We start from the raw sequence: 115,343 nt of genomic DNA, 5'->3' as shown, positions 1-115,343 counted from the left end.
GACGAGATCCTCAGCTGGATCACCGAGGCCAAGGCCCGCGCCCTGGTGCGGACCCGGATCGTGCCGCTCGACCGGGTCGGCCAGTGGCGGTCCACCCCGGCCGAGATCGTCCACGAGACCGGCCGCTTCTTCCGGGTCATCGGCATCTCCGTACGGGCCGAGCACCGGGAGGTCGCCGGCTGGACCCAGCCCGTGGTCGAACCCGTCGGCGTCGGCATCAACGCCTTCCTCGTCAAACGGATCGGCGGTGTGCTGCACGCCCTGGTCAACGCACGCATCCAGCCCGGCTATCTGGACGTGGTCGAACTCGCGCCCACCGTGCAGGCCACACCCGGCAACTACACGGTGCTGCCCGACGCGGCCCGGCCCCGGTTCCTCGGCGAAGTGCTGGCGGCGGCCCCGGACCGCATCCGCTTCGACAGCCTGCTCTCCGAGGAGGGCGGCCGTTTCCACCAGGCGCGCAACCGCTATCTGGTCATCGAGACCGACGAGGACTACGAGCCCGAGGACGCGGCGGACTTCCGCTGGCTCACCCTGCACCAGCTCGTCGGCCTGCTGCGGCACAGCCACTATGTGAACGTGGAGGCCCGCAGCCTGATCGCCTGCGCGCACAGCCTGGTCGGCGCGGTGCGGACCGGCTGAGCCCGCCGCGGTCCCACGGCGCGGCTGAAGGTGCCTCCCCCGCGGGATCGTGGGGGAGGCACCTTCACGTGTCCGCCCGCCCCCGTCAGCCGCGGAGCATCTCGGCCACCAGGAAGGCCAGTTCGAGGGACTGCTCCGGATTGAGCCGGGGGTCGCACACCGTCTCGTAGCGGTCCGCGAGATCCTCGTCCGAGATCTCCTGCGCCCCGCCCAGGCATTCCGTGACGTCGTCCCCGGTCAGCTCCACGTGCAGGCCCCCCGGATGGGTGCCCAGAGCGCGGTGCACCTCCAGGAAGCCGCGGACCTCGTCGGCCACCCGGTCGAAGTGCCGGGTCTTGTAACCGCTCGGGGACTCATGGGTGTTGCCGTGCATGGGATCGCACTGCCACACCACCTCGTGGCCCGCGGCGGTGACCCGCTCCACGATCGGCGGGAGCGCCTCCCGGATCCGGGTGTTCCCCATCCGCGTGATGAACGTCAGCCGGCCCGGGACGCGCTGCGGATCCAGCCGCCGCGCGTAGTCCACGGCCTGCTCGGGCGAGGTGCCGGGGCCGATCTTCAGACCGATGGGGTTCGCCAGCAGCTCCGCCAGCGCGAGGTGCGCCCCGTCCGGCTGCCGGGTGCGCTCACCGATCCACAGGAAGTGGCCGGAGACCCCGTAGAGCCGGCCGTCGTGCGGGCGCAGCAGCGCGCGCTCGTAGTCGAGCAGCAGCGCCTCGTGCCCGGCGTACACCTCGGGGCTGTAGAGCGCGGTGGCGTCATGGCCGACCCCGCGGTCGATCTCGGTGGCCAGCCGCTCGAAGCGGGCGCCCGCCGGAGTGCGCCGGACGAAGTCCTTGTTCCACTCGTGCACATGGGGCAGTCCCGCGTCCCCCGCGGGGCCGGTGACCGCGCGCAGCAGGTTCATGGTCGTGCTCGCGTTGGCGTGGGCCCGCAGCATGCGCTCGGGGTCCGGGGTCCGGTCACCCGGCGTCGGCAGGAACGAGTTGACGATGTCGCCGCGGTACACCGGCAGGCCGAGCGAGTCCACCGTCCCGGACCGGGGTTTGGCGTACTGCCCGGCGATCCGGCCGATCTTCACCACCGGCAGCCCGGTGCCGAAGGCCAGCACGACCGCCATCTGGAGCAGCGTACGGACGGTGGCCCGGATGTGCTGCTCGGTGTTGCCCGCGAAGGTCTCGGCGCAGTCGCCGCCCTGCAACAGGAAGGCCCGGCCGCGGGCCACCTCGGCCAGGCGCGCGCCCAGGTCGTCGACCTCGGCGGGCAGCACCAGGGCGGGCAGTGCGCCGAGCGTCCCGCGGACCGCCTCGACGGCGCCCGGGTCGGGCCACCGGGGCTGCTGTTCGGCCGGCTTGGCCAGGGCCGCGTCGAGCCGGGCGCGCAGCCCGGACGGCAGCTGCCGCGAGCCGGACGGGTGCGTGGACGTGGCGGAGGCGCGTGGGGCGTCGGACATGGTCCACCTGCTTCGGTGTCGGTCTCGGCCGGGGTGAGCGGGGGTCGGAGGGAGAGGGGAGGGACACGGGTCTCACGCGGACTTCTTGCTGACGTCGGCCCACAGACCGACCGGCAGGTCCTTGCGGCGTTTGACGTGGAGCTTGCGGTACACCCGGGTGAGGTGCTGCTCCACGGTGCTCGCCGTGATGTACAGCCGGTCGGCGATCTCCCGGTTGGTGTAGCCCATCACCGCGAGCGAGGCGACGCGGCGTTCGGAGTCGGTGAGCGACGCGATGTCCTCGCTGCTGTCCGGGGCGGAGCCCGGCCGCGACGCGCCGCTGTCGTTGACGGCGAGCAGTTCCTGCGCGACCGGCTTGGCCTCGCAGCGGTTGGCGACGTACAGCGCGTGCCGGAACAGCAGCCGGGCGCGCCGCTTGTCACCGGTCGCGTAGCAGGCCCGGCTCAGCTCCGACAGCACCCGCGCCTGCTCGTACCGGTCACCCGCCGCCTCGAAGAGGTCCAGCGCCTCGGCGAGCAACTGCGGCCGACGGCGCGGCGGTACGGTCGCGGCGAGCAGCCGCAGGGTGAGGGCGCGCACCCGGCCGCGTTCGTTGCCGAGCCGGCCGAGCTGTTCGTGCAGCAGCTGCCTGGCCTGGTCGTGGTTGTCCAGGCGCAGCCACGCCTCGGCGGCACTGGTGCGCCACGGCACCAGGTCGGCGTTGTCCAGGCCCCAGCGGCGGACGAGGTCGCCGCAGGCCAGGAAGTCGGCGAGCGCGGCGTGGGAGTGGTTGGTCGCCAGCCGGTAGTGCCCGCGCGCATGCAGGTAGTGCAGTCCGTACCAGCTCTGGAACACCGCCTCGGGCAGGGCGCGGGTCAGATACTTCGCCGCGTCCTCGTAGTCGCCCATCCGGGTCGCGGCCAGCGCCAGCGTGCCCAGCGGCAGTGCCACCGCCACCCCCCACGACTGGTGGGAGAGATAGGTCAGCGCGGCCTGGCCGAAACGCACCGCGGACGGCAGGTCGCCCTGGCGCAGCGCGACATGGGCGCGTATCCCGGCGAACAGGGCGCGCTGGGTGGGCGCCTCGCGGCCCTGCGCGTCCTCCAGGAGCTTGTCGCACCACTCCGCGGCGATGTCGTGCCCCTCCGCCTGGACCAGGGTGAGCAGCGCCGTGAGGGCCGCCTCCTCGCCCCAGCGGGTGGCACCGCCCAGCCGCAGCTCGCGCAGCACCTGCTCGGCGCGGTCGACCAGCTGGGTGCTTTTGCCGTGCACGAGGCCGTCCGCCAGCAGCGCGGTGACCTGGAGCTGCGGTTCGATGCGCGGGGTGACCAGGGGGCCGCGCCGGTCGGCCGGCGCGGTCGGCTGCCGGCGCCGGCACAGCGGCGGGTGGGCGAGGGCCAGCCACCGTTCGGCGTCGCGCAGCGCCAGCGACTCCTCGCTGTGCTCGTCGCCGCTGCTCAGCAGGCGCAGCCGCTCCAGTACCTCGGTGGCCTCCTCGGTGCGCCCCAGCCACAGCAGTTTGCGGACGAGCGCGAGGTTCTGGCCACGGTCCAGGTGCTCGCCGCGGCCGGCGGTGAGCGGGGTGAGGTGCCGGCCGGCGGCCGACGGGCTGTACTGCCACTCCGCGTGCGCCAGACGGGCCCGGATGGTCGCCCGGTCGCGTTCGTCGGTGGTGCAGCGGTGGGCGAGCCGCAGGCAGTCCGCGGCGAACTCGTACCGGTGGTCGAGCAGGGCGTGCTCGGCGGCTTCCAGCAGCACGCCGGTCGCCCAGACCGACTGGCCGCGGCCGGCCGCCACCAGATGGCGGGCCACGGTGGTGGCGGTCGCGCCCTGCTCCTGTCGCAACTGGGCGGCCCTGCGGTGCAGTTCCGTGCCGTCCTGGGCGCCCATGAAGTCGAGCACGGCGGACCGGGCCAGCGGGTGGCGGAACTCCACACCGTTCAGCAGGCCGTTGTCGGACAGCGACCGGAGCGTGCGTTCCACCGTGCCGGTCTCGGTGCCGAGCAGCTGGCCCAGCTCGGCGGGTGCGGCGCCGCCGTCCAGCACGGCGAGGGCCTGCACGACGCGGAGCAGCATCGGGTCCCCGCGGTGCAGGCAGCTGACGAACGTGGCGCCGAAACCCTGTGGCCGGGGCTCGCCGGAGAGCAGGTGGTCCTCGGTGAGGACCCGGGTGAGCAGCGGATGGCCGCCGCCCGCGTCGTGGACCGCGGGTGCCAGGGTCCGCGCCTTCTCGGTGTCCATCCGCTCCTCCAGGAACTGGCGGACGCCGTTCTGGGAGAGCGGGGGGATGCGGATCCGGTGCGCGTGCGGCTGACGCAGCAGTTCGGAGTGGACCGGCGGGCCGGACGGTAGCATTCCGGTGTCGTCCGTGACCACCAGGAGCACCCGGCCGTTGCGCAGCCTGCGCACCAGCCGCAGCAGGCAGTCGAGCGATGCCTGGTCGGCGTGGCGCACGGTGTCGACGCCGAGCACCACCGGCGCGGCCGCGGACAGTTCGAGGATCACCTGGGACAGGGCGTGCAGGACGCGTGCCAGTTCGGGTGTCACGGGTCCGCTCGGGGAACCGGACGGCAGGGCGGCGGCGTCCCGCAGCAAGGAGCGCACCCGTGCGGCGAGTTCCGGCCGCAGCGGGGCGCTGTCGAGGAGCTGGCTCACCACGCCCAGTGGCACCGGACTCTCGGCCGGATGGCAGGAAGCGTGCAGGTACAGGGCGCCGGACCGGCTGGCCCGGTCACCGAAGGCGTGCAGGACTTCGGTCTTTCCGCTGGCGATGCTTCCGTCGAGCAGGGCCACATGACCGTGCCCCTGGGCTGTTTCGGACAGGAGCTTGTCCAATAGCTCCAACTGTTTGTCCCGTTCGACCGGTTTCACTTCGTTACCCCCATTTATTGCGATCATGCGCGCGTCCTGATTCACGAAGCGAAAGACATCATGCGGGGGTCACGCCTACTGTCCGGGAATCGTCCGCCCATTGGTGAACCGAAGTCCGTGGTTCCGATTACCGGCCCGGAGCCAGCCGGAAGAACTCCCGGTAGAGATCGAGTTGCTGAGTCAGCATGTGCACGCCGTGATGGACGGGATGGCCGAGCGCGGCCGCCGACTTCAGCAGCGCGGTCTCCCTCGGCTTCATGATGATGTCGGCGACCACCGCTCCGGGCTCCAGCGTTCCCGGCGCGAACGGCAGCGGATCACCCGGGGACAGACCCAGCGGAGTGGCGTTGACCGCGAGATCCGCACCCTCCGGATCGGGCACGGCACGGCCGGCCAGCCGCCCCGGCCACACCCGGGACAGCCGGCCGAGCAGCGCCTCGCGCCGCCCGGAGTCGGGCTCGCAGACCGTCAGCCGGGCCACGCCCGCCCCGAGCAGCGCCGCGGCGATGGCACTGCCCGCGCCACCCCCGCCGACCAGCATGACCCGCCGTCCCTCCGGTGCGTGACCGGCGGCCCGCAGCCCCGCCACGAAGCCGGCGCCGTCGAAGTTCTCCGCGTACCAGCGGCCGTCCGGCTCACGGCGCAGCGCGTTCGTGCTGCCGCTGAGCCGGACGGCCGGGCTCAGCCCGTCGGCGAAGGCACGGGCCGCCGCCTTGTGCGGGACGGTGATCAGCAGCCCGTCCACGTTGCCCGCCCGTTGCAGGCCCCGGACGACGTGCGGCAGGTCGTCCGGGCCGGCGTGCACCGGCACCAGCACGGCGTCGGTGCCGGGCCGGTTCAGCAGGGGATTGAGCAGGGCCGGCGCCTGCACCTGCCGCACCGGGTCCCCGATGACGGCCAGCAGCCGGGTGGTTCCGCTGATGCTCCAGGGCACACCGCCGGTCATCGCGTCGGCGCTCCCGCCGCCGCACGGCGCGGCATCGCGTCCAGGACCGCCGCCACCGTCTCCGCGGGAACGCCGGAGACGAGTTCGGCGCCCGCGGGCCCGTCGAGCACGAAGGCCAGACCACGGGTCGCCTTCTTGTCCAGCCGGGCCAGGGCCACCAGTTCGCCCGTGCTCACCCCGGCCGGCACCTCGGTGGGCAGCCCGTAGTGACGCACGACGTCCAGGTGCTCGGCCACCCGCTCCGGGCCGATCCGGCCGAGCGCCCCGGCCAGCCGTCCGGCGAACACCGTGCCCACGGCCACCGCCTCACCGTGCCGCAGCGCGAAGTCCGTGGCCCGCTCCAGGGCGTGGCCCAGCGTGTGGCCGTAGTTCAGCAGATGGCGCAGCCCCGAGTCGCGTTCGTCGAGGCTCACGATCTGCGCCTTGCGGGCCACGCTCGCCGCGATCTGCTCCGCCGTGCCGAGGCCGCGCAGGTCACCGGCGCCGATGAAGTGACAGCGGGCTATCTCCCCGTACCCGTTGATCCGCTCCCGCTCCGGCAGCGTGGTGAGGTAGTCCGTGTCGCACAGCACGGCCCGGGGCTGCCAGTACGCGCCGACCAGGTTCTTGCCCTGCGGCAGGTTCACCGCCGTCTTGCCGCCCACGCTCGCGTCCACCTGGGCCAGCAGCGAGGTCGGCAGATGCACCACCGGCACCCCGCGGTGGTAGAGCGCGGCCGCCAGCCCCACCGCGTCGGTCGTGGTACCTCCCCCGCAGGAGACCACCACGTCCGACCGCGTCAGGCCGAACTGGGCGAAACACACGCAGAGTTCCTCCACCCAGGACAGCGTCTTGTGCCGCTCGCCGTCCCGGGCCGCGATGTGCAGGGCCTCGACCCCCGGATCGGGTGTCCACGCGGCGGGCCGGGCCGACACCACCACCGCCTTCCGGGCGCCGATCCGGGCGACCACCTCGGGCAAGGTGTGCCGGACCCCGGCACCGATGCGCACCGGGTAGCCGCGGTCGCCGAGGTCGACGTCGATCGTGTGCCAGGACGAGCCGTCCGCGGCGGCGGCCCCCTGCGGAATTCCGGTCATGTCGCACTCCCACTGTCGGTCATGTCGCACTCCCCGTCGGGCTCGGCTCCCGGCCGCGTCGCCGGTCCGCCGACACTGCGGCGGAGCGTAGTGCCGAGCCGCGCGCCGACTCCCCGTGCGCGCTGCTCCACCGCGGTCCGCAACCGCAAATAAGGGTGGGTATAGGGGGGAGGGCAGGGGGGCCAGGGGTACGGCAGAGACGCAGACTCGGGAGCGGCACAGAGTCGGACCCGAGGAGAGACCATGCAGTCCCGGCGAGGATTCCTGCTGATGTCGGCAGCTACCAGTACGGCGGTCACCCTGGGCACGATGGGCCTGACAGCCTGTTCGACCGGCGGCGAGGACACGGTGGGGGACACCCCGCAGGACGGCGGGACACTCACCTACGCGGCGTCCACCGAACCGGACAGCTGGGACCCGCACCAGGCGTCCACCGGGGTCACCGCCCGGCTGCTGCGCCCCGTCCTCGACTCCCTGGTCACGCTGAAACCGGACGGCACGGTCGCCCCGTGGCTGGCCGCCTCGTGGCAGGTCTCCGCCGACGGCCTGAGCTACACGTTCAAGCTGCGCAAGGACGTCACCTTCAGCGACGGCACCCCCTTCGACGCGACCGCGGTCAAGGCCAACTTCGACCACGTGGTCGCGCCCAAGACCGTCTCCAAGGCCGCGGCCCCGCTGCTCGGCCCCTACGAACGCACCGAGGTGCCCGACCGGTTCACCGCGGTCGTCCACCTCAAGGAGCCCTACGCCTCCTTCCTGCGGTCCGTCGCCTCCACCTTCCTCGGCTTCCACTCGCCGAAGGCGCTCAAGGAACGCGCCGCCGACCTCGGCGCGGGCGGCCCGGCCATCGTCGGCACCGGCCCCTTCCGCTTCGTCTCCCGCATCGCGGGCCAGCAGGCGGTGTTCGAGCGGCGCCCCGACTACCGCTGGGGACCCGCAGGGGCAGCGCACACCGGCGCCGCGCGGATCGACCGGATCGTGGTGAACATCCTCACCGAGAACGCCTCCCGGGTCGGCGCCGTCACCTCCGGCCAGGCCGACGTGGCGGAGGAGATCCCCGCCGCGCGCCTGGCGTCCGTACGCGCCCAGAGCGGTCTGAGCCTGCTGCGCACCGCCGTGCCCGGCACGTCGTACACCTTCTACCTCAACACCCAGCGCGCGCCCTTCGACGACCTCGGTGTCCGCCGGGCCGTGCAGTGCGCCGTCGACCTGCCCGCCATCGTCAAGGGCGTCTTCCAGGGCGAGTACCAGCCGGCCCGGTCGCCGCTGAACCCCTCGACCTTCGCCTACGACAAGAACCTCGGCGACCTCTGGGGGTACGACCGGGCCAAGGCCGGGCAACTGCTCGACGCGGCCGGCTGGACCGCACGGGACTCGGCCGGCTACCGCACCAAGGACGGCAGGCGGCTGACGGCCCAGGTCCCCTACGTGCAGAGCTTCGTCTCCAGCGACAACCAGGCCATCGCCATCGGGATCCAGGACGCGCTCAAGAAGGTCGGCATCGCGCTCGACCTGATCCCGGTCGACTCGGCCACCAGCATGGACCGCACCGCCAAGGGCGACTACGACATGTTCGCCTTCGGCTGGGAGAGCCCCGACCCGGCCCTGCTGCGCAACCTCTACCACTCGAAGAAACAGTTCGGGAAGGGCGGCATGAACGGCGCCCGGGTGCACGACGCCCAGCTCGACACCCTGCTCGACCGCGCCCAGCGCACCGACGACCGCGACCGGCTCGTCGAGCTGTACCAGAAAGTCCAGCGCAGAGTGATCGACCAGGCGTACTCGATCCCCACGTACGTCGCCTCCCGCGACTCGGCGGTACGCAGCCGGGTGCACGGACTGACCTATGACGCGTTCAGCGAACACGACCTCTACGACGCCTGGGTGAGTGGACGTTGACGGGCGGCGTACTGCGCTTCGTGCTCCAGCGGCTGGCGGCCGGCGCCCTCGTCGTCTGGGGCGCGGCCACCCTCACCTTCTTCGCCGTGCACCTCGTGCCCGGTGACACGGTGGCCGCGCTGATCGGCCCCGGCACACCCGTCACACCCGAGCTGCGCCACCAGGTCCTCGTCGGCAGCGGACTCGACGACCCGCTGCCCGTCCAGTACGTGCACAGCATGGGCGCGCTGCTCAGCGGCGACCTGGGACGGTCGTACCAGCTCAACCAGCCCGTCGGCCAGGTGCTCTCGGGACAGGTGCTGCCGACCGTGCAACTGGCGCTGTGCGCCCTGGTGTGCGCACTGCTGCTGGCGGTGCTCGCCGCCGTCGTGACGGCGGGCCGCAGCGGACTCGTCCGGTCACTCGCCTCGGCCGTGGAACTGGTCACGGTGTCCGTGCCCGCCTTCTGGCTCGGCATCGTGCTGCTGACCGTCTTCTCCTTCCACCTCCACCTCTTCCCCGCGGCCGGGGACGGCTCGGCCTCCGCGCTCGTCCTGCCCACCCTGGCCCTGGCCCTGCCGCTGGCCGGAGTCCTCACCCAGGTCATGCGGCAGGAACTGGAACAGACGGACGGCCGGCCCTTCGTGCTGACCGCCCGGGCCCGCGGACTCGGGGAGACACGGCTGCTGCTGCGGCACACCCTGCGGCACGCGCTGCTTCCCCTGACCACCATGTCCGGGTTCCTGCTCGGCGGACTGTTCGGCGGCGCGGTCCTGGTGGAGAACATCTTCGCCAGGCCCGGCCTGGGCCGGATCCTCGTCCGGGCCGTGGAGGCCCGCGACATCCCCGTGGTGACGGCCCTGGTCCTGCTGTCGGCCGTCGTCTTCGTCGTCATCAACATCGTCGTCGACCTGCTGCACCCGGTCATCGATGCGCGGCTGAGAAAGGTGACCCCATGAGCGTCGACGGCGGACCGGAGGACGAACGGAAGACCATCGGGAGGGGAGGGGCCGTGCGGGTCGGTGTCGAGGCCGCGTCGCCGACCGGGCCCCGCGCGGGCGCCCGGTGGGCGGTCCGCGGCCGGGTCCCGCTGCTGTGCGCGGGCGCCCTGCTGCTCCTGCTGGCCCTGGTCCTCGCCGTTCCCGGCCTGTTCACCGACCACGACCCGAACGCGACCGACGTCGTCCGGACGTTCCAGGCACCCGGCGCCGGCCACCTGCTCGGCACCGACCAGCTGGGCCGCGACGTGTTCGCCCGCCTGGTGTACGGCACCCGGATCTCCGTCGCGGTGTCCGCGGCGGCCACCGCCATCGGCGTCGGCGGCGGCGCCCTGCTCGGCCTGCTGGCAGCGGTCGGCACGAACCGGGCGGACGCCCTGCTCATGCGCGTCGTCGATGTCCTGATGGCCTTTCCGGAGACGCTTCTCGCCCTGCTGGTCGTCGCCGTGCTCGGCGGCGGCACGCTGAACGTCGCCGTGGCCATCGGACTCGCCGGCATCCCCGGCTACGCCCGGCTCGTACGCGGCCAGGCCCGGCTGGTGCTCGGCTCGGAGTACGTCGACTCCGCCACGGTGCTCGGGGTGCCGCCGTGGCGCTACCTCCTGCGGCACGTGCTGCCGAACATCGGCGGTTCGGTCGTCGTCCTCGCCTCCATCGGCTCCGGCGCGGCCATCGCCAGCGGAGCCGGGCTCAGCCTGCTGGGCCTCGGCCCCAGACCACCGCAGGCCGACTGGGGGTCCATGGTCGCCGACGGCAAGGACTTCCTCCAGACCGCCTGGTGGATCTCGGTCGCGCCCGGCGTCCTCATCTCCCTCGTCGTCGTGGCCGCCACCGCCATCGGCCGCCACCTCCAGGCCTCGGCGGTGCGATGAACCTCATCGACGTGCAGAACCTGAGCGTCGCCTTCGGGCGCGCGGACCGGCCCGTCGTGCGCGGCGTCACCCTCTCGGTCGCGCCCGGCGAGTGCGTCGCCCTGGTCGGCGAGTCCGGTTCGGGCAAGAGCGTCACCGCGCGGGCCCTGATCGGCCTCGCCGGACGCCGCGCCCGGGTGAGCGCCGACCGGCTGGACATCGACGGCGCCGACGCGACCCGGTTCACCGAACGCCGCTGGCGTTCCGTGCGCGGCCGGCGGATCGGCATGGTCCTCCAGGACGCGATGGTCTCCCTCGACCCGCTGCGCACCGTCGGCGCCGAGATCGCCGAGGGCGTCGCCCTGCACCGGGCCGCGGCCGGCCGGGACGTCACCGAACGCGTGGTGGAACTGCTCACCGACGCCGGGGTCCCCGAGCCCGAGAGCCGGCGCACCCAGTACCCGCACCAACTCTCCGGCGGGCTGCGCCAGCGCGCCCTGATCGCCGCGGCGCTGGCCGCCGACCCCCGGCTGCTGATCGCCGACGAACCCACCACCGCCCTGGACGCCGTGGTGCAGGCACAGATCCTGCGGCTGCTGGAACGCATCAAGGGCGAGGGGCGAGGACTGCTCCTGATCAGCCATGATCTCGCGGTGGTCGCCCAACTCGCCGACCGCGTCCTGGTCATGCGCGACGGAGACGTGGTCGAGCAGGGACCCACCGCGCAGTTGCTCACCGAGCCCCGGCACCCCTACACACGCACCCTCATCGACTCGATCCCCACCGGACGGCGCCGCACCGCACACCCGCCCGGCGAGGTCCTGCTCACCGCCGAGCACGTGGTGAAGACCTACCCCGGGCACGGGAAGGCCCCCGCCCGGCGCGCGCTGGACGATGTCTCGCTGACCCTGCGCGCGGGCGAGAGCCTGGGCGTGGTCGGCGAGTCCGGCTCGGGCAAGAGCACCCTGGCCCGGGTACTGCTCGGCCTGCTCCCGGCGGACACCGGAGAAGTGCGCCTGGACGGCGGGCCCTGGAGCACCCTGGGCGAACGGGCCCGCAGACCCCTGCGGCACCAGGTGCAACTCGTCCACCAGGACCCGTACGCGTCGTTCGATCCGCGCTTCACGGTGGGCCGGATCATCGCGGAGGCACTGCCCGCGGCAACCCGCCCGGGCCGCACGGAGCGCATCACCGAACTGCTGGAACAGGTCGGACTGGACGCCGGGCTGCTGCGGCGCCGGCCGCACCAGCTCTCCGGCGGCCAGCGGCAGCGGATCGCCATCGCCCGGGCGCTCGCGCCACGCCCCCGGCTCCTGGTGTGCGACGAGCCCGTCTCCGCGCTCGATGTCACCGTGCAGGCCCAAGTGCTCGACCTGCTCGGCAGGTTGCAGAGGGACACCGGGGTGGCCCTGCTGGTCATCACCCATGACCTCGCCGTGGTGCAGGAGATCAGCGACCGCGTGCTCGTGATGAGGGACGGCGTGATCGTCGAGGAGGGCCCGACGCGCGACGTCTTCCGCCACCCCCGGCACGCGTACACCGGCTCCCTCGTCGACGCGATACCGGAGCTGGCCCGCGCCACCGGCGGGACCACCCCGCACGGGAGTCCGTCTCCGGCTCCCGTCCCTGCCCGGAAAATCCCACAACGACGGAGTGTGCATGACTGACACCACCTGGAAGGCGGAGGCGGACGCCGACGGCTGGAGCGAGCGGGCCCGCACCGTCGCGGCCTCACTCGCCGCCTCGGCCGCGGAGCGTTCGGCGAGCGCGCGGCCGCCGCACCGTGAGGTGACCCTGCTCAAGGACTCCGGTCTGATCACTCTGCTCGGGCCCGCCGAGCACGGCGGCGGGGCGCAGGAATGGCCGGTGGCCGACCGGGTGGTGCGGATCGTCTCGGCGGCCGACCCCGCGCTCGGCGAACTCCTCGGCCGGCACTACGTCTGGGTCAGGCTCGCCTCCTTCATCGCCACCCGGGAGAAGACCGAACACATCGACGAGGTCTCGGCCCGGGCCCGGTGGCTGTTCGGGGGATCCCTCGACGTCCGCGGCGCCGCCCTCACCGTCCGCGACCGGGGCGACGACATCGTCTTCAACGGGCGCATCACCCCGTCCACGGCCGCCCGGGTCAGCGACATCACCCTGCTCGAAGGCCGCTTCCCCGACGGATCCCTGGTCAGTTCGCTCGCCATGTCCACCCATGTCGGGCTCACCTTCGAGGACGACGAGGCGGGCACCGTCACCGTGCGCGACGCCGACATCCCCTGGAGCGGGGCGCTGGGATACATCGACAAGGTCTTCCAGCCCCGCGCCTACAACGACCTCCTCGTCCCCACCCTCCACCTGGTCCTCGCCCAGGTGACGCTGGGCACGGCCGCCGGCCGTCTCGCCGCCGGCGAGCATCCGCACAGCGGCCGTACGGACCTGGGGGCCGCGCTGCGCGCGGTCGAGGACGAGGCCGACGCGGTGTCCGAGGAGGCCGGCGAGCTGCACCGCCGCGCCGCCGCCCTCACCGGCTCCGAGACCGCCGCCCACGCGGACCGCACGGCCCGCCTGCTGGCCCGGGCCCGGGCCGCGGCATCCGCCGTGACCGGGCAGAACGCCGGCTCCGTGCCCCAGCAGGACGGTGTCCGATGAACGCCCCGCTGCCCCGGATCCCGCTGTCCGTGCTCGACATCGCGCCGGTGGAACGAGGCCGCGGCGCCGCACACGCCCTCAGTACGGTGGGCGAACTGGCACGCCGCGCGGAGGAGTTGGGTTTCCTGCGGGTCTGGGTGGGTGAGCACCACGACACCCCGGGGGTCGCCAGCGTCGCACCCGCCGTGCTCCTCGCCGCGCTCGGCTCGGCGACGCGCACGATCAGGATCGGCTCCGGCGGGGTGATGCTGCCGAACCACGCGCCGCTCGTCGTGGCCGAGTCCTTCGGCACGCTGGGCACGCTGTTCCCGGGCCGGGTGGACCTGGGCGTCGGACGGGCACCGGCCACCGGCCAGGCCGTCGCGTCGGCCCTGCGCCGGCTGCCCGCGGACGCCTTCGCCGACGACCTCGGCGATCTCGTCCACTTCGTGACGGACAGCTTCCCGCCGGAACACCCGTACGCCGGTCTGACCGCCATGCCCGTACCGGCCGCGCCGCCCCAGGTCTGGGTCCTCGGATCCAGCGTCGGCAGCGCGGCCCTCGCCGGGCAGCGGGGGCTGCCGTACGCCTTCGCACACCACTTCTTCGGTGCGCGCGGTGCCGCGGAGGCCCTGGCCGCCTACCGCTCCGCCTTCCGTCCCTCGGCGCTGCTCGACGCGCCGTACGCCATGCTCACCGTGCACACCGTGTGCGGCGAGGACGACGGCCACGCGACCGGACTCGCCCTGCCCGCGGTGGTCTCGGCCCTGGAGGTCGGCGGCCTGGCCCGGCACGATCCGCTGCCCACGCCCGACGAGGCGGCCGGCTACGACTGGCCCGACGGCAAGCGCGACTACGCCGGGACGCTGCTCGCCGGGCAGGCCGTCGGCGGCCCGGAGACCGTCCGGCGGCGGCTGGCCGAACTCCTCGACGCCGCCCGGCCGGACGAACTGATGGTGACCAACAACATCACCGACACCAAGGAGAAACTCCGCTCCCTGGAACGGGTGCGGGAACTGTTCGGGCCGACCGGGGGCCGATGACCCGGGGACGACGGCGCGGCGCCCGCCCCGGGGACCGGGGAGGGGTGCCGCGCCCTGCCGTCCGTCTCACAGCGCCGCCCGCGCCTTGAGCGGTTCCCACCAGGAACGGTGCTCCTGGTACCAGCGCACCGTCTCGGCCAGACCGGTCGCGAAGTCCCGGCGCGGGACATAGCCCAGCTCGTCGCGGATCTTGGTCCAGTCGACCGAGTAGCGCCGGTCGTGGCCCTTGCGGTCGGCGACGTGTTCGACGCTCTCGTCCCAGTCGGCCGCGCACGCGTCGAGGAGCCGCCGGGTGAGTTCCAGGTTCGACATCTCGGTGCCACCGCCGATGTTGTAGACCTCGCCGGGCCGGCCCTTCGTGCGGACCAGTTCGACGGCCCGCACATGGTCGTCGATGTGCAGCCAGTCCCGGATGTTGCCGCCGTCGCCGTACAGCGGGACCTTCCCGCCGTCCAGCAGTTGGGTGATGAACAGCGGGATGACCTTCTCGGGGAAGTGGTGGTGCCCGTAGTTGTTGCTGCACCGGGTGACCCGCACGTCGAGGCCGTGGGTGCGGTGGTACGAGAGGGCGATCAGGTCGCCGGCCGCCTTGGAGGAGGAATAGGGGGAGTTGGGTTGCAGCGGATGCGACTCGGGCCAGGAGCCGGTGTCGATGGATCCGTACACCTCGTCGGTCGAGACATGGACGAACCTGTCGACCGACGCGCGGTGCGCCGCGTCGACCAGGGTGTGGGTGCCGACGACATTGGTCCGGACGAACTCCGCACCGCCGTCGATGGACCGGTCCACGTGCGACTCGGCCGCGAAGTGCACCACCTGGTCGTGCGCGGCCATCAGCCCGGCCACCAGCCGCGGGTCGCAGATGTCGCCCTGGACGAACGACAGCCGGGGCGAGTCGCGGACCTCGTCGAGGTTGGCGAGGTTCCCGGCGTAGGTCAGCTTGTCCAGGACGGTCACCTGGACGTCCCCCGGCCCGTGCGGACCGAGCATCGTACGGACGTAGTGCGAGCCGATGAAACCGGCGCCGCCGGTCACGAGAATCCGGGTCGTCATCGTGATATCTGCACCTTGCTGTGGTCGCCGAGCACCAGCCGGTGGGCGGCCGGATTGCGCGGAGCGGGAGTGACCTCGACGTCCCGGCCGATGAGCGACGCCTCCACACGGCGCACCCCGGTCACCGAGGAGCCCTTCAGGACGATCGAGTACTCGATCTCGCTGTCCTCGATCCGGCAGCCGTCCGACAGGGCCGTGAACGGTCCGACGTAGGCGTCCTTCACCACGGTGTCCGCCCCGATGATCGCCGGGCCCACGATGCGGCTGCCCGACACCTGCGCGCCCGCCTCGATGCGCACCCTGCCGATGATGACGCTCGCGTCGTCGACCACGCCCGCCACCAGTGGCTCCACGTGTTCCAGGACCGTGTGGTTGACCTCCAGCAGATCGCTGACCTTGCCGGTGTCCTTCCAGTACCCGGAGATCGTCGTCGAGCGCACGTCGTAGCGCTGGTCGATGAGCCACTGGAGGGCATCGGTGATCTCCAGTTCGCCCCGGTCGGACGGCTCGATGGCGCGTACCGCGGTGTGGATCACGGGGGTGAGGAGATAGACACCGACGAGGGCCATTTCGCTCTTGGGCACCTCGGGCTTCTCTTCGAGGCCCACCACCCGTCCGTCGACGTCGAGTTCGGCGATGCCGAACGCGCGGGGATCGGCCACCTTCGTCAACAGGATCCCGGCGTCCGGCCGCTCCTCCTGGAACGCGTCGACCAGCTCGGAGATCCCGCCCACGATGAAATTGTCACCGAGATACATGACGAAGTCGTCGTCGCCCAGGAAGTCCCGGGCGATGAGCACGGCATGGGCGAGCCCGAGCGGTGCCTCCTGCGGAATGTAGGTGACCTTGATCCCGAATTGCGATCCGTCTTTGACGGCCTCCTGTATTTCCCTGGCGGTGTCGCCCACGATGATCCCGACATCGACGATCCCGGCTTCCGCGATCGCTTCGAGGCCGTAGAAGAGAATGGGTTTGTTGGCGACCGGTACGAGCTGCTTCGCCGATGTGTGCGTGATCGGGCGCAGGCGGGTGCCCGCTCCGCCGGAGAGTATGAGCGCCTTCACGAGTGCCATCTCCACGTAGTTGTCTTCGCCACGGCTGGTCCGCTCCTGGTGCCACTGCCTTCCGTCGTCGCAGCCTTAGGAACCTGAGGAGATTGCATCACCGGCCGGACGGCCGCGGCGGTTCCGCACGGCGAGCTAGGGGGTTATCGAACGGAGTTAGGGGTCCCCGGTGCAATTCCGCTGGTGCTAGCGTCCTACTGGAATGGTGTGCGTCCGTGACTGAGTGGCGTGCCGCCAATTCCCGTGCAGGGGCCGAAATGTGTGAACCAGGACCGGAGGCGACGTGACGAGCGAGGAGTCCGCACAGTGGATCCGCCGGTTCCACCCGGTGTCGGAGGCGAAGGTCCGCCTCGCCTGCTTTCCGTACGCCGGGGGTGCCGCCGGTTTCTACCACCCGCTGTCCGGCCTGCTCTCCCCGGAGATCGAAGTGCTGGCCGTGCAGTACCCCGGACGGCAGGAGCGGTGGCAGGAGCCGGCGGTCGAGGACATCGGTGTGCTCGCGGACCGTGCCGCGGCCGCGCTCGGCCCCTACACCGGAGGGCCGCTCGCCCTGTTCGGCCACAGCATGGGCGCGGTGGTCGCCTTCGAGGTCGCCCGGCGGCTGGCCGCCGATCCGGCGGCGGCACCCCTGCTGTGGCTGTTCGCCTCCGGACGGCGGGCTCCGTCCCTCTCCGTGGACGAACGCGTCCACCTCCTCGACGACGACGGCCTGGTGGCGGAGATCGAGTCGCTGGGCGGCACCAGTCCCGGACTGCTCGCCGACGAGGAACTGCGCCGCATGGTGCTGCCCGCCGTGCGCGCCGACTACCGGGCGATCGAGACCTACCGCTGCCCGGCCGACGCCACACCGCTCACCGTGCCGGTCACCGTCCTGGTCGGCGACAGCGACCCCCGGGTCACCGTGGAGCAGGCCAGGGCCTGGTCCGCGCACACCGAAGCCGCGACCGACGCGCACGTCTTCCCCGGCGGCGACCACTTCTATCTGAGTCCGCACCGCGCGGAGGTCGCCGAGCACGTCCGGCGCCGCCTGCGCTGAGGGCTCACCGGCGCGGGACTCCTCGGCAGGACTCCTCGGGGCGGTCAGGCGCCGTCCTGGAGCGCGGCCACGGCCGCCTTGGCCGCCTTGATGGCACCCTTGTTGATCTCGTCCGTGGCCGGCGCCTTCTTCGTCTCGAAGTCGCTGCCGTTGTAAGTGACCATCACCAGGGCGTTGTTGACGCGGGCGATGACGACGCCCTCGCGGGTCTGCTGCTTGGCCTCGGTGGTCAGGTTCACCACCGAGTAGGCCGAGTCGCCGACCCCGGGTACGTCCCCTCCGCCGCTCTTCTCCGAGATCCGCTGCTCGTATTCCTTCTGCGCCGCGCTGTCGGTGTCGGAGATCTCGTAGGAGACGTCGAGCCAGCGGTAGTCGTAGCCCTTGAGCGCGTTCCAGGAGCAGGTGCGGCGCAGCTTCGAGTCCGTCGACGGGATCTCCTTGCCGGCCGTCTTGGCGCCCGGCACCAGTGAGGTGACGGTCGCCTTGGGCACGCTGCCGCAGGGTGCGGGCGCGGTGGCGTACGTCGTCGATGTGTCCGTCGACGCGTCGGTGGACGAGGACGCGGCGGCCGACGGCTGGGCGGCGGTCCCCTGGTCCGGCTGGTGTTCCGTGGCCGGTGTCGCGGCGAACGGGCCGGACGTCAGCGCCCAGCCGGCCACGGCGAGCACGGCGACCGGTGACAGACGCGCGGTGAGGGTCAGCGGCAGAGGAAGATGACGCACGGCGTACTTCTCGTGGGGGAGGGGGTGCGGAGGGTGTCCGCACTGCGGGACGCCAGTGTCACACGACTGGCTGTGGGACGAAAGTGCCAACTCGCTTCTTACCTGCGCGATGACGAGGGAAGGTGCGGACGAATCGCCCGGATCCGGGTCGATAAGCCGTGCGGGTGTCCTGGCCCCGGGGCGCCTCCGCGGTGACGGGCGTCACCCTCGCGGTGTCGCGCTCAGGCGGCGGTGCCGAGAGCGTGTGCCCCCTCGGCCACGCGGACGACCCGAGCGGAGCCTGCGCCCCCGACGGCCGCTGGAACCCACGGCTCCGGAGAGGTGCGCCGCCGTGGCCGCGGCCGGGCGAAATCTCCTGCCTATCACCGGCTCACCTTGCGTGACCAGGTGTTTCGAGGAGGCGTTCAGGTTGCTGTCAGGTTGTCCGCGCGACGGTGAAAGTCATGCACCAGAGGGTCCAAAACAATGGCAAACGCCTCTGTGGCACCAGGAGTTCACCGTGTCATCGTGCGGTCCATGACCACAGAGCACCTCCTCGACGACCGCCCCTTCGTTCCCGTCCGTGCCCTGGCGAACAAGGTGCCGGAAGTGACCGTCTACTTCTGGATCATCAAGGTGCTCACCACCGGGATGGGCGAGACCGCGTCGGACCTGCTGGCCCGGGTGCTCGGCCCGGTGCCCGCGGTCGCGCTCGGCGGTCTCGCCCTGGCCCTCTCCCTGGCCGTGCAGTTCGCCGTCCGCCGGTACATCGCCTGGGTGTACTGGACCGCCGTCGTCATGGTCAGTGTGTTCGGCACGATGGCCGCCGATGTCCTGCACGTCGGTCTCGGCGTGCCCTACGCGGTGTCCACGCCGGTCTTCCTCGTCCTGCTGGCCGCCGTCTTCGCCCTCTGGTACGCCGTCGAGCGGACGTTGTCCATCCACGGCATCCGTACCCGCCGCCGCGAGATCTTCTACTGGGCGGCGGTCCTCGCCACGTTCGCCCTCGGCACCGCCGCAGGCGACCTCACCGCCACCGTCGGCTTCGGCTACGCCGGCTCGGTCCTGCTCTTCGCCGCCGCGATCTGCGTGCCCGCGCTCGCGCACCGCGTCGCCGGCATGAACGCCGTGACCGCCTTCTGGACCGCCTACGTCATCACTCGCCCCCTCGGTGCCTCCCTCGCCGACTGGACGGCGCTCGGCCACGCCCGGGGCGGGCTGGGACTGGGGCTGGGGCCGGTCACCCTGGCCTGGACCGTCGCCATCGCCTGCTTCGTCGGCTACCTGGCCGTCTCCCGCAGGGACGTGCGGCGGTAACGCGTACCGCGGGCGCGGTCCGGAACCGTGCTCCGGCCGCACCCGTCCGATCAGTGGATGACGATGGCGAACCAGGAGCCGGCCACCTGCCCGTTCTCATGGGGCGCCCACACCTTGGCGGAGCGGTCGCCCGCGTCGCAGCCACCGGCCCAGGTGCAGCCGACGATCCGGCTCCGCTGCGGCGAGGAGACGCTGGGCAGGACCTTGGCCGGGTGAAACTTCGGGTCCGGGAAACAGACGTCCGCATGAAGGAATCGGACAGGGGAAGGCACTGCACCAGGACCGGCAAGGGCACGCGGTGAACCCCCCGTTCGCCGCCCGTACCTCCGAACCGTGAGATGACCCGTACCTCCGAACGGTGAGAAGAGAGGCCAGATGTTCACCACCCGCCCCACCCTCCAGGGCACCTTCGGCATGGTGTCCGCCACGCACTGGCTGGCCTCGCAGTCCGCCATGGCCGTGCTGGAGGGCGGCGGCAACGCCTATGACGCCGCCGTCGCGGGCGCGTTCGTGCTGCACGTCGTCGAGCCGCATCTCAACGGCCCGGCCGGCGAGGTGCCGATCCTCCTGGCGCCGGCGGGCGGCGAGGTGCGGGTGCTGTGCGGGCAGGGGGTGGCGCCCGCGGGCGCGACGGTCGCGCACTACCGGGGACTCGGCCTGGACCTGGTGCCCGGCACCGGACCGCTCGCCGCCGCCGTGCCCGGCGCCTTCGACGCCTGGCTGCTCCTCCTGCGCGACCACGGCACCAGGTCCCTCGACGACGTCCTGAAGTACGCCATCGGGTACGCGGAACACGGCCACCCGCCGGTGGAGAACCTCACCGGGACCGTCGAGAGCGTGCGCGGGCTGTTCGAGACCGAGTGGACCTCGTCGGCCGAGGTGTACCTGCCCGGCGGCGCGGCGCCCCGGCCCGGCCGCCCGTTCAGCAACCCGGCCCTCGCCGCCACCTGGCGGCGGCTGCTCGCCGAGACCGAGGGCGCGGGGGACCGGGAGGCGCGGATCGAGGCCGCCCGCGAGGTGTGGCGGACCGGCTTCATCGCCGAGGCGCTGGTACGGCAGGCCCGGCGGCCCACCCTGGACACCAGCGGCGAACGGCACACCGGCACGCTCACCGCCGCCGACCTCGCCGGCTGGTCCGCGAGCTACGAGGCCCCCGTGACGTACGACTGGCGCGGCTGGACCGTGTGCAAGGCGGGCCCCTGGAGTCAAGGCCCCGCCTTCCTGCAACAACTGGCCCTGCTGCCGCCCGAACTGCCCCCGTACGGCTCCGCCGACTACCACCACCTGCTGATCGAGGGCTGCAAGCTCGCCATGGCCGACCGCGAGGCGTGGTACGGCGACGCCGCCGACGTGCCGGTCACCGAGTTGCTGTCCGACGCGTACAACGCCGGGCGGCGGACACTGGTCGGCGACCGTGCCTCGTACGAACTGCGGCCCGGCAGCCCCGGCGGGCGCCCACCCCGGCTGTGCGACCACGCGCGCGTGGCCGGCGGCGAGGTGTCCGGGTTCGATCCGATGGGCGTCGGCGAGCCGACCATGGCGCGGCTCCCCGGCGGGCCCGGCACGGGTGCCGACGGTGCCACCCGCGGCGACACCTGCCACCTCGACGTCGTCGACCGCTGGGGCAACATGGTCGCGGCCACGCCGAGCGGCGGCTGGCTCCAGTCCAACCCGGTCGTGCCCGAACTCGGCTTCCCGCTCGGCACCCGGCTCCAGATGACCTGGCTGGAGGAGGGCCTGCCGGGCACCCTCACCCCCGGCCGCCGCCCGCGCACCACCCTCACCCCGTCCGTCGCGCTGCGCGACGGAGCCCCGGTACTGGCGTTTGGCACCCCCGGCGGGGACCAGCAGGACCAGTGGCAACTGCACTTCTTCCTTGCCGTCGCACTGCGCGGCCCGGTGCGCGGCGCCCTCGACCTACAGGGCGCGATCGACGCCCCGAACTGGCACAACGACAGCTTCCCCAGTTCCTTCTACCCGCGCGGCCGGAACCCGGGCAGCGTCACCGTGGAGTCCCGCACCGACCCGGCGGTGGTCGCGGAACTCCGGCGGCGGGGCCATGACGTCACTGTCGGCCCCGACTGGTCCGAGGGCCGGCTGTGCGCGGTGGCCCGGGACCCCGCCACCGGCGTCCTGTCGGCGGCGGCCAACCCGCGCGGGATGCAGGGCTACGCGGTGGGCCGCTGACCGGCGGCACCGGCTGTTCGTCTCGATTCCACCCGGGATGCACCGGGCCGGTGTGGATTGTCAGCGCCGCATGCTCTCATGGAGACATGATCGAAGACACCAAAACCTGGGGGTGCCCCCTGGACGAAGACCTCGGACAGCGCTCAGCGGCCGGCGGGGACGGCCTCGCCGAAGCCCTGCTGACGGAATTCCTCCCCAGCCACTCGGCAGCGGTGGAGGACGCGATCCGCGAGGCCGCGGCGACCGAGATCCTGCCCCGCTTCCGCAGGCTCGCCGACCACGAGGTCGCGCAGAAGAGCGGGCCGCACGACCTGGTGACGGACGCCGACCGCCTCGCGGAGCGGTACCTCACCCGAGTCCTCGCCGCCCTGCTGCCCGGTTCCGTCGTCGTGGGCGAGGAGGCGGTCCACGCCGACCCCGCGACCTACGAGGCGATACGCGGCGACGCGCCGGTGTGGATCGTCGACCCGGTCGACGGCACCCGTCAGTTCGTCCACGGCGACCCCGGCTTCTGCACACTCGTCGCGCTCGCCCACCGGGGCGTCCTGCTCGCCTCGTGGACCTACGCACCGGCCCTCGACCGGCTCGCCACCGCCGTACGGGGCGGGGGCGCCTTCCTCGACGGGGAACGGCTCGTCGCGGGCGCGCCCGCGCCCGGCCGGGACCTGCGCGTCGCCACCTCCCACCCGGACTACACGACCGACGAGGAGAAACACGCGCTGCTCGGACTCCGGGCGGACGGCGTCGCGCCGCGCGCCTGCGGCTCGGCGGGGCTGGAGTATCTGGCCGTGGCCCAGGGCGAGTTGGAGGCCACCGCGTTCTCCTGGGAAGCCGCTTGGGATCATGCGGCGGGCCTGCTGCTGGTCGAGGAGGCGGGCGGCACCCACCGCACGCTCACCGGCGAGCCGTTCCGCATCACCGGCGGCAACGCCCTGCCGTTCACCGCGGCACGGGACGCCGCCACGGCCCGCCGGGTACGGGAACTGCTGCGCGGCAGCGGCGACTGACCCGGGCCGCGGCGGCGGACCGGGGCACGGACACCGCCGGGACGCCGGGGCGGGGCCCGGACAACCGGGCGGTCCTGACCGTTCCCGGGGCCGCCCGGTGCCCGGTACTTCCCCCGCGCCGTCGGGATTGTCAGTGCCCCGGCATATGCTGACTCCGAGTGGCCATCGGCTGACGAAGGGGTCCGAAGGTGCCGTCGATGCTCGATACGGTCGTAGTGGGAGCGGGGCCGAACGGATTGACGGCCGCCGTGGAACTGGCCCGCCGCGGCTTCTCCGTGGCCGTGTTCGAGGCCCGTGACACGGTGGGCGGCGGGGCCCGCACCGAAGAACTCACTCTGCCCGGCTTCCGCCACGACCCCTGCTCGTCGGCGCATCCCCTGGGGATCAATTCACCGGCCTTCCGCGCCCTCCCCCTGGAGCGGTACGGCCTGGAGTGGCTGCATCCCGACCTGCCCATGGCACACCCGTTCCTGGACGGCACGGCCGCCGTGCTGGCCCGGTCGGTCGCCGAGACGGCCGCCTCGTTCGGGCCGCGCGACGCGGGGGTGTACCGCAGACTGGTCGCGCCGTTCCTGCCCAAGTGGGACACGCTGGCCCGTGACTTCATGTCCCTGCCCCTCACCGCGCTTCCGCGTGACCCGGTCACCCTCGCCCGCTTCGGTCTGGTCGGCCTGCCGCCCTCCACCTGGCTGACGAGCCGGTTCCGCGACGAACGGGCCCGGACCCTGTTCGCCGGGCTCGTCGCCCATGTCATGGCACCGCTGGGCGGCTTCGCGACCAGCGCCGTCGGCCTGATCTTCGCGCTCGCCGCACACGCCCGTGGCTGGCCCGTGGCCCGTGGCGGATCCCAGTCGATCTCCGACGCCCTCGTCGGCTACCTCAGGGACCTCGGTGGCACCGTGCACACCGACTACGAGGTCAAGCGCCTGGACGACCTGCCGCCCGCCCGCGCGTACGTCTTCGACACCTCGCCGACCGCCCTGGCCCGAATCGCCGGCTTCGGCAGCCACTACGCGGGCTACCGGTACGGCCCCGGCGTCTTCAAGATCGACTACGCCCTGGAGGGCCCGGTGCCGTGGACCGCGCCCGAAGCCCGCTCGGCCGGGACCGTGCAGGTCGGTGCGACCAGCGCGGAGATCGGCACCGCCCTGCGCGCCGTGTCCCGCGAGGGCCGGGCCCCCGACAAGCCGTTCCTGATCACCGTGCAGCCCAGCGTCGCCGACCCGACCCGGGCACCGGCCGGCCGCCAGGTCTTCTGGGCGTACGGACATGTGCCCAGCGGCTGGACCGGTGATCTCACCGACGCCGTCGAGCGCCAGCTGGAGCGGTTCGCCCCCGGCTTCCGTGACCGCGTCCTGGCCCGTGCCACCGCGGGCCCGCCCGAACTGGCCACCCGCAACGCCAACTACGTCGGCGGTGACATCGCCTGCGGCGCGGTCTCCGGTCTCCAGATCCTGCTGCGCCCGAAACCGTCCCTGTTCCCGTACCACACCCCGCACCCCGCGGTCTTCATCTGCTCGTCGGCCACCCCGCCGGGCCCGGGCGTGCACGGCATGTCGGGGCACAACGCGGCGAAGGCCGTCTGGCGGAGGCTGAGACAGGCATGACCACCATCACGCTGGTCCAGGGGGACATCACCCGGCAGACCGCCGACGCGATCGTCAACGCGGCGAACTCCTCGCTGCTGGGCGGATCGGGCGTCGACGGCGCGATCCACCGGCGCGGCGGCCCCGCCATCCTCGACGAGTGCCGCATGCTGCGCGCCTCGCGGTACGGCAAGGGCCTGCCCACCGGCCAGGCGGTCGCCACGACGGCCGGCGACCTGGACGCCCGCTGGGTCATCCACACGGTGGGCCCGGTGTACGGGGGCTCGGGCGGCGACCCCGCGCTGCTCGCCTCCTGCTACCGGGAGTCACTCCGAGTGGCCGACGCCCTCGGCGCGCGGACGGTCGCCTTCCCCGCCATCTCCACCGGTGTCTACCGGTGGCCGATGGAGGACGCCGCTCGCATCGCGGTGGAGACCGTGCGTGCCGCGGAGACGGAGGTCGAGGAGGTCAGGTTCGTCCTCTTCGACGAGCGGGCCTACGGGGCGTTCGCCGCGCAACTCCCCTGACGGAAGCGGAGCTTGCGGAGAGGGCCGGATCCGGCGGGCATCGGCTCCCCGCGCGCTCCGAAGCCCCTGACCTCCGGGGCCTCGGACCCCACCTCAGGACCAGGGCCCGGGTACGTTTTCCGCTGAGGTTCCTGGGCGCCGTAGCCGTAGCCGCCGCGGCCGTAGCCGTAGACGGGGCGGCCGTAGCCGGGTCGACCCGCTCGTCGCGGTCGTAGGTCGTAGTAGGCGCCGTGGACGATCCCGACGGCCGGGTCGCACGGCCGGACCACGTGCGCGGCGCCCTCGGCCGCGGCTCGCCCCTGGTGTAAGCGTCACGTCAGCGTCCGCCCGAAGCCCGTCAGCGTTGCGTCATGAGCCGGCGGCGGAGCGGACGGGCGGGCATAGCGTCGGCGCCGAGCCCCGCTCCGCCTCCCCGCGTCCGGGGCCGGCAAGCCACTCGACTCCAGGATGACGACATCCACCACCGCGACGTGGGCCACGACCTCCGTGTCACCCCCGCGTCGCCCCCCGATCCACCTCCGGGCGAGCGACGGCCCGGCCCTCGCCCGGAGGTGCATCAAATGCCCGTTATATGCGATATGTGAGGACTCTGTGACGGCCGAGAACAACGCCGGGCTGGTCGCCCCGACCGGCCTGCCGGCCGGCCCGGCGCCGGCCCCGATCACGCCGGAGAGCTTGCGATGACCGCGCCCACAGCAGTGAGAGAGAAACCCGAGGACCCCGCGGACGCGGTGGGACCACCCGACCCGGGCCCCCGGCGGATCGGTGCCGGGCTGCTCGACCCGAAGCAGTTGTGGCGCGCCCTGCCCGCCGCGCTGCGCAAACTCAACCCGGTGACCCTGGCCCGCAACCCGGTCATGTTCGTCACCGAGATCGGCGCAGCCCTGACCACCGGTATCGCCCTCGCCGACCCGTCCCTGTTCGGCTGGCTGATCACCGTGTGGCTGTGGCTCACCGTCGTCTGCGCGAACCTCGCGGAAGCCGTCGCCGAGAGCCGCGGACGGGCCCAGGCCGACAGCCTGCGGGGCATGCGCCGCCAGACCGTCGCCCGGCGGCTCACCGGCTGGCGGCCGGGTGCGGCGGCGGACGCCTGTGCTGAAGAGGCGGTCGGCGCGGGGGAGTTGCACCGCGGTGACCTCGTCGTGGTCGAGGCGGAGCAGACGGTGCCCGGCGACGGCGACGTCGTCGAGGGTGTCGCCAGCATCGACGAGTCGGCGATCACCGGAGAGTCGGCGCCGGTGATCCGCGAGTCGGGCGGCGACCGCTCGGCCGTCACCGGAGGCACCCGCGTCCTGTCGGACCGGATCGTCGTACGCATCGCGCAGGAACCCGGCGATTCCTTCCTGGACCGGATGATCTCCCTGGTGGAGGGCGCGGGCCGGCAGAAGACGCCGAACGAACTCGCCCTGAACCTGCTCCTGGTGATGATGACGTTCGTCTTCCTGGTGGCGGTCCTCACGCTCCAGCCGATGGCGATCTTCTCCAAGGACTTCATGGCGGCCGCGCACGACACCCAGGCGCTCACCGCCGACGGCGTCACCGGGATCGTGCTCGTCTCCCTGCTCGTCTGCCTGATCCCGACGACCATCGGCGGACTGCTCTCCGCGATCGGCATCGCGGGCATGGACCGGCTGGTGCAGCGCAACGTGCTCGCCACCTCCGGGCGCGCGGTCGAGGCGGCCGGCGACGTCAACACGCTGCTGCTCGACAAGACGGGCACGATCACCCACGGCAACCGGCGGGCGAGCGAGCTGCTGCCGCTCGACGCGGTGACGGGCCGGCGGCTCGCGGACGCCGCGCTGCTGTCGAGCCTCGAGGACGAGACTCCCGAAGGGCGCTCCATCGTCGGATACGTGGGCGAGGAGTTCAGCGCGGCCGAAGAGGTGCCCGAGGACGCCGAGTGGGTGCCGTTCTCCGCCACCACCCGGATGTCCGGGGTTGATCTGCCCGGCCGGCCGGGGACCGCGGGAGGCCGCCGGCTACGCAAGGGCGCGGCCGCCGCGGTGGCGAACTGGGTCCGCGACAACGGCGGCACCGTCCCCGTGGCCCTGGACGCCGCCGTCGAGCGGATATCGGCCTCCGGCGGCACCCCGCTCGCGGTCGCCGAGTGCCCCGACGGGGGCCCGGCCCGGCTGCTCGGCCTCGTCCACCTCAAGGACGTCGTCAAACCGGGACTGCGGGAGCGCTTCGCCGAACTGCGCCGGATGGGCATCCGCACGGTCATGGTCACCGGCGACAATCCGGTCACCGCCCAGGCCATCGCGGACGAGGCGGGCGTCGACGACTTCCTCGCCGAGGCCACCCCGGAGGACAAACTCGCCCTGATCAAGAAGGAACAGGCGGGCGGCCACCTGGTCGCCATGACCGGCGACGGCACCAACGACGCCCCGGCGCTCGCCCAGGCGGACGTCGGCGTGGCCATGAACACGGGTACGTCGGCAGCCAAGGAGGCCGGCAACATGGTCGACCTCGACTCCGACCCCACGAAGATCATCGACGTCGTCGAGATCGGCAAGCAACTCCTTATCACCCGTGGCGCGTTGACCGCCTTCTCCGTCGCCAACGACATCGCCAAGTACTTCGCGATCCTCCCGGCCGTGTTCGGCGGGGTCTACCCGGCGCTCGACGCGATCAACATCATGCGGCTGCACTCGCCGACCTCGGCGATCCTGTCCGCGGTCATCTTCAACGCCGTGATCATCGTCGTGCTGATCCCCCTGGCCCTGCGGGGTGTGCGCTACCGGCCCAGCAGCGCCGACGCCCTGCTCACCCGCAACCTGTGGATCTACGGCCTCGGCGGACTGGTCCTGCCCTTCCTCGCGATCAAGTTCATCGATGTCGCCGTCGTCCAGTTCATCCCCGGGATATGAGGACCCGCCCATGAACCTTCTGTCCAGAATGCCCTCCTGGGTGGGTCACCACGTGGCCGCGATCCGGGTGGTCGTCGTGCTCACGGTGGTCCTCGGCCTGCCCTACCCGCTGGGAATGACCGCGCTGGCCCAGGTCCCCGGCCTGCGCGAGCACGCCCACGGCTCCCGGCTGGCCGCCGGCGGCAGCGCACTGATCGGGCAGTCCTTCCTCGACAAGAAGGGCGCCCCGATCCCGTACTACTTCCAGCCCCGCCCCTCCGACGCCGGCACCGGCTACGACGCCTCGGCCTCGGCGGCCGGGAACCTCGGCCCGGAGTCGACCGTCGACGTCCTGCCGGTCCTGGGGCACCCCGACTCCGGGAAACAGAGCCTGCTCACCCAGGTCTGCGCCCGCAGCAAGGCGGTGGGCGAACTGGAGCACGTCGACGGCTCCCGCCCGTACTGCACGGCCGACGGAGTCGGCGCGGTCCTCGGCGTGTTCCGCGACGGCGGTACGACCGGGAAGGCCACCCGCGTGGTCAGCCTCGACCAGGCGTGCCCCGAAAAGCCCTTCCGCAGCACGTACGGGGGGATCACGGTCGAGTGCGCCACGCCCGGGGCCGACTACAGCAAGGCGGTCGTCACCCCCGTCCGCGGTGACGCGCCCGCGCACCCGAAGGTCCCGGCCGACGCGGTCACCGCGAGCGCCAGCGGCCTCGACCCGCAGATCAGCCCCGCCTACGCCGCACTCCAGACACCCCGCGTCGCCCGCGAACGCGGCATGACCGAGGCAGCCGTACGCAAGCTCGTCGACCGCTGCACCAGCGGGCGCGGCCTCGGCGTCCTCGGCGCACCCGCCGTCAACGTGGTCGAGCTGAACGCGGCCCTCGACCACCTCCGTCCCGTCTCGGCCGAGGGGGCCTGACCACCATGTACGGCTGGCTCCAGGCCACCCTGATCCTCGCGGTCGTCGTCGCACTCCACGTACCGCTCGGCGACCACATGGCGAGAGCCCTCGACGGCGGCCCGCACCACCGTGCCGAGCGCGCCCTGTTCAAGGTCTGCGGTATCGACCCGGACGGCGAACAGGACTGGCGGCACTACCTGTTCGCGCTCCTCGCCTTCAGCCTGGTGAGCATCGCCGCGCTGTTCACGCTGTTCACCCTCCAGGGCAGGCTGCCCTGGTCCACCGGCCACGAGGGCATGCCGTGGCGGCTCGCGCTGCACACGGCGGTCAGCTTCACCACCAACACCAGCTGGCAGAACTACGCCGGCGAGTCCACCACCGGCCATCTCGCGGTGATGGCGGGCCTCGGCGTCCAGGCGTTCGCCTCGGCGGCCGTCGGCATCTGCGCCGCGCTCGCCCTCGTCCGGGGCCTCGTGCGCCGCGACACCGACCGGCTCGGCACCTTCTGGGTCGACCTCATCCGCACGATCTTCCGGATCATCCTGCCCCTGTCGGTCGTCTGCGGCATCGTCCTGATCGCCCTGGGCGTCCCGCAGAACCTCGACGGCCCGCACACCGTCACGACGATCGCGGGCGGGCAGCAGACCCTGCTCGGCGGCCCGGTCGGCTCCTGGGAACCCCTCAAGCTGATGTCCGGCGACGGCGGCGGCATCTTCAACGCCAACAGCGCGCACCCCTTCGAGAACCCGACCGCGCTCACCAACGCGATCGAGATCGTGCTGATGCTGCTGATCCCCACCGCGTTCATCCGCACCTACGGCCGTCTCATCGGCTCGCTGCGGCAGAGCTGGACCCTGCTGGCGGTGGTCGGCATCCTCTTCGGCCTGCTGCTCGCGGCCGGCACCCTCGCGCAGAGCGCGCACAACGGCACGGTGACGGCGGCGGTCGGCGGCCCGTACGAGGGCACCGAGACCCGGGTCGGCGTCCCCGGCTCGACCCTGTTCGGCATCGCGGCGACCGGCTCGGCCGACGGCGCGGCGAACGCGTCGTACGACAGCTTCTCCAGCCTGGGCGGCGGGGTGCTGCTGTCGGCGATGATGCTCGGCGAGATCGCCCCCGGCGGCGCCGGCAGCGGACTGTACGGCTTGATCATGGCGGTGCTGATCGCGGTCTTCATCGGCGGTCTGATGGTCGGCCGCACCCCCGAGTACCTGCGCAAGCGCATCGGGTTCCCGGAGATGCGCTACGTCGTCCTGTACGCGCTGGTCGCCCCGACCGCCATCCTGGGCTGCACCGCCCTCGCGGTCGGGCTCGGCGACGGCCGGACCTCCATGGGCAACCCGGGACCGCACGGCCTGACGGAACTCGTCTACGCCTACACCTCCAACGTCAACAGCAACGGCAGCGCCATGGCCGGCTTCAACGGCGCCACCGACTTCCACGACCTGCTGATGACGGCGGCGATGCTGATCGGCCGCTACGTGCCGATGGTGTTCCTGCTCGCCCTCGCCGGACGGCTGGCCCGCCGGCAGCCGGGCGTGGTCACGGCGGGCACGCTCCAGGCCCGCGGCGTCAACTTCGTCGCGCTGGCCACCGGAGCCGCCCTCATCCTGGCGCTGCTCAACTTCCTGCCGGCCCTCTCCCTCGGCCCGCTGGCGGAGGGGCTGCTCTGAGCACGGCGGCCGTGTTACCGGGGCCCGGTGTCCCGTACTCCCTGCCACCAGGCCCCTGTTCGCCGATCGTTCACCCTCGTGTCGGCCGCCGGTCCGCACGGAACCTCGTCGCGTTCCGGACCGGCGCCCCGCCATGCCCGTGCGTCACTGAACGGCATGTGGGGGAGGCACGCTCGTTCGGCAGTTCGCACGACGACGGGTCAGACAGAGCGGTCTCGGGCCCGACGGACCCGGACGCGGCCGTGGCACTGGCCGATGCGGTCCCGCAGGCGCTGGCGGCGAGTGTGCGGGCCCGTGATCCGGGCACGGGACTCGATCTCGCCGACCGGCTGAACGCGGGGGAGGTCTGGCTCACCTGCCACCTCGTCCAGACCGCCGAACTCCCGCACAGCGGCCGGGGCACCTCCGGCCACGGCACCGACCTGAGCACGCTGGCCCTGCACGAGTACCAGCGCCCCAAGACGGTCACGGCACGGCTGGTCCCCGGAGCTGAGAACGGGACGGGACTCCGCGCCGCGCCGCCGCGTCCCGCTGTTACGCCGAGCGCGCGGGCACCTCCTGAGGTTCCGCGTCTGGTGCGGTGAGGGCACGGCCGCGGTCGGCCACAAGCGTCCAGAGGGCGAGCAGAAGCGCGCCGGCTGCCGCGAGGAGTGCCACCAGGAGGGCGCCTGACACGCCGTGAGCCTGCGCGAGAGCGCCCGACACGGCCTGCCCGCCCGCCGTCCCGAGGGGACCGCCGGCGCACAGGACGGTCATGGCAACCGCGGCCCGCTCCGCGGGAGCGAGCCGCTCGGTCGACGCGTACAGGCTGATCATGTACGGCGCGACGGTGAAGCCGGCCGGTGCGATGGCGGCCGGGAGGGACACGAGGCGGGCCCCGGCGAAGAGGACCAGCATGCCGGCGCAGAGGAGCGCGGCACCCGAGACGTAGCGGGCACGCGGGGTAAACCGCCGCGGGAGCCAGCCGCAGACGACACCGGCCAGGGCGCTGCCGATCCCGAACTCGGCGTACACGAGCCCTGAGGCACCGGGCCTGCCGATCGTGTCGGCGTACACGGTGACGGCGGTCTGGACCGCGCCGAAGACCGCCCCCATCGCCACCATCGCCAGGAACATGACGGCCAGCCGGCCGACTGGCAGTCGTGGCTTCCCCGCTTTTTCCGAACGGGGGCGCGCCGTGTCGCGGTGGGCGAAGCGAAGAGCGAAGGGGAGGGTGGTGGCCGCGATGAGGGACATGGTCACCATGGCGGGTGCGAGGGGACTGACCGATGCGAGCAGGCCGACGAGCGCGGGTCCGGCGACGAAGCCCAGCTCGTCCGCGGACGCCTCATAGGCCAGGGCGGCGGACAGCAGACGGTCTTCGCCGTGCGCGCACACCAGCCGGGACCAGTGCACGCGTACGAGCGGGCCGACCTGAGGCTGGGTCAGGCCCACCAGGACCGCCGCCGCGACCATGCCCTCCCGGGGGCCTCGGCCCGCGGCCAGCAGGGCGGCCCAGGCGGCGAGGTTGGCGACGGCGGCGGTGACGCCGACGGACCGGTGACCGTAGCGGTCGGCCAGGGCGCCGACGAGCGGGGCGCCGACGGCGACGGCCACGCTCTGCGCCGCACTGGCGAGTCCGGCGAAGACGTAGCTGTCGGTCGACGCCTGGAGCAGGATGAGCGTGGAGAGGGCCGAGGCCGCGTAGGGCAGGCGGGCGAGGAACCCCAGCGGGAAGAATCCGGCGCCTGCGATACGCAGCAGGGAACGGTAGGACACTGATGTCTCCATCGAGCACGTCGAGGAGACGCGCCACCCAGCCACCAACGCGTCGACGAGCCCGATTCAGGTCGCCAACGTAGCGCAGTCGGCGAAAGTCCGCTCCTGGCGTGGCGAATCGGCGGCCAGGGACCGCGAACCAGCCGTCGAAGACCAGCAGTCGGGAACGACGTGGTCGGCAACCGGTCCGCGCTACAGCGCGATCGACTTGTGCTCGACGTACTGCGTCAGGCCCACGCTTCCGAACTCGCGGCCGATGCCGCTGGACTTGTAGCCGCCGAAGGGGGCGTCGAAGCCGTTCGGGGCGCCGTTGACCAGGAACGTGCCGGTACGGATACGGCGGGCGACGGCGAGGCCGCGCTCGGGGTCGGTGGTCCAGACGCCGCCGCTGAGCCCGTAGGGGGAGTCGTTGGCGATCCGGACGGCGTCGTCCTCGTCCTCGAACGGGATGATCACGAGGACCGGGCCGAAGATCTCCTCCTGGGCGATGCGCAGGGAGTTGTCGACGTCGGCGAAGACGGTCGGCCGGACGTAGTTGCCCTGCTCCAGGCCGTCCAGGGCGTCCGGGCCGCCGACGACCAGCCGGGCGCCGTCGTCCAGGCCGGACCGGATGTAGGACAGCACCCGCTCCTTCTGGACGGCCGTGACCAGCGGGCCGACGAAGTTCGACGGGTCGGCGGGGTCCCCGACGGTGGTCTTCCCGGCCGCCGCCGCGACCGCGGAGACGAATTCCTCGTAGCGGCTGCGCGGTACCAGCAGCCGGGTGTGGGCCACGCAGGACTCCCCGTTGTTGCCGAACGCCAGCTGCGGGGCGGCCTGGGCCACGGCGTCGAGGTCGGCGTCCTCCAGGACGATCGAGGCGGACTTGCCGCCCAGTTCGAGGCTGACCCGCTTGAGCTGCTCACCGGCGAGCGAGGCGATGCGGCGCCCGGCCCGGGTGGAGCCGGTGAAGGCGATCTTGTCGACGTCGGGGTGGGCGACCAGGTACTCACTGGTCTCCCGGCCGGCGGGCAGGATGCTGACGACCCCGTCGGGGAAGCCGGCCTCGGTGAACAGCTCGCCCAGCAGGAGCGCGTTCAGCGGCGTTTCGGGCGCCGCCTTCAACACCACCGTGCACCCGGCCAGCAGCGCGGGGATCAACTTGACCAGCGCCGACTGGTGCGGTGCGTTCCACGGGATCACGGCGGCGACCACGCCGACCGGCTCGCGCCGCAGCAGCGCCCTGGCCCCGGACGGGCTGCTGATCTCCTCCTCCCACCCGAAGCTGTCGGCGGCGCGCAGATAGGCCGCGGTCTGCTCGGCGAGCGCGGGCTGCAGGCTCTGGGTGAACCAGGCCGGTGAGCCGTTCTCCGCGGTGATCAGGGCGGCGATCTCGGCGGCCCGGGCGGCGTGCAGCTCGTTGAAGCGGGCCACCAGCGCGCGGCGCCGCTCGGGCGGCAGGTTCGGCCAGGTGCCTTCGTCGAAGGCCCGGCGGGCGGCGGCGACCGCGGCGTCGACGTCGGCGGGGCCGCCTGCGCGGCGCGGCCGACCAGGGAGTGGTCGTGCGGCGAGCGGACCTCGATCCGCTCGTCGAGGGTGGGGGCGACCCAGTGGCCGCCGATGTACAGGTTGGCGTAATCGATCACGGTGTCCATCCATCGGAGAATGTAAGTGATTACCTACATCGCGACGGTAAACCTGTCGGGGCGCCTTTGCAAGTGGGTTCCTACTTACTTAAAGTGGAGGCATGGCACGCAACGCGGACGAGACCCGGCGCAAGATCCTGGAAGCCGCCACCGAGGAGTTCGCCGAATACGGCATCGCCGGCGCCCGGGTCGACCGCATCACCAAGAACGCGGGTGTCAACAACGCCCTGCTCTACCGGTACTTCGGCAGCAAGGTCGACCTGTTCGACATCGTGTACAGCCGACTCGTCACCGAGATCGTCGACGCCGTGCCGATCGACGCGTCCGACCTGCCCGGCTACGTAGGACGCCTGTACGACTACTACGAGGCGCGCCCTCAAGTGGTCCGCCTCTCCGCCTGGCGGCAACTGGAGCGTCCCGAGCACGCGCTCCCCCAGGTCGTGCACGAAGCGCAGAAGGACAAGGTCGAGCAGGTGGCCCAGGCACAGCGGGACGGCACCGTCTCCGCAGCGCTGCCCGCCCAGGAGCTGTGCGACCTGATGATCCTGCTCTCGCTGAGCAACACCCCGCTCATCCCGGTGGTGGGCTCCGACATCGACCGCGAACGCCGCCGTGCCACCGTCGTCGCCACCGCCGAGGCCGTCCTGGGCACCTGACCGGGGGCGGCGAGCGCTCTGCTCGTGTCGGTGTTCGCGTCCGGAGCCGTGTTCGTGCTCGCGTCTGTTCTCGTGTCCGCCTTCGTGCCCGTCTTCGTGCCCGTCTTCGTGTTCGTCCTCGTGTCCGTCGATCCCCGGCCGCCCCTCCGCTGTGCGACGCTGTCGGCAGGCGCTCGTCCCGGGCGCCGTCGTGGTCATCGGGGTGGCCGCGGTCGCCGCCATGCTGCGTGTCGGCCCCGCGCACCACATGGTGGTGGTGCGGGAAGTCGTACCGGTGGGACCGACCGCCCCGCCGGCGGGGCTCGTCCGGCCGACGGGCCGGGCCGCCGCAGCACCCCGCCGCCCGGGCGCCGCAGCGCCGCCCAAGCACCTGACAAGGAGTCGACATGACCACACCGCGGGACCTCTTGATCGTCGCCCTGGACACTCCCGCCGACCGCTCCGTCGGGCAGGGCGACCTCTCGCTGGCCCTCGCGGGAGCCGAACTGATCGACCTCCTGCGGGCCGAGGCCGTCGCCCTGGACGGCGACCGGATCCTGCCGGGACCGCCGCTGGGCATGGGCGACCGGCTGCTGGACGAGTCCGTGGCGGCGCTCGTCCGCGAGCAGCCGTACGAGTCCGTGGAGGACTGGCTGTGGCGCCGGGGCCGTGCCCTGGCCGCCGCCTACGTGGACGTCCTGGAGACCACGGGCGACGACGGCCGGCGACGCGGGCGCCGGATCGGCCTGCGCACCGACCGGACCCGGCTCGGCGACCCGGCGGAACGCGGTCGCGCGGCCGGGCGCTGGACCTCCGGCGAGCCGGTTCTGGCCGAGCTGGGGGCCGCCCTGGGACTGCGGGACGAACCGGCCGGGGGCACGGCGGGACTCCCCGAGGCGGTCGTCACCGTCCTGGCCGCCGTGAACGGCGCGGTGGTGGAACTGGAAGCGGTCCGGCAGCGGCGCAGCATCGAGGACGCCGCCTTCGACAACATCTGGCGCGCGCCCTGACCGGTGCCGGGGACGGCGGGAGCAGGGACGGCCCCGGCGGCCGGCGGATGCCGTAGGAGGCACCCGAGGTGACCTGAGGTGATCCGAGTCGATCCGAGGCGATCCAAGGCGATCCAAGGCGATCCGGCGCGGACCTGGACAGGGCACGTTGATGTCGCATTCTCGCCAGCTTCGACCCGGCCGGTGGCCGATGCTGGACGCATGCAGAAAGGCATGCACTTCGACCGGGAGCGCTGCGTACGGGCCGTGCGGTCCAAGGACGCGCGGTTCGACGGCTGGTTCTTCACGGCCGTCCTGACCACCCGCATCTACTGCCGGCCCAGCTGCCCGGTCGTACCGCCCAAGGCCGAGAACATGACGTTCTACCCCAGCGCCGCCGCCTGCCAGCAGGCCGGTTTCCGGGCCTGCAAACGCTGCCGGCCCGACACCAGCCCCGGCTCCCCCGAGTGGAACCAGCGCGCCGACCTGGTGGCCCGCGCCATGCGGCTGATCGCCGACGGCGTGGTGGACCGCGAGGGCGTGCCCGGACTCGCCGCCCGCCTCGGCTACAGCACCCGGCAGGTCGAACGCCAGCTCCTCACCGAGCTGGGCGCGGGCCCCCTCGCGCTCGCCCGCGCGCAGCGCGCCCAGACCGCCCGGCTCCTCGTCGAGACGACCGGGCTGCCCATGGCGGAGATCGCCTTCGCGGCCGGATTCTCCTCCATCCGCACCTTCAACGACACCGTCCGCGAGGTGTTCGCGCTCGCCCCGAGCGAGCTGCGCGCCCGCACCCCGCGCAGGCAGACGGCGAGCACTCCGGGGGCACTGTCCCTGCGCCTGCCGTTCCGCGCCCCGCTCAACCCCGACAACCTCTTCGGCCACCTCGCGGCGACCGCCGTACCGGGCGTGGAGGAGTGGCGGGACGGCGCCTACCGGCGCACGCTGCGGCTGCCGTACGGGCACGGCATCGTGGCGCTCACCCCGAAGCCCGACCACGTCGCCTGCCGCCTCGTCCTCAGCGACCTGCGGGACCTGCCCGTCGCCATCAGCCGCTGCCGCCGGCTGCTCGACCTGGACGCCGACCCGGTCGCGGTCGACGACCAACTGCGCACCGACCCGCTCCTCGCGCCGCTGGTCGACAAGGCACCGGGCAGGCGCGTGCCGCGCACCGTCGACGAGGCCGAGTTCGCGATCCGCGCGGTCCTCGGCCAGCAGGTGTCCACGGCCGCCGCCCGCACCCACGCCGCCCGCCTGGTCACCGCGTACGGCGAGCCCGTCGACGACCCCGACGGCGGCCTCACCCATCTCTTCCCCGCGCCCGAGTCGCTGGCCGAGGTCGACCCGGACTCACTGGCGATGCCCCGCACCCGGCGGGCCACCTTCACCACGCTCGTCGGCCGGCTCACCGACGGCACACTCCACCTGGGCGTGGAGAGCGACTGGTCCGAGGCCCGGGCACGGCTCCTCGCCCTGCCCGGCTTCGGGCCCTGGACGGTCGACGTCATCGCCATGCGCGCCCTCGGCGACCCCGACGCCTTCCTCGCCACGGACCTCGGGATCCGGCGTGCCGCCCAGGAACTCGGCCTGCCCGCCACCCCGTCCGCGCTCATCGCGCGCGCCGCGGCCTGGCGGCCCTGGCGGGCGTATGCGGTCCAGTACCTGTGGGCGACCGACAGTCACCCGATCAACTTCCTGCCGGTGTAAGGATCTACCGTGAAACAGCACACCGTGATCGACAGCCCCTACGGCCCCCTCACCCTCGTCGCCGACGACGGCGTCCTGTGCGGGCTCTACATGACCGGACAGCGCCACCGCCCCCTTGAGGAGAGCTTCGGGGACCGCGACGACACGCTCCTCGGCGCGGCCAAGGAACAGCTCGCGGCCTATTTCGAGGGCGAGTTGAAGGCGTTCACCGTGGAACTCCGGCTGCACGGAACCTCGTTCCAGCGCAGCGTCTGGGAACAGCTCAGGGCGATCCCGTACGGGGAGACCCGCAGCTACGGCGACCTCGCCGACGCCCTGGGCAACCCCCGTGCCTCCCGCGCGGTCGGCCTCGCCAACGGCCGCAATCCCGTGGGCATCGTCGTCCCCTGCCACCGCGTCGTCGGCTCCGACGGCAGCCTCACCGGATACGGCGGCGGCCTGGAGCGCAAACAGCGCCTGCTGGACTTCGAGCGGGGCACGGCGCTGTTCTGAGCGGGCATGGCCCGGCCCGACCGGCGTGCCGCTCCACGGTTTCCGGCAACTGCACGCACCGGACGCGGCGGGGCGGCGGAACGCGTCGTCAGAACGCCGAGTCCGCGAGCCGGGACAGCAGCGCGGGCAGCGAGGTGCCGATCGGCTCGCGGACCACCTCGTGCGCCCGGTCGTCGTACGGAGTCGGCTCCGCGTTGACGACGATCAGGCGGGCGCCGTGGTCGGCGGCGACCCCGGCCAGGCCCGCCGCCGGCTGGACCTGGAGGCTGCTGCCGACCGCGATGAACACCGTGCACGCCTTGGTGATCGCCAGGGCCTCGCCGAGGACCACCGGATCAAGTCGCTGCCCGAACATCACGGTCGCCGACTTCAGGATCCCGCCGCACTCCAGACACGGCGGATCCGGCTCACCCGCCTCGACCCGGGCGAGCGCGTCCTCCATCGGCCCGCGCGCAGCGCACTTCGTACAGACGACACCGCGTGCCGTGCCGTGCAGTTCGAGCACCTTGCGGGCCGGCAGTCCGGCGAGCTGGTGCAGGCCGTCCACGTTCTGTGTGATCACCCGTACCGGCGTCCCGGAGCGCTCCAGATCGGCCACGGCGTGGTGCGCGGCATTGGGCCGCGCCCGCAGCGTGCGGTTCCCGCGGCGCAGCTGCCAGGACCGCCGCCGGATCTCCGGGTCGTGCATGTAGTGCTCGTAGGTGACGAGCTTCTCGGCCTCCGGATCCCGCCGCCACAGGCCGTTCGGCCCACGGTAGTCAGGGATCCCGGAATCCGTGGAGATGCCCGCGCCACTGAGGATGGCCACGAGAGGCTTGTTCATGGGCCGAGGGTAGGGCGGGTGTTCCCGGCGGGGCGAACGGATATCCGGGCCGTCGCGGGCCCGCGGGCCCGCGGGCCCGCGCGGGGCGCGCCCGCGTGATCGCCTCCCGGCGCACAACGCGCGCACGGCTCCCACGAGGGCTAGAAAGGAATGAGGAGCCGGCGTGCCGGAGGGAGTGACCAGCGATGCAGATCGTGGTGGACCTCACCCGTTGCCAGGGCTACGCGCAGTGCGCGTTCCTCGCCCCGGAGATGTTCGAACTGCACGGCGAGGAGGCGTTGCTGTACCACCCGGCTGTGCCCGAAGGGCAGCGCGAACGCGTCCGGCAGGCCGCGGCGGCCTGTCCCGTCCAGGCCATCCTGCTGGGCGAGGAGGTGAGCACCGGTGCCCGGTGACCTCCGAGAGGGCCGGATCGTCATCGTCGGCGCGTCACTGGCCGGCCTGCGGGCCGCCGAGACACTGCGCGACGAGGGCTTCACCGGCTCCCTGACCATCGTCGGGGACGAGCCCCATCCGCCCTACGACCGTCCCCCGCTCTCCAAACAGGTGCTGTTCGGCAAGGTACCGGCGCACTCCACCGGGCTGCCGATGCGCCGTGATCCGCAGGCGGAGTGGCGGCTCGGCGTGCGCGCCACCGGACTCGACATGATCGGCAAACGGATCCTGCTGGCCGACGGGGAGGAGCTGCCCTACGACCGGGTGCTGATCGCCACCGGCACGCGGGCACGGCCGTGGCCGAACCCCCGGGAGGCGGCCCTGGACGGTGTGGTCACCCTGCGCACCAGCGACGACGCGGAACTCCTCGCCGAGCGGCTGGAAGCCGGACCGCGCCGGGTGCTGGTGATCGGCGGCGGCTTCACCGGCTCGGAACTCGCCTCGGCCTGCCGGGAGCGGCACCTGGCGGTCACGCTCGCCGAACGCGGCCCCGCTCCGCTGGTCGGCGCGCTCGGCGGGACACTGGCGAAACTCGCCGCCGCCATGCAGCGCAACCACGGCGTGGACCTGCGCTGCCGCGTCACCGTGAACGCGCTGACCAGTGACGGCGACGGCCACTTCACCGGCGCCGAACTCTCCGACGGCAGCCGCGTCGACGCGGACGTGTGCGTCGTCGCCATGGGGGCGGTCCGCAACGTCGAGTGGCTGGCGGACTCCGGGCTGGCCGCCGGGTCGCGCGGGATCGCCTGCGACGCCGGGTGCCGCGCCTTCAACATGTACGGGATCGTCACCGACGACGTCTTCGTGGCCGGTGACGTCTCCCGCTTCCCGCACCCGCTGTTCGACTACCAGTTGCTGTCCCTGGAACACTGGCGCAACGCGGTCGAGCAGGCCGAGGTCGCGGCCCACAACATGGTCAGTCCGGAACCCCTGCGCCGCCCGCACCTCGCGGTCCCGGTGTTCTGGTCCAGCCAGTTCGGGCTCAACATCAAATCGGTGGGCGTGCCCACCTACTCCGACCAAGTGGTCATCGCGCAGGGTTCGTTGGAGGCACGCCGGCTGGCGTTGGTCTACGGCTTCCGGGGGCGGGTGACCGCCGCGGTCACCGTCGACATGGCCAAGTCGCTGGAGTTCTACCAGAACCTGATCGAGACCGCCGCGCCCTTCCCGCCCGCGCCCGGCGCGTCGGACCGTCCGCCGGCGGCCGAAGTCCCGGTGCCCTCCGACGTGCCGGATCCCGGCACCCTCTACCACGGCCCCACCGTCGCGCTCACCGGTCATCTGCCGGACCGCCGACTGGTCAGGATGCCGCCCACGCGGTGACCCACCGCCCGCCCGTCCACGAGGAGTCCGTCATGACCGCCGACACCCTGCTGGAGCGGATCACCGACTACGCCAACCGCCCCGACCCCTGGCCGCTGTACGCGGAGCTGCGGGAGGCAGGCCCCGTGGTGCGGCAGACGGACGGCAGTCATCTGGTCGGCACCTACCACGAGATCGTCGCCCTGCTCCACGACCCGCGGATCAGCGCGGATCCCCGCAACCGCATCATTCCGTCCACCGAACCGCGCGCCGGTGAGCTGCCGAAGCCGCCGTTCCTGCGGCTCGACGACCCCGAGCACCACAGGCTGCGCACGCTCACCATGCGACCGTTCGGCCCGCCGCACACTCCCGCCCGGATCGACTCCATGCGCGGTGAGATCAGCCGGATCGCGGGCGAACTGCTCGCGTCGCTACGGGGCCGCGAGCAGGTCGACGTCGTCGACGACTTCGCCTATCCGCTGCCCGTCACGGTCATCTGCCGGCTGCTCGGCGTCCCGCGGGAGGACGAGCCGATGTTCCGGGAGTGGACCGACGTGATCGTCGCGGCCGCCGACATCGGCTCCCAGGAGGAGGACACCGCCGAGCGGGACAAGGCGGGTGTCCTGGCCCGGCAGGAGATGGGCCAGTACCTGCTGAACCTCGCCGACCGGCGCAAGGACCGCCCGACCGACGACATGCTGTCCGCCTATGCCAACGAACCGGACGAGGCGCTGCGGCTGACCCCCGACGAACTGGCCACGAACGCCGTGCTGCTGCTGATCGCCGGGCACGAGACCACGGTCAACCTGATCACCAACGGCGTGCTCACGCTGCTGCGCCAGCCCGCCCAGCTGAACCTGCTGCGCCGCGAACCCGGCCTGCTGCCGCGCGCGGTGGAGGAACTCCTGCGCTACGAGCCCCCGGTCCACATGCGTGAGCGGTTCCCCCTCGCCGACGTGGACATAGCGGGCACCACCCTCCGCAAGGGGTCCCGGGTGGTGCTCGTGATGGCATCGGGCAACCACGACCCCGCGCGCTTCACTGACCCCGACCGGTTCGACCCGACCCGCCCGGACAACGAGCACATCGGCTTCGGCAGCGGGGTGCACGTCTGCTTCGGCGCGCCGCTCGCCCGCGTCGAGGTCCAGACCGCGCTCGGCCTGCTCGTCCCGGTTCTCGGCGAAGCGTCCCTGGTGCAGGACCCGCCCCCGTACCGGACCAACGCCATGCTCCGCGGCCCCCGGCACCTCCCGGTGCGCTTCGGGACGGGCTGATCCGGTCGGGGCGGCCCGGTCCCTGACGTGGTGCGCGGGTACCGGGTCAGGCCACCCGGTGGCCGTTCTCCAGCTCGGCCGTGCCCGCGCCGTCGGCGAGGACGTCCAGCGCGGCCAGGACACGGCGGCCGAGGGCACCGGGCAGGTGCGCGGTGAGGTCCTCGCGGGCGACCAGCCGCCAGGACAGCAGTTCCTCCTCCTGGAGCCGGATCGAGCCGAGGTCGTCCGCGGACAGGACGCCGCCGTCGTAGAGGTAGGCCACCAGCGGCGGCCGTCCCTCGCCGTGCACCCAGTCCACGGCGAGCAGCCGGCCCGGCTCGACGTCGAGGCCGATCTCCTCGGCCGTCTCCCGGCGGGCGCCCTGGCGGGGCGTCTCACCGTCGTCGGACTCGATGGTGCCGCCCGGAAGCGCCCAGCCCGGGCGGTAGTTGGGTTCGACGAGCAGCACACGGCCCTCGGCGTCCCGGAACAGGGCGGCGGCCCCGGCGAGGACCCGGGGGAGGCTCGCGATGTACGTGGCGAAGTCTTGTGTGGTGGCCATCTCCGAAGCGTAACCAGCCCAGCTACCGCGCCGGACCGGCCAGCCGGAGCGTGCGGGCCGCCAGGTCGCTGATGCGCGCCCCGTCGAAGCCGAACACCGCGCTGCGCACCGTGTCCTCCAGCGGGTCCGTCCACTGTGCCGGGACGGCCGCCGCGCCGGTCAGCACACCGGCCACCGAACCGGCCGTCGCGCCGTTGGAATCGGTGTCCAGGCCGCCACGGACGGTGAGCGCGATGGTGCGGGTGAAGTCGCCGTCGCCGTACAGGAGCCCCGCGGTGAGCACGGCCACGTTCGGGACGGTGTGGATCCAGCCGAGCCCCGCCGTCTCCTGTGCCATCGTGGCCACGGTGTCCTCCCAGGTCATCCGGGTGGCGTGGAGGGAGAGGACCCGGCGCACGGTACGCGCGAGCCGGCTGCTCGCCGGGATCACGCTCAGCGCGGTGTCGATGGCGTCCCGCACCCCGGGTGCGGTGAAGGCCGCCGAGACCAGCGCCGCCGCCCACATCGCGCCGTACACCCCGTTCCCGGTGTGCGACAGCGCGGCGTCCCGGCGGGCCAGCGCGGCGGCCCGGCGCGGGGCGTACGGCTGGGTCCAGCCGTAGATGTCGGCGCGGATGAGCGCGCCGATCCACTCCTGGTACGGGTTGTCGTAGGTCGCCGTCAGCGGCGGTTTCAGACCGTTCGCGAGATTGCGGTACGCCGCCCGCTCCGCGGTGAACGTCTGCAGGTACGGCAGCCTGAGCAGCCACTCCTCGCCGACCTGCTCGGTGCTGAAGCCGAAGCCGTGCCTCTCCAGCAGGAGCAGCCCGAGGAGCGTGTAGTCGACGTCGTCGTCGCGGCAGCTGCCGTGGACGCGGCCGCGTACGCACTGCCGCCACTCGGGGCGCAGGTCGGCGCGGTCGCGTTCGTCGGCGGGCTCGGGCAGGTAGTCCGTGAGCGGCAGGGCGGCCGTCCGCCGCAGATAGCCGTCGATGCGCTCGCGCGTCCACACGTCGCCCCGCTCGACCGGTTTGCCGAGCATGTTGCCGGCGATCCGGCCCAGCCAGCCGCCGAGGACGCGGTCCGCGAGATCCGGTTCGGTGCCCATGGGGGTCATGCCATTGGTCTACCCGGTTTCGGCCACGGCCGGTCGCGTGTCGCCGGGGCATGACGGCCGGACCGTCCTCCGGTTAAGGTCACAGCGGCGCGACTGGCCTGACGTGCGCGGGCCTGGGAAGCAAGGGGATGGCAAGTGGCGGAGGCTGTAGTGGGCGGGACCCGGCGGGTGCTGGTGGCCGCGGACAAGTTCAAGGGCTCGTTGACGGCCGTGGAGGTCGCCGAGCGGGTGACGGCGGGGCTGCGCCGGGTGGTGCCGGCGGTGGAGGTGGAGGCCCTGCCGGTGGCGGACGGCGGTGACGGGACGGTGGCCGCGGCGGTGGCGGCCGGGTTCGAGCGGCGTGAGGTGCGGGTGGCCGGCCCGCTGGGGCAGGAGGTGACGGCGGCGTTCGCGGTACGTGGTGGCACCGCGGTGGTGGAGATGGCGGAGGCCAGTGGACTGCAACGGTTGCCCGCGGGGGTCTTCGCGCCGCTGACGGCGTCGACGTACGGGTCGGGGGAGTTGCTCGCGGCGGCGTTGGACGCGGGTGCCCGGAGGATCGTGTTCGGGGTGGGCGGCAGTGCCACGACGGACGGCGGGGCCGGGATGCTGTCCGCGCTGGGCGCGCGGTTCCTGGACGCCGAGGGGGAGCCGGTGGCGCCGGGCGGTGAGGGACTGGCGGGGCTGGCGCGGGCCGATCTGTCGGGCCTGGACGCGCGGCTGACCGGTGTCGAGCTGGTGCTGGCGAGCGATGTGGACAATCCGCTGACCGGCCCGAAGGGCGCGGCGGCGGTGTACGGGCCGCAGAAGGGGGCGTCGCCGGACGACGTGGCGGTCCTGGACGCCGCGCTGGTGCGTTACGCGCAGGTACTGGAGGCGGCAGTGGGTCCGCGCGCGGCCGGGCTCGCGGCCTCGGCGGGTGCGGGTGCCGCCGGGGGCATCGGGTTCGGGGCGTTGCTGCTGGGGGCGCGGTTCCGGCCCGGTATCGAGGTGATGCTGGAGGTGCTGGGGTTCGCGCCGGCGGTGGAGCGGGCGGCTCTGGTGATCACGGGTGAGGGTTCGCTGGACGAGCAGACGCTGCACGGCAAGGCTCCGGCGGGGGTCGCCGCGGCGGCGCGTGCGGCGGGCCGGGAAGTGGTCGCGGTGTGCGGCCGGCTGGCGTTGTCACCGAAGGCGCTGGGGGAGGCGGGGATCCGGCGGGCGTATCCGTTGACGGAGGTCGAGCCGGACGTGGCGCGGTGCATCGCCGAGGCGGGTCCGATCCTGGAGCGGGTCGCCGCCCGGATCGCCCACGACTTCCTGACCTGACACCGCGGACCGCACCCCACGGGACACGGCGAGGGCCCCGGACCGTCGGTCCGGGGCCCTCGCCGCCGTACGGCTACGGCTACTACGGCAACTGGGCCGCGCGTGCCTCGCGCCGGTTGTCGCGGAAGTTGTTCACCCGTCGGGCGGTGGCGAACAAGGGGATCACCGCGCCCATGACGAGTTGGAGCGCGCAGCCGGTCTGGAGCAGCAGCTGACCGCTCGGCGCGTCGAACGCCCAGGCGGCCAGGAGGCCCATCGACAGCACGATCCAGGACAGCATCGCCCCGGCGAGCCGGCCGCGCGGCTTCGGGTACTCCACCCGGCTCACCATCAGCCAGGCCGTGCCCAGGATGGCGAGGAGCGTCGCCACGAAGGGCAGCTCCAGCAGGACGATGGAGACCACGGTCAGCGCGCCGAAGGGGCTCGGCATGCCCTGGAACATGCCGTTCGTCGGCGTCACGCAGGAGAAGCGGGCCAGCCGCAGCACCACGGCCAGCAGGACGACGATCGCGCCCAGCGCCGCCATCCGCTGGTGCGCGTCGTCCGCGACCATGCCGTACACCAGGACGAAGTACGCGGGCGCCAGGCCGAAGCTGATCAGGTCCGAGAGGTTGTCCAGTTCCGCGCCCATCGGGGAGGAGCGCAGCTTGCGTGCCACCAGGCCGTCGAACAGGTCGAAGACGGCGGCACAGAGCATCAGGATGACCGCCGTGGCCGCGCTGTGGCGGGCCATGCCGTTCTCCTGGCTGCCGGTGAGGTGCGGGATCAGGATGCCGGTGGTGGTGAAGTACACCGCCATGAAGCCGCACGTCGCGTTGCCGAGGGTGAGGGTGTCCGCTATTGAGAGGCGGAGCGAGAGAGGCATCTCCTCCTCTTCGTCGGCCGCCTCGGCCTCGGGCACCCAGCCCGCCTGTGTCTCCGGATCAACCACGGTCAATGCGAGTCACCCCAGCCACGGTCTTCTGTCCGACCTCGACCGCGACCTCCATGCCCTCGGGCAGGTAGAGATCGACACGCGAGCCGAAGCGGATCAGACCGATCCGGTCGCCCTGCTCGACCTTCGTGCCCTGCGGGACGTAGGGCACGATGCGACGGGCCACCGCGCCTGCGATCTGGATCATCTCGATGTCGCCGAGTTCGGTGTCGAAATGCCAGACTACGCGCTCGTTGTTCTCGCTTTCTTTGTTGAATGCGGGAACGAAGCCTCCGGGGATGTGTTCGACCGACGTGACGGTGCCGGAGAGCGGTGCACGGTTCACGTGGACGTTGAGCGGGCTCATGAAGATCGCGACGCGGGTGCGCCCGTCCTTCCACGGCATGATGCTCTGCACCACACCGTCTGCGGGGGAGATGACCCGGCCCGTGGCGATCTCGCGCTCGGGGTCGCGGAAGAACCACAACATGCCCGCCGCGAGCGCGGTGGCGGGCACGGCCACGGCCTTGGCGGCGCCGGAGCGACGGGCGCGGACCAGGCTGAGGGCTGCGGTGGCGACGGTCGGGAGGAGCCACGGCGATGCTCCGCGCGCGAGGCGTACGCCGACCAGGCTGTCGCGTGGTGCAGAGGTTTGGCTGTGGGGCATGGATGACCTTCGTAGCGAATGATGCCGCGCTTCGATCGGGGGACGGCGGCTTTCCCGGGATCGTACCGGTCGTGGGCCACAACTGGGCAAGCCAGGAAGCCGAGTCGGCGGCCGAAGACCGTTGACGGGGTGTGATCTTCTTCTCGAAGAAAACGCCCCGTACTCGGACAATCAGCCCTGGATTCGATACTCTTCGAGCAACCTCCGCCCGATGATCATTTTCTGGATTTCGGCGGTGCCCTCACCGATCAGCAACATGGGTGCCTCCCGGTAGAGCCGCTCGATCTCGTACTCCTTCGAGAAGCCGTAGCCGCCATGGATGCGGAAGGCGTCCTCCACGACCTCCTTGCAGTACTCGGAGGCAAGGTACTTCGCCATGCCCGCCTCCAGGTCGTTTCGTTCGCCCGAGTCCTTTTTACGGGCGGCGTTGACCATCATGGCGTGGGCCGCCTCGACCTTCGTGGCCATCTCCGCGAGCTTGAACTGGATGGCCTGATGCTGGGCGATCGGCTTGCCGAAGGTGTGCCGCTGCTGGGCGTAGGCGACCCCGAGTTCGAAGGCGCGCTGGGCGACACCGCAGCCCCGCGCCGCCACGTTGACGCGGCCGACCTCCACTCCGTCCATCATTTGGTAAAAACCTCGGCCGGTGACACCGCCGAGCACCCGATCGGCCGGGATCCGCAGCCCGTCCATGATCAGCTCGGTGGTGTCGACGCCCTTGTAACCCATCTTCTCGATCTTGCCGGGGATCGTCAGGCCGGGCCGGACCTCGCCGAAGCCGGGCTCCTTCTCCACGAGGAAGGCCGTCATCGACTTGTGCGGTGCCGTGGCCGGCCCCGCGGACGCCTCCTCCCCGGTGCGGACCAGGACCGCCACGAGCGACGACGTACCGCCGTTGGTCAGCCACATCTTCTGACCGGTCAGGACGTACTCCTCGCCCTCCCTGACCGCCTTCGAGGTGATCGCCGCGACATCGGAGCCGAGGCCCGGCTCCGACATGGAGAAGGCGCCGCGGACCTCGCCGGCCGCCATCCGCGGCAGGAAGTGCTCCCGCTGCTCCCGCGTGCCGTGCTGCTTGAGCAGGTACGCCACGATGAAGTGGGTGTTGATGATGCCGGACACCGACATCCAGCCCCGGGCGATCTCCTCGACGCACAGGGCATAGGTGAGCAGCGACTCGCCCAGGCCCCCGTACTCCTCGGGGATCATCAGCCCGAACAGCCCCAGCTCCGTCAGGCCGTCCACGATCTGCTGCGGATACTCGTCGCGGTGCTCCAGCTCGGTCGCGACCGGGAGGATCTCCTTGTCCACGAAGTCGCGGACGGTGGACACGATCTCCTGCTGGACGTCGCTGAGACCGGCGGTCTGGGCGAGACGGGCCATCGCTACTTCTCCGTCTTCTGCGCGGGTGCGGTCGGCTCCGGGCGGCCGGGCTGCTCCCCGCCGCGCTCCTTGACGTACGCCTCGGTGGGCACCATGACCTTGCGGCGGAAGACGCACACCAGCGTGCCGTCCTGCTTGTAGCCCCTGGTCTCGACGTGCACGATGCCCCGGTCGTTCTTCGACTTGGACAGCCACTTGTCGAGCACGGTCGTCTCTCCGTAGACCGTGTCGCCGTGGAAGGTCGGCGCCACGTGCCGCAGCGACTCGATCTCCAGGTTGGCGATCGCCTTGCCGGACACGTCCGGCACCGACATGCCGAGCAGCAGCGAGTAGACGTAGTTGCCCACGACCACGTTCTTGCCGAAGTCCGTCGTCGTCCCGGCGTAGTTGGCGTCCAGGTGCAGCGGGTGGTGGTTCATGGTGAGGAGGCAGAAGAGGTGGTCGTCGTACTCGGTGACCGTCTTGCCCGGCCAGTGCTTGTACACCGCCCCGACCTCGAACTCCTCGTAGACGCGTCCGAACTGCATGGCCGTCAGACCTCCGGGACCTCGAAGGAGCTGGTGCGCCGCAGGCCGGCCGCCCGGCCCTTGCCCGCGATGACCAGCGCCATCTTGCGGCTCGCCTCGTCGATCATCTCGTCGCCGAGCATCGCGGAACCCTTCTTGCCGCCCGCCTCGGACGTGTAGTGGTCGTAGGCGTCCAGGATCAGCTCGGCGTGGTCGTAGTCCTCCTGGGAGGGCGAGAAAACCTCGTTGGCGGCGTCGACCTGGCCGGGGTGCAGCACCCACTTGCCGTCGAAGCCGAGGGCGGCGGCACGGCCGGCCACCTCGCGGAAGGCGTCCACGTCGCGGATCTGCAGGTAGGGGCCGTCGATCGCCTGGACGTCGTGCGCCCTGGCCGCCATCAGGATCTTCATCAGGATGTAGTGGTAGGCGTCCGCCGGGTAGCCGGGCGGCTGCTCGCCCACGACCAGCGACTTCATGTTGATCGACGCCATGAAGTCGGCGGGGCCGAAGACGATCGTCTCGATGCGCCCACTGGCCGCGGCGATCTCGTTGACGTTGTTGAGGCCCTGTGCGTTCTCGATCTGCGCCTCGATGCCGATGCGGCCCACCTCGAAGCCCATCGTCTTCTCGATCTGGGTGAGCAGCAGGTCCAGCGCCACGATCTGCTCGGCGTTCTGCACCTTCGGCAGCATGATGCAGTCCAGGTTCGCCCCGGCGCCCTCGACGACCGTCACGACGTCCCGGTACGTCCACTCGGTCGTCCAGTCGTTGACCCGCACGACCCGTGTCTTGCCCGTCCAGTCGCCCTCGTTGAGGAACTTGACGATGGTGTGCCGCGCCTCGGGCTTGGCGAGCGGCGCGCACGCGTCCTCCAGGTCCAGGAACACCTGGTCGGCGGGGAGGCCCTGGGCCTTCTCCAGGAAGCGGGGGTTGCTCCCGGGGACCGCGAGACAGGAGCGCCGCGGGCGCAGCCGGCCGGGCAGGTGCGCGGCGGAGCCGTTCGTCGCGGGGGCGGTGGCCGGCGACGGGCGGGCGGGCGTGGTCATGCGGGGACCTCCAGGGGGTCGAGGTTGTTCGCTCTGCGGATCTCGTCGACGATACGGCCGATGATCCCGGTGATGTCGAAGTCCTTCGGGGTGAAGACCGCGGCCACTCCGGCGGCCCGCAGCCGCTCGGCGTCACCGCTCGGGATGATCCCGCCGGCGATCACCGGGATGTCGGCTGCGCCGGCCCGGCGCAGCCGCTCCAGCACGTCCGGCACCAGCCGGGCGTGCGAACCGGACAGGACGGACAGGCCGACCGCGTGCACGTCCTCGGCGAGGGCCGCGTCCACGATCTGCTCCGGGGTGAGCCGGATGCCCTGGTAGACCACTTCGAACCCGGCGTCCCTGGCCCGCACGGCGATCTGCTCGGCGCCGTTGGAGTGCCCGTCGAGACCGGGTTTGCCGACGAGGAAGCGCAGCTTGCCGGTGCCCAGGTCGCGGGCGGTGGCCGCCACCTTGGCGCGGACGCCGGCCAGTGCGGAGCCCTCCTCGGCGGGCACGGCCACCGGTGCGGAGGAGACCCCGGTCGGTGCCCGGAACTCGCCGAACACCTCGCGCAGCGCTCCGGCCCACTCGCCGGTCGTGACCCCCGCGCGGGCGCACTCCAGGGTGGCCTCCATGAGGTTGTCGCCGCTCTTGGCGGCCTCCTTCAGCCACTCCAGCGCCTTGCACGGGCGCGGGTGGTTGAACGGCGGCTGGTAGCGCGTGTCGCGCCAGTGGCGCAGGCAGTCGACGACCCGGGCCTCGACCGCCGGGTCGACCGTCTGGACCGCGGTGTCCAGGTCGGCGGTGAGCGGACTCGGCTCGGTCGTCCCGAAGACGTTGACGCCGACGATCTGGTCCTCGCCCGACTCGATCCGGGCCCGGCGCTCGGCGTGGGACGCCACGAGCCGCGACTTCAGGTAGCCGGACTCCACGGCCGCCAGCGCGCCGCCCATGTCCTGGATCCGTTCGATCTCCGCCGAGGACTCCTCGACGAGCTGGGCGACCTTCGCCTCGACGACGTGCGAGCCCTCGAAGAGGTCGTCGTACTCCAGCAGGTCGCTCTCGTGCGCGAGGACCTGCTGGATGCGCAGCGACCACTGCTGGTCCCAGGGCCTGGGCAGGCCCAGCGCCTCGTTCCAGGCCGGGAGCTGCACGGCACGCGCGCGTGCGTCCTTGGACAGCGTCACCGCCAGCATCTCCAGCACGATCCGCTGCACGTTGTTCTCGGGCTGGGCCTCCGTCAGGCCCAGGGAGTTGACCTGAACGCCGTACCGGAAGCGCCGCTGACCTGGGTCCTCGATGCCGTAGCGCTCCCGCGTGATGCGGTCCCAGATGCGGCCGAACGCCCGCATCTTGCACATCTCCTCGATGAAGCGGACGCCCGCGTTCACGAAGAAGGAGATGCGGGCCACCACCTCGCCCATGCGCTCGCGGGGCACCTGCCCCGAGTCGCGCACGGCGTCGAGGACGGCGATCGCGGTGGACAGGGCGTAGGCGATCTCCTGCACCGGCGTGGCCCCGGCCTCCTGGAGGTGGTAGCTGCAGATGTTGATCGGGTTCCACTTCGGGATGCGGGAGACCGTGTACGCGATCATGTCGGTGGTCAGCCGCAGCGAGGGCCCCGGCGGGAAGACATGGGTCCCGCGGGACAGGTACTCCTTGACGATGTCGTTCTGGGTCGTGCCCTGGAGCTTGGTGATGTCCGCGCCCTGCTCCTCGGCGACGACCTGGTACAGCGCCAGCAGCCACATGGCCGTGGCGTTGATGGTCATCGAGGTGTTCATCCGCTCCAGCGGGATGTCCTGGAACAGGCGGCGCATGTCGCCGAGGTGCGCGACGGGCACGCCGACCCTGCCGACCTCGCCGGCGGCGAGGACGTGGTCGGGGTCGTAGCCGGTCTGGGTCGGCAGGTCGAACGCGACGGACAGACCGGTCTGGCCCTTGGCGAGGTTGCGCCGGTACAGCTCGTTGGACGCCTCGGCCGTGGAGTGGCCCGCGTAGGTCCGCATGAGCCACGGCCGGTCCTTCTGCCGCGGTTCCCGCGGCTGACGCTCGCTCATGTGCGCCTCTCAGACGTTCCGGAAGCGGTTGATGGCGTCGACGTGCCGGGCGCGCAGCTCCGCGTCGCGGACGCCCAGGCCCTCCTCGGGGGCCAGGCACAGCACGCCGACCTTGCCCTGGTGGGCGTTGCGGTGGACGTCGTGGGCGGCCTGGCCGGTCTCCTCCAGGGGGTAGACCCGGGAGAGCGTCGGGTGGATCTTTCCCTTGGCGACGAGCCGGTTGGCCTCCCATGCCTCGCGGTAGTTGGCGAAGTGGGAGCCGATGATCCGCTTCAGCGACATCCACAGATAGCGGTTGTCGTACTCGTGGGTGTAGCCCGAGGTGGAGGCGCAGGTGACGACCGTGCCGCCCTTGCGGGTGACGTAGACGGAGGCGCCGAAGGTCTCGCGTCCCGGGTGTTCGAAGACGATGTCGACGTCCTCGCCGCCGGTGAGTTCGCGGATGCGCTTGCCGAACCGCTTCCACTCCCGGGGGTCCTGGGTGTGCCCGTCCTTCCAGAAGCGGAAGTCCTCGGCGTTGCGGTCGATGATCGCCTCGGCGCCCATGGCCCGGCAGATCTCCGCCTTCCGCGGGGAGGAGACGACACAGACGGGGGTGGCGCCGCCGGCCAGCGCGAACTGGGTGGCGTACGAGCCGAGGCCGCCGCTGGCGCCCCAGATCAGGACGTTGTCGCCCTGCTTCATGGCGGCGCCGTTGCGGGACACCAACTGCCGGTAGGCGGTGGAGTTGACCAGGCCGGGGGCGGCGGCCTCCTCCCAGCTCAGGTGGTCCGGCTTGGGCATCAGCTGGTTGGACTTGACGAGGGCGATCTCGGCGAGGCCGCCGAAGTTGGTCTCGAAGCCCCAGATGCGCTGCTCGGGGTCGAGCATCGTGTCGTTGTGGCCGTCGGAGGACTCCAGCTCGACGGAGAGGCAGTGGGCGACGACCTCGTCCCCGGGCTTCCAGGCGTTGACGCCGGGACCGGTGCGCAGCACGACGCCCGCCAGGTCGGAGCCGATGACGTGGTACGGCAGGTCGTGCCGGGCGGCCAGTTCGGAGAGCTTGCCGTAGCGCTCCAGGAACCCGAAGGTCGGCAGCGGCTCGAAGATCGAGGTCCACACCGAGTTGTAGTTGACCGAGGAGGCCATGACGGCCACCAGGGCCTCGCCCGGGCCCAGCTCGGGCACCGGGACCTCGTCCAGGTGGAGGGACTTGCGCGGGTCCTTGTCGCGGGTGGCGAGCCCGGTGAACAGGTCCGTCTCGTCCTTGTGCACGGTGATCGCGCGGTACGACTCGGGGAGCGGCAGGGCGGCGAAGTCGGCGGGCGTGGCGTCCGGGGACTGTATCGCGGCCAGGATGTCCTTCACGGTCACGGTGGTGCCTCCTGCGGTGGGCGCCCTGAGGGGGCGGGACGCTGAGGGGTGCGTCGGTGCTGCTGCGGATGGGGTGGAAAGGTGCCGTCGGTTCGGCGGGGGTGGTGCTTCGGCAGCGCTTGGTGGCGCGGGAGGTTGCCTGTGACGCAGGCGTCCGGGCGCGCGGGCCGCGGCCCGCGGGGACAGTCGGTGTGCCAACGGTCTGTGCACTCCGGCCGCCCGGACTCCTCCAAGGTATGACACCGCGTGTCACGTGACAAGGCACTGGGTGCCAGAAATTGCTCTCAGATGAATTCTTTACGCAACAGATGAGCGATGATCGATCGAATGCCCCGCGACAGGCCCCAGGAGCCGTGGAATCCGCGGGACAAAACTGCCCGGACATGGCGAGAACGGCCACCCGGTGGGGGTGGCCGTTCTCACGGGAGGAATCGCGGGCCGGTCCGGGCCCGCCCGCTCAGCGGTCCTTCAGGGCCTTCTCGATGGTCCGCATGACCTCGTCCAGCGAGGCGTCGGTGCGGGCGACCGTCACCAGCACCTCGCCCTGTGAGGAGACGGCCGCGGGCGCGTCGGCCGACGGGGGAACCGCCGTCCGGCCCGCGCCGATGCCCGAGGCGAAGGTTCTGCGGACGATCGCGAAGGCGTGGTCGAGCTGGGCCTCGACATCGCCCTGGCCGTCGGCCCGCAGCCAGCGCCTGAGCACGTGGTTGTGGGCGGTGACCACGGCGGACGCGGCGACCTCCGCCAGCAGCGGGTCGTCGTTGGCGTCGTCCTCGTGCGCGTGCTCGTCGAAGTGGCCGAGGAGGTAACGGGTGAACAGGCGCTCGTAGCGGGCCACCGTCGCGATCTCGGCCTCGCGCAGGGTGGGCACCTCGCGCGTGAGCTTGTAGCGGGCGACCGAGATCGCCGGCTGGGCCGCGTACATCCGCATGACCTCTTTGATGCCGCGGCACACGGTGTCGAGCGGGTGCTCGTGCGCGGGGGCCGCGTTGAGCACGGCCTCCGCCCGGATCAGCGTGTCGTCGTGGTCGGGGAAGATCGCCTCTTCCTTGGAACGGAAGTGCCGGAAGAAGGTGCGGCGGGCGACTCCGGCCGCGGCGGCGATCTCGTCGACGGTGGTCGCCTCGTAGCCCTTGGTCGCGAACAGTTCCATCGCCGCGGCCGCCAGTTCCCTGCGCATCTTGAGCCGCTGGGCGGCGGAACGGGAGCCGGTGGCACTCTCCGGCGCGTCGGTCGTAGCTGGTGTACGTGAGGACTTGGCGGGCTGGGACATGCCCCGAACGTACTGCATGTATGCAGCGTGGCGCGCATGACCGGGATTTCCCCCGCCCTTCGGGGGCGGGGTCGGCAGGGAGCGGAGCAGGCCGCACCAGGCGTCCGTCCCGGTCCGCGCGCGCCCGCTCCGCCGGTCGCCGGGACGTTCAGCGGCGGGCATGCTCGCGGAAGCCGCGGCCGGTCTTGCGGCCGAGGCAGCCCGCGGCCACCAGGTGTTCGAGCAGCGGGGCCGGGGCCAGCCCCGGGTCGCGGAACTCGCGGTGCAGGACCTTCTCGATCGCCAGCGAGACGTCCAGGCCGACCACGTCCAGCAGTTCGAAGGGGCCCATCGGATAGCCGCCGCCCAGCTTCATCGCCGCGTCGATGTCGTCGAGGGAGGCGTAGTGCTCCTGCACCATCTTGATCGCGTTGTTGAGGTACGGGAACAGCAGCGCGTTCACGATGAAGCCGGCCCGGTCCCCGCAGTCGACCGGATGCTTCTTTACGGTGGCGCACACCTCCCGGACCGTGGCGTGGGCGTCGTCCGCCGTCAGCACGGTACGGACCACCTCGACCAGTTTCATGGCCGGCGCCGGGTTGAAGAAGTGCATGCCGATCACGTCCTGCGGGCGTGAGGTGGCGCGCGCGCAGGCGATGACGGGCAGCGACGACGTGGTGGTGGCCAGCACCGCGCCCGGCCGGCAGACCTTGTCAAGCGTCGCGAACAACTGCTGCTTGACCTCCAGGTTCTCCGCGACGGCCTCCACGACCAGATCGACGTCGACGAAGGCGTCGCAGGACCCGGCCGGGGTGATCCGGTCCAGGGTCCGGGCCGCCGCCTCGGCCGTCAGCCGTCCCCTGTCGACCGACCGGGACAGCGACTTCCCGACCCGTGCCCGGGCCGCCCGTGCCTTCTCCTCGCCGCGGGCGACGAGGACCACGTCGTACCCGGCCTTGGCGAACACCTCGGCGATGCCCGAGGCCATGGTGCCGGAACCGGCGACACCGATCGAGCCGACCGGGCGGCCCGGGGTGAGCAGGGCGCCCTCCAGCGGGGTCAGCGCGTCCCGCACCACCGAGGCGCTGCCCGGGGCCTCGTAGGTGTAGAAGCCGCGGCCCGCCTTGCGGCCGGCCAGGCCCGCTTCGCTGAGCTGCTTGAGGATCGGCGCGGGGGCGTGCAGCCGGTCCCGGGAGGCGGCGTACATGGCCTCCAGGACGGTGCGCGCGGTGTCGATGCCGATGAGGTCGAGCAGGGCCAGCGGGCCCATCGGCAGCCCGCAGCCGAGCCGCATCGCGGCGTCGATGTCCTCGCGGGAGGCGTACTTCGACTCGTACATGGCGGCGGCCTGGTTGAGGTAACCGAACAGCAGGCCGTCCGCGACGAAGCCCGGGCGGTCGCCGACCGCCACCGGTTCCTTGCCCAGCTCGACCGCGAGGTCGGTGACCGCGGCGACGGCCTGCGGTGCCGTCAGCACCGACGAGACGACCTCGACCAGCCGCATCGCGGGCGCCGGATTGAAGAAGTGCAGGCCGAGCACGCGTTCCGGGCGGGCCGAGTCGGCGGCCAGCCGGGTCACCGACAGGGCGTTGGTGCCCGTCGCCAGGATCGCGTCGGGCCGCACGATGCCGTCGAGTTCGCGCAGGACCTGCTGCTTGATCTCGTACGACTCCGGGACCACCTCGATGACGAGGTCGGCGTCGGCCGCGGCCCGCAGGTCGGTGGTGGTGCGGACCCGGGCGAGCGCGGCCGCGCGCTCCGGCTCGCTCAGCCGGCCCCGCAGCACCGCCCGCGCGGTCGCGGACTCCAGGGCGGCCTGGGCGGTGGCGGCGGCGGCCTCGCTGACGTCGATGCCGACGACGTCGCGGCCGGCCTTCGCGAGCACCTCGGTGATGCCGGTGCCCATGGTGCCGAGGCCGATGACGGCGACGATCCTGAGTGGGGACAGAGGGGTGTCGGGCGGGGGAGTGGCCATCGCGGGACTCCAGGGATGAATGAGGGTGACGACGGGGGATCGCGCCCGGTGCGCACGAGAGCGGACGGGGTACGGAAGGAAGTCGGGTGCTGTCGGACTGCGGGCGCGCATCACGCCCGGTGCCGTCGCCGCGGGCGAAGACGCCCGGGGGCGGCCGGACCGACCGGCTCTGTCCCGAAGCCGGGTCGTACTGCGGTACACGGGGTACCGGATCGACCTGCGCCCACGACGGCCGCGTCACCAGACCGTCGCGAACGGAAGCGCGAGTGTCACTCGCTCGTCTGAGCTTAACCGGTGGGTAACGAGCGCGCTAGCCTCTTCGCTCCGCGGGGGCGCGTCGTCCTTGTCGTTCCGCTGCGGGTGCTGGGTGGCCTGGCGCCCGCGGGGCGGAGCCGCGGACGATACCGCTCCGCGCCCCCGGGACGCGGCGGAGTCGTGCCCGGCGTCGGTCCGCACACCCCCTTCGGGGACGGGCCGGCGCCGCGGACGGTACCGGCTCGCGCCCCGTGCGAGCGCTCCCTTTCAGGGTGCCGATGGCGCCCCCTAACCTGGAGCACGTGGACGAAGAGTTGCGATTGCTCACGGAGCGCTTACGGCAGGAGTCGCGGGGGACGGCGGCGTACGAGCGGCTGGCCGCGACGGACGACGACGACGAACTGGCTCAGGTGCTCGTCGCGGCCGGGCAGCCGCTCTGGGCCAGGGAACTGGCCGCGTTCCGGCTGGGTGTGGCGGGCGACCGGCGGGCCTTCGAAACGCTCGTGCTGCTGCTCAACCACCGGGACCCGCCGCGCTGCGCCTCCGCCGCCCACGCCCTCGCCCGCCTCCGCGACCCGCGCACCGCCCGTGCCGCCGCGGCCCTCGCCACCAACGAACTGCGCGTCGCCTACGCGCTGTACCCGGTCCGGCTCCTGGTACGGCTGCGCGCCCCCGAGTCCGTACCCGCGCTGATCACCACCCTGGAGCGGCGACTGCGCCCGCACGATCCCTACCGGCGGGTGGCCCTCGCCTGCGTGGAAGGGCTCGGGACGCTCGGGGACGCCCGCGCCCGGCGCGTGCTCAACGAGGCCCTGGCCCATCCGGCGCTCGCCGAGGCCGCGGTGCACGCCCTGGCCCGGATCCCCGGCAGACGGTGACGCCCGGTCAGCCGGTCAGCGTCCTCACGTAGCGCACCTCGGGCACCGGCACGCCGTCCACGTCGAAGGGCTCCTCCGCGCCGTCGGCCTGGAACCCGCACCGCTGGTAGAAGCCCCGGGCGGGCGCGTTCTCCTTGAGCACCCACAGGAACATCCGGGGGTGGCCCGCCACCGCGCGCTGCCCGACGGACTCCGCGAGCAGCGCCCGCCCGACCCCGCTCCCCAGCCGCCCGGGATCGACGTACAACGCGTACAACTCGGCGTCGGCGGTGCGCACTTCACCGTCCCGGTACGGGCCGTGCGCCGCCCAGCCGACGACCTCGCCGTCCTGTTCGGCGACCAGGTTCACCACCGGGCCCGCCCCGGCGCCCAGGCGGGCGCGGTGCCGATCGGCGTCCGCCCGCACGCTGAGCGCGTCGAGATGAGCCTGCGGCATGAGACCCCGGTAGGCGCGCTGCCAGCCGTGCACACGGATCTCCGCGACACGGTCGCAGTCGGCCCACTCCATGGACCGCACCAGTGGCACGCTCACCCGCCCACCACCGCGAGCGCCTCGACCTCCATCAGGAACTCCGGGCGCACCAGCGCGGCCACCTGCACGGCGGAGGCAGCCGGGAGCCGGTCGTCGGGTATGTGCGCCGCGCGGGCGGCACGGATCGCGGGCATGTGGGCCATGTCCGTGACGAAGTAGGTGAGTTTGACGACGTCCGTGAAGTCCGCTCCGGCGGCGGCCAGACAGCGCCGCAGGTTCTCGAACACCTGGCGGGCCTGGGCCGCCGGGTCGCCCGCGCCCACGAGTTCGCCGTCCCCGTCCAGGGCGAGTTGGCCGGAGACGGCGACGAACCGGCCGGTGGCGGCCACGACATGGCTGTACTGGGCGGCGGGCGCGACCCCGGCGGGAGCGGGAATCCTGATCGGCTCGGTCATGCGTCCATGATGGCCCACGCCTGTGACAACGCCCCGGGGCCGCCCGCCCGTGCGGCGCTCAGCCGCGGAAGCCGAGCAGACCGTGCAGGGCCGCGCCGCCGGACGTGACGGGCGCCTCCTTGGTGGTCAGCGGTTCGGGGTCGGGCGTCCGCTCGCACTCCGCGTCCGCCGTGCCGGCCCCGTGCGGCACCGTGCCGTCGGTCAGATACCTGGTCAGATGGTCGTCGAGGCAGGTGTTCCCGCTCAGCGTGATGCCGTGGTTGCCGCCGCCCCGCTCGACCACCAGGCTGGAGCCGCGCAGCAGCCGATGGACCGTCACACCGCCCTCGTACGGGGTGGCCGCGTCGTCGGTCGCCTGGAACAGCAGCGCCGGCGGCAGCTCTCCGTTGGCGATGTCCACCGCCTGCCGGGGGGCCGTGGGCCAGAAGGCGCACGACGCGTTGTACCAGGTGTTGTTCCAGGCCGTGAACGGCGCCTTGTCGTACACCGCCCAGGTGTCCCGGCGCCACCGGTCCCAGTCGCGCGGCCAGAGGGCGTCGCGGCACTGCACCGACGAGTAGACGCTGAAGCCGTTGTCTCCGGAGCGGTCGACGGCCGCGAAGTTGCCGTACGCCTTGACCAGCGGGTCAGTCTTCTTGCCGTTCACGTACGCCGAGAACGCGTCGGCGAGATAGGGCCAGTAGCCGTCGTAGTAGCCGCCCGGCATGTAGATGTCCTCCAGCTCGGCGGCGCCGACCTTGCCGCCTGCCGGCCTCGCGGCCAGCGCCGCCCGCATCGCGTACCACTTGGCCTCGACCGCCGCGGGATCCGTGCCCAGCCGGTAGGCGCCGTCGTGCCGGGCGATCCAGGCCATCAGGGCGCGGTGGCGGTCGTTGAAGGCGACGTCCTGCCTGAGGTTGTCCCTGTACCAGACACCGGTCGGGTCGACGATCGAGTCCAGGACCAGGCGGCGCACCCGCTGGGGGTACAGCTTCGCGTAGACCGCGCCCAGGTAGGTGCCGTACGAGTAGCCGAAGTAGTTGATCCGCTGCGCGCCGAGGGCCTGCCGGACCGTCTCCAGATCCCGTGCGGCGCTCACAGTGTCGATGTACGGCAGCACGTCCGCGTACTTCTTGCCGCAGTCGGCGGCGAACTCCTGCACGCGCGTGAGGTTGGCCTTCTCGATCGCGGGCGTGCCCGGCACGGAGTCGGGGCGCACCGGGTCGAAGTGACCGGGGTGGCAGTCCAGCGCGGGCGCGCTCCGGCCGACGCCGCGCGGGTCAAAGCCGATCACGTCGTACTGGGCCGCCACCGCCTTGGGCAGCGCGGACGCCACGAACCCGGCGAGCGTCCGGCCGCTGCCACCGGGACCGCCCGGGTTGACCAGCAGCGGGCCCTGGTAGGTCTGGGCGGTGTGCGGGACGCGGGAGAGCGCGAGCGTGATCCGCCTGCCCTGCGGGTGCGCGTGGTCGAGGGGCACCTCCAGGGACGCGCACTGGAGTGTCGGATAGTCGGCGGTGCCGCACTTCTTCCACGTGACGCTCGCCGGCCGGGCGACGGAAGCGGCCGTCGCGGCCTGCCGGGCGCTCGCGCCCGCGGGGTGGGCCGTGAGCGATCCGGCGACGACGGCGGCGGCACCGCACAGCACGGCTGCGCGTGTTCTCATTGCGTCCTCCCAGGACGGAGGGGGTCGGACCGCGAGGGTCGCGGTCCTCGCCGCATCGTCCCGGAGAGGACGTCCGGAAGAACCTGTTAGGGCGATACTTGACCCAATTGGGTCGTGGGATGCGCTCGAACGCTCTCAGATCAGCGTGAGCTGGACCGGCTCGGCCGCCTCCGGTCCGTGGGCCGGCGGCGGCACGGGCTCCGGCGGCCGGACGCGGCGCGGCATGCCCGGCCGGGTGGGGCCGATGCCGTACTCCTGGGCCAGTTCGTGCACCTGACGGGTGATCCGGCGCTGGTACCACTTCGGCGCGTAGGCACCCTCCGCGTACAGCCGCTCGTAACGGCGCACCAGGTGCGGGTGGTGCTGCCCGAGCCAGGCCATGAACCACTCACGGGCTCCCGGCCGCAGATGCAGCACGAGCGGGGTGACGGAGGTCGCCCCGGCGGCCGCGATCGCCCGCACCGTGGCCCGGAGCTGGGCCGGGTGGTCGCTGAGGAATGGGACCCCCGGTGCCATCAGCACGCCGCAGCCGATGCCCTGCTCGCCGAGGGTCCGCACCACGTCCAGGCGGCGTTCGGGCGCGGGCGTGCCCGGCTCCACGGTGCGCCACAGGCCGGGGTCGATGAAGCCGGCGGAGACGGAGATGCCGACGTCCGTGACCTCCGCCGCCTGCTTGAGCAGGTCGAGGTCGCGCAGGATCAGGGTGCCCTTGGTCAGGATCGAGAAGGGGTTCGCGTGGTCGCGCAGCGCGGCGATGATGCCCGGCATCAGCCGGTAGCGGCCCTCGGCCCGCTGGTAGCAGTCGACGTTCGTGCCCATCGCGATGTGCTCGCCCTGCCAGCGCGCGGAGCCGAGCTGGCGGCGCAGCAGCTCCGGCGCGTTCACCTTGACCACGATCTGGGTGTCGAAGCCGGTCCCCGTGTCGAGGTCCAGGTAGCTGTGGGTCTTGCGGGCGAAGCAGTACACACATGCGTGCGCGCAACCGCGATACGGGTTGACGGTCCACTCGAAGGGCATGTGCGAGGCGCCAGGCACCCGGTTGATGATCGAGCGGGCCCGGATCGCGATGACATGCACGCCCTGTGCCCGTGAGGGCCTAGTTAAGGCGCTCGCGGTTCAGGCGAACGCCTTCCCCGGGTATGAGACGGACACCATTGAAGACACGGCGGCCCCTATGGTGACGCAGGTCGCGGAGAGTACCGCCGACGTCCTCCGCCACACTCCGGAGTGCAAGGTTCGCAAGGGCGGCCGTTACTACTGGGACTGTGACTGCGGAGTACGCGACGACTGACCACAACACAGCCCCGCCAGGGATCACCCGGCGGGGGCTTTTTGCGTTGTGCTCCGTGCAGCCCGCCAAGATTCGGTCGTAGCCGCTCGCGTTGCTCTACGCCCTCTTGACTACTGCACGCCTTGGCGCAATTCTCGTAGAACATTGCGCAATCTGCGGGACAATGGAGGTCATCGTGGCTTTACGATCATTCGGGAAGGACCCCGAGACGAACGGAGACCACTGCCCGACGGTGTGGTTCGACGAGGACAAACGGGAGCTCGTGTTCCAGGGGTGGACGGCGGATGACGCACTCCGGGCACAGTGCCTGTTGACAGGGCCGATCCCCGATACGGAGGGGGTCGTCAGGCTGCCCGCTCGCATGGTGCAACAGATCAGGGAGGCGTGTGATGCCGCAGAGGGTGACGCCGTTCGCTGAACTGCTCGCGGGATGCCGGTCGTCCGCCGTTCACCTGGAGATGCGAGACGTCTACGGCGTGGCCGAGGAGGACGCCGACTTCGCTGCATGGCGAGGCGGTTGGAGGTACGACATCAACGACCGCTCGTCGTGGTGGAACGGCTTCCATGACGCTGTAGCCGACGCCGTGGTACGGGGAGTCGTCATGCGTCGTGCCCGCGTCGTCTCGGAGCCGGTAAGTGAGTACATCCGTTACGAGCACACGTGCACGCCGCAGAACATCGCGGCCGGCGAAGAAGTCCGGTGGCTTCCCCGGCGTCTGGCGTCCGATCTCCTGCTTCCTGGCAACGATCTGTGGATCTTCGATGACCGACTGATCCGGTTTAGCCTGTTCGCAGGTGACGGGTGGTTCCTAGAAGACGTGATGGAGGATGCCCCCGACGTTGTGAAGCGGCATGCTGAAGCCTTCGAGGCGGTATGGTCCCGTGCCATCCGTCACGACGACTACCAGATCTGAGCACACCAGCCGATGCAATCTCCCTACCCTTCTGCTGCTCTTGACGAGGCGCGCCGTGCCATCGCGGAAAAACTCCGGGAGTTGCGACGTGACGCGGGGCTGACGGGTAGGGAGGTTGCCGCTCGGGCTGGCTGGCTGCCGTCGAAAGTGTCGCGCCTCCAGAGCGCGACGACGCCCCCGTCCGACGACGACATCCGCGCGTGGTGCATGGCCTGCGGAGCTGAAGACAAGATCCCGGATCTCCTTGCCGCCAACCGCACAGCCGACTCCATGTACGTCGAGTGGCGCCGTGTGCAGCGAAGCGGCCTTCGACGGCTCCAGGAGTCCAGGATCCCGCTGTACGAGCGCACGCGGACGTTCCGCGTCTACAGCTCCAGCGTGATACCTGGCTTCGTTCAGACCTACGAGTACGCCGCTGCGCTTCTGGGGAACATCGCACGCGTCCACGGAACGCCGGAGGACGTCGATGACGCAGCGGTTGCCCGTGTCGAGCGATCCCACATCATCCGCGAGGGGAACCATCGATTCGCATTCCTACTTGAGGAGTCCGTACTCCGCCACGTCGTCGGAGACGCGGCCGTAATGGCGGGGCAACTCGGGTACCTGCTCTCCGTCATGGCGCTGCCGTCTGTGTCTGTCGGCATCATCCCCGCGGGACGCGAACGGGGCATGTGGACGGTAGAGACGTTCACGCTGTTTGACGAGGACCGGGTATCCGTCGAACTCCTGACGGCCGCAGTCACCGTTACGGCGCCGGGTGAGATCTCGATGTACGAGCGTGCCTTTGAAGAGATGAAGTCGCTTGCACTCTTCGGCGCTGACGCTCGGGGACGCATCTCGGCAGCGATTGACTCTCTCGACTGAAGTCGCATAGAACCTTGTAGAACTTAGTGGAATCTCCTCGCCGTGCGTACCTGCCTTCGTCGTGTGACCCCACGGCGGAGGTGCCGGTATGGCACAGGCAAGAGCGCTACAAGATCCCGTAGAACTGACTGACCCACCCACCGCTACGCCTCCTGTCGCAACGCCGGGATGCGACGTATGCGGTGCGCTGGTGAAGCAGTGGATCCAAGCGATGAAGCAGGGAAGCCCTGCCTGCGATCCGTCGCACGGTAAGGATCTGGCAGTGGAGATCGGCCGGCATCCACACGACTGGAAGAAGCGGGGGAGGAAGTGACGATCCCCGAATCGACTCTGAGTGACCGTCAGGCGGACCTTCCATCCCCCGAGTTGGTCGGCCTCGTTGACGCGTCAGAAGATCCGTCAGAGGGTGAGTGGTGGCAGGCGTACGGCGGGCAGCTTGATGTGGCGTCCGGCGTAATCGCCTTCCCGCTCGGCGCTGCGCCCCCGTGCCCGTTCGCGGAATGCCTGCGTCATGGGGGCGGGAATGCTGCTTCGTGACCTCACGACGCCCCGTCTCGGTCTGGTCAATCCGGACACCTGCCGCGTCTGCTGCTCGCTCCGCACCGGACTGACCGAAGCCCTTGAAGCGGGGGATGCTGAGGCGGGGGAGGCCGTGGTGATTGGGATGTACCTGCATGTGCAGCGTGGTCACCCGGACGACCCGCGCACGGTCGTGGACCGGTCCCGGGCCGTGACACCCCGGCCTGCGGTCTGATCCCCACAGGCCCGCGGACCGGGCGACCGTGCGTCCGGCGCGCGGTGGGCGCGACGGGAGTGCAAGTGCCGGTGCGGTCGGCCCGCTGCACTCCCGTCAGCGTCCTGAAAGTCCCCGTCCGGCTGTCTCCCCTGTGGCGGATGGGCGGGGTTTAAATGCCGCCTCTGGTCTCTAGCATGGCGAGGCAGGGGGCGGGCCATCCAACAACGTCGGTGAGGATCAAACGACCTGTCACGGTTATCCGATGGCTCTGTCCCCGGACGGAAAGGTCTATACGTGCCTTGAGTGCTGGAAAGAGGTCCCGGCATAGCAGTAGGTAACCGCCCCCTGTAGCTCAGTGGCAGAGCAGGTGCCGTATCGCTGCAAGTCGAACGGCCGCGTCAGGTACCCGGCCTCCGGTTCGACTCCGGGCAGGGGGACTGCTCGCTCTGTCGGTCTTCCGCGGGCCGGAAGACCGACAGGAGGGCTGTACAGCGCATCACCTCCAATCGGCAACGACGAACGAGAGGTAAGCGAATGACCGTCATCGCAGAAGCGCCGACTCTCCAGGCGGCCGGCACTCCACGATTCCTGTGGCTCGACCTGACCCGGAAGTGCCAACTCTCCTGCACGCACTGCTACAACGAGTCAGGGCCCGAGGGTACACACGGCACGATGACCGCCGACGACTGGCGCCGAGTGCTCGACCAGGCACATGCGGCCGGCGTGACCGGCGTTCAGTTAACCGGGGGTGAGGTAACGATGCACCCCGAAGCCCCCGCTCTCGTCGAGTACGCGTCGCGACTTGGCCTGAAGGTCGAGGTCTACAGCAACCTTGTACACATGACCCCTGAGTGGTGGGGTGTGCTCCTGCGCACCGGGGCCGGTCTCGCTACGTCCTACTACTCTCACTGGGCTGACGACCACAACGCCGTCACCAGCCGACCGACGCACGCTCGGACCCGTGCGAACATCGAATGGGCCGTGAAGGCCGGGGTCCCGATCCGGGTATCGATGGTCCGGAGTCAGCCGGACCAGGACATCACGGAGACCGTAAACGAACTGCGAGCCATTGGCGTCCAGCGTATCCGCAGTGACCGTGTGCGCCCCTTCGGCCGTGGCAGCAACGGCGATGCGCCGGACGTGGCCGGTCTTTGCGGCCGGTGTGGTGTGAACCGAGCGCCGATCAGCCCAGACCGTACAGTGAGCCCGTGCGTGTTTTCGGGCTGGCTCGACGCTGGCAACGTCCTGACGTCGGCCCTGGCCAATATCCTCAGCAGCCCTGCCATGTTGGCCGCGAACGCTGCTGTCCTCGAACGCGGCACCGTGTCACCCGCCTTCGGTGGTGACGACGACGAAGAAGAGGACGACAACGACGACGGGTGCTCGCCCGGATTCCCGGGCAGTTCATGTACTCCGAGGAACTGAGAGGCACATGCGCACCGATAGTCCAGCGTCAGAAATCGTTCCTCTGATCCAGGATTACACTGGTCCGGTTACCGAGATCAGCCGGACCGAACAGGGGAATAGTTCGGACCTGACGGCCATCGTTGATTGCGCGAAGGGTCCTTTCTTCGTGAAGGCCATGCGCAATCGGCCCGGTGGCCGGCGGAAGTCTCTTGTCAGGGAGAGGAAGATCAACGCCTATCTTGGGCACATCTCTCCGCCCCTGTTGTGGGACGTGGAAGCAGAAGACTGGCTGATCCTGGGCTTCGAGGTTGTCGAGGCTCGAGCGGCGGACTTCACACCTGACTCGACGGATCTTCCTTTGGTCATGGACGCACTTGCGCAGGTCGGCCGGCTGCCGCTTCCAGAGATTGCCCGAAACTGGGCTGAAACCCGGTGGGATCGGTTCGCCTCAGACACCTCGGAAGCTGAGCTGTTCCAAGGTGACTCGCTGCTCTACACGGACATCAATCCGGACAACATGATGGTTCAGGGCCGGCGCGTGAAGGTCTTGGATTGGGCATGGCCGACCAGAGGAGCCGGGTTCATCGACCCTGCGCTTCTGGTTGTCCAGCTCATCGCATCTGGCCACAGTCCCGCGAGCGCGGAGAAGTGGGCGGCACAGTTGGCGGCATGGCGCCGGGCCGATCCGAGGGCGATCGATGCCTTCGCTGTGGCCAACCTGCGTATGTCCGTTGCGTTCTCCGAGCGGGAGCCGGATGAGGACTGGCTGAAGTCCATGGTCACTGCGTGCCGGTCGTGGACCGACTACCGAGGAGTCACCCCAAGCGCCGCGGCGGCGTCGGCCCTGCCGTGCACGGGCTGTGCCGGCTCCACTGTGAGGTTCTCCCAGCGCATCACGCCTCCTCGGTAGCGCTGGCCCCAGAATAGAACATTCGTTCGCATGATCGTGCGGGGGTGGTTTCCGAGCGCTTCCGGCACCCCGATTTGGTGGCCGGGGACCGGGGTGGTTGGCTTGCCCCGATCCCGAGAACTCAGGTCCTGGAGGAAGTCAATGGCGCAGGTCGAGGCCACTACGGAGCGGGTCGTCGCGGCGGACGCGGAGACGGTGTTCGACGCTCTCGCCGACTACCGCGGCACGCGCGCGAACATGCTGCCCGAGCAGTTCAGCGAGTACGAGGTGCGCGAGGGCGGCGACGGCGAGGGCACCCTCGTCCACTGGAAGCTCCAGGCCACCAGCAAGCGCGTCCGCGACTGCCTCCTGGAGGTCACCGAGCCCACCGACGGCGAACTGGTCGAGAAGGACCGCAACTCCTCGATGGTCACCGTCTGGCGGGTCACCCCGGCGGGCGAGGGCAGGTCCCGGGTCGTGGCGACCACCACCTGGACCGGCGCCGGCGGCATCGGCGGCTTCTTCGAGAAGACCTTCGCGCCCAAGGGTCTGGGCCGGATCTACGACGCGATGCTCGCCAAGCTCGCCGCCGAGGTCGAGAAGTAACCCAAGAAGCAGACCGTGAAGGGGCGTTGGCCTCCTCACCGGTTCGAGTGGATCTCCGGGCCGCCCGGCATGATTCCGTAACTCGTCGCGCTTGCTCGCAGTTGTCGCCTCACGCGGGAATTGTGTGGCAGCGCGACGAGGGGAGCGGTACGTGGGCGGGACGACTCTGATGGAGCACGACCCGGTGGAGCACGAGCCGGTCGAGCACGAACGGGTCGAGCACGAACGGGTCGAGCACGAGCGGGTCGAGCACGAACGGGTCGAGTCGGTTGTGGTACCTGCGACCGTGGCCCCGGCGCCCGCCCCTGCCCCCGGGCTGAGCAGGAGCCGCATCCGGCTGGTCTTCCTCGGGCTGATGCTCGCCCTGCTCCTCGCCGCCCTGGAGCAGATGATCGTCGCCACTGCGCTGCCGAAGATCGTCGGAGAACTGCACGGCCTGGACAAGATGTCCTGGGCGATCACCGCGTATCTGCTCACGTCCACCGTGGGGCTGCCGATCTACGGCAAGCTCGGCGACCTCTTCGGCCGCAAGGCCGTCTTCCAGTTCGCCATCCTCGTCTTCGTCCTCGGCTCCGCGCTGGCCGGACGGGCGCAGAGCATGGACCAGCTGATCGCCTTCCGCGCCGTCCAGGGCGTCGGAGCCGGCGGGCTGATGATCGGCGTGCAGGCGATCATCGCGGACATCGTGCCGCCCCGCGAACGCGGCCGGTTCATGGGCCTGATCGGCGCCGCCTTCGGCCTCGCCTCGGTCGCCGGACCGCTCCTCGGCGGCTACTTCACGGACCACCTCTCCTGGCGCTGGTGCTTCTACCTCAACGTGCCCTTCGGCCTGGTCACCCTGGCCGTCATCACCGTCGTCCTCAAACTCCCCAAGCAGCGGGTGCGCGCCCGGCTCGACGTGCTGGGCGCGCTGCTGCTCGCCGTCGCCTCCACCTGCCTGGTGCTGCTGACCACCTGGGGCGGCACCGAGTACGCCTGGGGCTCGCGCCAGATCCTCGGCCTCGGCGCGGGCGCGGCGGCGGCCACCGTCCTCTTCCTCGTCGCCGAACACTTCGCCGCCGAACCCCTCATCCCGCTCAGACTGTTCCGGGACTCCGTCTTCGACGTCACCGGCCTGGTCGGCCTGGTCGTCGGCGTCGCCCTGTTCGGCGCCGCCAGCTACCTGCCGACCTTCCTGCAGATGGTCGACGGGGCCAGCGCCACCGAGTCCGGCCTGCTGATGCTGCCCATGATGGGCGGCATCGTCGGCGCCTCGATCATCTCCGGGCAGCTCATCAGCCACACCGGCCGCTACAAGATCCACCCCATCCTCGGCGGCGTCCTGTCGGTGGTCGGCATGTGGCTGCTGTCCCGGCTGGAGATCGACACCCCCCGGCTGCACTACAGCATCTGGATGGCCGTCCTCGGCGCGGGCATCGGCATGGTGATGCCCGTCCTGGTCCTGGCCGTGCAGAACTCCGTGCGCCCCGCCGACCTCGGGACCGCGACCAGCGCCAACAACTACTTCCGGCAGATCGGCGGCAGCGTCGGCGCCGCCGTCTTCGGCACCCTCTTCGCCGGCCGGCTCGGCGACGCCCTGAGCGACCGCCTGCCCGCGCGGGACGGCACGCAGCTGCCGGACCCCGAGTCGCTCACCCCGCAGCTGGTGCACGCCCTGCCCGCGGCGCTGCGCGACGCCTACATCCGCGCCTACGCCGACGCGATGCCCCGGATCTTCCTCTATCTCGTCCCGGTGCTCGCGCTCGGCCTGCTCATCGCCTTCTTCCTCAAGGAGAAACCCCTGGTGTCCCACAACGCCCCCGCCCCCGATCAGGAGACCGCGCCGGTGACCGCTCCCATCCCGCAGGCCCGTTCGCCCTACGCCGCCGGGATCCCCGTCTGCGGCACCGTGCAGCACCCCGACGGCACCGTGGTGCCCCGCGCCGCCCTCACCCTCATCGACGTGGCCGGACAGCAGATCGGGCGGGGCGCGAGCGGCGACGACGGGCGGTACGCGCTGTCCACGCCGGGCGTCGGCTCGTACGTCCTGATCGCCGCCGCGGGCGGCCACCAGCCGCAGGCCGTCTCCGTGACCGTCGGCGAACGGCCGGTCGAACTCGACGTCGTGCTCGGCGGCGCGGGGCGCCTCGCCGGTGCCGTGCTGACCGCCGACGGCTCCCCGGTGCGGGACGCCACCGTCACCCTCACCAACGTGCACGGCGAGGTCGTCGCCACCACCCGCAGCGGGCGCGAGGGCGGCTACCTGATCACCGAACTGGTCGCCGGCGAGTACACGCTGGCGGCCAGCGCGCCCGCCTTCCGGCCCGCGGCGCTGCCGGTCAGCGTGCAGGCGGCCCGGGAGACCCGGCAGGACGTCGAGCTGGCGGGCGGCGCCGTCCTGCGCGGCACCGTGCGGGCCGGCGGCGGACGGGCCGTCGAGGACGCGCGCGTGACCCTCCTCGACGCGGCCGGCAACGTCGTGGACACCCTCACCACCGGCCCAGACGGGACGTTCCGGTTCGTCGATCTCTCCTCCGGCGAGTACACCGTCATCGCCGCCGGGTACCCGCCGGTGGCCACCGTCCTCCAGGTCGCCGGCGGCGGGCGCACCGAGCGTGACCTCCAGTTGGGGCACGAGGACTGACCCGGCTCCCGGGGGGCGCGAACGCGGTGTGCGCCCCCCGGGAGCGCGGCCCGGCCAGCCGGAGCGATCATGCGGAGCCAATTCCGGCGTTGGCACACATCGCGACCGGACGTAGCCGTACGGTAGGGGCGGGCGGCACAGATCTTTGCGGAGCCGTGGGGAGAAAGGGCCTGGGCCATGGACCGTGGCAGCGAGAGGGACAGACCTCCCAGCCGCGGGGCTGGTGACGGCGCGGCGGGCCGCATCCCGCTCGCCGTGATCGTCGTCGACCGCGACGGCCTGGTGTCCCACTGGAGCACCGGCGCACGCCGGCTGTTCGGCGCCGCCAAGGACGAGGCCGTCGGCCGGCCCGTGCTCGACCTGCTGCCCGTCTCGGGAGCGCTCCCCGACGACGACGCGATCACTCCGTACGGGGCGTACGCGGCCTATGACGACCTCGGACCCGACCTCGGATCCTCCCTCGACGGACGGCTGAACTACCCGGCGGCGGGCCGTGCCCGGCTGACCGTGCCGGACCGCGACCGGGACCCCGCCCGTGGCCGGGTGGACGTGGTGTGGTGGGCGTACCCGCTGGTCGGTCCGGGCGACGAGCGGCTGCTGGTGCTGGCCGCCGACGCGGACCGGCTGCACCCGGGCGACCCGGACGACCCGCGTCCGACGGCGGCGTTCGAGCGGATCGCCCCCGGCTTCGCCCTGCACACCGACTTCCCCGGCGCCGACGACCTGGCCCGCCGGCTGCCCGAGATCCTGCCCAGCATGAGCGTCGGGGAGGGCGCCCGCATCGTCGCGCAGATCCTCGAACTGGGCTATCCCGTCCTGGAGTTCAGCCAGAACGACCGGGTGCCGGTGACCCCGGACTGGGGCGTGGCCCGGCGGACCGAGCGCCTGGCCCGCCGCGCGCGGGCGGCCCGGGTCGCGGCGCAGGGCCTGCCGGTACCGGAGGACCTCACCGACGAGGACGGCGAGGACCTGGAGTTCGCGGCCGTCCGTGAACGCCTCGAATTCCTCAACGAGGTCAGCGGACGCATCGGCACCTCCCTCGACCTCTCCCGGACCATCATCGAGGTCAGCAAGGCCGTCGTACCGCGCTTCACCGACGTCGCCGGCACCTATCTGCGCGAACAGGTCGTCGCCGGCGAGGGCTTTCCCGACGGTGTGCCGGACACCACCACCATGTGGCACCGGGTCGCCCTGGAGCACACCGACGAACCCGGTCGCTGGGACGACGTCGTCCCGGTCGGCGAGGCCATGCCGTTCCCGGCGCACACCCCGTTCTTCCAGTGCATGACCACCGGCGAGCCCGTCCTGGTACCGCGCATCAGCGAGGAGCTGGGGCACGCCATCGCCTCGCAGTTCGAGAAGCGCGACATCCGGCCGCTCATCAGCCGCCGCTCCATGCTGGTGGTGCCGCTGAAGGCACGCCACGTCGTCCTCGGCTTCATGATCCTGCTGCGCCACCCCGAGCGCGTCGAGTTCAACGACATGGACCGGGTCACCGGCGCGGAACTCGCCGCCCGCGCGGGCCTCGTGCTCGACAACGCACGCATGTACACCTACCAGGAGAGCGTCGCCGAGACCCTCCAGGACAGCATGCTGCCGCACATCCCGCCGCGCATGGCGGGCTGCGACATCGCCACCCGCTATCTGCCCGGCACCCTGCTCGGCCGGGTCGGCGGCGACTGGTTCGACTCCGTCAAGCTGCCCGGCGCCCGCACCGCGCTCGTCGTCGGTGACGTCATGGGCCATGGCCTGAACTCGGCGGCGATGATGGGCCAGCTGCGGACCGCCGTACAGACCATGGCCGCCCTCGACCTGCCACCGGCCCAACTGCTGCGCAACCTCGACGACCTCGCCCAGCGGCTCGGCGACACCTACTTGGCGACTTGCCTGTACGCCGTCTACGACCCGATCGAGAGCGAGCTGCTGATCGCCAACGCGGGCCACATCCCGCCCGTGCTGGTACGGGCGGACGGCCGCAGCGAACTGCTCGACCTGCCCACCGGCGCCCCCATCGGCGTCGGCGGCGTGCCCTTCGAGGCGGTGCGGGTGCCGGTGGCGCCCGGGGACCGGCTGGTGATGTGCACCGACGGGCTCGTGGAGGTGCGCGGCGAGGACATCGGCGTCGGTCTCGCGACGCTCTGTGAGTCCGCGGCCCACCCGGCCGCCTCCATGGACGACGCCTGCGACACGATCATCCGCGCCCTCAACACGCACGGCGGCCGCAAGGACGACGTGGCCCTGCTGATGGCCCGCCTCAACGGCATCGGACCGGAGGACGTCGCCGAGTGGCGGCTCGGCCTCGACCCGGCGGAGGTCGGCCGGGCCCGCGCCGCGGTGGGCGAGCAACTGCACGAGTGGGGCCTGTCCCGGCTCGCCGGCAGCGCGGAGCTGCTGGTCAGTGAACTGGTCACCAACGCCGTACGGCATTCGCACAGCCGCCCGGTCCAGCTGCGGCTGGTGCGGGGCGAAACCCTGCTGTGCGAGGTGGACGACGACGATCACACCCTGCCGACCCTGCTGAGCGCCGGGCCCCAGGACGAGTCGGGGCGCGGGCTGCGCGTGGTGAGCACGCTGGCCCGGGAGTGGGGCACGAGCCGTACGAACGCCGGGAAGACTGTCTGGTTCGAACTGACGGCACGACGCCGCTGACCGTCCGGGCTGACCGTCCGGGGACGGCTCGGCGGCAGTTCACAACGGGTCAGCGGCAGGTCAAGGGACGACTTCAGGGAAAGCCCGGGGAAAGCCCCGGGATGGTTCAGGGGCGTGCGCGGGTGTGGGGGTCGCACGACGGCGTACGAGAAACAGGTGCGTGGTGTAGGAACGCGCCACGCGCTTGTCGCCGGGACCCGCACGCGATAGACCGTACGAACCCGCCACTTCTGGCGGACAGGCGTCGCATCCTGGGGAGTTGGGCATGAGCGTGACGAGTCGGTACCGGGCGGCCTGGGAGGGGTTCTGGCGCGAGGCGCCCGACGAGCCGGGCGCGGTGTTCTGGGACGCGGATCCGGCGCTGACCGCCGCGGTCCACCTCGACCTGTTCGCCCCGCACCTGACCGACCCCGCTCTGCCGCTGGTCGACCTCGGCTGCGGCAACGGCACCCAGTCCCGGTTCCTCGGCGGGCGGTTCCCGCGGGTCCTGGGCGTGGACATAGCCGAGGCGGCCCTGGCCCACGCCCGGCACGCCGACCCCGCGGGCCGGGCGACGTACCGGCAGTTGAACGCCGTCGACAAGAGCGAGGCCGAGACGCTGCACGGGGAACTCGGCGACGCGAACGTCTATATGCGGGGCGTGCTGCACCAGGCGGAACCCGACGACCGGCAACCGCTGGCGGACGGGATAGCCACCCTGGTGGGCGCGCGCGGCCGCGCCTTCCTGGTCGAACCGTCCGAGGCCGCCGGCGGGGTCCTGCGGAGCCTGGCCCAGGGCCCGGCGGGCCCGCCCGCCAAGATCGTCCCGATCTTCCGCCACGGCATAGCGCCCGGTGCGGTGGCCGACGACGCGGTGCCCGCATACCTGCGGTCGGCGGGGCTCACGGTCCTGGCGAGCGGCGAACTGCCGCTGGTCACGACCGAGTCCGCGCCGGACGGCGGACGCATCGAACTGCCGTCGAAGTGGCTGGTGGCCGGAGCGGCCGGCTGACCCTCGCCGGCCGATCGCCGGTCTGTTCCGGCGGACCGGGGGAGCGTGGCCCGCGTCGGCCGGTTCCGACCGCCCAGGGGCCCGGCCCCCGCCCCTGGTCCGGCCGGTCCCCGGGTGCGTCACCCGTGGTCCGGCTGCTCCTCGGGTGCGTCACCCTTGGTCCGGTTGCCCCTCGGGTGCGTCACCCGCGCTCCGGCCGGTCCCGCGGTGTCTCACCGGCCGGACCGCTCCGCGCGGGCTGCCTCGGCGAGCAGCAGGTGGGCCAGGCCGCGGGCCTCGTCGGCGGTCAGCGAGGCCCAGGTGCCCGGCTCGCCGTCCCGGTCCTTGCCGACGTCCAGGGTGACCCGGCTGATGGGATTCTCCGGTGTGGCCAGCGTGAAGCACTTCACGGCGATCCGCCGGCCGCAGCACGTCACGAGGGACACGCCCTCGCCCCGGCCGGACAGCTCCTGACCAGTCATCACTCCCACGCCCTTCCTCGCCGTCGTCGCTCCCCATGGAGTACGTCGCGGTACCCGACCGGGTATGGAGGACAGCGCCGGCCGGACCCGGAATGTTCCCGCCCGGGGTGAAGACCCTCCGCTCCGGCGGGTCCGACGGTTTTCTGCCGCTGATCATGGCCGGTAGGCGCCGTACCGCGTAACGTGCGCGGCATGAAGATCCTCATCAGTGCGGACATGGAGGGCGCCACCGGCGTCACCTGGCCGGCCGACGTGCTGCCGGGGACACCGCAGTGGGAGCGGTGCCGGTCGATGTTCACCTCCGACGTCGACGCCGCGGTACGCGGCTTCCTGGACGGCGGGGCCGACGAGGTCCTCGTCAACGAGGCCCACTGGACCATGCGTAACCTGCTCCTGGAGCGGCTCGACGAACGCGCCCAGATGCTCACCGGACGGCACAAGTCACTGTCCATGGTGGAGGGCGTGCAGCACGGGGACGTGGACGGCGTCGCCTTCGTCGGCTACCACGCGGGCGCCGGCATGGAGGGCGTCCTCGCCCACACCTACCTCGCCAACTCCATCACCGGGGTGTGGCTGAACGGCGAACGGGCCAGCGAGGGACTCCTCAACGCCCATGTCGTCGCCGAGTACGGGGTGCCCGTGGTCCTCGTCACCGGCGACGACGTGGCCTGCGAGGACGCGCTCGGCTACGCGCCGCAGGCGCTCAAGGTCGCCGTGAAGGACCACGTGTCGCGGTACGCGGCCGTGTGCCGTACACCGGCCAGGACCGCCGCCGACATCCACGCCGCGGCCAAGGAGGCCGCCGCACTCGCGGTGCGCCACGATCCGGTCCGCGGCGGCCCGTTCACCATCGCGCTGGAGTTCGACGCCGAGCACCTGGCACAGGCCGCCACCGTGGTGCCGGGCGTCGAGCGGACCGGGGAGCGGAAGGTGGCGTACACCAGCGACACCATGTACGAGGGGATCCGCAGCTTCAAGGCGGTCACCACCATCGTCTCGGCCGCGGTGGAGGAACAGTATGGCTGACCGGCGCGCACTGGACGAGGTCGTCCGGTTCACCTCCGACCTGATCCGGATCGACACCACCAACCGGGGCGGCGGTGACTGCCGGGAACGGCCCGCCGCCGAGTACGCGGCCGAGCAGCTGGCGGGCGCCGGCCTCGCACCCGCCCTCCTCGAACGCACCCCGGGACGGACGAACGTCGTCGCCCGTGTCGCGGGCACCGACCCGTCGGCCCCGGCCCTGCTCGTCCACGGTCATCTGGACGTCGTCCCGGCACAGGCCGAGGAGTGGAGCGTGCACCCCTTCTCCGGCGAGATCCGCGACGGGGTCGTCTGGGGCCGGGGCGCGGTCGACATGAAGAACATGGACGCGATGATCCTCGCGGTGGTCCGGTCCTGGGCACGGGAGGGCGTGCGCCCGCGGCGCGATGTCGTCATCGCCTTCACCGCTGACGAGGAGGACAGCGCCGAGGACGGCTCCGGGTTCCTCGCCGACCGGCACGCCCACCTCTTCGAGGGGTGCACCGAGGGCGTCAGCGAGTCGGGCGCGTACACCTTCCACGACGGCACCGGCCGCCAGATCTACCCGATCGCCGCCGGTGAGCGCGGCACGGGCTGGCTGAAACTGACCGCGCACGGCCGGGCCGGGCACGGCTCCAAGGTCAACCGGGAGAACGCGGTGAGCCGGCTGGCCGCCGCGGTCACCCGCATCGGCGACCATGAGTGGCCGCTGCGGCTCACCCCGACCGTGCGCGCCGCGCTCACCGAACTCGCCGCCCTGTACGGCATCGACGCCGACCTCGACGGCCCCGACGGCGTGGACGGGCTGCTGACGAAGCTCGGCCCGGCCGCCAAGCTGGTGGAGGCGACCGTCCGCAACAGCGCCAACCCGACCATGCTGGACGCGGGCTACAAGGTGAACGTGATCCCGGGGCAGGCCGTCGCCTACGTCGACGGGCGGTACCTGCCGGACGGCGAGGACGAGTTCCGCGCCACCCTGGACCGGCTGACCGGGCCGGACGTGGACTGGGAGTTCCACCACCGGGAGGTCGCCCTCCAGGCGCCGGTCGACTCGCCGACGTTCGCCGGGATGCGGGCCGCCATCGAGGAGTTCGCACCCGAGGGGCACGTGGTGCCGTTCTGCATGTCGGGCGGCACGGACGCCAAGCAGTTCTCCCGGCTCGGCATCACCGGCTACGGCTTCACCCCGCTGAAGCTCCCCGAGGGCTACGACTACCAGGCCATGTTCCACGGGGTCGACGAGCGGGTGCCGGTCGAGGCGCTGCACTTCGGCGTCCGGGTCCTCGACCGCTTCCTGCGGACGGCATGACGATGGGGGATCACATGACGACCATGGCGTACGGCTCCTGGCCCTCGCCCATCGACGCGGCCCTGGCCGCCGCGCACGACGGCCACCCGGAGTGGGTGGGCTTCGTGGGCGACGAGGTCTGGTGGACGGAGCCGCGGCCCGCCGAGGGCGGGCGCCGGACCCTGGTGCGGCGGCGTGGCCCGGAGGCGGGGCATGCGGCGCCGACGCGGGCGGGCGCGGACGGCACGGAGGAGTCGCTGCTGCCCGCGCCCTGGAACGTGCGCAGCCGCGTCATCGAGTACGGCGGCCTGCCCTGGGCCGGCGTGATGTCGGCGGACGGGCCGCTCGTGGTGTTCGTGAACTTCGCCGACCAGCGCCTGTACCGCTACGAACCGGGGAGCGAGCCGCGGCCGCTGACACCGGTCTCGGCGGTGGGCGGCGGACTGCGCTGGGCCGAGCCGCGGATCGACCTGGAACGCGGCGAAGCGTGGTGCGTGCTGGAGGAGTTCACCGGCGAGGGGCCCGGCGACCTGCGGCGCGTCGCGGCGGCCGTGCCGCTGGACGGCTCGGCCGCCGAGGACCGCGGCGCCGTACGCGAACTCACCGCCGAGCGGCACCGGTTCGTGACCGGCCCGCGGCTCTCCCCGGACGGCCGCCGTGCCGCCTGGCTGGCCTGGGACCACCCGCGCATGCCCTGGGACGGCACGGAGCTGATCGTCGCGGACGTCACGGCGGACGGCACCCTGCGCGGGGCGCGGACGGTGGCCGGCGGACCGGCGGAGTCCGTCGCCCAGGCCGACTGGGCGGCCGACGGGAGCCTGCTGTACGCGAGCGACCGCAGCGGCTGGTGGAACCTGTACCGCGACGGCACCCCGCTGTGCCCGCGCGAGGAGGAGTTCGGCGGGCCGCTGTGGAAGCTCGGCCACCGCTGGTTCGCCCCGCTGGACAACGGGCTGATCGCGGTCGTGCACGGCCGTGGCGCCAAGGCCCTCGGGGTGCTCGACCCGCGGACCGGCGAGATCACCGACGCCGCCGGGCCCTGGTCGGAGTTCGAGGCGACGCTCGCCGCGCACGGCGACCGGGTCGTCACCGTCGGCGCCGGCCCGCGCAGCGGGTACGAGATCGTCGAGCTGGCGGCCGGGACCGGCCGGGCCCGGGCCGTCGCCGCCCGGCACACCGATCCGGTCGACCCGGCCTACTACCCCGAGCCGCAGGTGCGTACCTTCACCGGCCCCGGCGGACGCGACGTGCACGCCCACGTGTACCCGCCCCACCACCCCGGCGTCGAGGCGCCCGCCGGCCGGCCGGCGCCGTACGTCGTCTGGGCGCACGGCGGCCCCACCGGCCGGGCTTCGCTGGTACTGGACCTGGAGATCGCGTACTTCACCTCCCGGGGCATCGGCGTCGCCGAGGTCAACTACGGCGGCTCGACCGGATACGGCCGCGAGTACCGCGACCGGCTGCGCGAGCAGTGGGGCGTCGTCGACGTCGAGGACTGCGCCGCCGTCGCGCTGGCCCTCGCCGAGGAGGGCACCGCCGACCGCGACCGGCTCGCGATCCGCGGCGGCAGTGCGGGCGGCTGGACCAGCGCGGCCTCCCTGGCGAGCACCGACGTCTACGGGTGCGGCACGATCCTCTACCCGATCCTCGACCTCACCGGCTGGGGCACCGGGGAGACCCACGACTTCGAGTCGCGGTACCTGGAGGGTCTGGTCGGACCGCTCGCCGAGGTCCCCGAGCGGTACGCGGACCGGTCGCCGTCCGAGCACGCCGACAAGGTCTCCGCGCCCTTCCTGCTGCTCCAGGGCCTGGACGACGTGATCTGCCCGCCCGTACAGTGCGAGCGCTTCCTCGCCCGGATCGCGGGGCGCGGGGTGCCGCACGCCTACCTCACCTTCGAGGGGGAGGGACACGGCTTCCGCAGGGCGGAGACGATGGTGCGCGCCCTGGAAGCCGAACTCTCCCTGTACGCCCAGGTGTTCGGGCTGGACGTGCCGGGGATCCGCAAGCTGGAGCTGCATACATGAGAGAACTCGTCCGGCCGCCGCGGCTCGCCCCCGGGGCGCGGGTCGCGGTGGTCGCCCCGAGCGGGCCGCTGGCAGAGGACCGTCTGGAGGCGGGGCTCGACGTCCTGCGCGGCTGGGACCTCGACCCGGTCGTGCAGCCCCACGCGCGGGACCGGCACGCCGAGCTGGGCCATCTGGCGGGCACGGACGCCGACCGGGCCGCCGACCTCCAGCGGGCCTGGTGCGATCCGGACGTGGCGGCGGTGCTGTGCGCCCGCGGCGGCTACGGCGCCCAGCGCATGGTCGACCTGCTCGACTGGGACGCGCTGCGGGCGGCTGGCCCGAAGGTGCTGGTCGGTTTCAGCGACACCACCGTGCTGCACCGGGCCTTCGCCGACCGGCTGGGCCTGGTCACGCTGTACGGGCCGGCCGTGGCGGGCATCGACTTCATCAAGAACACACGGGCGCAGGAGCATCTGCGGGCGACCCTGTTCGCCCCGGAGACGGTCCGCACCATCGCCGCCGGGGGCCCGGCGCTGGTACCGGGCCGGGCCCGCGGGATCACTCTGGGCGGCTGCCTGAGCCTGCTCGCCACCGACCTCGGCACACCGTTCGCCCCGCCGGTCGCCCGGGGCGGGCTGGTGCTGCTGGAGGACGTGGGCGAGTCGCCGTACCGCGTCGACCGGCTGCTGACCCAGCTCCTGCGCGCCGGCCGCCTGGACGGCGTGGCGGGCGTCGGGCTCGGGTCCTGGGTCAAGTGCGGTCCCTACGAGGAACTGCGCGCGGTGTTCGCCGACCGCCTCGGCGATCTCGGCGTCCCCGTCCTGGAGGAGATCGGATTCGGCCACTGCGACGGGGCGCTGACGGTGCCGTTCGGCGTGGCGGCCGAACTGGACGCCGACGCGGGCACCCTGACGCTCGACGAACCGGCCCTGTGCTGACCGCCGTGGACGGCCGGGCGGCGCGCTGAGCGGGACATCCCTCACCCGGGCCGGCGACCGTCGTCGGAGCCCGGAGCCCGGAGCCCGGAGCCCGGAGCCCGGAGCCCGGAGCCCGGACCCCGGTGGCCTGCGACGGCGTAGGGTGGCTGGATGCCGCATACCGTGTCTCGTTTTCTCGCCGAGGGGCCCCGGGTGGGCATACGGCACTTCACCTACGGTGACGGGCCGGAGTTCACCACCCGCGCCCGGGAGAGCAAGGACCTGCACCATCCCTGGCTGTTCCCGCCGCTCACCGACGCCGCCTACGCCGCGTACGCGAGCGTGCTGATCGAGGACCCGACCAGAGCCGGATTCCTGGTCTGCGAGCGGGACGGCGGGGACATCGCCGGCTTCATCAACGTGAACAACATCGTCGAGGGCGGCTTCCAGTGCGGCGCCCTCGGCTACGGCGCCTTCGCGCACGCGGCCGGGCGCGGGCTGATGCGCGAAGGGCTCGACCTCGTGATCGGGTACGCGTTCGGGCCGCTGCGGCTGCACCGGCTGGAGATCAACGTCCAGCCGGGCAACGCCGCCTCCATCGCCCTCGCCCGCGGCGCCGGCTTCCGCCTGGAGGGCTTCTCACCGAAGATGATCTTCATCGACGGGGGCTGGCGGGACCACGAGCGCTGGGCGATCACCGCCGAGACGCGGGCTTCCGGTTGACCTTCATGGTGTCCAGGTCCGTGACGGTCGACTTCAGACCCGTGAACCCGTAACCGAGCCCGGTCAGGTGGGCCTCGGCGCGCTCCTCCGCGAGCGCCGCCGCCATCTCCTCCCCGTCGGCTGCGTCCGACACCACCACGTACCGCAACGAGAAGTGCTTCAGCGGCCGTGCCTCGTACGACAGCGACCCCTCCTCGGTGAACCGCATGCTCGTCATCCCGTGCTCCGCGGCCTCGGCCAGCAGCCGGTCCCGGGCCTGCTCGGTCAGCTCCGCCCAGGTGCCCCGGACGATGACCCGGTAGGTGTGCCGCTCACTCATGTGCCGTTCCGTTCTTCGCACGATCCGATGGACGGCTGACTCTACGTCGGCGAGGACCCATCGCAGGCGGAATTTCACGGTGGCCGACGCCCCCGGTGACCCGGGCGGCCCGCGTCCGCAACCGTGCCCGGCCGCGGCCCCGGCGAACCCGTCACGCCGCCGCGCCCGAGGCCGGTCTCCCCGCTGGTGCGTCGGCTGCCACGCCACCGGCTGCGGCACCGACCCGCACGACCCGGCCGGGTGCCCCGCCCGCCGCCTTTGCGCAATCCTGACCGGCACCGCCCCTGGTCGGCTCGCGCCCGGCCCGGTTCCATGGTGATCGTGACGACGATCCGACGTGAGGTACTGAGGCTGCCCGCCGCGGAACTCGGCGAGGACAACCCGCTGCCCCCGCTGCGCCCCCTCGACGAGATGCACCGCATCGAGGACCGGGACCGCGACGAGATGCCCCGCGACATGGCCGGGCAGATCGGCTACGAGCCGCTGCACAGCCTGCTGCCGGTCCACGTCAGGGACGGCTACGACCGGGCGCGCGCACCGCGCGGGATCGACGCGCTCGTGATCGAGAACGACCGGCTGCGCGCCACCGTCCTGCCCGGCCTCGGCGGCCGCGTCGCCTCCCTGGTCCACCTGCCGACCGGCCGTGAACTCCTCTACCGCAACCCGGTGTTCCAGCCCGCCAACTTCGCCCTCAACGACGCCTGGTACTCCGGCGGCATCGAGTGGAACATCGGCGCCACCGGCCACACGACCCTGTCCTGCGCGCCCCTGCACGCCGCCCGGGTCGCCGCCCCCGACGGCGGGGAGATGCTGCGGCTGTGGGAATGGGAGCGGCTGCGCGACCTGCCCTTCCAGGTGGACCTGTGGCTGCCGGACGGCTCCGACTTCCTGTACGTCGGCGTGCGCGTCCGCAACCCGCACGAGCGGCCCGCGCCCCTCTACTGGTGGTCCAACATCGCCGTGCCCGAGGAGTGCCGGGTCCTCGCCCCCGCCGACGAAGCCTGGTACTTCGGCTACGAGCGCCGCCTGCGCCGGGTGCCGGTGCCGTCGTACGAGGGGACCGACCGGACGTACCCGCTGAACAGCGCGCACGCCGCCGACTTCTTCTACGAGGTCCCGGACGGCCGCCGCCGCTGGATCGCCGCGCTCGACGCCGACGGGCACGGGCTGGTGCAGACGTCGACCGACGTGCTGCGCGGGCGCAAGCTGTTCGTGTGGGGCACCCAGCCCGGTGGCCGCCGCTGGCAGCGGTGGCTGACCGAACCCGGCACCGGCGGCTACTGCGAGATCCAGGCCGGGCTCGCCCGCACCCAGCTGGAACACGTCCGGCTGGAGGCGGCGGGCGAGGTGTCCTGGCTGGAGGCGTACGGACCGCTGGACGCGCCGTCCGACGGGGCGTGGCCCGCGGTGACCGGCGGCGCGGCGGAACGGCTGGAGACGCTGTTGCCACGGGCCGACGTCGAAGCCGCCTACGCCGCCTGGAAGCCGTGCGCCGACACCGCGCCCGGCGAGATCCTGGCCACCGGCTCCGGCTGGGGCGCGCTCGAAGTGCTCTGCGGCGGGTGGAAGCTGCCCGGCACGCCCTTCGACGAGTCCACCCTCGGCGAGGCCCAGGCACCCTGGCTGGACCTGCTGCGCACCGGCTCCTTCCCCGAGCCGCGGCGGGTACGGCCACCGCACCCCACCCTCGTCGCCGCGCACTGGCGGGAGCTGCTGGAGAGCGCGCCCGCCACCCCGCTCAGCGAGTACCACCTCGGCATCGCCCAGTGGCACGCCGGCGACCGGGCGCAGGCGGTGCGCAGCTGGGAGCGGGCCCTGCCGCTCGCTCCCTCCGGCTGGCCGCTGCTGCGCTGCCTCGCCGTCGCCGACCAGGAGTCCGGCCACCACGCGCGGGCCGCCGACCGGTACGCCGATGCCTTCGACGACCTGTGCCGGGAGCGGCGCGACGACGGTCCGTCGTGGACCGCCGCCACCGCCGCGCTCGGCCGTGAGGCCCTGGAGGCGATGCTGGCGGCCGGGCGCGTCGCCGAGGCGCGTGCCGTGTGGCGGCGGCTGTACCCGGCGATCCGGCGGCGCGGCCGGTTCCGGCTCCTGGAGGCCGGGCTGCTGCTCGCCGAGGGGCGGCCCGCCGAGGCCCGCGCCGTCTTCGACGAGGGCTTCGAGGTGGCCGACCTGAGGGAGGGTGCGGAGACCATCGGTGTGCTGTGGTCCCGCCTCGCCGACGAGCCGCTGCCCGCCCGCTACGACTTCCGCATGCGGCCCGCCACGCCCTGAGCCGCCGGCGGCGGCACGAACGGCGGGGCGGTCGGGTCGGCTCCGGTGGTCGGGTCAGCTCCGGTGGTCGACGTACTCGAACACCGAACCGTCGGGGTGCATCGCGAGCAGAGTGCGGCCCGCCGGTGTCGGCACCGGACCCGCCAGGACGTGCGCGCCGAGGTCCGTGAGCAGCCGGTGGGCCTCGTCCACGTCCTTGACGGCGATGGTCGCGGTCACCTTGCGCAGCAGCTCCAGCTCGGCCTCGGGGCCGCTCATCAGGAGGAAGGAACCGACCGCGGCGACCTGGACGCCACCGCTTGCGGACCGCATGGCCCTGCCGCCCGCGAGGCGTTCGTAGAAGGGGATCGCGGTGTCGAGGTCGTCGACGCAGATACGCAGTGAGGCGCCCAGAATCTCCATGGCCACGAGCCTAGTTGGGCCGCCCGGCCGATGAGATCGCTTCCTCCGATCACTCACCGTACCCGGCCGGGTCGTCCGCAGGACGTCCCGCCGACCCGGGCCCGTCGGACGGTGTCCGCGCCGGGCCGCCCGTCCGCCGGCGTCCGTCGGATGGTGTCCCTGGCGGGACGTCGGCCGCCCGGTGTCTGTCGGGCGGTGTCCGCGGAGCGTCGCCGGTCGGGCGGTGTCCGTCGGGCGAGCGCACCCGGCCGGGTCCGGCGGGCGTCGCGATCACCGCCCCGTCGGTCGGAGATTTCCCGTTTTGAGTGCGGCGCTCGGGGGGACGCGGAGGGCTCGGACCCGTCGCACCGCTGGAGGCCACCGTGAGCCGACCCCGCATCGTGATCGTCGGCGCCGGATTCGCCGGGTACCGTGCGGCCCGCACGCTGTCCCGGCGCACCGGACAGCAGGCCGACGTCACCCTGCTGAACGCGACCGACTACTTCCTGTACCTGCCCCTGCTGCCCCAGGTCTCCGCGGGCACCCTGGAGCCGCGCCGCGTCACCGTCTCGCTCACCCGCACCCTGCGCGGCGTGCGCCTGGTGCTCGGCGTCGCGGACCGCATCGACCTCGACGCGCGGTCCGTGCACTACACCGACCCCGAGGGCCGGACGGCCACCCTCGGCTACGACCGGCTCGTGCTCGCCGTCGGCAGCGTCAACAAACTGCTGCCGGTCCCCGGTGTCGCCGAGTACGCGCACGGTTTCCGCGGTCTGCCCGAGGCGCTGTACCTGCGTGACCACGTCACCCGCCAGCTGGAGCTGGCCGCCGACGACGACCCGCGCGGCGCCGCGGCACGCTGCACGTTCGTCGTGGTCGGTGCCGGCTACACCGGCACGGAGGTGGCCGCGCACATGCAGCGGTCCACCGCGGAACTGGCCCGCAGGCAGACACTGCCCGACGGGGTGCGGCCCCGCTGGCTGCTGCTGGACGTCGCGCCGCGGGTGCTGCCCGAACTGGACGAGCACCTGTCGCGCACCGCCGACCGCGTGCTGCGCCGGCGGGGTGTGGACATCCGCATGGGTACCTCGGTGCAGGAGGCCACCCACGAGGGGGTCCGGCTCACCGACGGCGAGTTCGTCGAGACCCGCACGCTGGTGTGGTGCGTCGGCGTCCGGCCCGATCCGCTGGTCAGGGACGTCGGCCGCCCACTGGAGCGCGGCCGGCTGATCGTCGACCCCTATCTTCAGGTGCCCGGGCAGCCCGAGGTCTTCGCGTGCGGCGACGCGGCAGCGGTGCCCGACCTGGAGCGGCCCGGTCGGCTCACGCCGATGACGGCGCAGCACGCCTGGCGGCAGGGCGCGGTCGCCGCCGACAACGTGGCCGCCTCGCTCGGTGTCGGACAGCGCCGCCCCTACCGCCATCGCGACCTGGGTTTCGTCGTGGACCTCGGCGGGACCCGGGCCGCCGCCGACCCGCTCGGCCTGCCGCTCTCCGGCCTGCCGGCCGCGGCGGTCACCCGCGGATACCACCTGGCGGCGATGCCCGGCAACCGGGTCCGGGTCGCGGCCGACTGGCTCCTGGACACCGTACTGCCACCGCAGGCCGTCCAGTTGGGGCTGGTGCGCTCCTGGTCGGTGCCGCTGGACACGTCTTCCCCCGAACTGGCCCGGGTGCCGGGCGGACCCGCGCCGAGCACCGGGAGCCCTCCCGGCCCCGACACCCCCACCGAAGGAGCCCCATGAACACCGCAGAACTCACCGAGCTGGCCCAGCAGCTGAGGGTGGACAGCGTGCGCGCCGCCGCCGCGGCCGACTCCGGGCACCCCACCTCGTCGATGTCCGCCGCGGAGCTGATGGCGGTGCTGCTCGACCGCCATCTGCACTACGACTTCGAGCGCCCCGCCCATCCCGCCAACGACCGCTTCGTGCTGTCCAAGGGACACGCCTCGCCCCTGCTGTACGCCGCGTACAAGGCGGCCGGCTTCGTCGACGACGCCGAACTGCTGACCTTCCGCTCGCTCGGCAGCCGACTGGAGGGCCACCCCACCCCGCGGCGGCTGCCGTGGGTGGAGACGGCCACCGGTTCGCTCGGCCAGGGGCTGCCGGTGGGCGTCGGCATCGCGCTGGCCGGCAAGCGGCTGGACCGCACCGGCTACCGCGTCTGGGTGCTGTGCGGGGACAGCGAACTCGCCGAGGGCTCCATCTGGGAGGCCGCGGAACACGCGGCGTACGAGCACCTGGACAACCTCACGCTGATCGTGGACGTCAACCGGCTCGGCCAGCGCGGCCCGACCCGGCACGGCCACGACCTCGACGCGTACGCCCGCCGGTTCCGTGCCTTCGGCTGGCACACGGTGGAGATCGACGGCCACGACGTCGAGGCTGTCGACCGAGCCTTCACCGAGGCCGAGTCCACCAGCGGACAGCCCACCGTGATCCTCGCCCGCACCCTCAAGGGCAAGGGCGTCGCCTCCGTCCAGGACCGCGAGGGTCTGCACGGCAAGCCGCTGCCCGACCCGGAGGAGGCCGTCGCCGAGCTGGGCGGCCAGCGCGACCTGCGGGTACAGGTGCACGAGCCGCGCACCGCCCGCCCCACGCGCTTCGTCCCGACGGAGGTCCTGGAGCTGCCCCGGTACGCGCGGGGCGACCGGGTCGCCACCCGGGACGCGTTCGGCGAGGCGCTCGCCGCACTGGGCACCGCCCGCGGGGACGTCGTCGCCCTGGACGGCGAGGTCGGTGACTCCACCCGTACCGAGTTCTTCGCCAAGGCGCACCCCGACCGGTTCTTCGAGTGCTACATCGCCGAACAGCAGCTGATCGCCGCCGCGGTGGGCATGGCGGCGCGCAGCTGGGTGCCGTTCGCCTCGACGTTCGCGGCATTCTTCACGCGCGCCTTCGACTTCGTGCGCATGGCGTCGATCAGCGGCTCCGGCATCAATCTGATCGGCTCGCACGCGGGCGTCTCGATCGGCCAGGACGGGCCCTCCCAGATGGGCCTGGAGGACCTGGCGATGTTCCGGACCGTGTACGGCTCGACCGTGCTGTACCCGTGCGACGCCAACCAGACCGCGAAGCTGGTCGCCGCCATGGCCGGGCTGCCCGGCGTCCGCTATCTGCGCACCTCGCGCGGCGCGGGCCCGGTCGTCTACGACCCGGACGAGGACTTCCCGATCGGCGGCAGCAAGGTGCTGCGTTCCTCCGCCGCGGACCGGATCACCGTGGTGGCCGCGGGCGTCACCGTGCCCGAGGCGCTGGCCGCCGCCGACCAGCTGGCGGGCGAGGACATCGCGGTCCGGGTCGTCGATCTGTACTCCGTCAAGCCCGTCGACCGGCACACCCTGCGGCTGGCCGCCGAGGAGACCGGCTGTCTGCTCACCGTGGAGGACCACCACGAGGAGGGCGGCATCGGGGACGCGGTGCTGGACGCCTTCGTCGACGGCCGTGCGGTGCCCCGCCTGGTCCGGCTGGCGGTGCGCACGATGCCGGGGTCGGCCGCGCCGGACGAGCAGCTGCACGCCGCCGGCATCGACGCCCAGGCGATCGTGTCGGCGGCCCGGCTGCTGGCCCGGGAGGCAGTCCCGGGCTGAGCGGGCCGGACCGGAGGGGCGACGCGGACGGGCGGGCCGGGCACCGCGCGGCGGCAGGCCGGGACGCGTCGGCGCCCGGCCCTTCCGTCTCGCTGCGGCCGGCCGCCGTTCCGCAGGGGGGCGGCCGGCCGAAGGGAACGCGCCGGACGTCACCAACGGTGTTGGCGGCTGTGGTCGCGGCCTTTCGTGTGGAGCAGCAGGCCGCGGACCAGGAGGCCCAGCAGCCAGACGACCAGCAGCGCCAGCGCGAACCACCAGAGCAGTTTCACCAGGAACCCGATGCCGAACAGGATCAGTACCACGAGCAGGATCAGCAGGATGGGAATCATCAGGGGCACCTCCTGCGCGCCGGGTTTCCCGGTAGCCGCGGATCAGGCGTCCTTACGGCACAGGATTTCCCCGTGCAGCACGGCGAACCAGGCGTCCTTGCGCGCACCCCACTCCCGCCAGGCGTCGGCCACGGCGCGCAGCTGCCCGGCCGTCGCGTGGCCGCCCTGGACGGCCCGCTCGGCGTACGAGGAGGCCACGGTCCGCTCCGCCCACAGCCCGCTCCACCACGCCCGCTCCTCGGGCGCGGCGAACGTCCAGGTCCCGGAGCCGGCCGTGATGTCCCGCAGCCCCGCGGCCAGCGCCCAGGACTTCAGGCGCCGCCCGGCGTCCGGCTCGCCGCCGTTGGCACGGGCCACCCGCCGGTACAGGTCCAGCCAGTCGTCCAGGCCGGGCAGTTCCGGGTACCAGGTCATCGCCGCGTAGTCCGAGTCGCGGACGGCGATGAAGCCGCCGGGAGCGGTCACCCGGTGCATCTCGCGCAGCGCCTGCACCGGATCGCCGACGTGCTGGAGCACCTGGTGGGCGTGGACCACGCAGAACGTGTCGTCCGGATAGTCCAGGGCGTGGACGTCGGCGACCGCGAAGTCGACGTTGGCCAGCCCGCGTTCGGCGGCTGTGGCCCGGGCCTGCTCCAGGACGCCGGGTGCCTGGTCGACGCCGGTGACCCGCCCGTCCGGGACCAGCGCCGCCAGGTCGGCGGTGATCGTCCCCGGACCGCAGCCGATGTCCAGGATCTTCATGTGGGGCTTGATCGAACCGAGCAGATACGCCGCGGAGTTGGCCGCGGTCCGCCAGATGTGCGACCGCAGCACCGACTCGTGGTGCCCGTGGGTGTAGACGGCGGTCTCCCGCGGTTTCGGCATGGTTCTACCCCTTCGCGTCGTCGCTCCGTACCAGTCCGCCGGGGCCCGCGGCCCCGGTCTGCGGCACGCCTCACCGTACGCGCGCCAACCGAATGATGAGACCGGTGTTTCAGGATATGGACGAACGGTGGGTGGCCCGGCGGGTGGTGGCCGGGCAGGTGGTGGCCGCGCGGGTGGTCCGGTCCGCGCGCAGCGGCCGGGGGACGGCCGGCGCCCGGGGCGGTGACCGGGCCGCGCTTCAGCCGTCGTGCCGGCGGGACCGGGTGCGGCGGCAGAGGTCGAGCAGCCACGCCCGCACCGCGTACCGGTGGCCCGGAGACAACCCCCGGAGACAACGGGGAGGACACCTGGGCCCATGGGGCGACGGGTACCCTGGACCGGTCGTCCCCCGCCCCCGGGCGGAGCGGTCGAGCGGGAGGAACTGAGAGGAACCGGTATGCGTCTGCTCCTGGTCAGGCACGGCCAGACCCCCTCCAACGTCGGGGGACTGCTCGACACCGCGGTACCGGGACCGGGTCTGACCCCTCTCGGGCAGCGGCAGGCCGCCGCCCTGCCGCTGGCGCTCGCCGACGAGGACATCGAGGCCGTGTACGTCTCCACCCTGGTCCGCACCCAGTTGACGGCCGCCCCGCTGGCCGCGGCCCGCGGCCTGGACGTCCGGATCCGGGACGGCGTCCGCGAGCTGTCCGCGGGCGACCTGGAGATGCTCCCCGGCGACACCGAACCGGGCCTCGCGTACATGAGGACGGTGTTCGCGTGGGCGGGCGGTGACACGGCGCTGCGCATGCCCGGCGCGGAGACCGGCGCCGAGACGCTGGCCCGGTTCGACGCGGTGGTCGCGGAGGCCGCCGAGGCCGTCGCCGGGACGGCCGTGGTCGTCAGCCACGGCGCCGCGATCCGCATGTGGACGGCGGCCCGGGCACACAACGTCGACGTCCCGTTCGTCGCCGGCCATCCGCTGGAGAACACCGGTGTGGTCGTCCTGGAGGGCTCCCCGGCCGACGGCTGGAAGGTGCTGTCCTGGGAGGGCGCGGCACTGGCGCCGGCCGGGGCCAGCGGCCCGACCGGCGAGCCGCAGCCCGTGCGGCCCAGGACCGCGGAGCCCGGTGCGGACGGCCCCCCGACGCGCTGACGAGCCCGACGAGCCGGCCGGCGGGAGCGGCGTCCGTCCGGCCGGTCGCGGCTGGACAGTCTGCCGGGACACGTACGGGCGTCCCGCCGGGACAGGCCGGGACGGTCGGCCGGAACGTGGCTGGACATCCCGCCCGGACACGGCCGGATAAGCGTTTGCCGCAAACAGGTGGTGGCCCGCAGAATTCCTCACCATGGGACATCTGGAAGCCGCGCACCTGGAGTACTACCTCCCCGACGGGAGGGCGCTGCTCGGCGATGTCTCCTTCCGGGTCGGCGAGGGCGCCGCAGTCGCCCTGGTCGGCCCCAACGGCGCGGGCAAGACCACCCTGCTCCGGCTGATCTCCGGGGAGCTGAAGCCGCACGCCGGCACGGTCACGGTCTCCGGCGGCCTGGGCGTGATGCGCCAGTTCGTGGGATCCGTACGGGACGAGACGACCGTGCGCGACCTGCTGGTGTCCGTCGCCCCGCCGCGCATCCGCGAGGCCGCGCGCGCGGTCGACCGGGCCGAGCACGCCCTCATGACCGTCGACGACGAGGCCGCGCAGATCCAGTACGCGCAGGCCCTCGCCGACTGGGCGGAGGCGCGCGGCTACGAGGCCGAGACCCTGTGGGACATGTGCACCACGGCCGCCCTCGGCGTGCCCTACGAACGTGCCCAGTGGCGGCAGGTGCGCACCCTCTCCGGCGGTGAGCAGAAACGGCTCGTGCTGGAGGCGCTGCTGCGCGGCACCGACGAGGTGCTGCTGCTCGACGAGCCGGACAACTACCTCGACGTGCCCGGCAAGCGCTGGCTGGAGGAACGGCTGCGGGAGACCGGCAAGACGGTGCTGTTCGTCTCGCACGACCGTGAACTCCTCGCCCGCGCCGCGGAGAAGATCGTCTCCGTCGAGCCCTCTCCCGCGGGCGCCGACGCCTGGGTGCACGGCGGTGGCTTCACCACCTACCACGAGGCCCGGCGCGAACGCTTCGCCCGCTTCGAGGAACTGCGCCGGCGCTGGGACGAGAAGCACGCGCAGCTGAAGAAGCTGGTGCTGAGCCTGCGTCAGGCGGCCACCAAGAGCCACGAGCTGGCCTCCCGCTACCAGGCCGCCCAGACCCGGCTGCGGAAGTTCGAGGAGGCCGGACCGCCGCCCGAGCCGCCGCGCGAGCAGGACATCCGGATGCGGCTGAAGGGCGGCCGCACCGGCGTACGGGCGGTGACCTGCGTGGGCCTTGAGCTGACCGGCCTGATGAAACCCTTCGACCTGGAGGTCTTCTACGGCGAACGGGTCGCCGTGCTCGGCTCCAACGGCTCCGGCAAGTCGCACTTCCTGCGGCTGCTCGCCGGTGACGAGGTGGCGCACACGGGGGAGTGGAAGCTGGGCGCGCGGGTCGTCCCCGGCCACTTCGCGCAGACCCACGCGCACCCCGAGCTGGCCGGCCGCACCCTGCTGGACATCCTGTGGAAGGACCACGCCCAGGACCGGGGCGCCGCCATGTCCCGGCTGCGCCGCTACGAGCTGACGAACCAGGCCGAGCAGCCCTTCGACCGGCTCTCCGGCGGCCAGCAGGCCCGCTTCCAGATCCTCCTGCTGGAGCTGGCGGGCGCCACCGCCCTGCTGCTCGACGAGCCCACCGACAACCTCGACCTGGAGTCCGCGGAGGCGCTCCAGGAGGGCCTTGAGGTCTTCGAGGGGACCGTCCTCGCGGTCACCCATGACCGCTGGTTCGCCCGCTCCTTCGACCGCTACCTGGTCTTCGGCAGCGACGGCCGGGTACGCGAGACCGCTGAGCCGGTCTGGGACGAGCGCCGGGTGGAGCGGGCGCGCTAGCGGCCCGGCCGGATGTTCGTACAGTGGATTCCAGGGACCAGTGGGTTCCAGGGACCAATGGATCTCATTGACCAGCGGATTCAGGAACGTGAGACACGACGAGCGGGGCACACCATGACCGGAGTCGACCCGGACCGTCTCGACGACCAGCAGCTCATGAAGGAACTGGAGACGATCCACCGCACGCGTCACGACACGCTGCTGTACGGATCGAACGACGCGTTGCGCGCCCACAACGAGCGCATGGCGCAGCTGGAGGGCGAGTACCTGCGCCGCAACCCGCGCCGTCCCGTCGCCGCGGGCCGTACCCGTGAGGGCGCGCGTGAGCGGCGCTGCGGGGGCGCGGTGACCCCCGACGTCACCGCCACCTGAGGCGGTGCCGCACCGTCCGGGCCGGAACCGCGGACCGGAGCGCCCGGCCCCGCCGCGCGGACCGCGGCACGCCGCCCGTCCGGAGCGCGCCGCCCGCGCGCACGTCCGTCCCAAGTACCGTCCGTCCCGCGGACGTCGGTGCCCGGACCCGGCCGGGTCCGGTCGGACGCGGTCAGCGCCGCCGCGCGGTCATCGCCTCGGCCAGCTCCTGCACGCTGCCGTAGCGGGCCGACCGCGGCAGCCGCCGTACCGCCTCGATCAGGTCGTCGTGCGCGCGCCCGTGGCGCAGGGCGTTCGACAGCTCGCCCGGACCGGCCGGGAAGAGACGGCGGCCCAGGAGCCGGGCCAGCTCCAGCCGCACCGACTCCAGGGACGTCCCGGTCGCGTTCCCCGGCCGCACCGGGCCGCGCCAGATCTCCGGGTCGTCCTCCGCGGGGGGTTCCGGGTCGTACCACTCCTCGGTCCGGGTGGGGTGTCCGGACCTGAGCAGATCCTTCAGTTCGTGTTTCATCTCGTCGTCCCGGTGCACGCTGAGCCGGTCACTGCCTCGCTGCATGTCTCCCTCCACATCTTTCACGGGTTGTTCACCGCGTACCCGGGGACGGGCGGCCGACACACGGTTTCGGCAGCGGGCGGCCGGCCGCCGCGGCGCCGAAAGGGCCGGTCGGCCGAGGTCACCCGCCCGGCGGTTCGCGTCCCGCTAATGGGGTCCGGCCGCGCGCGGGGTGCGGCCCGGCGGGCTGTGATGGCAGCGGAGGGCATGACCGCCGTGCCCCCGCCGGGACACGGCCACCGTGCTCCCGCGGCCGCCGCTGCCAAGGAGTCCGCTCATGCGCCGCACCGCCCGTGCCCTCGCCGTGGCCGCCCTGACCGGCGTCGTCGTGGGCACCGCCTCGGCCGGGTCCGCGGCTCCCGCGGCCGGTCGCGTCCGGCCCGACGGCACGGCCGCCGCGTCCCTGCCGTGCCCCGCCGCCACCGGCGGCGCCGCTCCGGACGCCGTCGCCACCCCCGACATCCTGACCGGTACGCGGGTCACGGCGGGCGGGCTGCTCGGCGAGGACCGTGCGGCGGCCGACGGCGACTGCGCCCGTGGGACCGGCACGCCGGGGCGGACCCCGGGTACGGCGGCCTCCGGTGTGCCCCGGGAAGGCGCGGGCCGGCTCGACGACACCGGGACGGCCACCGGCAGGGACGGGATCACGGGCAGGGAGGGCACCGGCGCGGACGGGATTACCGGCGGGGACGGGATTACTGGCGGGGACGGGATTACCGGCGGGACTGGGACCGGGATCCCCGATCCCGGTCTTCCCGGGACAGGGCTCGCCGGGACCGGGATCCCTGATCCGGGCCTTCCCGGGACAGGGCTCGCCGGATCGGGGATCCCCGATCCGGCGCGGTCGGGCGCGCGCGACTCCGGCGCCCCGTACACGGACCCGTACGGCACGGGCGCCCCGGACACGGGCAGGCACGACCCGGACCCGCAGCAGGGCACCACGCACGCGCCCGGCACCGGCCGGTACGAGGACGGCACACAGGACGGCACACAGGCCGCCCAGGAGGGCGGCACGCACGCGTGCGGACCCGCGGAGCAGTGCGGCGACGGGCGTACCTGCGACGAACCGCGGGCAGGCGCCTCCTGCGAACCGGCCGACGGCCGGCGCGGCGCGAACGCCGGGGCGGGCGGCGCCTTCAACGAGTCGGTCCCGGCGCTGGTCGCCGGTGGCGTACTGATCGCGGGCGCGTTCGGTGCCGCCGTGCACCGGCTGTGGCGCCGGCAGCCGGACACGGACGGCTGACACCGTACGGGACCGGACCCCGGACACGGACGCGGGACGACGGTACACGTGACCGGACACGGACACGGACGACGACGGGGCATGTGCACGAGGCGCGCGAGGCACGGACCGGACCGTACGGGGACAGGACACGGCACCACGGACTGCGCGGAGGCGGAGATGCGGCGGACGGACCCCGAGGGCCACGGTCCCGTCCGGTACGGTCCGTCCCTGCCGGACGACGGGCTGCCCGTCCTGCCGGAGCTGGCCGAGGTGCTCGCCGCGCACGCCCGGCACGCCGGGGGAGAACCGGTGGGCGGCGCACCCATGCTCCTCGACGCGGCCGCCGGCTACTGGGCACGGCGCGGCCTGCCGAGCGGTCCCGACCGGGTGGCCGCCGGACCCGGCGCGCCCTCCCTGGTCCACGCGCTGACCGCCGCGCTCGGCGGTGACGTGCTGGTGCCGCGGCCCTGCGCCGCCTGGTGGGTGCCGTACGCACGCCTGCTGGGACGGCCCGTGTTCCACGTGGCGACCCCGGCCGAGTGCGGCGGCGTCCCGGACTCGGCCGCCCTGCTGGAGACGGTGCGCCGGGTACGGGCGGAGGGAGGGGATCCACGGCTGCTCGTGCTCTCCGTGGCCGACGACCCGACCGGTACCGTCGCCCCACCCGAACTGGTGCACGAGGCCGTCGAGGCGGCCGAGGGCGAGGGACTGCACCTGATCAGCGACGAGACCTGGCGTGACACCGTGCACGCCCCACGCGAGACCGTACTGCTCAGCCCGGCCGAGATGGTGCCGGACCGGGTCACCGTCGTCACCGACCTGGCGGGCGCCGTGCTGCCGCCCGGCTGGCCCGCCGCCGTCGCCCGCTTCCCGCAGGGCCCGGCCGGGCAGGGGCTCCACGCGCGCGTGCTCGACGTGCTCACCGCGCTGGGCGCCGCCGTCGCGGGCCCGGTCGCAGCCGCCGCCGCGTACGCGCTCGGCGAACCCGAGCCCTTCGCCGTACGCCGCGCCGCCACCGTACGCCTGCACGCGCGCGTGGCCGCCGCTGCGCACGCCGTCGTGGTCGCGGCGGGCGCCCTGGCCCGCCCGCCGCAGGCCGGACGCCACCTGTACGCCGATCTCGGTCCGCTGCGCGCCGCGCTGGTCGCGCAAGGGGTCGGCGACGCCCAGGAGTTGGAGGACCTCCTCACCGCCCGGCTCGGCATGCCCGCGCCCGGCGGCCACCGCTTCGGCGACGACCTCGGGGCGCTGCGGGTGCGGCTGGCCACCGGGCCGCTGCTGGACGGCACGGACGAGGAACGCACGGAATGCCTCACGTCACCCTCACCGTTGGAACTGCCACACGTGCAACGCGCGTTGATCTCCTTGAGGTCGGTCTTCGACGATCTCCGCGACGACGCTCAGCGATGGGAGCCTCCTCGATGACGCAGCAGACGCCGCAGTCCGGGTCGACCACCACGGCCACCACGACCACCACGCCGACCGGAAGAGCCGGCGCGACCGGCGTCCCGGCTGCCGTCGCACCCCCGTTCCCGCCGCTCGCCGAACCCCGCACGCTGGGCGAACACCGTTTCTGGCCACGGGCCTTCCACGACCGGCTCACCTCGCCCCTGCCCGGTCTCAAGTCCCTCGCCCGCTTCGCCCGCGAGGGTTCCGTACGGCCCTCGCCCGAGGGCCTGGCCGACATCCCGCGGCTGCCCTACGAACCCGCCCCGCTGCCCCGGGTCGACGCCCGCACCGTCGCCGTCAGCTGGGCGGGCCACGCCAGTTGGGTCGTGCGGATCGGCGGCCTGACGGTCCTCACCGACCCGGTCTGGTCCCGCCGCATCCTCGGCACCCCGGCCCGCATCACCCCGGTGGGCGTCGCCTGGAGCGCACTGCCGCGGGTGGACGCCGTCGTGATCAGCCACAACCACTACGACCACCTGGACGCCCCGACGCTGCGCCGGCTCCCGCGCGACACGCCGGTGTTCGTACCCGCGGGCCTCGGCCGCTGGTTCCGGCGGCGCCGGTTCACCACCGTGACCGAGCTGGACTGGTGGGAGGCGGCCGAACTGTCCGGTGTCCGCTTCGACTTCGTGCCCGCCCACCACTGGTCCAAGCGCAGACTCACCGACACCTGCCGCAGCCTGTGGGGCGGCTGGGTGTTCACCGACCCGGAGGGACAGCGGGTCTACTTCGCGGGTGACACCGGTTACGGCCACTGGTTCCCCCGGATCGGCCGCCGCTACCCGGGCATCGACCTCGCGCTGCTCCCCATCGGCGCCTACGACCCGCGCTGGTGGCTCAGCGACGTGCACTGCGACCCGGAGGAGGCGGTGCGCGCGGTCCGGGACCTGGGCGCCCGCCGGATGGCGCCCATGCACTGGGGCACCTTCGTCCTCTCCGCCGAGCCCGTCCTCGAACCGCTCATCCGGGTACGGGCCGAGTGGCGGAGAGCGGGCCTGGACCGCGCGGACCTGTGGGACCTGCCGGTGGGCGGCTCACGGGTGCTCGGCTGACACCGGGTTCACACGGGTCCGTGGGTGTCCGTCCGGGGCCGGGCCGTCCCGCGCATCCGGCGCCACACGCCCGGCGCCCCGCTGATCACCACAGTCAGCACGACCGCCGCGACCACCCCCTGCCACGGCTCGTCGAACAGCGAACCGCCCAGGATGCCGACCAACTGGTACGTCACCGCCCAGGCCAGACAGGCCGGCAGGTTGCCGCGGGCGAAGCGGCGCAGCGGCCACTCGGCCATCAGGCAGGCCAGCATCACCGGTATGCGGCCGGCCGGGACCAGCCGGGACAGCACGAGCACCGCCACCCCGTGGTCGGCCAGCTTCTGCTGCGCCTGGGTCAGCCGGTCCTCGGGGGCCCGTGCCCGGATCGCCTCCAGCCAGCGCGAGCCGTTCCTCGACCCCATCCCGCGCCGACCCAGCCAGTACAGCGCCACGTCCCCGAGGAACGCGGCCAGCGAGGCCGTCGCGAACACCAGCGCCAGTGCGAACGGGGCCGTCTGGTGGAAGGCGACCACCGCCGCCGAACTCACCAGCGCCCCGGTCGGCACCACCGGCACCAGCGCCCCGATCAGCACCAGCAGGAACAGCGTCGGATACCCGATCGCCTGCTGGGTGGCCTCGGGCGGCGTGGTGGTCGTTGCGGCCGCGAGCCAGCTCACCTCGCGACCTCCAGCCGTACGCCCTCTCCGTGCCCGAGCTTGTGCACCGCCACCTGGGGCGCGGCCTCCGCAGCGAGGCGCACGAACTCATCGCCCGGCGCATGGAACTCATGGGGGCGCACGGCGTCCATCCCGATGGGCCAGTACGTGCCGTAGTGCACCGGTACCGCGCTGTGCGGCGCGAGCCCGGCCAGCGCCCGCGCGGCCCGTCCCGCGTCCAGATGCCCCTCACCGAGGTGCGGGCCCCAGCCGCCCACCGGCAGCAGGGCCAGGTCCACCGGCCCGACCTCCGCGGCCATCGAGTCGAACAGCCCGGTGTCGCCGGCGAAATAGGTGCGTGCCTGGCCGTCGACGACGTACCCCAGCGCGGGGGAGCGGTGCGGGCCGACCGGCAGCCGACGCCCGTCGTGCAGCGCGTGCACCACGCGGACGACCAGGTCACCGACCTCGATCCGGTCACCGGGGGACACCTCGGTGACCCGCAGCCCGTCGAGCCGGCGCAGTCCGGGCACCGCCCGTGGTGCGCCCCGGGGCACGAGCAGGCGCGTGCCCCGGGCGAGCCGGGCCAGCGAGGGCAGGTGCAGGTGGTCGGCGTGCAGGTGGGAGACGAGCACCAGGTCCGCGCGGTGGGCGTCCGGCGGCGGCAGCGCGCCCCGGCGGCGGCGCAGATGCGCGAGCCGTCGTACGAACAGAGGATCGGTCAGCACACGTATGTTCGAATCCTCGATCGTGCAGGTCGCGTGACCCCACCAGGTGACCTCCACCGGCACCTTCTTCGCCTCCTTCGCGCGACTCCCCCGAAGCCTACGGGCAGGAGTAGGGTCGGCGGCGAAACCCGGAGGTGAGGGGGGCTCCATGGGACCGGTTCGGGTCACGGCGATCGCGAGTCTGACGCCGCTCGAGGAACTGGAGGAGGATCCCTTCCTGGTGGATTCCCGCAGTCAGCACGCGATGTGCGCGCACTGGGCCGCCGAGCGTGGCTACGTCGTCGCCCGCGAGCTGCTGGTGCGGGGGCTCAGGACCGACCACGGAGTGCTGTGGGACGGGGTGCGGCCCGGCGTGGACGTCTTCGTGGCACCGAGCCGCCGGGTCCTGGAGAGCGCCTTGTCCTCGGTGGAGCAGTTCACCGCGGAGTGCGCGCGGCGCGGGGTGCGCGTCGAGACCGTCGGCCGGGCCGAGCCGTGCTACGACGCCCAGATGAAGGCCCGGGTGCACCGCCGGCTCTCCATGCCCACCGCCGGGTACGACGGCAGGTAGCGGAGCACCGGGGCGGCAGCCGGGGCACGGGGGCGGCAAGCCGGAGCACCGGGCGGCACCGGCCCGACGCCGCCCGTCCGGCCGTATGACAAGGTGGGCGGACAGGTCCGCGGCGGCGACGGGCCGGAACGTGAGGGGTGCGGGGCGTGCGTGGCGGGCGGTGGCGGCGAATACTCAGCCAGGTCGGGCGGAGCGTCACGGTGTGGGCGGTCTCCACGCTCACCATGCTGGTGCTCGCCGCGATCCTGCCCGACTTCCAGCTCCAGTCCGCCGACGGCGACAGCGCCACCCGCATCGCCGTCACCGCCGCGCTCGGCGCGGGCGCCTTCGGTGTGCTGTCGGCCGTGGTCTGGCCCGTCCTCGTGCGGCTGCTGCTGCTCGTGCCCGCGCTCGTCCTCGGGCTGCTCGTCTTCTTCCTCAACGGCTCGCTGCTGCTGCTCGCGCTGCGCATCAACCCCACCGGCCGGGGCGCCGTGGCCCCCGAGACCGCCGTCATCGTGGCCGCCGTGATGTCCGCCGTCGCCTCCGCCACCAGCGCCGCCCTGGTCGTCCGGGACGACGAGGCGTACCGGCGCCGGCTGCACCGGCTCGCCGACCGGCGTGGCCGCTTCCGCCCGCCGTGCCCGGTGACCCCCGGCACCGTCTTCATCCAACTCGACGGCGTCGGCCACGAGGTGCTCACCGGAGCCGTCGCCCAGGGGCTCATGCCGACCGCGGCCCGCTGGCTCGGCACGGGCGACGGACGGCGCCCCAGCCACCGGCTGACCCCCTGGCGCACCGACTGGTCCAGCCAGACGGGCGCCAGCCAGCTCGGCATCCTGCACGGCAGCACCTTCGACGTACCCGCCTTCCGCTGGTACGAGAAGGAGCACCGCGAGGTGATGGTCTGCAACCGCCCGGCCAGCGCCGCCGAACTCCAGCGCCGCGCCGTCGTCCGCACCGGCGACGGCGGACTGCTCGGCGCGGACGGCGCGAGCCGCGGCAATCTGTTCAGCGGCGGGGCCGACGAGCAGGCCCTCGTGCTGTCCATCGCCGCCCGCCGCCGCGGCCGCGAGAACCGCTCCCGGTCCGGCTACTTCGCCTACTTCTCCGACCCCGCCAACGCCGTCCGCACCGCCCTGTCCTTCTTCGCCGAGGTCGGCCGTGAGATCTTCCAGTCCACCCGGGCCCGGATTGGGAAGCAGCGGCCGCGGGTGGGGCGCGGCGGCCTCTACCCGCTGGTACGCGCCTTCGCCACCGTGGTCGAACGGGACGTGGTGGTCGCCGCGGTGGTCGGCGACATGCTCGTCGGCCGCACCGCCGTCTACGCCGACCTGGTCGCCTACGACGAGGTGGCCCACCACTCCGGTCCGCACAGCCAGGACGCCGCGCTGGTGCTGCGGCGGCTGGACCGCTCGCTCGCGCTGATCGAGAAGGTCGCCGAGCACACCCCGCGGCCCTACCGGATCGTCGTCCTCTCCGACCACGGGCAGAGCCCCGGCGAGACCTTCCACGCCCGCTACGGCCTCACCCTCGGCGACCTGGTCCGGGCCGGCAGCGGGCTGCCCGTGCCGCGCCGCGCCGAAGGGACCCGCAGCGGTACGGAGGCACGCGCCGCCGTACGCGCAGCCCTGCGCAGGCCGGTCGAGGAGGGCAGTGAACAGCGCCGTCCCGTGCGCCGCCGCTCCGAGCCGATCGTCCTCGCCTCCGGCAACCTCGGCCTGGTCTCCTTCCCGGACGTGCCGCACCGCATGACCAAGGAGGAGATCGACGCCCGCCACCCCGCCCTGCTCGGCACGCTCGCCAACCACCCCGGCATCGGCTTCCTGCTGGTGCGCAGCGCGGAGCACGGCGGGGTGGTCCTGGGCGCGTACGGCGCCGAGATCCCGCTCGACCGGCTCGCCGACGAGCCCGGCCCGCTCGACCGGTTCGGGCCCGGTGCCGCCGACGCCGTGCGCCGTACCCATTCCTTCCCGCACGCCGCCGACATCATGGTCAACTCCGCGTACGAGCCGGACGACGGCGAAGTCCTCGCCTTCGAGGAGCAGATCGGCTCGCACGGCGGGCTGGGCGGCGCCCAGGCCCGGCCGTTCCTGCTGTCACCCGTCGAACTGTCCGCGCCGGCCGCCGACGGCCGGCCCCTGGTCGGTGCCGAACAGGTCCACCGTGTCCTGCGCCGCTGGCTGAGTGAGTCCAACGGACCCCAGGTGCCCCTGCCCATGGACACCGGCACGGCCGCGAGCACGGAGCGGGCCACGGGTACGGAGCGGGACGCGGGTACGGAGACGGTCCCGGACTCGGACGCGGACAGCCAGGCGGCCTGAACACCGCTGGTGCGCCGGGGAAGAGGAGAGCGCCGGCTGCACCTGCGGTGTGGCTCTCGGCACCCCGGTCGAGGGACCGGGTGCCGCTCGGCGCCGTACGAGCCGGGTACCCGCCGACCGTCGTGGTGGCGGGCAAGGCCCGGTCTTCAAGGTGCGGTGAGCGCGGATGTGATCGGATGGGGCCGGTACTCTCCCCGGCCCGTGCCGGGAAGGGGGCGCCCCGCACCGGGACCACACGCGAAAGGAACAACCGTGGCTACCACGCGCACCGCACACACGGTCTGGGAAGGCAACCTGCTTGAGGGCAACGGAGTCGTCACCTTCGACTCCTCCGGCATCGGCGAGCAGCCGGTGTCGTGGCCGTCGCGTGCCGAGCAGGCGAACGGCAAGACCAGCCCGGAGGAGCTGATCGCCGCCGCCCACTCCAGCTGCTTCTCCATGGCCCTGTCGAACGGCCTGACCAAGGCGGGCACCCCGCCCACCAAGCTCGTCACCTCGGCCGACGTGACCTTCCAGCCGGGTCAGGGCATCACCGGCATCCAGCTGAGCGTCGAGGGCACCGTCCCGGGTCTGGACAACGACGCCTTCGTCGCCGCCGCCGAGGACGCCAAGAAGAACTGCCCGGTCAGCCAGGCCCTGGCCGGCACGACCATCACGCTGTCGGCGAAGCTCGCCTGACACCGGTCCGTTCCACGGTGCCGCGCCCCCAGGGGGGTGCGGCACCGCCCTTTCGGGGTACTCGGCATTGACAACGGCGCACTCAAGTTTTGTGCTGGATGGGGGCACGCCCGGGCGGAAGGGGACGGAGATGGCACGCGCGGTCGGGATCGATCTCGGTACGACGAACTCGGTGGTGGCCGTCCTGGAAGGCGGTGAGCCCACCGTCGTCGCCAACGCCGAGGGGGCGAGGACCACCCCGTCGGTCGTGGCCTTCGCGAAGAACGGCGAAGTGCTGGTCGGTGAGGTCGCCAAACGGCAGGCCGTGACGAACGTGGAGCGCACCGCGCGCTCCGTCAAGCGGCACATGGGCGACGCGGACTGGCGCTTCCCGGAGAGCGGCACCATCGACGGCACCCGCTACCGGGCCCAGGAACTGTCGGCGCGGGTGCTCCAGAAGCTGAAGCGGGACGCCGAGTCCTACCTCGGCGAGGACGTCACCGACGCGGTGATCACCGTACCGGCGTACTTCGACGACGCGCAGCGGCAGGCGACCAAGGAGGCCGGCGAGATCGCCGGTCTGAAGGTGCTGCGGATCATCAACGAGCCGACGGCCGCCGCCCTCGCCTACGGGCTCGACCGCGGCGAGGAGCAGACCGTCCTCGTCTTCGACCTCGGCGGCGGCACCTTCGACGTCTCCCTGCTGGAGATCGGCGACGGTGTCATCGAGGTGAAGGCCACCAACGGCGACACCCACCTCGGCGGTGACGACTGGGACCAGCGGGTCGTGGAACACCTGGTCACGAAGTTCAAGGGGGAGAACGGCATCGACCTCGGGGCCGACAAGATGGCCCGGCAGCGGCTGCGCGAGGCCGCCGAGAAGGCCAAGATCGAGCTGTCGTCCTCGTCCGAGACCGGCATCAACCTCCCCTACATCACGGCGTCCGCCGCGGGCCCGCTGCACCTGGACGAGAAGCTGACCCGCGCCCAGTTCCAGGAACTCACCGCCGATCTGCTCGACCGCTGCAAGACCCCCTTCCACCAGGCGGTCAAGGACGCCGGAGTGAAACTCTCCGCCGTCGACCACGTGATCCTGGTCGGCGGCTCCACCCGGATGCCCGCCGTCACCGACCTGGTCAAGGAACTCACCGGGAAGGAACCGCACAAGGGCGTCAACCCCGACGAGGTGGTGGCGGTCGGCGCCACCCTCCAGGCCGGGGTGATCCGCGGCGACGTCAAGGACGTGCTGCTCCTCGACGTCACCCCGCTGTCCCTGGGCATCGAGACCAAGGGCGGCATCATGACGAAGCTCATCGAGCGCAACACGACCATCCCGACCCGCCGTTCGGAGATCTTCACCACGGCCGCCGACAACCAGCCCTCCGTGGGCATCCAGGTCTACCAGGGCGAACGCGAGATCGCCGCGTACAACAAGAAGCTGGGCGTCTTCGACCTCACCGGACTGCCGCCCGCCCCGCGCGGTGTGCCGCAGATCGAGGTGGCGTTCGACATCGACGCCAACGGGATCATGCATGTCTCGGCGAAGGACCTGGCCACCGGTCGCGAGCAGAAGATGACGGTGACCGGCGGCTCCGCCCTCCCCAAGGACGACATCGACCGCATGATGCGGGAGGCCGAGCAGTACGCGGAGGAGGACCGCAGGCGCCGTGAGGCCGCCGAGACCCGCAACCAGGGCGAGCAACTCGTCTACCAGACGGAGAAGTTCCTCCGGGAGAACGAGGACCGGATTCCGGCCGGCACCAAGGCCGAGGTCGAGTCGGCTACGGCGGAACTGAAGACGCTGCTGGACCGGAACGCGACCGACGCGGCCGGCGCCGACACCGCCGCCCTGCGCACCGGGGTGGAGAAGCTGGCCTCCGTCAGCCAGCGGATGGGCCAGGCGATGTACGAGCAGGCCGGGCAGGGCAGGCAGCAGACCTCGGCCCGGACCACCGAGCACTCCGCGCCGGCGGACGAGGAGGACGTGGTCGACGCGGAGATCGTCGACGACGAACGGAACACCAAGGGCGGCGCCGCCTGAGCCGGGCCGGCGGCCCTCGCCGGGCCGCGGCGTACGCGGACGGCGAGGGCCCGGAGGGGGGGGCGCCCGGTCAGGCGGTCAGCAGGCGTCGCAGGTCCGCGGCGTACTTGCGGACGAGGGACGCGGACAGGTGCGGGATGTCGCGCAGGGCGCCGATACCGGTCTCCTGGACAGCCGCCCGGAAGCGGGCCGACGGCACGACCGAGCCGGCCACCGGCGGCTCCGGCTCCTGGAAGCCGTGCAGCAGCGGCAGCACCGAGTGCTGCCGCTGTGCCTCCGGCAGGGCCCGGAGGGCGGCCTCCAGGCGGATCAGCCAGTCACGGTGGTCCTCGATGCGTTCGACGCGGTGGCCGTCCTCGGCCAGCCAGTCCACGAACGTGTCCAGCGAGACGCCGTCGTCGTGCGGGTTCACGAGGCTGAAGGTGCGGTACCCGGCGGCGGCCGGACCCAGCGCGACGACCGCGGCGGCGGTGAAGTCGACGGGCAGTCCGTCGTAGTGGGCCCGCGGCCGTCCGCCGTCCGCGGCCCGGTAGAAGGACCGCGGGGCCAGGCCCGTGGCGAGGACGCTGAACAGCAGCCGGGTGAACATGTCCGGCACGTTGAGCTGCCCGGCGTACCGGCTGTGCGCCAGGATCATGTTGGAGCGGAACACCGTCACCGGCAGTCCGCACAGGTCGTGCGCCTCGCGCAGCAGCACCTCACCGGCCCACTTGCTCGTCGCGTACCCGCTGGCGTACCCGTCGTCGACCGGCTGGGCGGGCAGCGCGGCGCGGACGTCGGAGTCCTCGTCGAGCGGCCCGTCCGCCCGGGACGCGGACACGGCCACGCTGGAGATGTACGTGAACGGCTTGAGCCGGCCGGTCAGGGACAGCCGGATCAGTTCGGCGGTGCCGACCACGTTCGCGTCGAAGAGGTGGTTGTAGGGCAGGACGTGGTTCACCAGCGCACCCGCGTGGACGATCAGGTCCACCTGCTCGGCCAGCCGGTCCCAGGTCGCCTCGTCCAGACCGAGTCCGGGCTCGGCGATGTCGCCCGCCAGGACCTCCAGGTGCCCGGTGGCCAACTCCGCGAAGTGTCCGGTCAACCGGGCGTCGGCGGTGCCGAAGGCGTCGGTCAGACGCTGCCGGGCGGCCGTCGCGTCCTTGCCGCGGACCACGACGGTCAGCGTGCCGCCCGCGGGGGCGAGCCGCTCCAGCCACTCCAGGGCGAGGAACCGGCCCAGGTATCCGCTCGCACCCGTCAGCAGGACATGGCGCGGTTCGCCCTCGGTGCGCGGCAGCGACCGGGCGCCGTCCAGGGTGCGGGTGTCGAGGAACCGGTCCAGGGTGAGGTCCTTGGCGTACACCTCGGTGACGTCCGCGCCGTGCACCGACGTGAACGCGGGCCGGGTCGTGGCGGTCGCCCGCTTGGCCTCGACGTACGCGGCGAGCTGCCGCAGGTCGTGCGCCGGGCTGATGATGACGTCGACGGGCACCCGGATGCCGAAGGTGTCGTGCAGCAGGTCGGACAGCGACACCGCCGAGAGGGAGTCGCCGCCGAGGTCCCGGAAGTGCGCGGCGGGGCTCACCTCGGCGGTGGCACCGGCGAGCAGCGCCCGTGCCGCCCGCTGGACCGTCTCAAGGACCGGCCGGCCGGCGCCCGTACGGCGCAGGTCGTGCAGTTCCTGGCTCTCCCGCTCGGCGAGGTCGGCGTACAGCTGCTCCAGCCGTTCGCCGTACCGCTCCACGAGCTTGGGCCACAGCAGTTTGCGGTGGTCCGAGAGCAGCCCGTTGGCCTGGCTGAACGGTTCGGTCTCCAGGAGCAGGCCACGCGGAATCTCGTACGAGTTGAGGCCCCGGTCCTTCGCGATCTGCTGAAACGATTCGCTGAGCAGTTGTTCGAGACGGCCGCTCTCCTCCCCGTACCGGGCCAGGGCGTCCGGGGTGGGCACGACGACGGCGAGCAGGTACGAGCGCTCGCTGTTGCCGTGGACGAAGATCTGCCGCACCAGTGGCGCGGCCGCGAAGAACGCCTCCAGCCGGGAGGTCGCCACGAACTCGCCCTGGGACAGCTTGAGGACGCTCTTGCGGCGGTCCACGACGGCGATCCGGTCCGGCGCCGTCTCCGCCACGATGTCCCCGGTCCGGTAGTAGCCGTCCGCGTCGAACAGGTCCGCCGTGAGTTCGGGCTGCCGGTAGTAGCCGGGGATGACCGCGTCGGTCCTGAGCAGCAGCTCACCGCGCGGGTGCGGGGTGTCGGTGCGGAAGTAGCCCAGTTCGGGCACGTCGGCCAGCTTGTAGTCGGTCACCGGCGGGCGCAGCAGTTCGCCGTCGACGGAGATGCCCGCCGCCTCCGTGGACCCGTAGACGATGTGCAGCGGTATGCCGAGCAGGGCCTCGATGAACTCGGTCAGTTCGGCGGACAGCGGCGCGGAGCTGTTGCTGGCCCAGGTGACGCGTCCGCCGAGGACGTCGTCGCGCAGGTGGGCGCGCGCCTCGGCCGCGGCCGTCCTGGGGTCGGCGCCCGCGTCCGTGCGCCGGTTCAGCTCGCTCCGGTAGCGCTGGTGGAGCATCTCGCACACGCGGGGCACGAGGGACAGTTCGGTGGGGCGTATGAGGGCGATGTCCTCGAAGAACGTCGACAGGTCGCTGGTGGCGGTGAAGCAGGTGACACCGCCGCGCACCAGCGCGTTCTTCAGTGAGGAGTGGCCGGCGACATGGCTCATCGGCATGTAGTTGACGGTGACGACCTCGGTGCCGGCGAACAGTTTCGACCAGGCACCGCCCCACATCGCCCTGGCCAGCCGCTCGGTGTACATGGCGCCCTTCGGGGTGCCGGTGCTCCCCGAGGTGTAGATGAGCATCGCGAGGGGGTCCTCGTCGTCGCCGGGCGCGTACAGCGGCGCGTGCGGCAGCTTTGCGCCGAGGGCGAGGACGTCCGACAGGGCGACCACGTCCACGTCCCGGCCCGCCTCGGCGAGGAGTGCGGCGGCGGCGGAGATCCGGTCCGCCTGGTCCTCGGCGCCCGGGTGGTGGTCGAAGACGACCAGGCGCTGCACCGACGTCGTGCGCCGGGCCAGTTCGGCCGCCGCGTCCAGCCGCTCGACGCTCGCGGCGAGAAGGAACGGCTCGGTCTCCGCCACGATGGACGCCAACTGCTCGACCGGGGCGCTGGTCTGCAACGGCACGCTGACCGCGCCGAGATGGACGCAGGCCAGGTCCAGGGTCGCGTAGTCCCGGCTGGTGAAGCCGAGCAGGGCCACCCGGTCGCCCGCGCTCAGCGGCCGCTCGGGATGGCGGTGCCATTCGCTCGCCACCGCGCGGATGCGGTCCCACAGTTCGCGGTAGCTGGTCGTTTCGTAGCGTGGCAGCAGCCGGACCGACACCCGTCCGGTCCGGGCGTCCCGCACGAACTCCTTCGCGCGTTCAGCGACGGCGGGCCGGTCCGCATGGCGCTCAAAGACGTCTTCCATTACTTGCGCAAGTCGCAATGTTGTCTCCGCGTCGCATAGTTGGCGGATCAGTGTCGTGGGGGGAAAGGAAAGATGCGCATCGGCAGAGCGGTTCGTCCTCGGGGATCCGCGAGAAAAAGCGCCGGTCAGGGATCCCCGCCCAGATGCTAAGCAGACCGGATCGGACGCGCGGACAAAAACACCACGGATCCGTCAGGTCGGGTGCGGCGGCGTGCTATTCCCGGCCACGGAATACCGGAAGAGAAGAAGGGCCCCGCGCGGGTATTCCGGCGCGGGGCCCGAGGCCGTTCCGTACGGTGTTCGTACGGCGTCGCTCACCCGGCGGTGCTCGGGTGATGTGCCGTTCATACGGCGGTGCTCATGCCCGGTGTCCGTACGGCGGTTCGCGGTGATCGTCCTGCGCGGTGCTCACACGGTGCCGAGGGGTTCGGCCTCGTAGGCGCGGTGCAGGAGGTCAAGGAAGGCGGGGGCCTCCGGTAGCGGTACCTGGCCGATCCGGTGCACCGCGACGCCCGGGGTCCAGGAGTTCAGTACGGCGCAGCCGGCCAGTGAGGGCAGGTCGGCGAGGGTGATGTCCGCCTCGCGCTGCGGGACGTCCAGGCGGTCCAGCTGCCTGCGGACGATGCCCATGGTGACTCCGTGCAGCATCTCGGCGGAGGGCCAGACCACACCGGAACCGTCCCAGAACGCGAGGTTCCAGATGGACGCCTCGCTGAGCCGGCCCCGGTGGTCGAGGAAGGCGGCGTCGTCGAAGCCCTGGGCCACTGCCTGGCGCAGGAAGAACGTCTTGGCCGGTTCGCCGACGTGTTTCACCGACGGCAGGAACCGTTCGTGGCGCACTGCCGAGAGCGCCAGCGGCCCCTTGGGGCCGTGCGCGGGTGGCGCGGTGCGGATCAGCACGTCAGGGAAGGTGCCGGGGTCGGTGGGGGTGAACTCGCCGGCCGGGTTGTGGAGCGTGACCGTCAGGGAGAGGTCGGCGGGTGCGTCCCGCAGCGCGTCCCGCAGTTGGGACCGTACCCGGTCGTCGGGCGTGGCGCGGCCGAAAAGCTCCAGCGAGCCGTGCCGCAGCCGCGCCAGGTGCAGGTCGAGGCCGCGGACCCGGCCCCCGCGCACCTGCATCGCCGTGAAGTGGGCGTACCCCATGAAGGCGAGCGGAACCAGGGTTTGTGCGGTGGGTGTCTCGCCGTTGTGCCGGACCAGGAATTCCTGAGGAAGTGCCATACCGGGACAACGACGGGATTTCCGGGCGGACACTCTCCGCGGCGGCCCGCCGAAACCCTAGGCTCCGGACTCCGTCGAACGCTCTGGCCCCGGACCTCGCCGGGGCCGGGGCTAGGCGTTCGCGGCCTGCTGTGCGAAGCCGTCGAGCAGTACCTCCAGGCCCACCGCGAAGTCGTCCTCGGTGGGTCTGATCGGTGACTGGCCGGGTTCGTCGTCGCCGGGCAGGAGCTGCTGCGCCACGCGCTGGATGGAGGCGCCCTGCACATACGACCAGACGGTGAGGGTGAGCGTGCGGGCCAGCTCGGGGTCGTCGGTCAGGTCGGCGAGCGCGTCCGTCATCCAGTCGAGGCACGTGGTGTCGGAGAAGTGGCGGGCGGACGCCTGGGTGACGAGGGTCCAGGGATGCTTGCGGTAGACCTCCCGGTCGAGTTCGACCGCGAGCCGTACGGCGTCGCGCCAGTGCGGTGGTGGTGGGGACGGATAGGGGTGCTCCTCACAGACCGAGCGGGTGATCGCCGTGAGCAGCTCGTCCTTGTTCGCGATGTGCCGGTACAGGGACATGACCCCGGAGTCGAGGTCGTGGGCTAGGCGCCGCATGGAGAGTGCGGCGATGCCCTCCGCGTCGGCGATGCGGATCGCGGCGCTGATGATGGCGCGTCGGGTGAGCCCGAGTGAACTCGCCTGCCCGCCTTGCGTCTTGATGGCCATGCTGTAGTCTAACCAGCGACATGGGTACGCCGTACGCACAATCACGCGTACGGCGTACGCCAGGCGTTTCGCGTACGCCATACGCGTGATATTCGCGTACACCGTATGCATGGTGTGCCGACGAACGTGTCCGACTTTGCGTGAACAACTTCGCACCTTCCCTTGAAAGGTTGCCCGTGACTTCCCTGGATTTAGTCGCGGAGCGTGCCGACCGGCGTGCCTGGCTGGGCCTCCTGATCGTGCTCGGTCCGGTCGCCCTCGTCGCGATGGACGGCTCCGTGCTCTACCTCGCGATGCCGAGCATCACCTCCGCGATCACCCCCACCACCGACCAGGCCCTGTGGATCCTCGACATCTACGGCTTCGTGGTCTCGTCGCTGCTCATCGCGTTCGGCAACCTCGGTGACCGCTACGGCCGGCTCAAGTTCCTGCTCGTGGGGGCGCTCGTCTTCGGAGCCGGCTCGGTCGGCGCGGCGTTCTCCCCGAACCCCGAGGTGCTCATCGTCTGCCGGGCCCTCATGGGACTCGGCGGCGCGACGCTGCTGCCCTCGGGCCTGGCGATCATCAGCAACATCTTCCGCAACCCGAAGCAGCGGGCCCAGGCCATCGGCATCTTCGCGGCGACCTTCGCCGCCGGGTTCGCGGTCGGTCCCATCGTCGGTGGTCTGCTGCTCAACCGCTTCGCCTGGGGATCCGTCTTCCTGATCAACATCCCGGTCGTCGTCCTGTTCCTCGCCTTCGCGCCCGTGCTGCTGAAGGAGGTGCGCGAGGCGAGCCCGGGACGGGTGGACGCGCTGAGCGTGCTGCTGTCCGCCGTCGGCATCCTGCTGACCGTGTACTCCGTCAAGTCGGCCGCCGCGTCGGGCTTCTCCACGTCCCAACTGCTCATCGGCGCCGTCGGCCTGGTGATCGTGGTGCTGTTCGTGCGCAGGCAGTTCACCCTGGAGTACCCCCTGCTCGACCTGAGGCTGTTCCGCGACCGGGTCTTCACCGTCGCGATCCTCACCGGTCTGCTCTCGCTGGTCGCCTGGGCCGCGGCCGGCTACCTCAGCGGCGTCTACCTCCAGTCGGTTCTCGGCCACAGCGTGCTCGCCTCGGCCCTGCTGGCCGTGCCCGGCGCAGTCGTCCTCACCGTGACCTGCGTCGGCACCAGCGCGATCGTCGACCGCGTCGGCAAGCGCGCGGCCCTCATCGCTTCGCACTTCGCCATGGGCGTCGGCCTGTTGCTGATGCTGTTCGCCGGGGTCGGCGGCGGGGTTGCGGCGTTCATCGCCTCCACGATGATCGCGGGCATCGGCTACGGCCTGTCCTTCAGCCTCGTCGCGGAGACCGCCGTCGCGGCCGTGCCCGCCGAGCGGGCCGGATCGGCGGCGTCCATCGCCGAGATGAGCAACGAACTCGGCAATGCCCTCGGCATCTCGCTGCTCGGCTCCCTGGCGGCCGTGTGTTTCCGGCTCCTCGGGCCGGACCTCGCCGGCACCCTGGGCGAGACGCTGGAGGCGCCGGGCATCACCGCGGCCGCGGCCCGGGAGGCCAAGGACGCCTTCGTCTCCGGCATGCACGTGGCGATCGCGGTGGCGAGCGTCCTGTCGCTGGGGCTCGGCTGTCTGGCGGTGCGCTGGGTGCCGCGGCAGGCGGCGGCCGAGTAGCCCGCACGGCCGGTCCGGCGGCCTGGCGTTCCCGCGGCGCTCGCCGGGCCCGGCCGGACCGGCCGCTGCCGTCGGGTCAGGCCGCCCGCCGCGTCGGTGGCTTGATCCAAGTCCGGAAACGGGTGCGCTTGACCCCGACTTGACACTCTCGTTCCGTATGGTGGCCGTCACCTTCTGTGGTCGTTACAGTCTGGAGGGCCGTCATGGGGGTGACGTCACGGCAGTTCCTGGAGGAGGGGATGGTGTCGCAGGTCACGCATGCGACGCCGGGGCCGCGTCGCGGCCGCCGGCAGGCGTGTCCGGTACGGGGGGACCTGTCGGCGCGGAGACGATGTCGTCGCACGCGTGGATCGGGTGCCGCCCGCGAACGCCGCCCGCCGGGCCAGCCCGCGGAGCCGGTTCCCGAGTCCTTCCGAGTCACGTCCGTCCGAGGCGGCCGGGGCGAACCGGTCCCGGCCGCCGGCGGCACGCCGAAGCCTGCCCACCCTTCGCAGCCAGGCGGCAACAAGGAGACCCGTGACCTACGTAGACCTGCTTCCCGCGACCACGGGGCATGGAACGATCCCCGTACCTCCGGCACACGCACACGACGTGACCTTCGCCGAACTCTGCTCCCGGCTCTTCGCCTCACTGCCCCGAAGTGACCAGTACCGGAAGGGCATCTACTATTTACGTGGCCTTCTGGAGGCCGAGGGGCGGAAATCCATACGCGCCATCGCGGCACTGTTCGAAGACCACGTCTCGGAACAGAACCTGCACCATTTCATTTCCTCCTCCACCTGGGACTGGGTGCCCATGCGGCAGGCACTGGCCGGTCATTTACTGGCCATGGCGCAGCCGCAGGCATGGGTCGCCCAACCCATGATCATCCCGAAGTCCGGACGTCATTCCGTGGGCGTGGACCGGCATTTCTTCCCGGACCTCGGGCAAGTGCTCAATGCCCAGCGGGCGATCGGCGTATGGGCCGCCTCGGACGAACTGACCGCACCGCTCAACTGGCGCCTGCACCTGCCGAAGACCTGGCTCAAGGACAGTCACCGGCGCACCCAGGTCGCGATACCCGACGGCATGAGACCCGAGACCCTGACCGAATGCCTGGTCGGGGCCTGTGCCGAGACCGTGCTGGGCTGGGGGCTGCCGACGCGGCCCCTGGTCGTTGACACCTGCGAAGGCCACACGGCGACGATCTTCCAGGAGTTCGCCGCCTCCGGCGTGCCCCTTCTGGTGCGCGCCGCCCGCGACCTGTGCCTGACCGTGACCGATCCGCTGCTGCCCGCGAGCGGCGGCAGAGTGCTGCCGGCGGCTCAGATCATGGACCTCGCCCGGGATCTGCGGCGCCCCGCCAGCTGGACCGACTCCCGTCTCGACCTCGCACGCCACACCCACCTGGCGGCCACGGTACGGGTCGCCCTGCCCGTCTCGGCCCCGGGGCAGACCGGCTGCGGCGACCTGGCCCTGCTCGGCGTGCAGGACAAGCGCCGGCGCGGCCGGACCCGGCTGTGGCTGACCAACATGACCCATGCGCAACCAGGTGTGCTGGTACGCCTGAGCAAACTCACCGAGAAGGTCGACCGGGACGTCACGGAGATCTCCGACGGCGTGGGCATCCGTGACTTCACCGGACGGTCCTTCGGCGGATGGCACCGGCACGTCACCCTCGCCTCGGCCGCGCACACCGTCGTCGCGCTCTCCGGCCGGCCCCGCTGACATTCCCCGTTTCCCTGTCTCCGGCCCTTTCTCCGGATTTTCATTCGCGTACACATCATGAAGGCAGGCGGTCCGTGTACCGCCTGCCTTCTTTGATTTCAGCGCGTCACCACCCACGGCAAACGCAACGGTTGGGGGGAACAGGGCATCCGACACCCGTGCGAAACGCGGGACTTGACGGACTTCCGGGCACCTGACACATCACAGCGGAAATCATTGGCAGCCCATTCCGCGCTGTACATGCTCGGTGGTGCCGACGGGACACGTCGGCCTTGGACGGGGGGTTCGAGTCCGGCGCTGTGGCCGATTGCTTGTTCTTCTTTCATTTCCCTGCCAGCTGCCATTGATGCCGTATGAACGGAAAGTGGCGGAAAGGTTTTTCCAAACGGCCATCCATGATCGGAGAAACAGTGGACGACGTGCTGCTCGACATCAGCTACGAGACGGCTCTCCAGCAGCCGCCCTGGGCGGACACCACCCGCCTCAGACAGGTCCGTGAGGAACTGGCGGGACTTCCCCCGCTGGTGGCCGCCGAGGACGTCGACACCCTGCACGGCCTGCTCGCCCGGGTCGCGGCCGGTGAGGCCCAGGTGATGCAGGCGGGCGACTGCGCCGAGGACACCGCGGAGAGCACCGCCGACCACGTCGCGCGCAAGGCGGGACTGCTCAACATGCTGGCCGGCGCACTGGAGATGGAGAGCGGCAGACCGGTGGTGCGCGTCGGCCGGATCGCCGGCCAGTACGCCAAACCCCGTTCGCAGCCCTTCGAGACCGTCGGCGGCCTCGAACTCCCCTCCTACCGCGGCCACATGGTCAACAGCCCGCTGCCCGACCCGGTCCTGCGCGTCCCCGACCCGGACCGCATCCTCACCGGCTACCGGGCGGCGGCCGCCGTCATGGGCCACCTCGACCGGCACGGCCCGCGGGGCACCGCCCCGATCGGCGCCCCCGTCTGGACCAGCCACGAGGCCCTGCTGCTGGACTACGAAATCCCCCTGGTCCGCCGGGACACGGCCGGCCGGCCGCTGCTCACCTCCACCCACTGGCCCTGGATCGGCGAGCGGACCCGGCAGGTCGACGGCGCCCACGTGACCCTGCTCGCCCAGGTGGCCAACCCCGTCGCCTGCAAGGTCGGCCCCACGATGACGGCCGACGAACTCCTCGCCCTGTGCGAGCGCCTGGACCCCGCGCGCACCCCCGGCCGGCTCACCCTGATCGCCCGGATGGGCGCCGACGCGGTGGCCGCGCGGCTGCCGGGGCTCGTCGAGGCCGTACGCGCCGCCGGGCACCCGGTGATCTGGCTGAGCGACCCCATGCACGGCAACACCGTCACCGCTCCCGGCGGGCTGAAGACCCGCCTCGTCCGCACGGTCACGCAGGAGATCGAACGGTTCCAGACCGCGGTCGTGACCGCCGGCGGCACACCCGGCGGCCTGCACCTGGAGACCACCCCCGACGACGTCAGCGAGTGCGTCACCGACGAGTCCGCCCTCGACACCGTCGGCTCCGACTACACCAGTTTCTGCGACCCGCGGCTCAACCCCGCCCAGGCCCTGGCCGCGGTCGGCGCCTGGTGGGTGAGCCGTCAGGCGGCGCCCGCGGTCGCCGCCTGACCGCGGCGCACACCTCCGGCACCGACCAGGAACCCCAGGAAAGGAATGACATGGCGGGCATACCCCCCATCGAGCCCTACCCGCTGCCGCGGGCCCAGGACCTGCCGCCCAACACCGCGCGCTGGACCGTGGACCCCGACCGGGCGGCCCTGCTCGTCCACGACATGCAGCGCTACTTCCTGCGACCGTTCCCGGACGCCGTCCGCGGCCCGCTCGTGCTCAACGCCACCCGGTTGCGCGGCCTGGCCGCCGAGCTGGGCATACCGGTCGGCTACACGGCCCAGCCCGGCGGCATGACGGAATCGGAACGCGGCCTGCTGAAGGACTTCTGGGGGCCGGGCATGCGCGTCGACCCCGCCGACCGCGAGGTGGTCGAACCGCTCACCCCCGCCCCGCGGGACGCGGTGTTCACCAAGTGGCGCTACAGCGCCTTCTTCCGCTCCGGACTGCTGGGCTGGCTGCGCGGGCACGGCCGCGACCAGCTCCTCCTGTGCGGTGTGTACGCGCACGTCGGCGTACTGATGACCGCCGTCGACGCGTTCACCCACGACATCCAGCCGTTCCTGGTGGCCGACGCCGTCGGCGACTTCTCCGCCGACCGCCACCGCCTCGCCGTCGAGTACGCGGCCCAGCGCTGCGCCGTGGTCACCACCACCGACACCGTCGTCGCCGCCCTGGAGGCGGCCACCACGGTCCGCCTCGCCGACGCCCCCGAGGTGACCGCATGACGGCGGACCGGACGGCAGCCCGGCCCACCGTCCCGGCGGCCGGACTGCTCGACCGGATCCTGGCCCCCCGGCCCCCCGCCTACGCTCTGCTGCACCGGCCGGAGGCCACCGGCCCGGCCACGCTGGACGTGCTCGTCGGCGACATCTCGGCCCCCGCGACCCTCGCCGACCTCCCCGATCCGGCACACCTGCCCCTCCCCGGCACCGCACACCACGAGGTCCTGGCGCTCATCCCGTACCGGCAGATCGCCGAACGCGGCTTCGCCTGCGTGGACGACCGCGCACCGCTCCTCGCGATGACCGTGACCGGCCAGGGGCGACTGCCGGTCGCCGAGGCGCTGCACCGGCTGCCGGCCACGCCGATCGCGCTGACCGGCGAGCACTTCGACATCACGGACGACGCCTACGCCGGGATCGTCCGCAAGGTCATCGCCGACGAGATCGGCGAGGGGGAGGGCGCCAACTTCGTCATCAAGCGCTCCTTCGTCGCGGACATCACCGACTACACCCACCACAGCGCGCTGTCGTTCTTCCGGCGGCTGCTGCTCGGGGAGTCGGGCGCCTACTGGACCTTCGTCGTCCACACCGGGGAACGCACCTTCGTGGGCGCCACCCCCGAACGGCACATCAGCCTCACCGGCGGCACCGCCGTCATGAACCCCATCAGCGGCACCTACCGCTATCCGGCCACCGGCCCGACCCTCTCCGGCGTCCTGGACTTCCTCGCCGACCGCAAGGAGGCCGACGAGCTGTACATGGTCGTCGACGAAGAGCTGAAGATGATGGCCAGGATCTGCCGGGCCGGCGGACGCGTGGCGGGCCCGCAGCTCAAGGAGATGGCACGGCTCGCGCACACCGAGTACTTCATCGAGGGCCACAGCGAACTCGACCCGCGCCTGATCCTGCGCGAGGGGATGTTCGCCCCGACCGTCACCGGCAGCCCACTGGAGAGCGCCTGCCGGGTTATCAGCCGGTACGAGCCGCACGGCCGCGGCTACTACAGCGGCGTGCTGGCCCTCATCGGCCGGGACACCAACGGCGCACCCGCGCTCGACTCGTCCATCGTCATCCGCACCGCCGACATCGACGCGGCGGGCCGGGTGCGGATCGGCGTCGGCGCCACCCTCGTACGCCACTCCGACGCCGCCTCGGAGGTCGCCGAGACCCGGGCGAAGGCGGCCGGCCTGCTCGCCGCCCTCCGGGCGGACGCGGGACCCGCCCGCCCGGACCCCCCGGCCGCGGGCGGCGAACCCGGCCAGGACCCGCGGGCCACGCGCGCCCGGACCCCGGACCCGGCCGTGCCGGTCCGGTTCGCGGCCCACCCGGAGGTCCGGTCGGTCCTGGAGCGGCGCAACGCCACGCTCGCCGGTTTCTGGCTGGCCAAGGACACCGCCCGCCGGTGTGCCGTACCGGACCTCAGTGGCCGCAGCACCCTGGTGGTGGACGCCGAGGACACCTTCACCTGGATGCTCGACCACCAACTGCGCTCGCTGGGACTCATGGTGACGGTCCGCCGCTTCGACGAGCCGTACGACTTCGACGGGCACGACCTCGTCATCATGGGCCCCGGTCCCGGCGACCCCCGGCAGACCGACGACCCGAAGATCGCGCACCTGCGCGGCGCCGTCGACACCCTGCTGCGTGAACGCCGCCCGTTCCTCGCCGTCTGCCTCAGCCACCAGGTGCTTAGTACCCGGCTGGGCTTCCCCCTGGTCCGCCGGGAGGTCCCCAACCAGGGCGTGCAGCGGGAGATCGACTTCTTCGGGAGCCGGGAACGCGTCGGCTTCTACAACACGTTCGCGGCCCACAGCGCCGAGGACGAGGCACGGTGCGACGGCGTCGGCCCGGTACGGGTGAGCCGCGACCCCGGCACCGGCGAGGTGCACGCACTGCGGGGCCCGCACTTCGCCTCGATGCAGTTCCACGCCGAATCACTGCTCACCGAGGACGGCGTACGCCTCGTCGCCGCGCTGTCGAGCGAGGTGCTGTCCGCGCGGACGACCTGAGACCCGGCCGGGCGGGGGGCGGCCGAGCGCGCCCCGCCCGGCCGCTCCACCGCTTCCCGCACCCCCGCCTGCCGAAGGACCCCCGATGAGCACCGACCTGCCCGCACCAGCCACCGTCACCACACCGCTCGCTTCAGCCACCGCCACCGCACCGCCCGCACCGGGGAGCGCCGTCCTGACCGCCCGCATTCCCGGCTCGAAAAGCATCACCAACCGGGCCCTGCTGCTGGCCGCCGCGGCATCCGGCACGACACGGCTGCACGCCCCGCTGGTCAGCGACGACACCCTCGCGTTCCGCACCGCCCTGACCGACCTCGGCGTCCCGGTGCGCAGCACTCCGCGCGACGAGTGCTGGGAGATCGACGGCCTGGCCGGTGCCCCCGGCCGGGCCGCCGCGCCCACACGGATCTGGTGCGCCGACGCGGGCACGGCCGCCCGCTTCCTGCCACCCTTCGTGGCCACGGGCCGGGGCACCTACGTCTTCGACGGCACGGACCAGCTCCGCGCCCGCCCGCTGCGCCCCCTGCTGGACGCCCTCACCCGCCTCGGCGCCACCGTGCGCACCCCCGCGGACGGCACCCTGCCGCTGGAGGTGGACGCCCGCGGACTCGACGGCGGCGAGATCGCCCTGGACAGCTCCCTGAGCAGCCAGTACCTCAGCGGCCTGCTGATGGCGGCCCCGGGCCTGCGGACACCGCTGGTGCTGCGCCCGCGCCGGCTGGTCAGCCGTCCCTACGCGGACATGACCCGCGCCCTCATGGCGCGGTTCGGCGCCCGGGTCACCGACGGCCCGGACGGCACGATGGTGGTGCATCCGGGCGGGTACACGGCCGCGGACCTCGTGATCGAACCGGACGCCTCGACCGCCTCGTACTTCTTCGCCGCGGCCGCCGTCACGGGCCGCACGGTGACCGTGCCCGGCCTCGGCGCCGGCAGCGTCCAGGGCGATCTGCGGTTCGTGGAGGCGCTGCGTCTGCTCGGCGCCCGGGTGGAGGTGGCCGAGGACGCCACCACGGTCACCGGCACGGGCCGGCTGCGCGGCGGCCTCACCCTGGACATGGGTGACATCTCCGACACCTTCATGACCCTCGCCGCCATCGCGCCGCTGGCCGACGCACCGGTCACCGTCCGCGGTATCGCGCACGCGCGGCTGAAGGAGTCCGACCGGGTCGCCGCCGTCGCGGAGAACCTGCGCGCGTGCGGCATCGACACCGCCGAGGGGCCGGACTGGATCACCGTTCGTCCCGGGGTGCCGCGCCGTGCCCATGTCGTCTGCCGGCGCGACCACCGGATCGCCATGTCGTTCTCGGTCCTCGGGCTCGCGGTGCCGGGGACGGTCTCGCTGGACGACCCGGCCTGTGTCGCGAAGACCTTCCCGGGGTTCCACGAGGAGCTGCGGCGGCTGTTTCCCGGCCACCGGCGCCCGCTGAACCCCGTCGGACCGGCAGAGGAGCACCGTTGAGCAGGCTGCGTTGGCTTACCGCGGGGGAGTCCCACGGTCCCGCACTCGTCGCGACGCTGGAGGGGCTTCCCGCCGGTG

The 115,343-nt window shown here is 72.4% G+C and carries 95 protein-coding genes, 1 tRNA gene and 1 pseudogene (1 of these 97 running past the window's edge); 60 read left to right on the top strand and 37 right to left on the bottom strand.

Annotated features, from left to right (window positions below):
- A protein-coding gene (locus ACFY2B_RS32655; RefSeq protein ID WP_390766675.1) for an NDP-hexose 2,3-dehydratase family protein crosses the window boundary here: on the top strand, positions 1-642 show its end. 819 nt of this gene lie to the left of the window's left edge; only the last 642 of its 1,461 coding nucleotides appear in the window; its start codon lies beyond the left edge, outside the window; it ends in the stop codon at positions 640-642.
- A gap of 85 nt (positions 643-727) precedes the next feature.
- Here ACFY2B_RS32655 and ACFY2B_RS32650 read toward each other — a convergent pair whose 3' ends face one another.
- The 4 genes from ACFY2B_RS32650 to ACFY2B_RS32635 form a co-directional block, all read right to left on the bottom strand.
- The gene (locus ACFY2B_RS32650; RefSeq protein ID WP_390766674.1) at positions 728-2,095 is read right to left on the bottom strand and encodes a 3-deoxy-7-phosphoheptulonate synthase class II; all 1,368 of its coding nucleotides are present in this window, start codon (positions 2,093-2,095) and stop codon (positions 728-730) included.
- Positions 2,096-2,167: 72 nt separating this feature from the next.
- Complete coding sequence (locus ACFY2B_RS32645) at positions 2,168-4,972, bottom strand: AAA family ATPase (RefSeq protein ID WP_390766673.1); 2,805 nt, start codon at positions 4,970-4,972, stop codon at positions 2,168-2,170.
- A 100-nt stretch (positions 4,973-5,072) separates the two neighbouring features.
- Positions 5,073-5,891, bottom strand: a complete 819-nt coding sequence (locus ACFY2B_RS32640) for a shikimate dehydrogenase family protein (protein ID WP_390766672.1) — start codon at positions 5,889-5,891, stop codon at positions 5,073-5,075.
- The gene (locus ACFY2B_RS32635) at positions 5,888-6,967 is read right to left on the bottom strand and encodes a 3-dehydroquinate synthase family protein (RefSeq protein WP_390766671.1); all 1,080 of its coding nucleotides are present in this window, start codon (positions 6,965-6,967) and stop codon (positions 5,888-5,890) included. The genes ACFY2B_RS32640 and ACFY2B_RS32635 overlap by 4 nt, the downstream gene beginning before the upstream one ends.
- Before the next feature lie 243 nt (positions 6,968-7,210).
- Here ACFY2B_RS32635 and ACFY2B_RS32630 point away from each other — a divergent pair, with 243 nt between their 5' ends.
- From ACFY2B_RS32630 to ACFY2B_RS32605, 6 genes are read left to right on the top strand one after another with little or no spacing between them, the layout of a single operon-like run.
- Positions 7,211-8,866 carry an ABC transporter substrate-binding protein gene (locus tag ACFY2B_RS32630; protein ID WP_390766670.1) on the top strand — a complete coding sequence of 552 codons (1,656 nt, stop codon included), beginning with the start codon at positions 7,211-7,213 and terminating at the stop codon, positions 8,864-8,866.
- Positions 8,863-9,804: an ABC transporter permease gene (locus ACFY2B_RS32625; protein ID WP_390766669.1), complete on the top strand. Its 942-nt coding sequence runs from the start codon at positions 8,863-8,865 to the stop codon at positions 9,802-9,804. Before ACFY2B_RS32630 ends, ACFY2B_RS32625 begins: the two co-directional genes overlap by 4 nt.
- Positions 9,801-10,715, top strand: coding sequence for an ABC transporter permease (locus ACFY2B_RS32620; protein WP_390766668.1), 915 nt, complete (start codon positions 9,801-9,803; stop codon positions 10,713-10,715). Before ACFY2B_RS32625 ends, ACFY2B_RS32620 begins: the two co-directional genes overlap by 4 nt.
- Entirely contained in the window at positions 10,712-12,361 is a 1,650-nt protein-coding gene (locus ACFY2B_RS32615) for a dipeptide ABC transporter ATP-binding protein (protein WP_390766667.1), read from the top strand. Before ACFY2B_RS32620 ends, ACFY2B_RS32615 begins: the two co-directional genes overlap by 4 nt.
- Positions 12,354-13,328 carry a monooxygenase gene (locus ACFY2B_RS32610; protein ID WP_390766666.1) on the top strand — a complete coding sequence of 325 codons (975 nt, stop codon included), beginning with the start codon at positions 12,354-12,356 and terminating at the stop codon, positions 13,326-13,328. The genes ACFY2B_RS32615 and ACFY2B_RS32610 overlap by 8 nt, the downstream gene beginning before the upstream one ends.
- Complete coding sequence (locus tag ACFY2B_RS32605; protein WP_390766665.1) at positions 13,325-14,350, top strand: LLM class flavin-dependent oxidoreductase; 1,026 nt, start codon at positions 13,325-13,327, stop codon at positions 14,348-14,350. Before ACFY2B_RS32610 ends, ACFY2B_RS32605 begins: the two co-directional genes overlap by 4 nt.
- 66 nt (positions 14,351-14,416) lie before the next feature.
- On the opposite strand, the gene rfbB is transcribed toward ACFY2B_RS32605, so the two are convergent.
- Together rfbB and ACFY2B_RS32595 are read right to left on the bottom strand one after the other, a co-directional pair.
- Positions 14,417-15,403, bottom strand: a complete 987-nt coding sequence (gene rfbB, locus ACFY2B_RS32600; RefSeq protein WP_390766664.1) for a dTDP-glucose 4,6-dehydratase — start codon at positions 15,401-15,403, stop codon at positions 14,417-14,419.
- On the bottom strand, positions 15,400-16,467 hold the full coding sequence (locus ACFY2B_RS32595) for a glucose-1-phosphate thymidylyltransferase (protein WP_390766663.1): 1,068 nt from the start codon (positions 16,465-16,467) through the stop codon (positions 15,400-15,402). The genes rfbB and ACFY2B_RS32595 overlap by 4 nt, the downstream gene beginning before the upstream one ends.
- A 283-nt stretch (positions 16,468-16,750) precedes the next feature.
- On the opposite strand from ACFY2B_RS32595, the gene ACFY2B_RS32590 reads away from it, so the two are divergent.
- Positions 16,751-17,503 carry a thioesterase II family protein gene (locus tag ACFY2B_RS32590; protein ID WP_390766662.1) on the top strand — a complete coding sequence of 251 codons (753 nt, stop codon included), beginning with the start codon at positions 16,751-16,753 and terminating at the stop codon, positions 17,501-17,503.
- Positions 17,504-17,547: 44 nt separating this feature from the next.
- Here ACFY2B_RS32590 and ACFY2B_RS32585 read toward each other — a convergent pair whose 3' ends face one another.
- Positions 17,548-18,225: a hypothetical protein gene (locus tag ACFY2B_RS32585; protein WP_390766661.1), complete on the bottom strand. Its 678-nt coding sequence runs from the start codon at positions 18,223-18,225 to the stop codon at positions 17,548-17,550.
- A gap of 516 nt (positions 18,226-18,741) precedes the next feature.
- Here ACFY2B_RS32585 and ACFY2B_RS32580 point away from each other — a divergent pair.
- Positions 18,742-19,521: a hypothetical protein gene (locus ACFY2B_RS32580; RefSeq protein ID WP_390766660.1), complete on the top strand. Its 780-nt coding sequence runs from the start codon at positions 18,742-18,744 to the stop codon at positions 19,519-19,521.
- A 50-nt stretch (positions 19,522-19,571) separates the two neighbouring features.
- Here ACFY2B_RS32580 and ACFY2B_RS32575 read toward each other — a convergent pair whose 3' ends face one another.
- Positions 19,572-19,793, bottom strand: a complete 222-nt coding sequence (locus ACFY2B_RS32575) for a hypothetical protein (RefSeq protein ID WP_390766659.1) — start codon at positions 19,791-19,793, stop codon at positions 19,572-19,574.
- Between the two features lie 103 nt (positions 19,794-19,896).
- Here ACFY2B_RS32575 and ACFY2B_RS32570 point away from each other — a divergent pair, with 103 nt between their 5' ends.
- From ACFY2B_RS32570 to ACFY2B_RS32535, 8 genes are all read left to right on the top strand, one after another.
- Positions 19,897-21,708 (top strand): gamma-glutamyltransferase family protein, encoded by a 1,812-nt coding sequence (locus ACFY2B_RS32570; RefSeq protein WP_390766658.1) that lies wholly within the window; start codon positions 19,897-19,899, stop codon positions 21,706-21,708.
- A gap of 86 nt (positions 21,709-21,794) precedes the next feature.
- Positions 21,795-22,715 (top strand): inositol monophosphatase family protein, encoded by a 921-nt coding sequence (locus tag ACFY2B_RS32565; RefSeq protein ID WP_390766657.1) that lies wholly within the window; start codon positions 21,795-21,797, stop codon positions 22,713-22,715.
- A gap of 197 nt (positions 22,716-22,912) precedes the next feature.
- Complete coding sequence (locus ACFY2B_RS32560; RefSeq protein ID WP_390766656.1) at positions 22,913-24,322, top strand: phytoene desaturase family protein; 1,410 nt, start codon at positions 22,913-22,915, stop codon at positions 24,320-24,322.
- Complete coding sequence (locus tag ACFY2B_RS32555; protein WP_390766655.1) at positions 24,319-24,828, top strand: O-acetyl-ADP-ribose deacetylase; 510 nt, start codon at positions 24,319-24,321, stop codon at positions 24,826-24,828. The genes ACFY2B_RS32560 and ACFY2B_RS32555 overlap by 4 nt, the downstream gene beginning before the upstream one ends.
- Before the next feature lie 680 nt (positions 24,829-25,508).
- Positions 25,509-27,698 (top strand): potassium-transporting ATPase subunit KdpB, encoded by a 2,190-nt coding sequence (kdpB, locus tag ACFY2B_RS32550; RefSeq protein ID WP_390766654.1) that lies wholly within the window; start codon positions 25,509-25,511, stop codon positions 27,696-27,698.
- Positions 27,699-27,708: 10 nt separating this feature from the next.
- Entirely contained in the window at positions 27,709-28,602 is an 894-nt protein-coding gene (locus ACFY2B_RS32545; protein ID WP_390766653.1) for a potassium-transporting ATPase subunit C, read from the top strand.
- 5 nt (positions 28,603-28,607) lie between these two features.
- Positions 28,608-30,257, top strand: coding sequence for a potassium-transporting ATPase subunit KdpA (gene kdpA, locus ACFY2B_RS32540; RefSeq protein ID WP_390766652.1), 1,650 nt, complete (start codon positions 28,608-28,610; stop codon positions 30,255-30,257).
- A gap of 11 nt (positions 30,258-30,268) precedes the next feature.
- Positions 30,269-30,841, top strand: coding sequence for an aldehyde dehydrogenase family protein (locus ACFY2B_RS32535; protein WP_390766651.1), 573 nt, complete (start codon positions 30,269-30,271; stop codon positions 30,839-30,841).
- Here the strand turns inward: ACFY2B_RS32535 and ACFY2B_RS32530 are convergent.
- Positions 30,792-32,015 carry an MFS transporter gene (locus ACFY2B_RS32530; RefSeq protein ID WP_390766650.1) on the bottom strand — a complete coding sequence of 408 codons (1,224 nt, stop codon included), beginning with the start codon at positions 32,013-32,015 and terminating at the stop codon, positions 30,792-30,794. The genes ACFY2B_RS32535 and ACFY2B_RS32530 overlap by 50 nt on opposite strands.
- Positions 32,016-32,207: 192 nt before the next feature.
- Positions 32,208-33,640: pseudogene (locus tag ACFY2B_RS32525) on the bottom strand (aldehyde dehydrogenase).
- A 101-nt stretch (positions 33,641-33,741) separates the two neighbouring features.
- Here ACFY2B_RS32525 and ACFY2B_RS32520 point away from each other — a divergent pair.
- From ACFY2B_RS32520 to ACFY2B_RS32505, 4 genes are all read left to right on the top strand, one after another.
- Positions 33,742-34,296 carry a TetR family transcriptional regulator gene (locus tag ACFY2B_RS32520; protein WP_390766649.1) on the top strand — a complete coding sequence of 185 codons (555 nt, stop codon included), beginning with the start codon at positions 33,742-33,744 and terminating at the stop codon, positions 34,294-34,296.
- A 386-nt stretch (positions 34,297-34,682) separates the two neighbouring features.
- Positions 34,683-35,285 carry a GPP34 family phosphoprotein gene (locus tag ACFY2B_RS32515; RefSeq protein ID WP_390766648.1) on the top strand — a complete coding sequence of 201 codons (603 nt, stop codon included), beginning with the start codon at positions 34,683-34,685 and terminating at the stop codon, positions 35,283-35,285.
- 213 nt (positions 35,286-35,498) lie between these two features.
- Positions 35,499-36,968 carry an AlkA N-terminal domain-containing protein gene (locus ACFY2B_RS32510; protein WP_390766694.1) on the top strand — a complete coding sequence of 490 codons (1,470 nt, stop codon included), beginning with the start codon at positions 35,499-35,501 and terminating at the stop codon, positions 36,966-36,968.
- Between the two features lie 9 nt (positions 36,969-36,977).
- Complete coding sequence (locus ACFY2B_RS32505) at positions 36,978-37,460, top strand: methylated-DNA--[protein]-cysteine S-methyltransferase (RefSeq protein WP_390766647.1); 483 nt, start codon at positions 36,978-36,980, stop codon at positions 37,458-37,460.
- An 88-nt stretch (positions 37,461-37,548) separates the two neighbouring features.
- Here ACFY2B_RS32505 and ACFY2B_RS32500 read toward each other — a convergent pair whose 3' ends face one another.
- The gene (locus tag ACFY2B_RS32500; RefSeq protein WP_390766646.1) at positions 37,549-38,283 is read right to left on the bottom strand and encodes an NAD-dependent deacetylase; all 735 of its coding nucleotides are present in this window, start codon (positions 38,281-38,283) and stop codon (positions 37,549-37,551) included.
- Positions 38,284-38,468: 185 nt separating this feature from the next.
- Here ACFY2B_RS32500 and ACFY2B_RS32495 point away from each other — a divergent pair, with 185 nt between their 5' ends.
- From ACFY2B_RS32495 to ACFY2B_RS32485, 3 genes are read left to right on the top strand one after another with little or no spacing between them, the layout of a single operon-like run.
- Complete coding sequence (locus tag ACFY2B_RS32495) at positions 38,469-38,678, top strand: ferredoxin (RefSeq protein ID WP_390766645.1); 210 nt, start codon at positions 38,469-38,471, stop codon at positions 38,676-38,678.
- Complete coding sequence (locus ACFY2B_RS32490) at positions 38,668-40,041, top strand: NAD(P)/FAD-dependent oxidoreductase (protein WP_390766644.1); 1,374 nt, start codon at positions 38,668-38,670, stop codon at positions 40,039-40,041. The genes ACFY2B_RS32495 and ACFY2B_RS32490 overlap by 11 nt, the downstream gene beginning before the upstream one ends.
- Positions 40,042-40,073: 32 nt before the next feature.
- Positions 40,074-41,294 (top strand): cytochrome P450, encoded by a 1,221-nt coding sequence (locus ACFY2B_RS32485; protein ID WP_390766643.1) that lies wholly within the window; start codon positions 40,074-40,076, stop codon positions 41,292-41,294.
- A gap of 46 nt (positions 41,295-41,340) precedes the next feature.
- On the opposite strand, the gene ACFY2B_RS32480 is transcribed toward ACFY2B_RS32485, so the two are convergent.
- Positions 41,341-41,835, bottom strand: a complete 495-nt coding sequence (locus tag ACFY2B_RS32480) for an NUDIX domain-containing protein (protein WP_390766642.1) — start codon at positions 41,833-41,835, stop codon at positions 41,341-41,343.
- 22 nt (positions 41,836-41,857) lie between these two features.
- Positions 41,858-42,931 carry an ADP-ribosylglycohydrolase family protein gene (locus tag ACFY2B_RS32475; protein ID WP_390766641.1) on the bottom strand — a complete coding sequence of 358 codons (1,074 nt, stop codon included), beginning with the start codon at positions 42,929-42,931 and terminating at the stop codon, positions 41,858-41,860.
- A 135-nt stretch (positions 42,932-43,066) separates the two neighbouring features.
- Here ACFY2B_RS32475 and ACFY2B_RS32470 point away from each other — a divergent pair, with 135 nt between their 5' ends.
- Positions 43,067-44,218 (top strand): glycerate kinase, encoded by a 1,152-nt coding sequence (locus tag ACFY2B_RS32470; RefSeq protein WP_390766640.1) that lies wholly within the window; start codon positions 43,067-43,069, stop codon positions 44,216-44,218.
- Between the two features lie 82 nt (positions 44,219-44,300).
- Here the strand turns inward: ACFY2B_RS32470 and pssA are convergent, their stop codons facing one another.
- The 9 genes from pssA to ACFY2B_RS32425 all read right to left on the bottom strand — a co-directional run bounded on the left by pssA (position 44,301) and on the right by ACFY2B_RS32425 (position 55,355).
- Positions 44,301-45,155, bottom strand: a complete 855-nt coding sequence (gene pssA / locus ACFY2B_RS32465; RefSeq protein WP_376533165.1) for a CDP-diacylglycerol--serine O-phosphatidyltransferase — start codon at positions 45,153-45,155, stop codon at positions 44,301-44,303.
- Complete coding sequence (locus ACFY2B_RS32460) at positions 45,142-45,798, bottom strand: phosphatidylserine decarboxylase (RefSeq protein ID WP_376533166.1); 657 nt, start codon at positions 45,796-45,798, stop codon at positions 45,142-45,144. The genes pssA and ACFY2B_RS32460 overlap by 14 nt, the downstream gene beginning before the upstream one ends.
- Before the next feature lie 171 nt (positions 45,799-45,969).
- Positions 45,970-47,181 (bottom strand): acyl-CoA dehydrogenase family protein, encoded by a 1,212-nt coding sequence (locus ACFY2B_RS32455; RefSeq protein ID WP_390766639.1) that lies wholly within the window; start codon positions 47,179-47,181, stop codon positions 45,970-45,972.
- A gap of 2 nt (positions 47,182-47,183) precedes the next feature.
- On the bottom strand, positions 47,184-47,708 hold the full coding sequence (locus tag ACFY2B_RS32450; RefSeq protein ID WP_390766638.1) for a MaoC family dehydratase: 525 nt from the start codon (positions 47,706-47,708) through the stop codon (positions 47,184-47,186).
- 5 nt (positions 47,709-47,713) lie between these two features.
- Positions 47,714-48,733: an HpcH/HpaI aldolase/citrate lyase family protein gene (locus tag ACFY2B_RS32445; protein WP_390766637.1), complete on the bottom strand. Its 1,020-nt coding sequence runs from the start codon at positions 48,731-48,733 to the stop codon at positions 47,714-47,716.
- Complete coding sequence (locus tag ACFY2B_RS32440; RefSeq protein ID WP_390766636.1) at positions 48,730-50,775, bottom strand: protein meaA; 2,046 nt, start codon at positions 50,773-50,775, stop codon at positions 48,730-48,732. The genes ACFY2B_RS32445 and ACFY2B_RS32440 overlap by 4 nt, the downstream gene beginning before the upstream one ends.
- A gap of 9 nt (positions 50,776-50,784) precedes the next feature.
- The gene (gene ccrA, locus ACFY2B_RS32435; RefSeq protein WP_390766693.1) at positions 50,785-52,122 is read right to left on the bottom strand and encodes a crotonyl-CoA carboxylase/reductase; all 1,338 of its coding nucleotides are present in this window, start codon (positions 52,120-52,122) and stop codon (positions 50,785-50,787) included.
- A gap of 463 nt (positions 52,123-52,585) precedes the next feature.
- Positions 52,586-53,419: a TetR family transcriptional regulator gene (locus ACFY2B_RS32430; RefSeq protein ID WP_390766635.1), complete on the bottom strand. Its 834-nt coding sequence runs from the start codon at positions 53,417-53,419 to the stop codon at positions 52,586-52,588.
- A gap of 130 nt (positions 53,420-53,549) precedes the next feature.
- Positions 53,550-55,355 (bottom strand): 3-hydroxyacyl-CoA dehydrogenase family protein, encoded by a 1,806-nt coding sequence (locus ACFY2B_RS32425; RefSeq protein ID WP_390766634.1) that lies wholly within the window; start codon positions 55,353-55,355, stop codon positions 53,550-53,552.
- Between the two features lie 557 nt (positions 55,356-55,912).
- Here ACFY2B_RS32425 and ACFY2B_RS32420 point away from each other — a divergent pair.
- Entirely contained in the window at positions 55,913-56,488 is a 576-nt protein-coding gene (locus ACFY2B_RS32420; protein ID WP_390766633.1) for an adenylosuccinate lyase, read from the top strand.
- Positions 56,489-56,495: 7 nt separating this feature from the next.
- Here ACFY2B_RS32420 and ACFY2B_RS32415 read toward each other — a convergent pair whose 3' ends face one another.
- The 4 genes from ACFY2B_RS32415 to ACFY2B_RS32400 all read right to left on the bottom strand — a co-directional run bounded on the left by ACFY2B_RS32415 (position 56,496) and on the right by ACFY2B_RS32400 (position 60,137).
- A complete protein-coding gene (locus ACFY2B_RS32415; protein ID WP_390766632.1) occupies positions 56,496-57,020 on the bottom strand; it encodes a GNAT family N-acetyltransferase in 525 nt (174 codons plus the stop codon).
- Positions 57,017-57,415, bottom strand: coding sequence for a RidA family protein (locus ACFY2B_RS32410; RefSeq protein ID WP_390766631.1), 399 nt, complete (start codon positions 57,413-57,415; stop codon positions 57,017-57,019). The genes ACFY2B_RS32415 and ACFY2B_RS32410 overlap by 4 nt, the downstream gene beginning before the upstream one ends.
- A 58-nt stretch (positions 57,416-57,473) precedes the next feature.
- Positions 57,474-59,060 (bottom strand): alpha/beta hydrolase, encoded by a 1,587-nt coding sequence (locus ACFY2B_RS32405; RefSeq protein WP_390766630.1) that lies wholly within the window; start codon positions 59,058-59,060, stop codon positions 57,474-57,476.
- Positions 59,061-59,195: 135 nt separating this feature from the next.
- Positions 59,196-60,137, bottom strand: a complete 942-nt coding sequence (locus ACFY2B_RS32400; protein WP_390766629.1) for an Rv2578c family radical SAM protein — start codon at positions 60,135-60,137, stop codon at positions 59,196-59,198.
- A 603-nt stretch (positions 60,138-60,740) separates the two neighbouring features.
- Between ACFY2B_RS32400 and ACFY2B_RS32395 the strand changes: the two genes are divergently transcribed.
- The 9 genes from ACFY2B_RS32395 to ACFY2B_RS32355 all read left to right on the top strand — a co-directional run bounded on the left by ACFY2B_RS32395 (position 60,741) and on the right by ACFY2B_RS32355 (position 72,030).
- Positions 60,741-61,265 (top strand): DUF6879 family protein, encoded by a 525-nt coding sequence (locus ACFY2B_RS32395; RefSeq protein ID WP_390766628.1) that lies wholly within the window; start codon positions 60,741-60,743, stop codon positions 61,263-61,265.
- Positions 61,266-61,277: 12 nt separating this feature from the next.
- Entirely contained in the window at positions 61,278-62,129 is an 852-nt protein-coding gene (locus ACFY2B_RS32390; protein WP_390766627.1) for a helix-turn-helix domain-containing protein, read from the top strand.
- 1,077 nt (positions 62,130-63,206) lie between these two features.
- Positions 63,207-63,302 (top strand) — tRNA-OTHER (locus ACFY2B_RS32385).
- 97 nt (positions 63,303-63,399) lie between these two features.
- On the top strand, positions 63,400-64,290 hold the full coding sequence (locus tag ACFY2B_RS32380; RefSeq protein ID WP_390766626.1) for a radical SAM protein: 891 nt from the start codon (positions 63,400-63,402) through the stop codon (positions 64,288-64,290).
- Between the two features lie 7 nt (positions 64,291-64,297).
- On the top strand, positions 64,298-65,182 hold the full coding sequence (locus ACFY2B_RS32375; RefSeq protein WP_390766625.1) for a phosphotransferase: 885 nt from the start codon (positions 64,298-64,300) through the stop codon (positions 65,180-65,182).
- 141 nt (positions 65,183-65,323) lie between these two features.
- Entirely contained in the window at positions 65,324-65,767 is a 444-nt protein-coding gene (locus ACFY2B_RS32370) for an SRPBCC family protein (protein WP_376533177.1), read from the top strand.
- A gap of 169 nt (positions 65,768-65,936) precedes the next feature.
- Entirely contained in the window at positions 65,937-68,390 is a 2,454-nt protein-coding gene (locus tag ACFY2B_RS32365) for an MFS transporter (RefSeq protein WP_390766692.1), read from the top strand.
- A 177-nt stretch (positions 68,391-68,567) separates the two neighbouring features.
- Positions 68,568-71,039, top strand: a complete 2,472-nt coding sequence (locus tag ACFY2B_RS32360) for a SpoIIE family protein phosphatase (RefSeq protein ID WP_390766624.1) — start codon at positions 68,568-68,570, stop codon at positions 71,037-71,039.
- 265 nt (positions 71,040-71,304) lie between these two features.
- Positions 71,305-72,030: a class I SAM-dependent methyltransferase gene (locus ACFY2B_RS32355; RefSeq protein WP_390766623.1), complete on the top strand. Its 726-nt coding sequence runs from the start codon at positions 71,305-71,307 to the stop codon at positions 72,028-72,030.
- Between the two features lie 212 nt (positions 72,031-72,242).
- Here ACFY2B_RS32355 and ACFY2B_RS32350 read toward each other — a convergent pair whose 3' ends face one another.
- On the bottom strand, positions 72,243-72,491 hold the full coding sequence (locus ACFY2B_RS32350) for a hypothetical protein (protein WP_390766622.1): 249 nt from the start codon (positions 72,489-72,491) through the stop codon (positions 72,243-72,245).
- Between the two features lie 192 nt (positions 72,492-72,683).
- Between ACFY2B_RS32350 and ACFY2B_RS32345 the strand changes: the two genes are divergently transcribed.
- The 5 genes from ACFY2B_RS32345 to ACFY2B_RS32325 all read left to right on the top strand — a co-directional run bounded on the left by ACFY2B_RS32345 (position 72,684) and on the right by ACFY2B_RS32325 (position 78,451).
- Positions 72,684-73,517: a M55 family metallopeptidase gene (locus ACFY2B_RS32345; protein ID WP_390766621.1), complete on the top strand. Its 834-nt coding sequence runs from the start codon at positions 72,684-72,686 to the stop codon at positions 73,515-73,517.
- A complete protein-coding gene (locus ACFY2B_RS32340) occupies positions 73,510-74,823 on the top strand; it encodes a M20/M25/M40 family metallo-hydrolase (protein WP_390766620.1) in 1,314 nt (437 codons plus the stop codon). The genes ACFY2B_RS32345 and ACFY2B_RS32340 overlap by 8 nt, the downstream gene beginning before the upstream one ends.
- A gap of 14 nt (positions 74,824-74,837) precedes the next feature.
- The gene (locus tag ACFY2B_RS32335; protein ID WP_390766619.1) at positions 74,838-76,829 is read left to right on the top strand and encodes a prolyl oligopeptidase family serine peptidase; all 1,992 of its coding nucleotides are present in this window, start codon (positions 74,838-74,840) and stop codon (positions 76,827-76,829) included.
- Positions 76,826-77,749 carry an LD-carboxypeptidase gene (locus ACFY2B_RS32330; protein ID WP_390766618.1) on the top strand — a complete coding sequence of 308 codons (924 nt, stop codon included), beginning with the start codon at positions 76,826-76,828 and terminating at the stop codon, positions 77,747-77,749. Before ACFY2B_RS32335 ends, ACFY2B_RS32330 begins: the two co-directional genes overlap by 4 nt.
- A 150-nt stretch (positions 77,750-77,899) precedes the next feature.
- On the top strand, positions 77,900-78,451 hold the full coding sequence (locus ACFY2B_RS32325; protein ID WP_390766617.1) for a GNAT family N-acetyltransferase: 552 nt from the start codon (positions 77,900-77,902) through the stop codon (positions 78,449-78,451).
- On the opposite strand, the gene ACFY2B_RS32320 is transcribed toward ACFY2B_RS32325, so the two are convergent.
- Complete coding sequence (locus ACFY2B_RS32320; protein ID WP_390766616.1) at positions 78,423-78,770, bottom strand: DUF6204 family protein; 348 nt, start codon at positions 78,768-78,770, stop codon at positions 78,423-78,425. The genes ACFY2B_RS32325 and ACFY2B_RS32320 overlap by 29 nt on opposite strands.
- A gap of 312 nt (positions 78,771-79,082) precedes the next feature.
- Here ACFY2B_RS32320 and ACFY2B_RS32315 point away from each other — a divergent pair, with 312 nt between their 5' ends.
- Positions 79,083-81,044 carry a DUF5107 domain-containing protein gene (locus ACFY2B_RS32315; RefSeq protein WP_390766615.1) on the top strand — a complete coding sequence of 654 codons (1,962 nt, stop codon included), beginning with the start codon at positions 79,083-79,085 and terminating at the stop codon, positions 81,042-81,044.
- 54 nt (positions 81,045-81,098) lie between these two features.
- On the opposite strand, the gene ACFY2B_RS32310 is transcribed toward ACFY2B_RS32315, so the two are convergent.
- On the bottom strand, positions 81,099-81,446 hold the full coding sequence (locus ACFY2B_RS32310; protein ID WP_390766614.1) for a VOC family protein: 348 nt from the start codon (positions 81,444-81,446) through the stop codon (positions 81,099-81,101).
- A 362-nt stretch (positions 81,447-81,808) separates the two neighbouring features.
- Between ACFY2B_RS32310 and ACFY2B_RS32305 the strand changes: the two genes are divergently transcribed.
- Both ACFY2B_RS32305 and ACFY2B_RS32300 read left to right on the top strand, forming a co-directional pair.
- Complete coding sequence (locus tag ACFY2B_RS32305) at positions 81,809-83,170, top strand: NAD(P)/FAD-dependent oxidoreductase (RefSeq protein WP_390766613.1); 1,362 nt, start codon at positions 81,809-81,811, stop codon at positions 83,168-83,170.
- Positions 83,167-85,014, top strand: a complete 1,848-nt coding sequence (locus tag ACFY2B_RS32300) for a transketolase (protein ID WP_390766612.1) — start codon at positions 83,167-83,169, stop codon at positions 85,012-85,014. The genes ACFY2B_RS32305 and ACFY2B_RS32300 overlap by 4 nt, the downstream gene beginning before the upstream one ends.
- A 149-nt stretch (positions 85,015-85,163) precedes the next feature.
- On the opposite strand, the gene ACFY2B_RS32295 is transcribed toward ACFY2B_RS32300, so the two are convergent.
- Both ACFY2B_RS32295 and ACFY2B_RS32290 read right to left on the bottom strand, forming a co-directional pair.
- Positions 85,164-85,343: a hydrophobic protein gene (locus tag ACFY2B_RS32295; RefSeq protein ID WP_390766611.1), complete on the bottom strand. Its 180-nt coding sequence runs from the start codon at positions 85,341-85,343 to the stop codon at positions 85,164-85,166.
- 42 nt (positions 85,344-85,385) lie between these two features.
- Positions 85,386-86,207: a class I SAM-dependent methyltransferase gene (locus ACFY2B_RS32290; RefSeq protein WP_390766610.1), complete on the bottom strand. Its 822-nt coding sequence runs from the start codon at positions 86,205-86,207 to the stop codon at positions 85,386-85,388.
- Between the two features lie 436 nt (positions 86,208-86,643).
- Here ACFY2B_RS32290 and ACFY2B_RS32285 point away from each other — a divergent pair, with 436 nt between their 5' ends.
- The 3 genes from ACFY2B_RS32285 (at position 86,644) to ACFY2B_RS32275 (ending at position 89,524) form a co-directional block, all read left to right on the top strand.
- Positions 86,644-87,339, top strand: a complete 696-nt coding sequence (locus ACFY2B_RS32285) for a histidine phosphatase family protein (protein ID WP_390766609.1) — start codon at positions 86,644-86,646, stop codon at positions 87,337-87,339.
- Positions 87,340-87,532: 193 nt separating this feature from the next.
- Entirely contained in the window at positions 87,533-89,152 is a 1,620-nt protein-coding gene (locus tag ACFY2B_RS32280) for an ABC-F family ATP-binding cassette domain-containing protein (protein WP_376533194.1), read from the top strand.
- A 57-nt stretch (positions 89,153-89,209) separates the two neighbouring features.
- Positions 89,210-89,524 carry a DUF6158 family protein gene (locus ACFY2B_RS32275; protein ID WP_390766608.1) on the top strand — a complete coding sequence of 105 codons (315 nt, stop codon included), beginning with the start codon at positions 89,210-89,212 and terminating at the stop codon, positions 89,522-89,524.
- 172 nt (positions 89,525-89,696) lie between these two features.
- Here the strand turns inward: ACFY2B_RS32275 and ACFY2B_RS32270 are convergent, their stop codons facing one another.
- Positions 89,697-90,080, bottom strand: a complete 384-nt coding sequence (locus tag ACFY2B_RS32270; protein ID WP_390766607.1) for a DUF2795 domain-containing protein — start codon at positions 90,078-90,080, stop codon at positions 89,697-89,699.
- 274 nt (positions 90,081-90,354) lie between these two features.
- On the opposite strand from ACFY2B_RS32270, the gene ACFY2B_RS32265 reads away from it, so the two are divergent.
- From ACFY2B_RS32265 to ACFY2B_RS32255, 3 genes are all read left to right on the top strand, one after another.
- Entirely contained in the window at positions 90,355-91,320 is a 966-nt protein-coding gene (locus ACFY2B_RS32265) for a hypothetical protein (RefSeq protein WP_390766606.1), read from the top strand.
- 159 nt (positions 91,321-91,479) lie between these two features.
- Complete coding sequence (locus tag ACFY2B_RS32260; protein WP_390766605.1) at positions 91,480-92,727, top strand: aminotransferase class I/II-fold pyridoxal phosphate-dependent enzyme; 1,248 nt, start codon at positions 91,480-91,482, stop codon at positions 92,725-92,727.
- Entirely contained in the window at positions 92,724-93,803 is a 1,080-nt protein-coding gene (locus tag ACFY2B_RS32255) for an MBL fold metallo-hydrolase (RefSeq protein WP_390766604.1), read from the top strand. The genes ACFY2B_RS32260 and ACFY2B_RS32255 overlap by 4 nt, the downstream gene beginning before the upstream one ends.
- An 8-nt stretch (positions 93,804-93,811) precedes the next feature.
- Here ACFY2B_RS32255 and ACFY2B_RS32250 read toward each other — a convergent pair whose 3' ends face one another.
- Positions 93,812-94,462, bottom strand: coding sequence for a DedA family protein (locus ACFY2B_RS32250; RefSeq protein ID WP_390766603.1), 651 nt, complete (start codon positions 94,460-94,462; stop codon positions 93,812-93,814).
- On the bottom strand, positions 94,459-95,232 hold the full coding sequence (locus ACFY2B_RS32245; RefSeq protein WP_390766602.1) for an MBL fold metallo-hydrolase: 774 nt from the start codon (positions 95,230-95,232) through the stop codon (positions 94,459-94,461). The genes ACFY2B_RS32250 and ACFY2B_RS32245 overlap by 4 nt, the downstream gene beginning before the upstream one ends.
- Before the next feature lie 85 nt (positions 95,233-95,317).
- Here ACFY2B_RS32245 and ACFY2B_RS32240 point away from each other — a divergent pair, with 85 nt between their 5' ends.
- The 4 genes from ACFY2B_RS32240 (at position 95,318) to dnaK (ending at position 100,720) form a co-directional block, all read left to right on the top strand.
- Positions 95,318-95,719 carry a hypothetical protein gene (locus ACFY2B_RS32240; protein ID WP_390766601.1) on the top strand — a complete coding sequence of 134 codons (402 nt, stop codon included), beginning with the start codon at positions 95,318-95,320 and terminating at the stop codon, positions 95,717-95,719.
- Positions 95,720-95,865: 146 nt separating this feature from the next.
- Positions 95,866-98,022: a phage holin family protein gene (locus ACFY2B_RS32235; RefSeq protein WP_390766600.1), complete on the top strand. Its 2,157-nt coding sequence runs from the start codon at positions 95,866-95,868 to the stop codon at positions 98,020-98,022.
- Positions 98,023-98,274: 252 nt separating this feature from the next.
- Positions 98,275-98,700, top strand: coding sequence for an OsmC family protein (locus tag ACFY2B_RS32230; protein WP_390766599.1), 426 nt, complete (start codon positions 98,275-98,277; stop codon positions 98,698-98,700).
- Between the two features lie 130 nt (positions 98,701-98,830).
- Entirely contained in the window at positions 98,831-100,720 is a 1,890-nt protein-coding gene (gene dnaK / locus ACFY2B_RS32225) for a molecular chaperone DnaK (RefSeq protein ID WP_390766598.1), read from the top strand.
- Positions 100,721-100,790: 70 nt separating this feature from the next.
- On the opposite strand, the gene car is transcribed toward dnaK, so the two are convergent.
- From car to ACFY2B_RS32210, 3 genes are all read right to left on the bottom strand, one after another.
- Positions 100,791-104,219 carry a carboxylic acid reductase gene (gene car, locus ACFY2B_RS32220; protein ID WP_390766691.1) on the bottom strand — a complete coding sequence of 1,143 codons (3,429 nt, stop codon included), beginning with the start codon at positions 104,217-104,219 and terminating at the stop codon, positions 100,791-100,793.
- Positions 104,220-104,579: 360 nt separating this feature from the next.
- Entirely contained in the window at positions 104,580-105,392 is an 813-nt protein-coding gene (locus ACFY2B_RS32215) for an aminotransferase class IV family protein (protein WP_390766597.1), read from the bottom strand.
- Positions 105,393-105,503: 111 nt separating this feature from the next.
- On the bottom strand, positions 105,504-106,100 hold the full coding sequence (locus ACFY2B_RS32210) for a TetR/AcrR family transcriptional regulator (protein WP_390766596.1): 597 nt from the start codon (positions 106,098-106,100) through the stop codon (positions 105,504-105,506).
- Between the two features lie 266 nt (positions 106,101-106,366).
- Here ACFY2B_RS32210 and ACFY2B_RS32205 point away from each other — a divergent pair, with 266 nt between their 5' ends.
- The 7 genes from ACFY2B_RS32205 to ACFY2B_RS32175 form a co-directional block, all read left to right on the top strand.
- Positions 106,367-107,749 (top strand): MFS transporter, encoded by a 1,383-nt coding sequence (locus ACFY2B_RS32205; protein WP_390766690.1) that lies wholly within the window; start codon positions 106,367-106,369, stop codon positions 107,747-107,749.
- 516 nt (positions 107,750-108,265) lie between these two features.
- The gene (locus ACFY2B_RS32200) at positions 108,266-109,456 is read left to right on the top strand and encodes an IS701 family transposase (protein WP_390766595.1); all 1,191 of its coding nucleotides are present in this window, start codon (positions 108,266-108,268) and stop codon (positions 109,454-109,456) included.
- 410 nt (positions 109,457-109,866) lie between these two features.
- Positions 109,867-111,069 carry a 3-deoxy-7-phosphoheptulonate synthase gene (locus tag ACFY2B_RS32195; protein WP_390766689.1) on the top strand — a complete coding sequence of 401 codons (1,203 nt, stop codon included), beginning with the start codon at positions 109,867-109,869 and terminating at the stop codon, positions 111,067-111,069.
- 50 nt (positions 111,070-111,119) lie between these two features.
- Complete coding sequence (locus tag ACFY2B_RS32190; protein WP_390766594.1) at positions 111,120-111,797, top strand: isochorismatase family protein; 678 nt, start codon at positions 111,120-111,122, stop codon at positions 111,795-111,797.
- Positions 111,794-113,803: an anthranilate synthase family protein gene (locus ACFY2B_RS32185; protein WP_390766593.1), complete on the top strand. Its 2,010-nt coding sequence runs from the start codon at positions 111,794-111,796 to the stop codon at positions 113,801-113,803. The genes ACFY2B_RS32190 and ACFY2B_RS32185 overlap by 4 nt, the downstream gene beginning before the upstream one ends.
- Before the next feature lie 175 nt (positions 113,804-113,978).
- Positions 113,979-115,265 (top strand): 3-phosphoshikimate 1-carboxyvinyltransferase, encoded by a 1,287-nt coding sequence (gene aroA / locus ACFY2B_RS32180; protein WP_390766688.1) that lies wholly within the window; start codon positions 113,979-113,981, stop codon positions 115,263-115,265.
- The coding region (locus ACFY2B_RS32175; protein WP_225098434.1) for a chorismate synthase at positions 115,262-115,343 on the top strand (82 nt) is incomplete at its 3' end. The genes aroA and ACFY2B_RS32175, both read left to right, overlap by 4 nt.

Origin of the sequence: Streptomyces sp. NPDC001270 (genome assembly GCF_042896695.1) — a bacterium.
Lineage (GTDB): Bacteria > Actinomycetota > Actinomycetes > Streptomycetales > Streptomycetaceae > Streptomyces.
This window is presented reverse-complemented; position numbering and strand designations above follow the sequence as displayed.

Bases quoted from the DNA above. Each gene is read 5' to 3' on its own strand.
- ACFY2B_RS32650 (WP_390766674.1), bottom strand. From the start codon at position 2,095: ATGTCCGACGCCCCACGCGCCTCCGCCACGTCCACGCACCCGTCCGGC.
- ACFY2B_RS32645 (WP_390766673.1), bottom strand. From the start codon at position 4,972: ATGATCGCAATAAATGGGGGTAACGAAGTGAAACCGGTCGAACGGGAC.
- ACFY2B_RS32640 (WP_390766672.1), bottom strand. From the start codon at position 5,891: ATGACCGGCGGTGTGCCCTGGAGCATCAGCGGAACCACCCGGCTGCTG.
- ACFY2B_RS32635 (WP_390766671.1), bottom strand. From the start codon at position 6,967: ATGACCGGAATTCCGCAGGGGGCCGCCGCCGCGGACGGCTCGTCCTGG.
- ACFY2B_RS32630 (WP_390766670.1), top strand. From the start codon at position 7,211: ATGCAGTCCCGGCGAGGATTCCTGCTGATGTCGGCAGCTACCAGTACG.
- ACFY2B_RS32620 (WP_390766668.1), top strand. From the start codon at position 9,801: ATGAGCGTCGACGGCGGACCGGAGGACGAACGGAAGACCATCGGGAGG.
- ACFY2B_RS32615 (WP_390766667.1), top strand. From the start codon at position 10,712: ATGAACCTCATCGACGTGCAGAACCTGAGCGTCGCCTTCGGGCGCGCG.
- ACFY2B_RS32610 (WP_390766666.1), top strand. From the start codon at position 12,354: ATGACTGACACCACCTGGAAGGCGGAGGCGGACGCCGACGGCTGGAGC.
- ACFY2B_RS32605 (WP_390766665.1), top strand. From the start codon at position 13,325: ATGAACGCCCCGCTGCCCCGGATCCCGCTGTCCGTGCTCGACATCGCG.
- rfbB (WP_390766664.1), bottom strand. From the start codon at position 15,403: ATGACGACCCGGATTCTCGTGACCGGCGGCGCCGGTTTCATCGGCTCG.
- ACFY2B_RS32580 (WP_390766660.1), top strand. From the start codon at position 18,742: ATGACCACAGAGCACCTCCTCGACGACCGCCCCTTCGTTCCCGTCCGT.
- ACFY2B_RS32570 (WP_390766658.1), top strand. From the start codon at position 19,897: ATGTTCACCACCCGCCCCACCCTCCAGGGCACCTTCGGCATGGTGTCC.
- ACFY2B_RS32565 (WP_390766657.1), top strand. From the start codon at position 21,795: ATGATCGAAGACACCAAAACCTGGGGGTGCCCCCTGGACGAAGACCTC.
- ACFY2B_RS32560 (WP_390766656.1), top strand. From the start codon at position 22,913: ATGCTCGATACGGTCGTAGTGGGAGCGGGGCCGAACGGATTGACGGCC.
- ACFY2B_RS32555 (WP_390766655.1), top strand. From the start codon at position 24,319: ATGACCACCATCACGCTGGTCCAGGGGGACATCACCCGGCAGACCGCC.
- kdpB (WP_390766654.1), top strand. From the start codon at position 25,509: ATGACCGCGCCCACAGCAGTGAGAGAGAAACCCGAGGACCCCGCGGAC.
- ACFY2B_RS32545 (WP_390766653.1), top strand. From the start codon at position 27,709: ATGAACCTTCTGTCCAGAATGCCCTCCTGGGTGGGTCACCACGTGGCC.
- kdpA (WP_390766652.1), top strand. From the start codon at position 28,608: ATGTACGGCTGGCTCCAGGCCACCCTGATCCTCGCGGTCGTCGTCGCA.
- ACFY2B_RS32520 (WP_390766649.1), top strand. From the start codon at position 33,742: ATGGCACGCAACGCGGACGAGACCCGGCGCAAGATCCTGGAAGCCGCC.
- ACFY2B_RS32515 (WP_390766648.1), top strand. From the start codon at position 34,683: ATGACCACACCGCGGGACCTCTTGATCGTCGCCCTGGACACTCCCGCC.
- ACFY2B_RS32510 (WP_390766694.1), top strand. From the start codon at position 35,499: ATGCACTTCGACCGGGAGCGCTGCGTACGGGCCGTGCGGTCCAAGGAC.
- ACFY2B_RS32500 (WP_390766646.1), bottom strand. From the start codon at position 38,283: ATGAACAAGCCTCTCGTGGCCATCCTCAGTGGCGCGGGCATCTCCACG.
- ACFY2B_RS32495 (WP_390766645.1), top strand. From the start codon at position 38,469: ATGCAGATCGTGGTGGACCTCACCCGTTGCCAGGGCTACGCGCAGTGC.
- ACFY2B_RS32485 (WP_390766643.1), top strand. From the start codon at position 40,074: ATGACCGCCGACACCCTGCTGGAGCGGATCACCGACTACGCCAACCGC.
- ACFY2B_RS32480 (WP_390766642.1), bottom strand. From the start codon at position 41,835: ATGGCCACCACACAAGACTTCGCCACGTACATCGCGAGCCTCCCCCGG.
- ACFY2B_RS32475 (WP_390766641.1), bottom strand. From the start codon at position 42,931: ATGACCCCCATGGGCACCGAACCGGATCTCGCGGACCGCGTCCTCGGC.
- ACFY2B_RS32460 (WP_376533166.1), bottom strand. From the start codon at position 45,798: ATGCCCCACAGCCAAACCTCTGCACCACGCGACAGCCTGGTCGGCGTA.
- ACFY2B_RS32455 (WP_390766639.1), bottom strand. From the start codon at position 47,181: ATGGCCCGTCTCGCCCAGACCGCCGGTCTCAGCGACGTCCAGCAGGAG.
- ACFY2B_RS32450 (WP_390766638.1), bottom strand. From the start codon at position 47,708: ATGCAGTTCGGACGCGTCTACGAGGAGTTCGAGGTCGGGGCGGTGTAC.
- ACFY2B_RS32445 (WP_390766637.1), bottom strand. From the start codon at position 48,733: ATGACCACGCCCGCCCGCCCGTCGCCGGCCACCGCCCCCGCGACGAAC.
- ACFY2B_RS32440 (WP_390766636.1), bottom strand. From the start codon at position 50,775: ATGAGCGAGCGTCAGCCGCGGGAACCGCGGCAGAAGGACCGGCCGTGG.
- ACFY2B_RS32430 (WP_390766635.1), bottom strand. From the start codon at position 53,419: ATGCAGTACGTTCGGGGCATGTCCCAGCCCGCCAAGTCCTCACGTACA.
- ACFY2B_RS32425 (WP_390766634.1), bottom strand. From the start codon at position 55,355: ATGGCCACTCCCCCGCCCGACACCCCTCTGTCCCCACTCAGGATCGTC.
- ACFY2B_RS32410 (WP_390766631.1), bottom strand. From the start codon at position 57,415: ATGACCGAGCCGATCAGGATTCCCGCTCCCGCCGGGGTCGCGCCCGCC.
- ACFY2B_RS32405 (WP_390766630.1), bottom strand. From the start codon at position 59,060: ATGAGAACACGCGCAGCCGTGCTGTGCGGTGCCGCCGCCGTCGTCGCC.
- ACFY2B_RS32395 (WP_390766628.1), top strand. From the start codon at position 60,741: ATGCCGCAGAGGGTGACGCCGTTCGCTGAACTGCTCGCGGGATGCCGG.
- ACFY2B_RS32390 (WP_390766627.1), top strand. From the start codon at position 61,278: ATGCAATCTCCCTACCCTTCTGCTGCTCTTGACGAGGCGCGCCGTGCC.
- ACFY2B_RS32380 (WP_390766626.1), top strand. From the start codon at position 63,400: ATGACCGTCATCGCAGAAGCGCCGACTCTCCAGGCGGCCGGCACTCCA.
- ACFY2B_RS32375 (WP_390766625.1), top strand. From the start codon at position 64,298: ATGCGCACCGATAGTCCAGCGTCAGAAATCGTTCCTCTGATCCAGGAT.
- ACFY2B_RS32370 (WP_376533177.1), top strand. From the start codon at position 65,324: ATGGCGCAGGTCGAGGCCACTACGGAGCGGGTCGTCGCGGCGGACGCG.
- ACFY2B_RS32365 (WP_390766692.1), top strand. From the start codon at position 65,937: ATGGAGCACGACCCGGTGGAGCACGAGCCGGTCGAGCACGAACGGGTC.
- ACFY2B_RS32360 (WP_390766624.1), top strand. From the start codon at position 68,568: ATGGACCGTGGCAGCGAGAGGGACAGACCTCCCAGCCGCGGGGCTGGT.
- ACFY2B_RS32355 (WP_390766623.1), top strand. From the start codon at position 71,305: ATGAGCGTGACGAGTCGGTACCGGGCGGCCTGGGAGGGGTTCTGGCGC.
- ACFY2B_RS32350 (WP_390766622.1), bottom strand. From the start codon at position 72,491: ATGACTGGTCAGGAGCTGTCCGGCCGGGGCGAGGGCGTGTCCCTCGTG.
- ACFY2B_RS32345 (WP_390766621.1), top strand. From the start codon at position 72,684: ATGAAGATCCTCATCAGTGCGGACATGGAGGGCGCCACCGGCGTCACC.
- ACFY2B_RS32340 (WP_390766620.1), top strand. From the start codon at position 73,510: ATGGCTGACCGGCGCGCACTGGACGAGGTCGTCCGGTTCACCTCCGAC.
- ACFY2B_RS32335 (WP_390766619.1), top strand. From the start codon at position 74,838: ATGACGACCATGGCGTACGGCTCCTGGCCCTCGCCCATCGACGCGGCC.
- ACFY2B_RS32330 (WP_390766618.1), top strand. From the start codon at position 76,826: ATGAGAGAACTCGTCCGGCCGCCGCGGCTCGCCCCCGGGGCGCGGGTC.
- ACFY2B_RS32325 (WP_390766617.1), top strand. From the start codon at position 77,900: ATGCCGCATACCGTGTCTCGTTTTCTCGCCGAGGGGCCCCGGGTGGGC.
- ACFY2B_RS32320 (WP_390766616.1), bottom strand. From the start codon at position 78,770: ATGAGTGAGCGGCACACCTACCGGGTCATCGTCCGGGGCACCTGGGCG.
- ACFY2B_RS32315 (WP_390766615.1), top strand. From the start codon at position 79,083: ATGGTGATCGTGACGACGATCCGACGTGAGGTACTGAGGCTGCCCGCC.
- ACFY2B_RS32310 (WP_390766614.1), bottom strand. From the start codon at position 81,446: ATGGAGATTCTGGGCGCCTCACTGCGTATCTGCGTCGACGACCTCGAC.
- ACFY2B_RS32300 (WP_390766612.1), top strand. From the start codon at position 83,167: ATGAACACCGCAGAACTCACCGAGCTGGCCCAGCAGCTGAGGGTGGAC.
- ACFY2B_RS32295 (WP_390766611.1), bottom strand. From the start codon at position 85,343: ATGATTCCCATCCTGCTGATCCTGCTCGTGGTACTGATCCTGTTCGGC.
- ACFY2B_RS32290 (WP_390766610.1), bottom strand. From the start codon at position 86,207: ATGCCGAAACCGCGGGAGACCGCCGTCTACACCCACGGGCACCACGAG.
- ACFY2B_RS32285 (WP_390766609.1), top strand. From the start codon at position 86,644: ATGCGTCTGCTCCTGGTCAGGCACGGCCAGACCCCCTCCAACGTCGGG.
- ACFY2B_RS32280 (WP_376533194.1), top strand. From the start codon at position 87,533: ATGGGACATCTGGAAGCCGCGCACCTGGAGTACTACCTCCCCGACGGG.
- ACFY2B_RS32275 (WP_390766608.1), top strand. From the start codon at position 89,210: ATGGATCTCATTGACCAGCGGATTCAGGAACGTGAGACACGACGAGCG.
- ACFY2B_RS32270 (WP_390766607.1), bottom strand. From the start codon at position 90,080: ATGCAGCGAGGCAGTGACCGGCTCAGCGTGCACCGGGACGACGAGATG.
- ACFY2B_RS32265 (WP_390766606.1), top strand. From the start codon at position 90,355: ATGCGCCGCACCGCCCGTGCCCTCGCCGTGGCCGCCCTGACCGGCGTC.
- ACFY2B_RS32260 (WP_390766605.1), top strand. From the start codon at position 91,480: ATGCGGCGGACGGACCCCGAGGGCCACGGTCCCGTCCGGTACGGTCCG.
- ACFY2B_RS32255 (WP_390766604.1), top strand. From the start codon at position 92,724: ATGACGCAGCAGACGCCGCAGTCCGGGTCGACCACCACGGCCACCACG.
- ACFY2B_RS32240 (WP_390766601.1), top strand. From the start codon at position 95,318: ATGGGACCGGTTCGGGTCACGGCGATCGCGAGTCTGACGCCGCTCGAG.
- dnaK (WP_390766598.1), top strand. From the start codon at position 98,831: ATGGCACGCGCGGTCGGGATCGATCTCGGTACGACGAACTCGGTGGTG.
- ACFY2B_RS32215 (WP_390766597.1), bottom strand. From the start codon at position 105,392: ATGGCACTTCCTCAGGAATTCCTGGTCCGGCACAACGGCGAGACACCC.
- ACFY2B_RS32210 (WP_390766596.1), bottom strand. From the start codon at position 106,100: ATGGCCATCAAGACGCAAGGCGGGCAGGCGAGTTCACTCGGGCTCACC.
- ACFY2B_RS32205 (WP_390766690.1), top strand. From the start codon at position 106,367: ATGGACGGCTCCGTGCTCTACCTCGCGATGCCGAGCATCACCTCCGCG.
- ACFY2B_RS32190 (WP_390766594.1), top strand. From the start codon at position 111,120: ATGGCGGGCATACCCCCCATCGAGCCCTACCCGCTGCCGCGGGCCCAG.
- ACFY2B_RS32185 (WP_390766593.1), top strand. From the start codon at position 111,794: ATGACGGCGGACCGGACGGCAGCCCGGCCCACCGTCCCGGCGGCCGGA.